Origin of the sequence: Pseudomonas sp. YH-1, from assembly GCF_051990045.1 — a bacterium.
In the GTDB taxonomy this organism is placed as follows: domain Bacteria; phylum Pseudomonadota; class Gammaproteobacteria; order Pseudomonadales; family Pseudomonadaceae; genus Pseudomonas; species Pseudomonas nicosulfuronedens.
Window position 1 is genome coordinate 567481 of sequence record NZ_CP178184.1, and the last position, 115343, is coordinate 682823.

At 63.1% G+C, this 115343-nt stretch carries 95 protein-coding genes and 2 tRNA genes (2 of these 97 only partly in view); 65 read left to right on the plus strand and 32 right to left on the minus strand.

Annotated elements, in window-relative coordinates; all coding sequences use genetic code 11:
* Positions 1–119: the start of a glutaredoxin 3 gene (grxC, locus tag ACKI1H_RS02565; protein ID WP_138523678.1), read on the minus strand. Its footprint begins 136 nt before the window's first position; the window shows 119 of its 255 coding nt (coding positions 1–119); the start codon lies at positions 117–119; its stop codon lies beyond the left edge, outside the window.
* Between the two features lies 1 nt (position 120).
* On the minus strand, positions 121–543 hold the full coding sequence (locus ACKI1H_RS02570; RefSeq protein WP_138523680.1) for a rhodanese-like domain-containing protein: 423 nt from the start codon (positions 541–543) through the stop codon (positions 121–123).
* A gap of 145 nt (positions 544–688) precedes the next feature.
* On the opposite strand from ACKI1H_RS02570, the gene gpmI reads away from it, so the two are divergent.
* The 4 genes from gpmI (at position 689) to ACKI1H_RS02590 (ending at position 5776) form a co-directional block, all read left to right on the plus strand.
* Positions 689–2224, plus strand: a complete 1536-nt coding sequence (gpmI, locus tag ACKI1H_RS02575) for a 2,3-bisphosphoglycerate-independent phosphoglycerate mutase (RefSeq protein ID WP_138523682.1) — start codon at positions 689–691, stop codon at positions 2222–2224.
* A 138-nt stretch (positions 2225–2362) separates the two neighbouring features.
* Positions 2363–3652, plus strand: coding sequence for a murein hydrolase activator EnvC family protein (locus ACKI1H_RS02580; RefSeq protein WP_440467588.1), 1290 nt, complete (start codon positions 2363–2365; stop codon positions 3650–3652).
* 27 nt (positions 3653–3679) lie between these two features.
* Positions 3680–4990: a S41 family peptidase gene (locus ACKI1H_RS02585; protein WP_440467589.1), complete on the plus strand. Its 1311-nt coding sequence runs from the start codon at positions 3680–3682 to the stop codon at positions 4988–4990.
* Between the two features lie 3 nt (positions 4991–4993).
* Positions 4994–5776, plus strand: coding sequence for a divergent polysaccharide deacetylase family protein (locus tag ACKI1H_RS02590; RefSeq protein ID WP_440467590.1), 783 nt, complete (start codon positions 4994–4996; stop codon positions 5774–5776).
* A 116-nt stretch (positions 5777–5892) separates the two neighbouring features.
* Here ACKI1H_RS02590 and ACKI1H_RS02595 read toward each other — a convergent pair whose 3' ends face one another.
* The 7 genes from ACKI1H_RS02595 to hisB form a co-directional block, all read right to left on the minus strand.
* A complete protein-coding gene (locus tag ACKI1H_RS02595) occupies positions 5893–6648 on the minus strand; it encodes a substrate-binding periplasmic protein (RefSeq protein WP_054910504.1) in 756 nt (251 codons plus the stop codon).
* Positions 6649–6800: 152 nt separating this feature from the next.
* A complete protein-coding gene (locus ACKI1H_RS02600; RefSeq protein WP_440468815.1) occupies positions 6801–7556 on the minus strand; it encodes a substrate-binding periplasmic protein in 756 nt (251 codons plus the stop codon).
* A 276-nt stretch (positions 7557–7832) separates the two neighbouring features.
* Positions 7833–8603, minus strand: a complete 771-nt coding sequence (hisF, locus tag ACKI1H_RS02605) for an imidazole glycerol phosphate synthase subunit HisF (RefSeq protein ID WP_017517162.1) — start codon at positions 8601–8603, stop codon at positions 7833–7835.
* Positions 8604–8715: 112 nt separating this feature from the next.
* Positions 8716–9453, minus strand: a complete 738-nt coding sequence (hisA, locus tag ACKI1H_RS02610; RefSeq protein ID WP_440467591.1) for a 1-(5-phosphoribosyl)-5-[(5-phosphoribosylamino)methylideneamino]imidazole-4-carboxamide isomerase — start codon at positions 9451–9453, stop codon at positions 8716–8718.
* Between the two features lie 40 nt (positions 9454–9493).
* Positions 9494–9754 (minus strand): DUF2164 domain-containing protein, encoded by a 261-nt coding sequence (locus ACKI1H_RS02615; RefSeq protein ID WP_440467592.1) that lies wholly within the window; start codon positions 9752–9754, stop codon positions 9494–9496.
* Positions 9755–9757: 3 nt separating this feature from the next.
* On the minus strand, positions 9758–10396 hold the full coding sequence (gene hisH / locus ACKI1H_RS02620; protein WP_081515338.1) for an imidazole glycerol phosphate synthase subunit HisH: 639 nt from the start codon (positions 10394–10396) through the stop codon (positions 9758–9760).
* On the minus strand, positions 10396–10989 hold the full coding sequence (gene hisB, locus ACKI1H_RS02625) for an imidazoleglycerol-phosphate dehydratase HisB (RefSeq protein ID WP_015479330.1): 594 nt from the start codon (positions 10987–10989) through the stop codon (positions 10396–10398). The genes hisH and hisB overlap by 1 nt, the downstream gene beginning before the upstream one ends.
* A 140-nt stretch (positions 10990–11129) precedes the next feature.
* On the opposite strand from hisB, the gene ACKI1H_RS02630 reads away from it, so the two are divergent.
* The 21 genes from ACKI1H_RS02630 to ACKI1H_RS02730 all read left to right on the plus strand — a co-directional run bounded on the left by ACKI1H_RS02630 (position 11130) and on the right by ACKI1H_RS02730 (position 37512).
* Positions 11130–11528, plus strand: coding sequence for an acetyl-CoA sensor PanZ family protein (locus tag ACKI1H_RS02630; protein WP_440467593.1), 399 nt, complete (start codon positions 11130–11132; stop codon positions 11526–11528).
* A 131-nt stretch (positions 11529–11659) separates the two neighbouring features.
* Complete coding sequence (locus tag ACKI1H_RS02635; protein ID WP_440467594.1) at positions 11660–13888, plus strand: AsmA family protein; 2229 nt, start codon at positions 11660–11662, stop codon at positions 13886–13888.
* Positions 13885–14952, plus strand: coding sequence for an A/G-specific adenine glycosylase (mutY, locus tag ACKI1H_RS02640; RefSeq protein WP_138523700.1), 1068 nt, complete (start codon positions 13885–13887; stop codon positions 14950–14952). The genes ACKI1H_RS02635 and mutY overlap by 4 nt, the downstream gene beginning before the upstream one ends.
* Positions 14949–15221 (plus strand): oxidative damage protection protein, encoded by a 273-nt coding sequence (locus tag ACKI1H_RS02645; protein ID WP_015479334.1) that lies wholly within the window; start codon positions 14949–14951, stop codon positions 15219–15221. Before mutY ends, ACKI1H_RS02645 begins: the two co-directional genes overlap by 4 nt.
* 78 nt (positions 15222–15299) lie before the next feature.
* Positions 15300–15375, plus strand: a tRNA-Phe gene (locus ACKI1H_RS02650).
* Positions 15376–15606: 231 nt separating this feature from the next.
* A complete protein-coding gene (locus ACKI1H_RS02655; protein ID WP_138523704.1) occupies positions 15607–17937 on the plus strand; it encodes an LTA synthase family protein in 2331 nt (776 codons plus the stop codon).
* A 283-nt stretch (positions 17938–18220) separates the two neighbouring features.
* Entirely contained in the window at positions 18221–18994 is a 774-nt protein-coding gene (locus tag ACKI1H_RS02660; protein ID WP_045215765.1) for an ABC transporter ATP-binding protein, read from the plus strand.
* Between the two features lie 14 nt (positions 18995–19008).
* A complete protein-coding gene (locus tag ACKI1H_RS02665; RefSeq protein ID WP_138523706.1) occupies positions 19009–19761 on the plus strand; it encodes an ABC transporter substrate-binding protein in 753 nt (250 codons plus the stop codon).
* Positions 19762–19817: 56 nt separating this feature from the next.
* A complete protein-coding gene (locus ACKI1H_RS02670; RefSeq protein ID WP_138523708.1) occupies positions 19818–20513 on the plus strand; it encodes an ABC transporter permease in 696 nt (231 codons plus the stop codon).
* Positions 20510–21202, plus strand: a complete 693-nt coding sequence (locus ACKI1H_RS02675; protein WP_138523710.1) for an ABC transporter permease — start codon at positions 20510–20512, stop codon at positions 21200–21202. Before ACKI1H_RS02670 ends, ACKI1H_RS02675 begins: the two co-directional genes overlap by 4 nt.
* A gap of 32 nt (positions 21203–21234) precedes the next feature.
* The gene (locus ACKI1H_RS02680; protein ID WP_440467595.1) at positions 21235–22488 is read left to right on the plus strand and encodes a methyltransferase; all 1254 of its coding nucleotides are present in this window, start codon (positions 21235–21237) and stop codon (positions 22486–22488) included.
* A gap of 389 nt (positions 22489–22877) precedes the next feature.
* On the plus strand, positions 22878–23351 hold the full coding sequence (locus ACKI1H_RS02685) for a MarR family winged helix-turn-helix transcriptional regulator (RefSeq protein WP_138523720.1): 474 nt from the start codon (positions 22878–22880) through the stop codon (positions 23349–23351).
* Entirely contained in the window at positions 23348–24835 is a 1488-nt protein-coding gene (locus ACKI1H_RS02690; RefSeq protein WP_440467596.1) for an efflux transporter outer membrane subunit, read from the plus strand. Before ACKI1H_RS02685 ends, ACKI1H_RS02690 begins: the two co-directional genes overlap by 4 nt.
* Positions 24836–24849: 14 nt before the next feature.
* Complete coding sequence (locus ACKI1H_RS02695; RefSeq protein WP_440467597.1) at positions 24850–26034, plus strand: HlyD family secretion protein; 1185 nt, start codon at positions 24850–24852, stop codon at positions 26032–26034.
* A gap of 13 nt (positions 26035–26047) precedes the next feature.
* A complete protein-coding gene (locus ACKI1H_RS02700; protein WP_440467598.1) occupies positions 26048–27586 on the plus strand; it encodes a DHA2 family efflux MFS transporter permease subunit in 1539 nt (512 codons plus the stop codon).
* 74 nt (positions 27587–27660) lie between these two features.
* A tRNA-Thr gene (locus tag ACKI1H_RS02705) sits at positions 27661–27736 on the plus strand.
* 241 nt (positions 27737–27977) lie between these two features.
* On the plus strand, positions 27978–29417 hold the full coding sequence (locus ACKI1H_RS02710; protein WP_440467599.1) for a mannose-1-phosphate guanylyltransferase/mannose-6-phosphate isomerase: 1440 nt from the start codon (positions 27978–27980) through the stop codon (positions 29415–29417).
* 139 nt (positions 29418–29556) lie between these two features.
* A complete protein-coding gene (locus ACKI1H_RS02715; protein WP_440467600.1) occupies positions 29557–30342 on the plus strand; it encodes an ABC transporter permease in 786 nt (261 codons plus the stop codon).
* A complete protein-coding gene (locus ACKI1H_RS02720; protein ID WP_440467601.1) occupies positions 30339–31622 on the plus strand; it encodes an ABC transporter ATP-binding protein in 1284 nt (427 codons plus the stop codon). Before ACKI1H_RS02715 ends, ACKI1H_RS02720 begins: the two co-directional genes overlap by 4 nt.
* Complete coding sequence (locus ACKI1H_RS02725) at positions 31619–33862, plus strand: methyltransferase domain-containing protein (RefSeq protein ID WP_440467602.1); 2244 nt, start codon at positions 31619–31621, stop codon at positions 33860–33862. Before ACKI1H_RS02720 ends, ACKI1H_RS02725 begins: the two co-directional genes overlap by 4 nt.
* Positions 33859–37512 (plus strand): glycosyltransferase, encoded by a 3654-nt coding sequence (locus ACKI1H_RS02730; protein ID WP_440467603.1) that lies wholly within the window; start codon positions 33859–33861, stop codon positions 37510–37512. The genes ACKI1H_RS02725 and ACKI1H_RS02730 overlap by 4 nt, the downstream gene beginning before the upstream one ends.
* A gap of 45 nt (positions 37513–37557) precedes the next feature.
* On the opposite strand, the gene ACKI1H_RS02735 is transcribed toward ACKI1H_RS02730, so the two are convergent.
* On the minus strand, positions 37558–39642 hold the full coding sequence (locus tag ACKI1H_RS02735) for an acyltransferase family protein (RefSeq protein WP_440467604.1): 2085 nt from the start codon (positions 39640–39642) through the stop codon (positions 37558–37560).
* 347 nt (positions 39643–39989) lie between these two features.
* Between ACKI1H_RS02735 and gmd the strand changes: the two genes are divergently transcribed.
* The 18 genes from gmd to ACKI1H_RS02825 all read left to right on the plus strand — a co-directional run bounded on the left by gmd (position 39990) and on the right by ACKI1H_RS02825 (position 64394).
* Positions 39990–41018 (plus strand): GDP-mannose 4,6-dehydratase, encoded by a 1029-nt coding sequence (gene gmd, locus ACKI1H_RS02740; RefSeq protein WP_440467605.1) that lies wholly within the window; start codon positions 39990–39992, stop codon positions 41016–41018.
* Between the two features lie 10 nt (positions 41019–41028).
* Positions 41029–41931 (plus strand): GDP-mannose 4,6-dehydratase, encoded by a 903-nt coding sequence (locus ACKI1H_RS02745; RefSeq protein WP_440467606.1) that lies wholly within the window; start codon positions 41029–41031, stop codon positions 41929–41931.
* Positions 41932–41938: 7 nt separating this feature from the next.
* Positions 41939–43087, plus strand: coding sequence for a glycosyltransferase family 4 protein (locus ACKI1H_RS02750; protein WP_440467607.1), 1149 nt, complete (start codon positions 41939–41941; stop codon positions 43085–43087).
* Positions 43088–43189: 102 nt separating this feature from the next.
* Positions 43190–44332: a glycosyltransferase gene (locus ACKI1H_RS02755; protein WP_440467608.1), complete on the plus strand. Its 1143-nt coding sequence runs from the start codon at positions 43190–43192 to the stop codon at positions 44330–44332.
* A 159-nt stretch (positions 44333–44491) separates the two neighbouring features.
* Positions 44492–45463, plus strand: a complete 972-nt coding sequence (locus tag ACKI1H_RS02760; RefSeq protein WP_246084887.1) for a glycosyltransferase family 2 protein — start codon at positions 44492–44494, stop codon at positions 45461–45463.
* A 4-nt stretch (positions 45464–45467) separates the two neighbouring features.
* A complete protein-coding gene (gene rfbB / locus ACKI1H_RS02765) occupies positions 45468–46526 on the plus strand; it encodes a dTDP-glucose 4,6-dehydratase (RefSeq protein ID WP_138524257.1) in 1059 nt (352 codons plus the stop codon).
* A complete protein-coding gene (gene rfbD / locus ACKI1H_RS02770) occupies positions 46523–47428 on the plus strand; it encodes a dTDP-4-dehydrorhamnose reductase (RefSeq protein ID WP_440467609.1) in 906 nt (301 codons plus the stop codon). The genes rfbB and rfbD overlap by 4 nt, the downstream gene beginning before the upstream one ends.
* Entirely contained in the window at positions 47425–48306 is an 882-nt protein-coding gene (rfbA, locus tag ACKI1H_RS02775) for a glucose-1-phosphate thymidylyltransferase RfbA (RefSeq protein WP_138524261.1), read from the plus strand. Before rfbD ends, rfbA begins: the two co-directional genes overlap by 4 nt.
* The gene (gene rfbC, locus ACKI1H_RS02780; protein WP_138524263.1) at positions 48306–48851 is read left to right on the plus strand and encodes a dTDP-4-dehydrorhamnose 3,5-epimerase; all 546 of its coding nucleotides are present in this window, start codon (positions 48306–48308) and stop codon (positions 48849–48851) included. Before rfbA ends, rfbC begins: the two co-directional genes overlap by 1 nt.
* A 65-nt stretch (positions 48852–48916) precedes the next feature.
* Entirely contained in the window at positions 48917–52891 is a 3975-nt protein-coding gene (locus tag ACKI1H_RS02785) for a rhamnan synthesis F family protein (protein WP_440467610.1), read from the plus strand.
* A gap of 32 nt (positions 52892–52923) precedes the next feature.
* Positions 52924–53526: an adenylyl-sulfate kinase gene (gene cysC / locus ACKI1H_RS02790; RefSeq protein WP_440467611.1), complete on the plus strand. Its 603-nt coding sequence runs from the start codon at positions 52924–52926 to the stop codon at positions 53524–53526.
* Positions 53527–53562: 36 nt separating this feature from the next.
* Entirely contained in the window at positions 53563–55374 is a 1812-nt protein-coding gene (locus ACKI1H_RS02795) for a sensor histidine kinase (RefSeq protein WP_138524269.1), read from the plus strand.
* Positions 55371–56765 carry a sigma-54-dependent transcriptional regulator gene (locus ACKI1H_RS02800; protein ID WP_440467612.1) on the plus strand — a complete coding sequence of 465 codons (1395 nt, stop codon included), beginning with the start codon at positions 55371–55373 and terminating at the stop codon, positions 56763–56765. Before ACKI1H_RS02795 ends, ACKI1H_RS02800 begins: the two co-directional genes overlap by 4 nt.
* 586 nt (positions 56766–57351) lie before the next feature.
* Positions 57352–58803 (plus strand): arginine-ornithine antiporter, encoded by a 1452-nt coding sequence (gene arcD, locus ACKI1H_RS02805; protein ID WP_440467613.1) that lies wholly within the window; start codon positions 57352–57354, stop codon positions 58801–58803.
* Positions 58804–58819: 16 nt separating this feature from the next.
* Entirely contained in the window at positions 58820–60076 is a 1257-nt protein-coding gene (gene arcA, locus ACKI1H_RS02810; RefSeq protein WP_138524290.1) for an arginine deiminase, read from the plus strand.
* Positions 60077–60217: 141 nt separating this feature from the next.
* Positions 60218–61228 carry an ornithine carbamoyltransferase gene (locus tag ACKI1H_RS02815; protein WP_045215705.1) on the plus strand — a complete coding sequence of 337 codons (1011 nt, stop codon included), beginning with the start codon at positions 60218–60220 and terminating at the stop codon, positions 61226–61228.
* A gap of 69 nt (positions 61229–61297) precedes the next feature.
* Positions 61298–62230 (plus strand): carbamate kinase, encoded by a 933-nt coding sequence (arcC, locus tag ACKI1H_RS02820; protein ID WP_138524292.1) that lies wholly within the window; start codon positions 61298–61300, stop codon positions 62228–62230.
* Positions 62231–62495: 265 nt separating this feature from the next.
* Complete coding sequence (locus tag ACKI1H_RS02825) at positions 62496–64394, plus strand: beta-ketoacyl synthase (RefSeq protein ID WP_440467614.1); 1899 nt, start codon at positions 62496–62498, stop codon at positions 64392–64394.
* Between the two features lie 119 nt (positions 64395–64513).
* Here the strand turns inward: ACKI1H_RS02825 and ACKI1H_RS02830 are convergent, their stop codons facing one another.
* Positions 64514–65338, minus strand: a complete 825-nt coding sequence (locus ACKI1H_RS02830; protein WP_138524469.1) for an HDOD domain-containing protein — start codon at positions 65336–65338, stop codon at positions 64514–64516.
* Between the two features lie 193 nt (positions 65339–65531).
* On the opposite strand from ACKI1H_RS02830, the gene ACKI1H_RS02835 reads away from it, so the two are divergent.
* Both ACKI1H_RS02835 and ACKI1H_RS02840 read left to right on the plus strand, forming a co-directional pair.
* Positions 65532–66071, plus strand: a complete 540-nt coding sequence (locus ACKI1H_RS02835) for a type 1 glutamine amidotransferase domain-containing protein (RefSeq protein WP_138524296.1) — start codon at positions 65532–65534, stop codon at positions 66069–66071.
* 88 nt (positions 66072–66159) lie between these two features.
* Positions 66160–67356: a class I SAM-dependent rRNA methyltransferase gene (locus ACKI1H_RS02840; RefSeq protein WP_081515305.1), complete on the plus strand. Its 1197-nt coding sequence runs from the start codon at positions 66160–66162 to the stop codon at positions 67354–67356.
* A 132-nt stretch (positions 67357–67488) separates the two neighbouring features.
* Here the strand turns inward: ACKI1H_RS02840 and ACKI1H_RS02845 are convergent, their stop codons facing one another.
* Positions 67489–67803, minus strand: a complete 315-nt coding sequence (locus ACKI1H_RS02845) for a hypothetical protein (protein WP_440467615.1) — start codon at positions 67801–67803, stop codon at positions 67489–67491.
* A 365-nt stretch (positions 67804–68168) separates the two neighbouring features.
* Between ACKI1H_RS02845 and ilvD the strand changes: the two genes are divergently transcribed.
* A complete protein-coding gene (ilvD, locus tag ACKI1H_RS02850; RefSeq protein WP_440467616.1) occupies positions 68169–70007 on the plus strand; it encodes a dihydroxy-acid dehydratase in 1839 nt (612 codons plus the stop codon).
* A gap of 66 nt (positions 70008–70073) precedes the next feature.
* Here the strand turns inward: ilvD and ACKI1H_RS02855 are convergent, their stop codons facing one another.
* Positions 70074–70529: a pilin gene (locus ACKI1H_RS02855; protein WP_440467617.1), complete on the minus strand. Its 456-nt coding sequence runs from the start codon at positions 70527–70529 to the stop codon at positions 70074–70076.
* 269 nt (positions 70530–70798) lie between these two features.
* Between ACKI1H_RS02855 and ACKI1H_RS02860 the strand changes: the two genes are divergently transcribed.
* A complete protein-coding gene (locus ACKI1H_RS02860) occupies positions 70799–72190 on the plus strand; it encodes a nucleobase:cation symporter-2 family protein (RefSeq protein ID WP_138524306.1) in 1392 nt (463 codons plus the stop codon).
* A gap of 48 nt (positions 72191–72238) precedes the next feature.
* A complete protein-coding gene (locus tag ACKI1H_RS02865) occupies positions 72239–72706 on the plus strand; it encodes a metallophosphoesterase family protein (RefSeq protein WP_440467618.1) in 468 nt (155 codons plus the stop codon).
* 85 nt (positions 72707–72791) lie between these two features.
* Here ACKI1H_RS02865 and ACKI1H_RS02870 read toward each other — a convergent pair whose 3' ends face one another.
* Both ACKI1H_RS02870 and ACKI1H_RS02875 read right to left on the minus strand, forming a co-directional pair.
* Positions 72792–74165: a GTPase/DUF3482 domain-containing protein gene (locus ACKI1H_RS02870; protein WP_440467619.1), complete on the minus strand. Its 1374-nt coding sequence runs from the start codon at positions 74163–74165 to the stop codon at positions 72792–72794.
* Positions 74158–75534, minus strand: coding sequence for a DUF2868 domain-containing protein (locus ACKI1H_RS02875; protein WP_440467620.1), 1377 nt, complete (start codon positions 75532–75534; stop codon positions 74158–74160). Before ACKI1H_RS02875 ends, ACKI1H_RS02870 begins: the two co-directional genes overlap by 8 nt.
* A gap of 179 nt (positions 75535–75713) precedes the next feature.
* Between ACKI1H_RS02875 and ACKI1H_RS02880 the strand changes: the two genes are divergently transcribed.
* Genes ACKI1H_RS02880 through ACKI1H_RS02890 form a run of 3 tightly spaced genes read left to right on the plus strand, consistent with a single transcriptional unit; the run spans position 75714 to position 78333 of the window.
* A complete protein-coding gene (locus ACKI1H_RS02880; protein ID WP_440467621.1) occupies positions 75714–76736 on the plus strand; it encodes a hypothetical protein in 1023 nt (340 codons plus the stop codon).
* Positions 76733–77800 carry a hypothetical protein gene (locus ACKI1H_RS02885; RefSeq protein WP_440467622.1) on the plus strand — a complete coding sequence of 356 codons (1068 nt, stop codon included), beginning with the start codon at positions 76733–76735 and terminating at the stop codon, positions 77798–77800. Before ACKI1H_RS02880 ends, ACKI1H_RS02885 begins: the two co-directional genes overlap by 4 nt.
* A gap of 20 nt (positions 77801–77820) precedes the next feature.
* Positions 77821–78333 (plus strand): dihydrofolate reductase, encoded by a 513-nt coding sequence (locus tag ACKI1H_RS02890; protein WP_138524318.1) that lies wholly within the window; start codon positions 77821–77823, stop codon positions 78331–78333.
* Positions 78334–78574: 241 nt separating this feature from the next.
* Here the strand turns inward: ACKI1H_RS02890 and ACKI1H_RS02895 are convergent, their stop codons facing one another.
* On the minus strand, positions 78575–80365 hold the full coding sequence (locus ACKI1H_RS02895; protein ID WP_440467623.1) for an acyl-CoA dehydrogenase C-terminal domain-containing protein: 1791 nt from the start codon (positions 80363–80365) through the stop codon (positions 78575–78577).
* Positions 80366–80367: 2 nt separating this feature from the next.
* Positions 80368–81603 (minus strand): 3-hydroxyacyl-CoA dehydrogenase NAD-binding domain-containing protein, encoded by a 1236-nt coding sequence (locus ACKI1H_RS02900; RefSeq protein WP_440467624.1) that lies wholly within the window; start codon positions 81601–81603, stop codon positions 80368–80370.
* A gap of 104 nt (positions 81604–81707) precedes the next feature.
* Here ACKI1H_RS02900 and ACKI1H_RS02905 point away from each other — a divergent pair, with 104 nt between their 5' ends.
* Positions 81708–82607, plus strand: a complete 900-nt coding sequence (locus ACKI1H_RS02905) for a LysR family transcriptional regulator (protein ID WP_440467625.1) — start codon at positions 81708–81710, stop codon at positions 82605–82607.
* 133 nt (positions 82608–82740) lie between these two features.
* Here ACKI1H_RS02905 and ACKI1H_RS02910 read toward each other — a convergent pair whose 3' ends face one another.
* From ACKI1H_RS02910 to hslO, 5 genes are all read right to left on the minus strand, one after another.
* Complete coding sequence (locus ACKI1H_RS02910; RefSeq protein ID WP_440467626.1) at positions 82741–83343, minus strand: nitroreductase family protein; 603 nt, start codon at positions 83341–83343, stop codon at positions 82741–82743.
* A gap of 153 nt (positions 83344–83496) precedes the next feature.
* Positions 83497–84996: a flavin-containing monooxygenase gene (locus ACKI1H_RS02915; protein WP_440467627.1), complete on the minus strand. Its 1500-nt coding sequence runs from the start codon at positions 84994–84996 to the stop codon at positions 83497–83499.
* 133 nt (positions 84997–85129) lie between these two features.
* A complete protein-coding gene (locus ACKI1H_RS02920) occupies positions 85130–87055 on the minus strand; it encodes a RecQ family ATP-dependent DNA helicase (RefSeq protein ID WP_440467628.1) in 1926 nt (641 codons plus the stop codon).
* A 247-nt stretch (positions 87056–87302) separates the two neighbouring features.
* Positions 87303–88844 (minus strand): phosphoenolpyruvate carboxykinase, encoded by a 1542-nt coding sequence (locus ACKI1H_RS02925; protein ID WP_440467629.1) that lies wholly within the window; start codon positions 88842–88844, stop codon positions 87303–87305.
* A 168-nt stretch (positions 88845–89012) separates the two neighbouring features.
* On the minus strand, positions 89013–89906 hold the full coding sequence (gene hslO / locus ACKI1H_RS02930) for an Hsp33 family molecular chaperone HslO (RefSeq protein ID WP_138524334.1): 894 nt from the start codon (positions 89904–89906) through the stop codon (positions 89013–89015).
* A gap of 118 nt (positions 89907–90024) precedes the next feature.
* On the opposite strand from hslO, the gene ACKI1H_RS02935 reads away from it, so the two are divergent.
* Positions 90025–90825: a phosphatase PAP2 family protein gene (locus ACKI1H_RS02935; protein WP_138524336.1), complete on the plus strand. Its 801-nt coding sequence runs from the start codon at positions 90025–90027 to the stop codon at positions 90823–90825.
* A gap of 45 nt (positions 90826–90870) precedes the next feature.
* Here ACKI1H_RS02935 and ACKI1H_RS02940 read toward each other — a convergent pair whose 3' ends face one another.
* Complete coding sequence (locus ACKI1H_RS02940) at positions 90871–91263, minus strand: RNA-binding S4 domain-containing protein (RefSeq protein WP_045215645.1); 393 nt, start codon at positions 91261–91263, stop codon at positions 90871–90873.
* A gap of 101 nt (positions 91264–91364) precedes the next feature.
* Between ACKI1H_RS02940 and rimB the strand changes: the two genes are divergently transcribed.
* The 3 genes from rimB (at position 91365) to ACKI1H_RS02955 (ending at position 94065) form a co-directional block, all read left to right on the plus strand.
* Positions 91365–91841, plus strand: a complete 477-nt coding sequence (gene rimB, locus ACKI1H_RS02945) for a retropepsin-like aspartic endopeptidase RimB (protein WP_138524338.1) — start codon at positions 91365–91367, stop codon at positions 91839–91841.
* The gene (gene rimK, locus ACKI1H_RS02950) at positions 91838–92743 is read left to right on the plus strand and encodes a 30S ribosomal protein S6--L-glutamate ligase (protein ID WP_045215639.1); all 906 of its coding nucleotides are present in this window, start codon (positions 91838–91840) and stop codon (positions 92741–92743) included. Before rimB ends, rimK begins: the two co-directional genes overlap by 4 nt.
* 392 nt (positions 92744–93135) lie before the next feature.
* Positions 93136–94065: a S66 peptidase family protein gene (locus tag ACKI1H_RS02955; RefSeq protein ID WP_440467630.1), complete on the plus strand. Its 930-nt coding sequence runs from the start codon at positions 93136–93138 to the stop codon at positions 94063–94065.
* Here the strand turns inward: ACKI1H_RS02955 and ACKI1H_RS02960 are convergent.
* Together ACKI1H_RS02960 and ompR are read right to left on the minus strand one after the other, a co-directional pair.
* On the minus strand, positions 94062–95381 hold the full coding sequence (locus ACKI1H_RS02960; protein ID WP_138524342.1) for an ATP-binding protein: 1320 nt from the start codon (positions 95379–95381) through the stop codon (positions 94062–94064). The two genes, ACKI1H_RS02955 and ACKI1H_RS02960, sit on opposite strands and share 4 nt — an antisense overlap.
* A gap of 119 nt (positions 95382–95500) precedes the next feature.
* Complete coding sequence (ompR, locus tag ACKI1H_RS02965) at positions 95501–96241, minus strand: osmolarity response regulator transcription factor OmpR (protein ID WP_024762186.1); 741 nt, start codon at positions 96239–96241, stop codon at positions 95501–95503.
* Between the two features lie 221 nt (positions 96242–96462).
* On the opposite strand from ompR, the gene ACKI1H_RS02970 reads away from it, so the two are divergent.
* The 3 genes from ACKI1H_RS02970 to gshA all read left to right on the plus strand — a co-directional run bounded on the left by ACKI1H_RS02970 (position 96463) and on the right by gshA (position 100955).
* Positions 96463–98805 (plus strand): Tex family protein, encoded by a 2343-nt coding sequence (locus ACKI1H_RS02970; RefSeq protein ID WP_440467631.1) that lies wholly within the window; start codon positions 96463–96465, stop codon positions 98803–98805.
* Between the two features lie 36 nt (positions 98806–98841).
* Positions 98842–99204 carry a PaaI family thioesterase gene (locus ACKI1H_RS02975; RefSeq protein WP_425049001.1) on the plus strand — a complete coding sequence of 121 codons (363 nt, stop codon included), beginning with the start codon at positions 98842–98844 and terminating at the stop codon, positions 99202–99204.
* A 164-nt stretch (positions 99205–99368) separates the two neighbouring features.
* Positions 99369–100955, plus strand: a complete 1587-nt coding sequence (gene gshA / locus ACKI1H_RS02980; RefSeq protein ID WP_440467632.1) for a glutamate--cysteine ligase — start codon at positions 99369–99371, stop codon at positions 100953–100955.
* 38 nt (positions 100956–100993) lie between these two features.
* Here the strand turns inward: gshA and argA are convergent, their stop codons facing one another.
* Complete coding sequence (gene argA, locus ACKI1H_RS02985; RefSeq protein WP_440467633.1) at positions 100994–102292, minus strand: amino-acid N-acetyltransferase; 1299 nt, start codon at positions 102290–102292, stop codon at positions 100994–100996.
* A 222-nt stretch (positions 102293–102514) separates the two neighbouring features.
* Positions 102515–103654: an acetylornithine deacetylase gene (gene argE / locus ACKI1H_RS02990; RefSeq protein WP_138524352.1), complete on the minus strand. Its 1140-nt coding sequence runs from the start codon at positions 103652–103654 to the stop codon at positions 102515–102517.
* 187 nt (positions 103655–103841) lie between these two features.
* Between argE and ACKI1H_RS02995 the strand changes: the two genes are divergently transcribed.
* From ACKI1H_RS02995 to ACKI1H_RS03010, 4 genes are all read left to right on the plus strand, one after another.
* Positions 103842–105206 carry a CYTH domain-containing protein gene (locus tag ACKI1H_RS02995; protein WP_440467634.1) on the plus strand — a complete coding sequence of 455 codons (1365 nt, stop codon included), beginning with the start codon at positions 103842–103844 and terminating at the stop codon, positions 105204–105206.
* 55 nt (positions 105207–105261) lie between these two features.
* On the plus strand, positions 105262–107046 hold the full coding sequence (locus tag ACKI1H_RS03000; protein WP_138524356.1) for a GspE/PulE family protein: 1785 nt from the start codon (positions 105262–105264) through the stop codon (positions 107044–107046).
* A gap of 124 nt (positions 107047–107170) precedes the next feature.
* Positions 107171–108097, plus strand: a complete 927-nt coding sequence (locus ACKI1H_RS03005; RefSeq protein ID WP_081515277.1) for an SPFH domain-containing protein — start codon at positions 107171–107173, stop codon at positions 108095–108097.
* Positions 108097–108543 carry an NfeD family protein gene (locus ACKI1H_RS03010; RefSeq protein ID WP_440467635.1) on the plus strand — a complete coding sequence of 149 codons (447 nt, stop codon included), beginning with the start codon at positions 108097–108099 and terminating at the stop codon, positions 108541–108543. The genes ACKI1H_RS03005 and ACKI1H_RS03010 overlap by 1 nt, the downstream gene beginning before the upstream one ends.
* A gap of 229 nt (positions 108544–108772) precedes the next feature.
* Here the strand turns inward: ACKI1H_RS03010 and lgt are convergent, their stop codons facing one another.
* Together lgt and ACKI1H_RS03020 are read right to left on the minus strand one after the other, a co-directional pair.
* Positions 108773–109573, minus strand: a complete 801-nt coding sequence (gene lgt / locus ACKI1H_RS03015) for a prolipoprotein diacylglyceryl transferase (protein WP_045215607.1) — start codon at positions 109571–109573, stop codon at positions 108773–108775.
* A 20-nt stretch (positions 109574–109593) separates the two neighbouring features.
* Entirely contained in the window at positions 109594–110376 is a 783-nt protein-coding gene (locus tag ACKI1H_RS03020) for a sulfite exporter TauE/SafE family protein (RefSeq protein WP_138524360.1), read from the minus strand.
* Positions 110377–110490: 114 nt separating this feature from the next.
* On the opposite strand from ACKI1H_RS03020, the gene ACKI1H_RS03025 reads away from it, so the two are divergent.
* On the plus strand, positions 110491–111237 hold the full coding sequence (locus ACKI1H_RS03025) for an NRDE family protein (protein WP_138524362.1): 747 nt from the start codon (positions 110491–110493) through the stop codon (positions 111235–111237).
* Here ACKI1H_RS03025 and ACKI1H_RS03030 read toward each other — a convergent pair.
* From ACKI1H_RS03030 to ACKI1H_RS03040, 3 genes are all read right to left on the minus strand, one after another.
* Complete coding sequence (locus tag ACKI1H_RS03030) at positions 111234–112259, minus strand: sensor domain-containing diguanylate cyclase (RefSeq protein ID WP_138524364.1); 1026 nt, start codon at positions 112257–112259, stop codon at positions 111234–111236. The two genes, ACKI1H_RS03025 and ACKI1H_RS03030, sit on opposite strands and share 4 nt — an antisense overlap.
* An 84-nt stretch (positions 112260–112343) precedes the next feature.
* On the minus strand, positions 112344–114623 hold the full coding sequence (gene ptsP / locus ACKI1H_RS03035; RefSeq protein WP_138524366.1) for a phosphoenolpyruvate--protein phosphotransferase: 2280 nt from the start codon (positions 114621–114623) through the stop codon (positions 112344–112346).
* A 31-nt stretch (positions 114624–114654) separates the two neighbouring features.
* Positions 114655–115134 carry an RNA pyrophosphohydrolase gene (locus ACKI1H_RS03040; protein WP_017520843.1) on the minus strand — a complete coding sequence of 160 codons (480 nt, stop codon included), beginning with the start codon at positions 115132–115134 and terminating at the stop codon, positions 114655–114657.
* A gap of 147 nt (positions 115135–115281) precedes the next feature.
* Here ACKI1H_RS03040 and ACKI1H_RS03045 point away from each other — a divergent pair, with 147 nt between their 5' ends.
* On the plus strand, positions 115282–115343 hold the start of the coding sequence (locus tag ACKI1H_RS03045; RefSeq protein WP_440467636.1) for an HAD family hydrolase. It continues 592 nt past the right edge of the window; 62 of the gene's 654 nt are visible here — the first part of the coding sequence; its start codon is at positions 115282–115284; its stop codon lies off the right edge, out of view.

Sequence of the window (115343 nt, forward strand, 5' to 3'; positions counted from 1 at the left end):
ACGCCAGGCTTGCCGTCCACGGAGATTTCCTCGTAGGCAACACCCTTCCTGTCCAGCAGGGCCTTGGCGCGGATGCAATAAGGGCACCACGCGCTGGTGTAGATCAAGGTCGACGGCATCTCACTTCACCAGGGGCAGGTTGTCGCCACGCCAGCTGCCGATGCCCCCGGACAGCTTGGCGGCGGTGTAGCCGGCCTTCTGCAGCACGCTGCACCAGGTACCCGAGTGCTGGCCCATGCCATCGACCACGATGATGGTCTTGGCCTTGTGCTTATCCAGCTCGCTCATGCGCGCGTTCAGCTTGTCCGCCGGAATGTTCAGCGCGCCGACGATGTGGCCGGTGGCGAATTCCTTGGTCGGGCGGATATCCAGTACCACGGCCTGCTCGGCGTTGACCATGGCGGTCAGCTCGCGGGTGGACAGCGCACGGCCGCCCTTGCGCATTTCATGCAGGGCCAGCAGCACCAGCAGGATGACCAGGGCACCGACCAGCAGGTAGTGGTGGGTGGCGAATTCGATCAGACGAGGAAGAAACGAAGACATGCGCAGGACATCCAGACGTAAAAATGCCGGCCAGTATACACGCGCGTATCTGACGGCTGAACCCTGCGGATCATGGCGTCTGTCGGCACCAAAAGGTAAAATGCCGGTCCTTTTCTGACCCCTATTCTCGGAAAGAGCCGTAACTATGACTGCAACGCCCAAACCGCTGGTCCTGATCATTCTGGACGGCTTCGGCCATAGCGAGAGCCCGGAATACAACGCCATCTACGCCGCGAAGAAGCCCAACTGGGACCGCCTGCTGGCCAGCCAGCCGAACGGCCTGATCTCCGGCTCGGGCATGGACGTCGGCCTGCCCGATGGCCAGATGGGCAACTCCGAGGTTGGCCATATGAACCTGGGCGCCGGCCGCGTCGTCTACCAGGACTTCACCCGCGTCACCAAGGCGATCCGCGACGGTGAGTTCTTCCAGAACCCGGTGCTGACCGGTGCCGTCGACAAGGCCGCCGGTGCCGGCAAGGCCGTGCATATCCTCGGCCTGCTCTCCGATGGTGGCGTGCACAGCCACCAGGACCACCTGATCGCCATGGCCGAACTGGCCGCGCAGCGGGGCGCCGAGAAAATCTACCTGCACGCCTTCCTCGACGGCCGCGACACGCCACCCAGGAGCGCCGAGCCCTCGCTGAAGCTGCTCGACGACGCCTTCGCCCGCATCGGCAAGGGCCGCACCGCCAGCATCATCGGCCGCTACTTCGCCATGGACCGCGACAACCGCTGGGACCGCGTCGAAGCCGCCTACAACCTGATCACCGACGGCACCGCCGAATTCACCGCCGGCACTGCCGTGGGGGCGCTGAACGCGGCCTATGAGCGCGGCGAGAGCGACGAATTCGTCAAGGCCACCCGCATTGGCGACCAGGTGCGAGTGGAAGACGGCGATGCCGTGGTCTTCATGAACTTCCGTGCCGACCGCGCCCGCGAACTGTCGCGCGCCTTCGTCGAGCCGGGCTTCAAGGAGTTCCCGCGCCAGCGCGAGCTGCACCTGGCCGAGTACGTGATGCTCACCCAGTACGCGGCCAGCATCCCGGCGCCCAGCGCGTTCAAGCCCGAGTCCCTGGACAACGTCCTGGGCGAGTACCTGGCCAAGAACGGCAAGACCCAGCTGCGCATCGCCGAGACCGAGAAGTACGCCCACGTGACTTTCTTCTTCTCCGGCGGCCGCGAAGAGCCCTTCGAAGGCGAAGAACGCATCCTCATTCCGTCGCCCAAGGTCGCCACCTATGACCTGCAACCGGAAATGAGCGCGCCGGAAGTGACCGACCGGATCGTCGACGCCATCGAGCACCAGCGTTTCGACGTGATCATCGTCAACTACGCCAACGGCGACATGGTCGGCCACACCGGTGTGTTCGAGGCCGCGGTGAAAGCCGTCGAGTGCCTGGATACCTGCGTCGGTCGGATCGTCGAAGCACTGGACAAGGTCGGCGGCGAAGCCCTGATCACCGCCGACCACGGCAACGTCGAGCAGATGGAAGACGCCATGACCGGCCAGGCGCACACCGCGCACACCTGCGAGCCGGTGCCTTTCGTCTATGTCGGCAAGCGCAAGGTCAGCATCCGCGAGGGCGGCGTACTCGCCGACGTGGCCCCGACCCTGCTGAATCTGATGGGTCTGGAACAGCCTAAAGAGATGACCGGCAAGTCGATCATCAGCCTGCTTTAAGGCCGATCATCTGGCGGGAACGTGAGCCATCTCCCGCCGGTCAGAGCAAACGCCCCACGCCATGCGGCCTGGGGCGTTTTTTTTAGCGCCCGCCACGGGCATACTAGCCCGGTCCAGAATCCAGGTGCCCGCCACCCAATGCCTCGTGCCCTCCTCCCGCTGCTGCTGATCTGCCTCCTGAGCCCGCTCGCGGTCGTTGCCGACGAACGCGCCGACGCCCAACGTCAGCTAGAGCAGACGCAGAAAGACATCAATGAGCTGAAGAAGAACCTGAAGAACATCCAGGACGAGAAGTCCGGGGTGCAGAAGCAGCTCAAGTCCACCGAGACCCAGATGGGCGACCTGGAAAAGCAGATCAAGCAGATCCAGGACGAGATGAAGAAGAACGAGGAAGAGCTGCAGCGCCTCGATTCAGAGAAAAAAAAACTCCAGGGCGCACGCCTTGAGCAGCAGCGCCTGATCGCCATCCAGGCCCGCGCCGCCTACCAGAGCGGTCGCCAGGAATACCTCAAGCTGCTGCTGAACCAGGAACATCCCGAGAAGTTCAGCCGCACCCTGACCTACTACGACTACATCAACAAGGCGCGCCTGGAGCAGCTCTCGGCCTTCAACGAGACCCTGCGCCAGCTGAGCAACGTCGAGCAGGAAATCACCTCGCAGAAGGACGAGCAGGTCGCCCAGCAGACGGCCCTCGAGGCCCGACGCCAGGAGCTGGCCGACGCCCGCAAGGCGCGCCAGGAAACCCTGGCCAAGCTCAACAGCGACCTGAAGGACGGCAGCAGCAAGCTCAAGGACCGCGAGCAGAGCCAGGACGACCTGAACAAGGTCCTCAAGACCATCGAGGAAACCCTCGCCCGCCAGGCCCGCGAAGCCGAGGAAGCGCGCCAGCGTGCCCTGGCCGCCGAGCGCGAGCGGGTCAAGCACGAGCAGGAACTGGCCGCCCGCGGCGAGAAACCCCAGACGCCCTCCAAGCGCCCCGACTACAGCGGTCCGCTGGTTTCCAGCGGCGCTGGATTCGGCGGCGCGTTTGCCGCCACCAAGGGCAAGCTGCCCTGGCCGGTGGATGGCCGCGTCCTGGCGCGCTACGGCAGCCCGCGCGGCGACGACCCCCGTGCCACCTGGGATGGCGTGCTGATCGGTGCCTCCGCCGGCAGCACCGTGCGTGCCGTGCATGGCGGCCGCGTGGTGTTCGCCGACTGGCTGCGCGGCTCAGGCCTGCTGGTCATTCTCGACCACGGTGGTGGCTACCTCAGCCTTTATGGGCATAATCAAAGTCTTCTGAAGGACGCCGGCGATACCGTCAAAGCGGGCGATCCCATTGCAACCGTGGGAGCCAGCGGGGGTCAGAGTACCCCGGCGGTGTATTTTGCCATTCGCCATCAGGGCCGCCCGGCGGACCCTTCGACCTGGTGTCGCACGCAGGGATAAGCGTCGAACACGCATTAGGAGCCAAACATGTCGCATGCTTTCCGTCTCACTACCCTGGCCCTGGCCTTGCTGCTCGGTGTCGGTGCGGTCCAGGCCGCCGACGCGCCGACGGCATCCCCCGCGGCCAACGGCAAGGAGGCTCCGCTGCCGCTCGACGAGCTGCGCACCTTTGCCGAGGTCCTGGACCGGGTGAAGGCGGCCTACGTCGAACCGGTGGACGACAAGACACTGCTGGAGAATGCCATCAAGGGCATGCTCAGCAACCTCGATCCGCACTCGGCCTACCTCGGCCCGGAAGAGTTCGCCGAACTGCAGGAAAGCACCAGCGGCGAATTCGGCGGCCTGGGCATCGAGGTCGGCAGCGAGGATGGCTTCGTCAAGGTGATCTCGCCGATCGACGATACCCCCGCAGCCAACGCCGGCATCCAGCCCGGCGACCTGATCGTCAAGATCGACGGCAAGCCGACCAAGGGCCAGTCGATGAACGAAGCCGTGGACAGCATGCGCGGCAAGGCCGGCTCGCCGATCACCCTGACTATCGTCCGCGGCGGCAGCAAGCCGTTCGACGTCACCCTCAAGCGCGCGATCATCAAGGTCAAGAGCGTGAAGAGCCAGATGCTCGAACCGGGCTACGGCTACCTGCGCATCACCCAGTTCCAGGTCAACACCGGCGAGGAGACCGTCAAGGCGCTGTCCAAGCTGCGCAACGACAACAAGGGCAAGCTCAAGGGCGTGATCCTGGACCTGCGCAACAACCCCGGCGGTGTACTGCAATCGGCAGTGGAAGTGGCCGACGCCTTCCTCACCAAGGGTCTGATCGTCTACACCAAGGGCCGCATTCCCAACTCCGAGCTGCGCTTCTCCGCCGATCCGGCCGACCCGAGCGACGGCGTCCCGCTGGTGGTGCTGATCAACGGCGGCAGCGCCTCGGCGGCGGAGATCGTCGCTGGCGCCCTGCAGGACCAGAAACGTGGGATCCTCATGGGCACCGACAGCTTTGGCAAGGGCTCGGTGCAGACCGTGCTGCCGCTGAACAACGACCGCGCCCTGAAGCTCACCACCGCGCTGTACTACACCCCCAACGGCCGCTCCATCCAGGCCCAGGGCATCACCCCGGACATCGAGGTGGAGCGCGCCAAGGTAACCCGCGAGAAAAGCGAGTTCGACGGCTTCAAGGAAGCCGACCTGCAGGGCCACCTGGCCAACGGCAACGGTGGCCAGGATCGCCCGACCACTTCCGGCAAGCCGCCGGTGGATCGCCCGCAGGATGGCGACTACCAGCTCAGCCAAGCCCTCAGCCTGCTGAAAGGACTCAGCGTCAGCCGCGGCAACAACTAAGCGATGCGCCCGGCCCGGCTGCTGTTCGGCCTGTGCCTGGGCGCGCTGCTGTGCCTGCCGGTGGCCGCTGCGCCCCGGCCGGCCAGCGGCAAGCCGCTGGTCAGCATCGTCATCGACGACCTTGGGCAGAATCTGGCACGCGACCGCCAGGTGCTCGACATCTCCCCCGCCATCGCCCTGGCGATCATCCCCGACACGCCCCACGCCGCCGAACTGGCGCGCGAGGCGCATCAGCGCGGGCGCACCATCATGCTGCACATGCCGATGGACCCGGCCGGCGGTGACTACGCCTGGCGTCCGGAGCTGAGCCAGGAAGAACGCGCGCGCCGCCTCGACGCCGCGCTGGCGAAAGTGCCCTACGTGCAAGGCCTGAACAACCACGAAGGCAGCCGCATGACGGCCGACCGCCCGGCCATGGCCTGGCTGGCGGCGGAATTGCAGCGCCGCCACCTGTTCCTCCTCGACAGCCGCACCAGCGCCGCCACCGTGGCCGCCGCCGAGGCGCAGAAGATCGGCCTCGCCAGCCTGTCACGGGACGTGTTCCTCGATGACGACCCGAGCGAAGCGGCGGTGCTGGAGCAGATGCAGCGTGGCCTGGCCCTGGCGCGCAAGCAGGGTACGGTGGTGATGATCGGCCACCCGAAGCCGGCGACCCTGGCCGTGCTCAAGCGCGTGCTACCAACCCTGAAGGCTCAGGGCTTCGAGCTGGTGAAACCCTCGCTGATGATCGCCGAGCGCGGCAACCGCGCCATGGCGGGGCATGGGCGCAACGGGATTTACCGATAGAGGTAGGCAGGATCGGCTTTCTGTAGGAGCGAGCTTGCTCGCGAACAGCGCCCTGCACCGGAATCCCCGGAGGCCGGGTTCGCGAGCAAGCTCGCCCCTACAACGAAAAGCCGACCTTACAGGTAGTTATTGGTCGCCTGCTCGATGAAGCCATCGGCGCGCATCTCGTCCAGCGCCTTCTGCAGCTTCGCCACCACCTCGTCCGGGGTGTCCTTGTTGATCGCCAGGTATAGCTGGGCCTCGTTGAAGCGCAGGACGGTCTGCAGGCCGGACACGCCCTCCTGCTTGGCCAGGTAGCGGCCCACCGGGTCGGTGGTGGCCCACAGGTCGATCTCGCCGGTAGTCAGCTTCTTCACGTTTTCCTGGTCGCGCAGCGCGTTGAGCACCGGGATGCCCTGGCTTTCCAGGTTCTGGCTGACGGCGTCGTTCTTGTAGGCACCGAGCTTGTACTTGGCGGCGTCCTTGAGGTCCTTCACCTTGATCGAACTGCCCGGCGGCGCCAGCAGGACCCAATGGGTCTTGGCGATCGGGCCGACCCACTTGAACAGGGGCACGCGCTCGGGCGTGTAGGTGGTGGAGAACAGCCCGTAGTCGGGCTTGTCGAGGGCCAGCTTGTACAGCCGATCCCAGGGGAAGCGCAGGCTCAGGCTGTACTGGATGCCGGCGCGCTTGAACATCTCGCGGACGATATCGGCGCTGATGCCGTCGATACCGTCATCGCGAGCGAAGTTCTTGTCGTCCACCGCCATGTTGAACGGCGGGAAGTTCTCGGTGAGCAGCACCATCTTGTAATCGGCGGGCAACTCGGCGCGGGCCGTGGCGGCCCCCAACAGCAGACCCAGGGTCAGGGTCTTGATCAGGACTTTCAGCATGGTCATACCGCTCGCTTGGTTATCGTTATTGGGCTTGCGGCATCCCTGCAGAGGGGACGGAATACTTCGCTCGTCTGCCTTCCGTGGCAAAACCGGCGCCGAGGGATGTCGGCGCCAAACACGAAGGCCGGCGAGTGGCCGGCCTTCGGGTGTTACAGGTAACTGTTGAGCACGTCGTCGACGAAGCCTTCGGCACGCATCTTGTCCAACGCCCCTTGCAGCTTCTGCACCACGGCGTCTGGGGTCTCGCGGTTCAGCGCGAGGAACAGCTGGTCGCTGTTGAAGCGCAGTACGGTCTTCAGGCCGGTGACGCCCACTTGCTTGGCCAGGTAGCGGCCCGCCGGGTCGCCGCTGGCCCACAGGTCGATCTGGTCATCGCGCAGCTTGGCGGCGTTCTCCTGATCGCGCAGCGCCAGCACCGGCTCGAAGCCGTGCTCGGTCAGGTACTGGGCCATGGCGTCGCCCTTGTAGGCGCCAACGCGGTACTGCTTGGCTTCGTCCAGGTTGTTCAGGGTGATCTTGCTGTCGGCCTTGGCCAGCAGGACCCAGTCGTCCGGGCCGATCGGGCCGACCCACTTGAACTGGCTCTCGCGCTCGGGCAGGCGGGCGGTGACGAATACGCCGTAGCCGGGCTTCTCCAGCGCCAGCTTGTAGATACGGTCCCAGGGGAAGCGCAGGGTCAGGCTGTACTGCACACCGGCACGCTTGAACATTTCCTTGACGATATCCACGGCGATGCCGTCGATGCTGTCTTCCTGGGCGAAGTTCTTGCCGTTGATGGCCATGTTGTAGGGAGGGAAGTTCTCGGTGAGCAGCACCACGCTGTAGTCCGAAGAATCCGTTTCAGCCCTTGCCGCGCTGGCCAGAAGCAGGCCGCAGCCTAGCCATGCGAGCAGAATGCGCTTCAGCATCGAGATATTTCCTGCGTATGACATTTCTGAGAAGGCGCAGAGCTTACTCGGAGAATTGACGCCAATAAACCCTATGAATATGGCAATGGGACACAGGTACGCCAGCACATTCACTTTGGAACGCCAGTACCTTGACTCAGAAGCGCCAGCACCTTGACTTGAGCCTTTGGCTAGCAAGCTTCGTGCGAAGGAAGGAGATGCGGCGACCGGACGCAGGAGAAGGACGGCCCAGGACAGAGCCATCGGGCCGGGAGAACCCCGGCCCGGAAGGGGTCAGCGCACGACGATGCCGCGGCTGGCCAGGTAGGCTTTGGCCTCCGGCACGCTGTACTCGCCGAAGTGGAAGATGCTCGCCGCGAGGACCGCGTCGGCCTTGCCTTCGATGATGCCGGCGGCCAGGTGCTCCAGGTTGCCAACGCCGCCGGAAGCGATCACCGGAACGCCCACCGCCTCGCTGATGGCGCGGGTCACGCCCAGGTCGTAGCCGCTCTTCACGCCGTCCTGGTCCATGCTGGTCAGGAGGATTTCACCGGCACCCAGGCCTTCCATCTTCTTCGCCCATTCGACCGCATCGAGCCCGGTGGGCTTGCGGCCGCCGTGGGTGAAGATTTCCCAGCGCGGGGCTTCGCCGGGGCCCGACACTTTCTTGGCGTCGATGGCGACCACGATGCACTGCGAACCGAAGCGTGCGGCGGCCTCACCGACGAACTCCGGGGTGAACACCGCGGCGGTGTTGATCGAGACCTTGTCCGCACCGGCATTGAGCAGGTTGCGAATGTCCTGCACCGTCCTGACGCCACCGCCCACGGTCAGCGGGATGAACACCTGGCTGGCCATGCGCTCGACGGTATGCAGGGTGGTGTCGCGGCCATCGACGCTGGCGGTGATGTCGAGGAAGGTGATCTCGTCCGCACCCTGCTCGTCGTAGCGGCGGGCGATTTCCACCGGGTCGCCGGCGTCGCGGATGTTCTCGAACTTGACGCCCTTCACCACGCGGCCGTTGTCCACGTCGAGGCAGGGAATGATGCGTTTAGCCAGTGCCATAGCAATGCTCTCGTAGGATGGGTGGAGCGCAGCGATACCCATGCTGCCAAACCACCCCAGGTCCTCATCGCCGGGTTACGCCGCCTCGCGGCCCACCCAGCCTGCGTTCAGATCAGCCCTTGAAGCTGTCGCACAGCGCCTGTGCTTCGGCAACGTCCAGCGTGCCTTCATAGATCGCGCGGCCGGTGATGGCGCCGACGATGCCCGGGGTGCGGGCGTCCAGCAGCTTCTGGATATCACCCAGGTTGTGGATGCCGCCCGAAGCGATCACTGGAATGCGCGTGGCATTGGCCAGGGCAGCGGTGGCTTCGACGTTGCAGCCCTGCATCATGCCGTCCTTGGAGATGTCGGTGTAGACGATGGCGGAGACGCCGTCGGCTTCGAAGCGCTTGGCCAGGTCAATCACCTGCACTTCGCTCACTTCGGCCCAGCCGTCAGTGGCGACGAAGCCGTCTTTGGCATCCAGGCCGACGATGACCTTGCCCGGGAAAGTGCGGCAGGCTTCGCCGACAAATTCCGGCTGCTTGACCGCCTTGGTGCCGATGATCACGTAGCTGACGCCGGCGCGGACGTAGTGCTCGATGGTTTCCAGCGAGCGAATGCCGCCGCCGATCTGGATCGGCAGGTTCGGGTAGCGCTTGGCGATGGCGGTGACCACTTCACCATTGACCGGCTTGCCTTCGAAGGCACCGTTCAGGTCCACCAGGTGCAGACGGCGGCAACCGCCCTCCACCCACTTGGCGGCCATGGATACCGGGTCGTCGGAGAACACCGTGGCGTCTTCCATCAGGCCCTGGCGCAGGCGCACGCAGGCGCCGTCTTTCAGATCGATTGCGGGGATGATCAGCATGGGTTGAACCTGCTCGAATCCAAAGTTGAATGGGGTCGGGTCAGCTCTTCTCGAGCGCCCACAAGTCGCTTTCGATGCTCTCGAACCGGTCTTTCAGGTGAGATTGCACGTCGAAGATCGCCTTGTTGTAGAACAGCGGGCCGAACTCGCGCAGGAAGAAGTCCAGCGCCTCTTCGGCCTCGAAGGAACCGACGTCCAGCTCGAAGCGGTCTTCGAGGAAACGCTGGATCGCCCGCGCCGCGCTCTGGCGTTGGGCGCCATCGAGGTCGAGGATCGCGGGCTTGTCCTTCTGCCGGGCCATGGCTTACCAGCGCCCGTCCCAGGCGGCGAAGTTCTGCAGTAGCTGCAGGCCATGGGTATGGCTCTTCTCCGGGTGGAACTGCACGGCGAAGCGCGAGCCATCGGCCAGCGCGGCGGCAAAGTCGACGCCGTAATGGCCGCGACCGACCACCTGGCGCGGATTGCCGGCCTGGATGTAGTAGCTGTGCACGAAGTAGAAGCGCGCACGGTCCGGGATGTCGTGCCACAGCGGGTGATCCACGCTCTGCGCCACTTCGTTCCAGCCCATGTGGGGCACCTTCAGATGCTCGCCGTCCTCGTGCAGGTCCTTGCCGAAGAAACGCACCTGGCCGGGGAACAGGCCGATGCAGTCGACGCCGTCGTTCTCTTCGCTGCGCTCCAGCAGCGCCTGCATGCCGACGCAGATGCCGAGGAACGGACGGTCCTGGCTGACCTCGCGCACTAGGCTGTCGAAGCCCAGGCGCTTGATCTCGGCCATGCAGTCGCGGATCGCGCCAACGCCGGGGAACACCACGCGGTCCGCCTCGCGGATCACGTTGGCGTCGCTGGTCACCAGCACACGCCCGGCGCCCACGCGCTCCAGCGCCTTGGACACCGAGTGCAGGTTACCCATGCCGTAGTCGATGACGGCTACCGTCTGCATTACAGGCACCCTTTGGTGGACGGCATCTGGCCGGCCATGCGCTCGTCCAGCTCGATGGCCATGCGCAGCGCGCGGCCGAAGGCCTTGAACACGGTCTCGATCTGGTGGTGAGTGTTATGCCCACGCAGGTTATCGATGTGCAGGGTGACGTTGGCGTGGTTGACGAAGCCCTGGAAGAACTCCATGAACAGGTCCACATCGAAGCCGCCGACGCTGGCACGGGTGAACGGCACGTGCATCTGCAGGCCGGGACGGCCGGAGAAGTCGATGACCACGCGCGACAAAGCCTCGTCCAGCGGCACATAGGCATGGCCGTAGCGGCGGATGCCTTTCTTGTCGCCGATGGCCTTGGCGAAGGCCTGGCCGAGGGTGATGCCGATGTCTTCGACGGTATGGTGGTCGTCGATATGCAGGTCGCCCTTGCACTCGATGTCCAGGTCGATCAGGCCGTGGCGGGCGATCTGGTCCATCATGTGCTCGAGGAAGGGAACCCCGGTATCGAAGCGGGCCTTGCCCGTTCCATCCAGGTCGATGGAAACCTTGATCTGGGTTTCCAGGGTGTCGCGCGCGACGGATGCCTTGCGTTCGGCCATCACCAGCTCCACAGCTAACACTGCACGTAATTATAAGAAGGGCCGGCATTATAGGCGCGCCGGGCGCTGCGCGGCTATGGGCGGTGGTCGGCGCTGGCCGATGGTCCTACACTGCGCGGCTCGCCTTTCGAGGATTGCCCATGCCCGTCGTCGTCCAGCACCTGACCCAGCCCAGCGAACAGGACCGTCAGGACCTGCTGAAGATCTACGCCGACGCGCCACAATGGCTGCTGGCACCCTTTGCCGATGCCGAGGAGCTGGTCACCCGCGGGCTTGCCGAGGGCCGGCTGCTCACCGGACGCTTCAACGACCGCCTGCTGGGTGCAGCCTGGATCGAGCGCGATGACGACACCTGGCGGCTGTCCCGCCTGTGCGTGCGTCAGCTCACCCGCAACCGCGGTGTGGCCCGGCGACTGCTGGAAGAGGCACAACGCCTGGCCATCCTGCAGGGCGCCGCGCTGCGACTGATCGCGGCTGCGGATCAACCACAAGCCGCTGATTTCGCGCATCACCTCGGGCTGACGCTGCAACCGGACTGAATCGGGAACCGAGCGCAAAGTCCCCGTTCAAACTCCGCAATACCCGCACCTTGCCTTCCGGGCTGGGGCGCCGTCGCGTCATTGGTATACTTTCTCGCCATTCCACCCGCCGCCTGAACAAGGACCCGTACATGAAAGCGTTCGGCAAAATCATCGGCATCGTTGCCCTGGTCCTGCTGCTGCTCATCGTCGCCGCCGGCTTCGTGCTGACCCATTTCTTCGATCCGAACGACTACAAGGACGAGATCCGCCAGCTTGCCCGGGACAAGGCCAACCTCGAGCTGAACCTCAAGGGTGACATCGGCTGGAGCCTGTTCCCCTGGCTGGGCCTGGAGCTGCATGACACCAGCGTGGCGAGCCTGCAGACGCCGGACAAGCCGTTCGCCGACGCGCAGCTGCTGGCCATGTCGGTGCGCGTACTGCCGCTGCTGCGCAAGGAAGTGCAGATGAGCGACATCCGGGTCGAAGGCCTGACCCTCTCCCTGAACAAGGACAAGAATGGCGTCGGCAACTGGGAAAGCATCGGCAAGCCCGCCCAGCCGGCCACCGGCACCACACCCGCCACACAACCCGCGCCCGTACCGAGCGAGCCGGCCAAGCCCACTGCCGGCGAAGGCCACCAGGCGATGAAGCTGGACATCGACAGCCTGAGCGTGAAGAACGCCCGCATCGATTACGCCGACGCACAGAGCGGCAAGAACTACAGCGTCGAAGGCATCGAACTGACCACCGGCGCCATCCGAGAAGGCAGCAATATCCCGATCAAGCTCAGCGCCTACCTGGGCACCAACCAGCCGGTGATCCGCGCCCGCACCGAGCTGACCGGTAGCCTGCGCTTTGACCGCGCCCTCAAGCGCTACCAGCTCGAAGACGCCAAGCTTTCCGGCGAAGTCTCTGGCGACCCGTTCCAGGGCAAGACTGCCAACTACAGCGCCCAGGGCCAACTGGTGCTCGATCAGGCCGCCCAGGTCGCCGAGTGGAACGGCCTGAAGGTCACCGTCAACCAGCTGCGCGCCCTTGGCGAGATCAAGGCCCGCGAACTGGATAAGGAGCCCAAGCTCGACGGCGGCCTGTCCCTGGCGCCGTTCAACCTGCGCGAATTTCTCGAAAGCATCGGCCAGCCCCTGCCGGAAATGGCCGACTCCACCACCCTGACCAGAGTGGAGCTGGCTACCCGCCTGAGCGGTAGCCGCAATAGCCTGACCCTGAACGACATCAAGCTGAAACTGGACGACAGCACCTTCAACGGCAACCTCGGTATCGCCGACTTCGGCAAGCAGGCCATTCGCGCCCAGCTCAACGGTGACAAGCTCAACCTCGACCGCTACCTGCCCGCCAAGGTCAAGAAGGCCCAGGAGGCCACCAACAGCGCGCGCAAAGCTGAAGTCGCCAACACCGAGCAAAGCGCCATCCAGGGTGACACCCCGCTGCCCAGCCAGCCGACCCAGCAGGCCTGGAGCGACGCCCCGCTACTGCCGGTTGCCCGCTTGCGCGCACTGGACCTGGACGCCAGCCTGAACCTCGGCCAGCTGACCCTGGACAAGCTGCCCATCGAGAACGCCGTGCTCAAGCTCCGCAGCCAAGGCGGCCTGATCAACCTCGACGACCTGCGCGGCGAGCTCTATGACGGCAAGTTCAACGCCAGCGCCACACTCGACGTGCGTCAGGACGTGCCGACCCTGCAGGCGAAAAAGCACATCGCCGACGTACCGGTGGAGCGCCTGCTCGAATCCCAGGGCCAGAAGCCGCCGGTGAAGGGCCTGTTGGACCTGGATGCCGACATCACCACCCAGGGCAATAGCCAGAAGGCCTGGATCGACAACCTCAACGGCACTGCGCACTTCGTCCTGACCCAGGGCGTGCTGCTCAACGCCAACCTCGAACAGCAACTGTGCCAAGGCATCGCCACGCTCAACCGCAAGTCGCTGACCGCCGAGCATGGCGGCAAGGACACGCCGTTCCGCGAGCTTCAGGGCAACCTGGTGTTCAAGAATGGCGTGGCCAGCAACCCGGACCTCAAGGCCAGCATCCCCGGCCTGACCGTCAAGGCCGATGGCGACCTGGACCTGCGCGTGCTGGGCATGGACTACCGCGTTGGCGTCACCATCGAAGGCGACAAGAGCGACATGCCCGACCCCGCCTGCGAAGTGAACAAGCGCTATGTCGGCATCGATTGGCCACTGCGCTGCCGCGGCCCGCTGGAACTGGGTGCCAAGGCCTGTCGCCTGGACAAGGACGGCATCGGCAAGATCGCCGCACGTTTGGCCGGGGACCGGCTGAACCAGAAACTCGAAGAGAAGCTCGGCGACAAGGTCAGTCCCGAACTCAAAGACGCACTCAAAGGGCTGTTCAAGAAGTGACCCCGCAAAGCTTCAACTCGGCCGTGCTCGACTGGTTCGACAGCCACGGCCGCCATGACCTGCCCTGGCAGCAGAACATCACGCCCTACCGGGTGTGGGTTTCTGAAATCATGCTGCAGCAGACCCAGGTCAGCACCGTGATGGGCTACTACGACCGCTTCATGACCGCGCTGCCGACGGTGGCTGATCTCGCCAACGCGCCGGAAGACGAAGTGCTGCACCTGTGGACGGGCCTGGGCTACTACACCCGAGCCCGCAACCTGCACAAGACGGCGAAGACGGTGATGGAGCAGCACGGCGGAGAATTCCCCCGTGACGTCGAGCAACTCGCCGAATTGCCCGGCATCGGCCGCTCCACCGCCGGCGCCATCGCCAGCATCTCCATGGGCCTGCGCGCGCCGATCCTCGACGGCAACGTCAAACGCGTGCTCGCTCGTTACATCGCCTGCGACGGCTATCCGGGCGAGCCCAAGGTGGCGAAGCTGCTGTGGGAGGCCGCCGAGCGCTTCACCCCACACGAGCGGGTCAACCACTACACCCAGGCAATGATGGACTTGGGCGCCACGCTCTGCACCCGCAGCAAGCCAAGTTGCCTGCTCTGCCCACTGCGCGAGGGCTGCCGTGCGCACTTCCTCGGCCGCGAGACCGACTTCCCGGTTTCCAAGCCGCGCAAGGCGCTGCCGCAGAAGCGCACGCTGATGCCGATCCTGGCCAACCGCGACGGCGACATCCTGCTCTACCGCCGCCCGTCGACCGGTCTCTGGGGGGGACTGTGGAGCTTTCCCGAACTGGACGACCTGGCTGCCCTCGCCCCACTCGCGCAGCAGCACGCCCTGCGCCTGGGCGAGCGCCGCGAGCTGCCCGGCCTGACCCATACCTTCAGCCATTTCCAGCTGGCCATCGAGCCCTGGCTGGTGCGCGTCGAGGACGCAGCCCCCGCCGTGGCCGAGGCCGACTGGCTCTGGTATAACCTCGCCACCCCGCCGCGGCTCGGCCTTGCCGCCCCGGTGAAGAAGCTGCTCAAACGAGCTGCCGACGTGTTGAACGCAGGAGAAATGTCATGACCCGACTGGTGATGTGCCGCAAATACAAAGAAGAGCTGCCCGGCCTCGATCGCGCGCCCTATCCCGGAGCGAAGGGCCAGGACATCTACGAGCACGTCTCGAAGAAAGCCTGGGACGAATGGCAGAAGCACCAGACCATGCTGATCAACGAGCGCCGCCTGAACATGATGAATGCCGAGGATCGCAAGTTCCTCACTGCCGAGATGGACAAGTTCCTCTCCGGCGAGGAATACGCGCAGGCCGAGGGCTACGTCCCGCCCAGCGCGTAAGTTTCGGTATTATTTGAAAAATTTTTTCGCGGCACGCTTGACACCCCTTCCGAAAACCCTTTTAATGCGCGCCACGTTGCCCAGGTAGCTCAGTTGGTAGAGCAGGGGATTGAAAATCCCCGTGTCGGCGGTTCGATTCCGTCCCTGGGCACCAAGCCTTCCGAAAAGCCCCTGAAATCGCGAGATTTCAGGGGCTTTTTCATTTCCCTCCGCACAAGTCACTCCCCCGCCCCAGCGCGCTCCCACGATTCGTATCGAATGTTTGCCTAAGTACAGTGTCTACTGGCACATAGCACGTCGATCTTTCAGAATCATGACCATCCGGGCGATTTCCACACTTCAGTGGGATACCCTCCGGGATTCGATGTTTCGTAGCGGAGTCACTGTGCGCAAACTCATAAGCTGGTGGAATTCCCGGGGTAACCTGGTTTCTCTGTCTGCCCTCTTCCTTCTGGTCCCGGTGATCGGCCGTTACAGCCTTGGCTGGGGCACGCCGCTGGGTTACCTGTCGGACCTCGCACTTGGCACCCTGCTGGTCGTCGCGTTGCACAACCGACGCCTGTTCATCGCCATTCCGGTCATGCTGATCTGGGCACTGTCGGTCATCGGCACCGCCGAGCTGGTCAGCGCCGTGGGCCGCATGCCCGCGCCGGAAGACCTGCATTTCCTCGCCGATCCGACCTTCGTCGCCAACTCCACCGAGGGCGGCGGCCTCAACCACCTGCACCTGGCGATCCTGATCGGCGCCGGCATCCTGCTCTGCGCACTGCTCTGGCGCCGCCGCGAAACGCCGCTGCCACGCTACGCCTATGCCGTGCCGGCCGCGCTGCTGGCCGCCCACGCCGGCGTGCAATACTTCCAGCCCAGCGATGCGGAGATGTGGAAGCAGTTCAACCTGCCGCACCAGCTTGTTTCACGCGCAGTCACCAGCGGCGAGATGGCCTATCAGGACTGGCGCGACCGCGACCAGCCGGAAGCCCGCCCGGATGTCACGGGCCTGACCCAGCACGACCTCAACGGCACTCCGCTGCTGGCCGGCCGCGGGCAGGCGAAGAACGTGCTGATCATCGCCATGGAAGGTATCCCCGGCGCCTACGTCGCCACCAACCGCGCCGCCCTGAGCAGCAGCTACGAAGAATCGATGATGCCGCGCCTGAGCACCTGGGCCGAGCGCGCCATGACCACCCCGGATTACGTGGTGCACAGCCACCAGACTATCCGCGGCCTCTACGCCATGCTCTGTGGCGACTACAGCAAGCTGGACAACGGCACGCCCAAGGGTGTCGAACTGCTGGGCAACCCGACCCGCGCCGCCGAATGTCTGCCGGCGCAGATGCACCAGGCCGGCTTCAGCACCCACTTCCTACAGGGCGCCGGGCTGCGCTTCATGGCCAAGGACAAGGTCATGCCGGCCATGGGCTTCGACAAGACCCTGGGCCGTGACTGGTTCAAGAAAAAACCGTACCTGGAGTTCGCCTGGGGCATGGATGACAAGGCCTTCTTCGAAGGTGCGCTGGACTATGTCGGCCAGCTGCGCCAGAAGAAGCAGCCGTGGATGCTCACCTTGCTCACCGTCGGCACACACCAGCCGTATTCGGCCACTCCCGAATACCTGGCCAAATACCCGACCCCGCGCCAGGCCGCCATCGCCTACCTGGACGACGCCGTCGACGCCTTCCTCAAGGGTCTGGAAGAAAAAGGCGTGCTCAAGGACACCCTGGTGATCGTCACCTCCGACGAATCCCACGGTATCGACAACGTGCGCCTTGCCTCGGCCTGGGGCCTGAACCTGATTCTTGCACCGGAACAGGCCGCTCTGCCGCCGGTGAAGGCCGGCGTCTACGGCCACGTTGACCTGGAGTCCTCGGTGCTCGACTACTTCGCGATCAAGGCGCCGCAGGATATCGCCGGCCGCTCGCTGTTCCGCGACTACACCACCGGCCGCGAGATGGTGTCCTTCACCAACGGCATGCAGCGCTACCACGACGGCAAGGGCAACTTCACCGAATGCGACTTCCAGCAGGTCTGCCGGCGCTACAAGAGTGACGGCTTCATTGCCGACACCGCCAAGTTCGAAGGCCGCTTCAGTGGTCGCGACGCTCGCCTGATGACCGCCCGCGCGGACATTCTCGACCAGTCGGTGACCAAGGCGCAGTCGGCCCGCGAATACCAGTTCGCGACCAAGGAGCGCATCCGGCTGAAGCCGCAGATCGACAATGAGTACACCGACAACCTGATCGGCGCACAGTATCTGGAGTTTCCGGCCAACACCCACACCACAGTGCGCCTGAAGATCCGCGCCATCCAGATGGACGCCAATGGCGCGAAAGTGACGCTCAAGACGCGCTCCTTCGAGAAGCCAGTGCCTATCGAGATGCCCGAATTCCCGCTGGTGAAACGCAACCAGCCGCTGGAGGTGACCTTCGGCTTCGACAACGAGGAAGCGCGCAAGGCGTTCTCCTTCCACCTGCTCGCCGAGGGCAAGGGCGTCATCGAGATCACCGATTTCCACGTGCTGACCCAGCCGCGCAAATCGACGATCAACGCCACCGAAGCCGGTGGTACGGGGCTCGCCGACGCCAAGCTCCTGCCGATTCCGCGACTGTCCGGGCACCCGAACCTGATGGCCAGCCAGCCGCCGGAATCCCAGGACGACATCACCCCCGCCGAAGCCATCGAAGATCCGAGCCCGCAACTGCGACAGATGATGCAGTAACCCCAACCGGCGGCCCCAGGGCCGTCGGACTTTTAACGGCCGGCCTAAACTGGCACTATCCCGCCCCCGCGCCATCAGCCGACGCCCCGATCCAGCGCGGCTAGTTCAGCCCAGGCGACAACGCCGAGCGGCAATGCGACAACTTGCCACTACAGCCGACGACCGCGGCAGATGGGCGCTTGGCGCACTCCAGAGTGCGTGTTAGGTTGCCCCTCGCCAGGATGGCCCCGATTCTGCAGTGACCTGCTGCGAAAGCGTCCGAATAACAATAGAGGAGCCCCCTATGGCCACGGCCATACCCGCACTGGAAATCCGTAACCTGCACAAGCGTTACGGTGACCTGGAAGTGCTCAAAGGCATTTCCCTGACCGCCCGCGACGGCGATGTGATTTCCATTCTCGGCTCCTCCGGTTCCGGTAAATCCACGTTCCTGCGCTGCATCAACCTGCTGGAGAACCCGCACCAGGGCCAGATTCTGGTCGCCGGTGAAGAACTCAAGCTGAAGAAAACCAAGGACGGCTCGCTGGTCGCCTCGGACAACAAGCAGATCAACCGTCTGCGCAGCGAACTGGGCTTCGTCTTCCAGAACTTCAACCTCTGGCCGCACATGAGCATCCTCGACAACATCATCGAGGCACCGCGTCGTGTACTGGGCAAGACCAAGGCCGAAGCCACCGAGATTGCCGAGGCCCTGCTGGCCAAGGTCGGCATCTCCGACAAGCGCCACAGCTTCCCCGCGCAGCTTTCCGGTGGTCAGCAGCAACGCGCCGCCATCGCCCGCACCCTGGCGATGCAGCCCAAGGTCATCCTCTTCGATGAGCCAACGTCGGCACTGGACCCGGAAATGGTCCAGGAAGTGCTTAACGTTATCCGCGCGCTCGCCGACGAGGGTCGCACCATGCTGCTGGTGACCCATGAAATGAACTTTGCCCGCCAGGTATCCAGCGAGGTGGTGTTCCTCCACCAGGGCCTGGTAGAAGAGCAGGGACCGCCGCAGCAGGTATTTGACAACCCGCAATCGGCACGCTGTAAACAATTCATGTCCAGCCACCGCTAACGGAGCATCACTGCATGAACAACTATAAGAAGATCGTTCTGGCTATCGCGGCCACCTTCGCACTGGGGAGCCAGGCCATCGCCGCAGACAAACTGCGCATCGGTACCGAAGGCGCCTACCCGCCCTTCAACGGCATCGACGCCAGCGGCCAGGTCGTCGGTTTCGATATCGAGATCGGCAAGGCGCTGTGCGCCAAGATGAAGACCGAGTGCGACGTCGTCACCTCCGACTGGGACGGCATCATCCCGGCCCTGAACGCCAAGAAGTTCGACTTCATCGTCGCCTCCATGTCGATCACCGACGAGCGCAAACAGGCAGTCGACTTCACCAACCCCTACTACACCAACAAGCTGCAGTTCGTGGCGCCCAAGTCGACCGACTTCAAGACCGACAAGGGCTACCTGAAAGGCAAGGTGATCGGTGCCCAGCGCGCGACCATCGCGGGTACCTGGCTGGAGGACAACATGTCCGACACCGTCACCATCAAGCTGTACGACACCCAGGAAAACGCCTACCTCGACCTGTCCTCGGGCCGCCTCGATGGCGTGCTGGCCGACAAGTTCGTGCAGTACGACTGGCTGAAGAGCGATGCCGGCAAGGACTTCGAGTTCAAAGGCGAGCCGGTGTTCGACAACGACAAGATCGGCATCGCCGTGCGCAAGGGCGACCCGCTACGTGACAAGCTGAACGCCGCTCTGAAGGAAATCGTCGACGACGGTACCTACAAGAAGATCAACGACAAGTACTTCCCCTTCAGCATCTACTGATGCACGTGCCGCGCCGCCCCTTGCCGGGCGGCGCGCGCCTTCAGGCGTGACTCCCCATGATTTTCGACCTGCACGGCTTTGGCGATCAGTTGATCGCCGGCACCTGGATGACGCTCAAGCTTTCGCTCGCCGCAGTCTGCGTGGGACTGATCCTCGGCTTGCTCGGCGCCGTCGCCAAGACCTCGAAGAACAGCTTCCTGCGCATGCTCGGGGGTTTCTACACCACCGTAGTGCGCGGCGTACCCGAGACACTCTGGGTATTGATGATCTATTTCGGCACCGTGGCCGGCCTGAACGCCATTGGTGACCTGTTCGGCTATCCCGAATTCGCTCTGTCGCCATTCGCGGCGGGCACCTGTGCCCTGGGCCTGTGCTTTGGCGCCTACGCCACCGAAGTCTTCCGTGGCGCACTGCTGGCGATCCCCAAAGGCCACCGCGAGGCTGGCCAGGCACTGGGCCTCTCCGCCCCGCGCATCTTCTGGCGCATCGTGCTGCCGCAGGTATGGCGCGTAGCGCTGCCGGGCCTGGGCAACCTCTATCTGATTCTGCTGAAGGACACCGCGCTGGTTTCGCTGATCACCCTCGACGAAATCATGCGCAAGGCCCAGGTTGCTTCCAATGCGACCAAGGAACCTTTCACCTTCTACATGACCGCGGCCTTCATCTACCTGGGCCTGACCGTCTTCATCATGGCCGCCCTGCATTTCCTCGAGCGTCGCGCCGGCCGTGGCTTCGTGAGGAATGAGCTATGACCGATCTCGAGCTGATCCTCAAATGGATGCCGAAGATGCTCCAGGGCGCCACCCTGACCCTGGAGCTGCTGGCCATTGCCGTGGTCGCCGGCCTGTGCCTCGCCGTACCGCTGGGCATTGCCCGCGCTTCGCGGCACTGGTATGTGCGCGCCGTACCCTACGCCTACATCTTCTTCTTCCGCGGCACACCACTGCTGCTGCAGCTGTTCATCGTCTACTACGGCTTCGCCCAGTTCGAGAGCGTTCGCAAGGGGCCGCTCTGGCCGTATCTGCGCGATCCCTACTGGTGCGCCCTGCTGACCATGACGCTGCACACCGCGGCCTACATCGCCGAGATCCTGCGTGGTGCCATCCACGCCATCCCGGTGGGTGAAGTGGAAGCCGCCCGCGCGCTGGGCATGTCCCGTCGCCAAGCACTGTTCCACATCATCCTGCCGCGCGCCGCGCGCATCGCCATGCCGGCCTACAGCAACGAGGTGATCCTCATGCTCAAGGCCAGCGCCGTGGTGTACACCGTGACCCTGTTCGACATCATGGGCATGACCCGCACCATCATCGCGCGCACCTACGAGGCCATGCTGTTCTTCTGCCTCGCCGGCCTGTTCTACCTGGTCATCACCCTGCTGCTGACCCGCATCTTCCGCCTGCTGGAACGCTGGCTGAAAGTGGACTCCATGCAGGGCCGCTGACCGGCGCACCGCTCGCCCACGGGGCCGCTATAATGCGCACCCCGTGGCTTCCTTCCCTTCGCACCGTGCCCCCGAACGATACTCCCCTGACCGGCTCCGACCTGCTCCAGCGCTTCCAGGCTCTGGATGGGTTCCTGCTAGATCATCAGGCGCTGTGGCGGCCGAAGCCCTTCACGGAACTGGAGGTTCCCTGGGAGCGCGATCACCCCGAACTGGCCACCTGGCTGCGCAGTCGCAGCCTCGAGGACGCCGATGCGGCGCATAACACGCCTGAGCAGCTCGACGCTCCCGCCCCCTTCCCCGCACTGGCCGCCACCGCCGCGCAGCTGTCCGCCGTTGGCGAACTCCCGGCAACGCCACTGGGCAAGCTGCCGAACCAACTGACGGTCGATGTCCCCGGCCGAAAGTGGCAACAGATCGAAGCCTTCGCCAGCCACCTGGATTTCGCCGAAGCACCGCAACAATGGCTCGACTGGTGCGCCGGCAAAGGCCATCTTGGCCGCCTGCTGGCTCGCGACGGCAAGCCGCTGCTGAGCCTGGAGTTCGACAAATCCCTGGTGGAAGATGGCCAACGCCTGAGCGACCGGCTTCAGCTTCACGCCCGACATCGCCAGCAGGACGTGCTAGCACCCGACGCCCACCAGCACCTGCAAGCCGAGCACACGGCTGTCGCCCTGCACGCCTGCGGCAACCTGCACGTGCGCCTGCTGCAGCTCGCCAGCGCCCAGGGCTGCCGTCAGCTCGCAGTGGCACCCTGCTGCTACAACCGCATCGATAGCGAGCACTACCAGCCGCTCTCGACCGCCGCGCAAGGCTCCGCTCTACTGCTCTCGCGGGACGACCTGCGCTTGCCGCTCGCCGAAACCGTGACCGCTGGCGCCCGCGTGCGCCGCCAGCGCGACGAATCAATGGCGCGGCGACTGGCATTCGACCTGCTGCAACGGGAAGTCCGCCGCAGCCACGACTACCTGACCACTCCTTCAGTGTCGCCAATCTGGTTGGACAAGCCATTCGCCGACTACTGCTGCGACCTCGCCGCCCTCAGGGGGCTCGACCTGCCTGCTGGGACGGACTGGCAGAAACTGGAGGCACGGGGCTGGCAGCGCCTGGCCCAGGTTCGCAACCTTGAACTGGTGCGCGGGCTGTTCCGCCGCCCCATGGAGCTGTGGCTGTTGCTCGACCGCGCGTTATTCCTCGAGGAACAGCGCTATCGCGCCACCCTGGGCGCCTTCTGCGCCACCCGGATGACCCCTCGCAACCTGCTGTTGCTGGCTGAGCGCACCTGAGACGGGCGTTCCAGCGCTTCACCCACAGACCTTGTGGATAACTCTGTTCGTAACCCAGGAAGAACCCTCCCTGACTGACCGGCCAGACCGCCTCGCTGCGATCTGGTCATTTTTTGTACATATGAATTAAATACTTAAAAAACAGCAAGTTACGAAACTTCGTGATTGCTATCACATCTCATATGCAATTTCTGCCCTAAAGCTTTCCCCCTTGTGCATAAAGAGCCGAGGGCGGCGTAGGAAATCAGCCATCCCTGTTGCCATTCCTGCTCCAATAGCGCCTGGCGGAACGGATTGTTGCGCAATCGCGACAATAGAATCTTGTCAATCGCTGCCTAGGCAGTATCATTTCGAAACATTTCACTGCCTAAGCAGCTATCTGTTTTGACATGAATCACTACGACGTCGCGGATTTTCCGTTCAAAGGCTCCATCGGCCAATTGCTGGGCGCCACCGCCATCCTCAAGGACCGCCTGCTGGACAAACACCTGGCACATCTGGACATCACCGCCGCGCAGTTCAAGGTGCTGTTCTTCATCGGCAACGACCGCGCCAACACCCCGGCCGAGCTGTGCCGCGAGCTGTCCATCGACAGCGGCTCCATGACTCGCATGCTCGATCGCCTCGCGCGCAAGGACCTGCTGCTCCGTGAGCCCTGCCAGAACGACCGCCGTAGCGTGCGCCTGAGCCTGAGCACTGCCGGACAGGCCGTGAACGACGAGGCCCCGCGCATCGCCGCCGCAGCCATGAACGAACTGGTTGGCGGCCTGTCCCGTGACGAGCTGCAGACCCTTACCGGCCTGCTCGACAAGATCCTGCGCGCCCACGGCGCCGCGGCCCATTGCGCGGCGCAGGAGAAATGAACATGAACCACCTTCGCACTGCCCTGCTGCCGGCCGCCGTATTTGCCGCCGTGCTGGGACTCTCCGGCTGCGTCAGCTACACGGGGCTGACCACCAGCGGCAAGGCAACCGACCCTGCCAGCCTGAAGGCCGGCATCAGCCTCGACGGCGCCCCGCTATCCGCCGCCTCGTGGCCCAGCGATCACTGGTGGAGCAGCCTGGGCGACCCACAACTGGACAGCCTGATCGGCGAAGCCCTGCGCGGCACGCCGGACCTGGATATCGCCAGCGCCCGCGCCCGCCAGGCTATTGCCGCCGCACAAGGGCAGGACGCCGAACGCATGCCCAGCGTGAAGGGTACTGCCAGCTACGCTGGCATCCGCGCACCGGAAAGCGTCCTGCCGGCACCGACCGGCGGCCGTTACTCGGCGGTGAAATACCTGTCGCTGAGCTTCAGCTACGACCTCGATCTCTGGGGCGGCCAGCGCGACGCCTGGGAAGCCGCTCTCGGCCAGGCCAACGCCGCCGAAGTCGACCGCCAGGCCGCCTCGATCACGCTCTCCACCAATGTCGCCCGCGCTTACAGCAACCTGGCCCACGCCTTCGTCGCCCGCGACCTGGCCAAAGACGAACTGGATCGCTCGCAGCACCTCTTCCAGCTCAGCCAGAAGCGCATGGACGCCGGCCTGGACAGCAAGGTCCAGCTGCAACAGACGCAGTCCCAGGTCGCCAGCGCCAAGCAGCAGTTGGCCGCTGCTGACCAGGAGATCGCCAGCGATCGCATTGCCCTCGCCGTCCTGCTCGGCCAGGGTCCGGATCGCGGCCAGGAGCTGCAGCGCCCGCAGGTACTCAAGCCCGGCGCGCTGAGCCTTCCATCGAACCTGCCGGCCGAGCTGCTGGGGCGCCGCCCGGACATCGTCGCCGCCCGCTGGCGCGTCGAGGCGACATCGAAAAGCATCGACTCGGCGAAGACCGAGTTCTATCCCAATGTGAACCTGGGGGCGATGGTCGGTCTGGCCGCCCTGCACACCAGCGACGTGCTGAAGGCACCGAGCCGGTTCTTCCAGATCGCCCCGGCCATCTCCCTGCCAATCTTCGATGGCGGCCGTCTGCGCGCCAACCTCGCCGGGAAGGACGCCGACTACGACCTGGCCGTCGCCCAGTACAACAAGACGCTGGTCAACGCCCTCGGCGAGGTCACCGACGACCTCGGCAAGCTGCGCTCGCTGGAGCAGCAGATCGACGACCAGCGCGATGCCCGCGACATCGCCAAATCCAACTTCGACCTGGCCATGCGCCGTTACGGCGAAGGCGTCGGCAACTACCTCGACGCCCTCAGCGTGCAGCAGCAACTGCTCCTCGCCGAACGCCAGCTGGCCAACCTGGATGCCGAGCGCATTGATCTCTCGGTGCAACTGATCCAGGCCCTGGGCGGTGGCTACCAGCCCGACACCACTTTCACTCCCGCCCCGCTCGCCCAGGCAAGCGCGGCCGCCGCGCACTGAACGAGGCACCCGACATGAGCACCACCACCCAAGAAACCCCGAACGGCAATCCCAAGCGCAAGCGCTGGCTGCTGATCCTGCTCGCCGTCGTCATCCTCGCCGGCCTCGCCAGCGTCGCCTGGGAGGTCCTCTACGGCCGCTGGCACGAGGACACCGACGATGCCTACGTGAACGGCAACGTCGTGCAGATCACCCCGCAGATCACCGGCACCGTGGTCAGCATCGGCGCCGATGACGGCGACCTGGTGCACAAGGGTCAAGTGCTGGTGAAGTTCGACCCCAGTGATGCCGACATCGCCCTGCAGCAGGCCGAAGCCAACCTCGCGCGCACCGTGCGCCAGGTACGCGGGCTATTCAGCAATGTCGACGGCTACAAGGCCGACGTCGCCACGAAGAAAGTCGCCCTGGCCAAGGCCGAGGCCGACTTCAAGCGCCGCCAGAACCTCGCCAATGACGGCGCCATCTCCCAGGAAGAACTGGCCCACGCCCGCGACGCCCTGGACACCGCGCGCAGCTCGCTGACCAACTCCGAGCAGCAACTGGACACCAACCGTGCACTGGTCGACGACACCGTGATCGCCTCTCACCCGGACGTCAAAGCCGCCGCCGCCAAGCTGCGCCAGGCCTACCTGGACGACGCCCGTGCGGTGATCATCGCGCCGGTCACCGGCTACGTCGCCAAACGCACCGTGCAGGTCGGCCAGCGCGTTCAGCCTGGTGCTGCGCTGATGGCGGTGATCCCGCTGGACCAGGTGTGGATCGACGCCAACTTCAAGGAAACCCAGCTCAAGCACATGCGCATCGGCCAGCCGGTGGAGATCCGCTCTGACCTCTATGGCAGCGAAGTGAAGTACTCCGGCACCGTCGACAGCCTCGGCGTCGGCACCGGCAGCGCCTTCTCCCTGCTACCGGCGCAGAACGCCACCGGCAACTGGATCAAGATCGTCCAGCGCGTGCCGGTACGCATCCGCGTCAATGCCGAGGAATTGGCAAAGAACCCGCTGCGCATTGGCCTGTCCATGGACGTCAATGTCAGCCTGCATGACCAGAGCGGCCCGGCCCTCGCCCAGCAGCCCCCACACGAGGCGGTGTTCTCCACCGACGTGTACCAGGAGCAACTGGCCTCAGCCGACCAGCTGATCGAGAAGCTGATCCAGGCCAACCTGGCCGACGCCAACCACCGCACCGCGCAGCGCTGATCCGACTGCAATCATGAGCCAGCCCAACAGCAGCAGTTTCAGCCCACCCAGCCTGGTCATGGCCACCATCGGCCTTTCGCTGGCGACCTTCATGCAGGTGCTGGACACCACCATCGCCAACGTCGCCCTGCCGACCATCTCCGGCAATCTCGGGGTGAGCTCCGAGCAGGGCACCTGGGTCATCACCTCCTTCGCGGTGAGCAACGCCATCGCCCTGCCGCTCACCGGCTGGCTCAGCCGCAAGGTCGGCGAGGTGCGCCTGTTCATCGCCGCCACGCTGCTCTTCGTGATCGCCTCCTTCCTCTGCGGCGTCGCGCAGCAAATGGGCATGCTGGTCGGCTTCCGAGCCATCCAGGGCTTCGTCGCCGGGCCGCTCTACCCGATCACCCAGACCCTGCTGATCTCCATCTATCCCCCGGCGAAAAGGGGGATGGCACTGGCACTGCTGGCGATGGTGACGGTGGTGGCACCCATCGCCGGGCCGATCCTTGGCGGCTGGATCACCGACAGCTACAGTTGGCCGTGGATCTTCTTCATCAACGTGCCCATCGGCCTGTTCGCCGCCATGGTCGTCTATCAGCAGCTGCGCGCCCGCCCAGTGGTGATCAAGCACGCACCCATGGACTACATGGGCCTGGCAATGCTGGTGATCGGCGTCGGCGCCCTGCAGATCGTGCTCGACAAGGGTAACGACCTGGACTGGTTCGAATCCGGCTTCATCATCGGCGGCACTGTGATCGCGGTCATAGCCCTGGCGGTGTTCGTGATCTGGGAGCTGACCGACAAACACCCGATCGTCAATCTGCGACTGTTCGTGCACCGCAACTTCACTGTGGGAACCCTGGCGCTGGTCGGCGGCTACGCTGGCTTCTTCGGCATGAACCTCCTGCTACCGCAGTGGCTGCAGACCCAGATGGGCTACACCGCCACCTGGGCAGGGCTGGCAGCCGCACCGATCGGCATCCTGCCGGTATTCCTCTCACCGCTCGTCGGCCGCTACGCGAACAACTTCGACCTGCGTCTGCTGGCGGGGCTGGCTTTCCTCGCGATGGCGGCGACCTGTTTCATGCGCGCCGACTTCACCACCGAAGTCGACTACCTGCACATCGCCCTGGTGCAGCTCTTCATGGGGCTGGGCGTGGCCTTCTTCTTCATGCCGATCCTGAGCATCCTGCTCTCCGACCTGCCACCGGACCAGATCGCCGACGGCTCCGGCCTTGCAACCTTCCTACGGACCCTGGCAGGCAGCTTCGCCGCATCGCTCACCACCTGGATCTGGAATCGCCGCGCCACCATGCACCACGCCTACCTGACGGAGAACATCAGCCAGTACGACCCAGCCACCCGCGCCACCGTCGAACAGCTTGGAGGCCCCGGCCAACATAGCGCTGCGCTGCTGGAACGGATGGTGGAAAGCCAGGCCTACATGATCAGCACCATCGACTACTTCACCCTCCTCGGCTGGGTCTTTCTGGCGATGCTGGTGGTCATCTGCCTGGCCAAACCGCCTTTCGGCGCCAAGCCCGGCGCAGCGGCTGCTGGCGGACACTGACCCAAACTGCGGATCATTCTGACAAATCAGTGGTTTACACCCCGGGCGCCGTGGCTATAATGGCGCCCCTCCTTGCCGGTATAGCTCAGCTGGTAGAGCAACTGACTTGTAATCAGTAGGTCCCGGGTTCGACTCCTGGTGCCGGCACCATCTCCTCAAAAGCCCACCCGTCGGTGGGCTTTTGCGTTCTGGAACCAAAACACCTCCAGCACGATCCAATTCCTAGTTAACTCTGTGCCCCATATCAAATCGGCGGATTCACTATGAGCTCCCCGCCCCATTTTGGTAGTCTTAAACATTCGACTGCCAACTGCCCGACGCGACCGGCCTGAACCGGAGTGCAAGCAGCCAGACGATGCGGCGTAGGATGTCATTTGCAAAGGAATATTGATTGATGTTGATCCCAGTGATCATTTGTGGCGGCGCAGGCAGCCGGCTGTGGCCCGTTTCGCGCGAAGCGCACCCCAAGCCCTTCATGCCCCTCCCCGATGGGCAGAACCTTCTGCAGAAGACACTGCTGCGAGCCCTCGCCCTGGATGGCGTGACCGAAGTGATGACGGTCACCAACCGCGAGCTGTTCTTCAAGACCGAAGACGAGTACCGCGCACTGAAGCCGCAAGCTCAATGCCTGAGCTATGTGCTCGAGCCTTTCGGCCGCAATACCGCCGCCGCTGTTCTCTCAGCCGCGCTGCAGCTGGATCAGGCTCACGGACCTGAGGCATTGATGCTGGTATTGCCAGCCGACCATCTAATCAAGCATAACGACGCATTTGCCGAGGCTGTCGCCAATGCAGCGCGCCTGGCTGCCGCCGGCTGGCTGGTGACCTTTGGCATACAACCGCAGTACCCGGAAACCGGCTTCGGCTACATCGAGAGCGACAGCGATGCCCTGGAAGGCGGCCTCAAGGTCAAACGCTTCGTAGAGAAGCCCAGCCAGGAGAAGGCCGAGGAGTATCTCGCGGCGGGTAACTACTTCTGGAACTCCGGCATGTTCTGCTTCCGCGTAGGCACCCTGCTTGACGAGATGAAGGCTCATGCCCCGGAGGTCCATGACGCCGTAGCGGCCACGCTGAAGCAGTCACGCCTGACGGAAGCCGCCGCGCACCGTTGCCTGTCGCTGGAAGGCGAGCTGTTCAAGAACGTCCCCGACATTTCCATCGACTATGCGCTGATGGAGCGCTCGGCCAAGGTCGCCACCGTGCCCTGCAACCTGGGATGGAGCGACATCGGCTCCTGGAACGCACTGAGCGAGCTCACACCCGAAGACGAGGCCGGCAATCGCTTTGAGGGTGAAGTCCTGATCCATGGCGCCAATAACAACTATGTGCACAGCCCGGAGCGTCTCGCCGCCCTGGTCGGTGTTCAGAACCTGATCGTCGTCGATACACCGGACGCCCTGCTGATCGCTCACAAGGAGCACACCCAGGATGTCAAACAGATTGTCGCCCAGCTGAAGAAGAGCGGCCACAGCGCGCATCTGCTGCATCGGACGGTACACCGCCCTTGGGGTACTTACACGACCCTCGAGGAAGGCCATCGCTTCAAGATCAAGCGCATTGTGGTCAAGCCAGGTGCTTCGCTGTCACTGCAGATGCACCATCACCGCAGCGAGCACTGGATCGTGGTCACCGGCATGGCCAAGGTGGTCAATGGCGAGAGCACCATGATGCTCAACAGCAACGAGTCGACCTTCATTCCGGCCGGACACAGGCACCGTCTGGAAAACCCTGGCGTGATCGATCTGGTGTTGATCGAAGTGCAGAGTGGTGATTACCTTGGCGAAGACGATATTGTCCGCTTTCAGGATAATTACGGACGGGTGAGCAGTTAAAAAACAAGCAAGCACTCTATAATTTCCAGATGAGTTACGAACTGGAATACTTAGAAAACTTATTAGCCGGCCCAGCATACGCTGGGCCGAGCCTTTAAAAAGTCGCCAAATCACACAAGAGATTAAAGGTCTAGTCCTAATGTGGAACAGCCTCTGGCAATATAGAAGCTTTATATTAACATCCATTCGAAATGAATTGGTTTCCAGATTTTCGAGAAGCCGACTCGGCGGAGTTTGGATGATAATAAACCCATTAGTTCAGGTGGCAATATACGCTCTGATTCTGTCCAACGTCCTGGCAGCAAAATTACCTGGAATAAACAATAAATATGCCTATGCAATATATCTCACGGCAGGCACCATTGGCTGGTCCCTCTTCCAGGAAATAACCTCAAGGTGCCTGAATGTCTTTATTGAGAATGGCAACTTGATGAAGAAAATGCGTTTCCCCCGCATAACACTGCCAGCTATCGTCGTAGGATCAAGCCTGCTGAATAATGTGCTGCTTATTCTTTCCGCCATTTGCGCTTTTGCTATCGCAGGCCACATCCCCAACGCAAACATATTTTGGCTGATACCACTGACACTATTGGTCGTCATGCTCGCAACCGGCCTGGGGTTGCTTTTCGGCATATTAAATGTCTTTGTCCGGGATGTCGGCCAAGTTATTCCGATCATTCTCCAAATACTATTCTGGTTCACCCCTATAGTTTACCCCTTAACAATAGTCCCAGCATGGCTTTCTCCATACATTGGACTGAATCCTATGATAGGAATAATAAGCGGCTACCACGATGTGATTCTGTATTCTACAGCGCCTGATGTTTCCAGCATGTTCACAGCTTTCATTGTAGCCCTGGCACTCCTGACACTCAGCCTTTTCCTCTTCCGAAAGGCCGCACCGGAAATGGTGGACGTACTATGACCGTCCTCAGCGTAAAAGGCGTTGGAAAGTCCTATCGCACCTACCACTCTGAATGGCAGCGATTCGCTGCTTGGTTTGGTATTCAAAGTAAAAAAATCGTTGATCACTGGGTCATCCAAGATATTAATATTGATATCCAGCGCGGCGAGTCGATCGGGATCCTCGGTAAAAATGGAACCGGAAAATCGACCCTGCTGAAAATCATAAGTGGCACCCTGACTCCATCAACTGGCTCCGTCGAAAGTAGCGGGCGAGTAGCAGCTATTCTCGAACTTGGCATGGGATTTAACCCTGAGCTTTCAGGAAGGGAAAACGCTATCCACTCCGCAGGGCTCATGGGATTCAACAAGGAAACAATACTCCAAGCGCTTCCAGACATTGAGCAATTCTCTGATATCGGAGAATACTTCAATCAGCCCGTCAGGACCTATTCCAGCGGCATGCAGGCACGCGTCGCGTTTGCAGTCGCCACAGCGTTTCGACCAGACATTCTTATTGTTGATGAAGCACTCTCTGTCGGTGACGCTTACTTTCAATCTAAGTGCTATAAAAGAATATCCGAATTCAAGAAGCAAGGAACATCTTTAATTCTAGTAACACATTCGACCGGTGATGTCGTAAAGCATTGCGATAGAGCCATCTTCATGAGAGAAGGGCGAATTTTAAAAGATGGGAATCCGGCCGAAGTCACCAACCTCTATCTTGATGATTTATTTGGCAAGAAGCGCGAAAGCTCTAATGCAAACGCTCCGACGACCAACGACTCGTTTACGACTAGCCATGCAGACGTATTCAGTACACGCCCTGGCTATCGCAAAGAAGAACACCGCTGGGGAAAGGGTGGTGCAACTATCCTCGACTTCAGCATCGACAACGAAAAAGAGAAATTCCCCCCCCAAATAGAATGCGGCAGCCGTATAAACATCAGATTCAAGGTTAAATTTACCGAAAATCACGGCAACGTTGTTCCTGGCATATTGATTAGAACTCTCGAAGGGCTGTATCTATATGGGACTAACTCATATATATCCACTCACGGCAGAGAACTGATCTCCGCCGAAGCAGGAAGCACCCTTGCATTCACTTTTTCGCTCCCCATGAGTCTAAACGAAGGCGACTACATGCTTTCTTTTGGAGTCTCCGCAGGGTCACTACCCGGAGAACTTACACCATTAGAGCGCAGATATGATTCAGTTATATTTCGAGTAAGCCGTGCACAACCTATCTGGGGCCTTATCGACTTGAATGCCGAATTTCAAAGCACCGAGTTAATACCATGACCAATTCCAACATCACGACTATTACCCAAAAGGTCCTGGAATTACCAGAGGTCTACCAGCCAATATTTGGGCACGCAGAATATACTGCTACTGCATCGAGAGAGTGCGAGGACCGGCTAGCCCAGATAATCAAGGTATATAGGGCTCTCTCCAAGTCTCTCGATCGCCCTCTGCGCATACTTGACATTGGATGCGCGCAGGGATATTTCAGCTTGAACCTCGCCAAAGCAGGTGCAACAGTCCTCGGCGTTGATTATCTAGAAAGAAATATCGAACTTTGCCGAGCATTGGCAGATGAAAACCCAAGCTTCAATATCAGATTTGAACTTGCCAGAGCCGAAACAATCATTGAGAGCCTTCAGGAAGATGAATTTGATTTAGTCCTTGGACTAAGCGTATTTCATCACATCATATATGAAAAAGGCATACCCTTTACTTCAAAACTACTAAACCAGGTTGCCGAAAAGTCCAAAGTCTCTATATTTGAGTTTGCGCTAAAAAGCGAACCACTTTATTGGGGCAATGCGCAGCCAGAAGACCCCAGGAGCTTACTCGACGGCTTTCCATTCACCCATGAGCTTTCGAAACACCATACACATCTCTGCGAGATCGAGCGCCCTCTCTATGTCGCCAGCAAAAAGTACTGGGTACTAGATGGTCTCGCAGGCAAGTTCGACCACTGGAGCGACTCTCCTCATGCACTGGAGCAGGGAGCTCATGGAGGAACACGACGTTACTTCTTCGCCGAAGATACGCTTGTCAAACTGTTCCGAGTGCCAAACGAAAGCCATAAAAGCAATTTCACAGAGCTAGCCAATGAGAGCGCTATTCTCGATAAGCTTCCAAACTCTCTCCGACCGCCCAGAATAATTACCTTCGGCCAGCATGAAACTGAAGCCTGGCTCGTACGCACACTGATCCCGGGAATTCTCCTTCTTGATATTATCAAGGAAAACATCCCGATCGACGCAACAAAAGTACTGCGCAGCATATTAAAGCAGACGGAGGACCTAGAGCGCCTAGGCTATTATCATAATGATATTCGCACATGGAATATCCTTATAACCCCTGAAGATGATGCACTTCTAATTGACTATGGTGCAATCTGCGACACCCCTCAAGATTGCACTTGGCCAGACAATATATATCTATCTATCTTCATACTTTTAAAAGAGATATCCAGCCAAGATATCTCTCCACCGACACCGATCCGCCCCCCAAACATAAGCCCCTATAATTTACCGCCCCCTTTTAATCACTGGGCCGCTCAGCTTTGGCAGAGGCCGCTGGAACAATGGAGTTTTTCACTTATGGCCAAAGCATTGGATGCGCCTGCCAGTGGCAAAGCTGATATTATCGAGTCCCCCCCACAACTGTGGGAGCAGAAGATGGAATCTGCAATCAAGTTGATTCTAAATCACGAGCATGAGAGCAGAGCCACCACCAAGAAAGAGATACTAAGTATCGAGGAGCGCCTGACCCAACAGCAAGCTCATAGCTTTGAGTTACTGAAGGATGAGCTTAGTCTACAACGGGCTGAGCTTCGAAAGGTCTCGGATCTAGCTGTGACCAACGCCAACCGGCTGGACAATATTAGGGGTGATATTAAGCAAGATATCTCGGGGGAGTTTCAGTCCTTACGCGATATTTTAACCAATGTCGCCAGCACGAGTTTCAATGCCGACGCTCTGCGCAGTTCGCTGAGCGAACTCAACGAATTAAAGAAAGCGTTGACAGAAAAATACGCCGAACTAGATATACGATACAACACGCTGAACGAACTCTTCGAGCTAAAGAAGGCGCTCACCGAAAAAGATGCCGAAGCACACAGCTGGCGGCAAAGAACTTACTTGGCAGAGAAAAAATCCCTAGACCTGGTACAAAGTACCTCGTGGAAGATAACTGCACCAGTACGCCATGTGAGCTTGGCACTGTCAAACTTCCCACGGAATAGGACGATTAATCGACTGATCATAAGCCCGACCAAGCGCGCTTTTCGCCCCGTAATTTTGGGCGCCCTATATTACTCTCGCAGACATCCACGCTTGCGAAACGCACTTGGTCGTCTCTTGCGTCTTGTTCCAGCACTACACAAGAAAGTCATCAGAATGGAACAGACGCCGCTTACACCTATCCAACCACCGATTATATATCCGGTCAAAATGTCAGCAAGGGCTAGGCAAATTTACCTCGACCTCGACAACGCCATCAATAAAGAGCAGAAGGGACGTCAGCAGTGAAAATTTTGATTGACCTTCAAGGTGCGCAAAATGCAAGCCGTCTGCGCGGTATTGGCCGGTACTGCAAATCGTTGGCTCGCGCGATAATACTAAAATCTGACGAGAATGACGTAAGAATCCTGCTGAATGGACTCTTCAGAGATACTGTCGAAGAGATAATATCCGAATTCTCAGACATATTACCTCGGCAAAATTTTATTATATTCGAGGCACCCCACCCCGTAAATGAGTTTGAAGAAGAAAACTCGTGGAGAATGCAAGTAGCTGAACTTCTCCGTGAGAAACTCATTGAAGATTTAGCTCCAGATGCACTTCTAGTTTCGTCGCTTTTTCAAGGCAGCATAGACCAGAGCGTGATTTCTGTCGGGAGTTTTTGCACCACCATACCGACAGCTGTCATTCATTATGATTTAATTCCTCTTCTCAATAGCGACACAATTCTTTCATGGAAACCTGCGCATGACTGGTACCACCGAAAGCTAGAGTCGCTTGGCCGAGCAGATATACTACTTGGAATATCGGAGCATGCTAGCAAGGAAGCGACGGAACACTTGAAACTTCGCGCCGATCAGGTCTTCACGATATCTTCCGCAGTCAGCGATACCTTCGAGAACAGCAACCCTTCAATCGACCAGTCACGTCAACTACATTCTCGCTACGGAATATCCCGACCGTTCCTGATGTATTCTAGCGCCTACGAGCAGCGTAAGAACTTCGATGGCCTGATTCAGGCATACGGCATGGTCTCTTCAGAGGTCAGGAGTGCATTTCAACTCGTTCTGGTCTGCAAGATAGACGACGACCAACGCCAGGAACTCGAAAACTGCATCAGCAACGCCACCTTGAGCGCGGAGGATGTAATCCTCACGAACTATGTTTCGGACGACGATCTAGTAGGCCTGTACAGCACCTGCCACGCATTCATATTCCCCTCACTGCATGAGGGCTTTGGGCTACCGATTCTCGAGGCCATGCGGTGTGGATGCGCGGTTATTGGCTCCAACACGAGCAGCATCCCTGAGGTCATTGGCCGCGAAGATGCACTGTTTGACCCCAAGTCTCCCGATAATATGGCCAAGAGCATTGAGAGGCTTCTGACAGACCAAGACTTTCTGGCTGAATTGAAACTGCACGCAGTCGCGCACTCCGCAAATTTCAGTTGGGCGAGATCCGCAGAGCTTTGTCTTGAGGCGCTAACGAGCATCGTGCAGAGTCGATCTCCCCACCCCGCCACTCGAGCAACTTCACGCTACGACGACCTTATTTTGGCCATTACGAAGGTGCACGCAAAAGTTGGCCCAACGGACGTTGATCTGATGCACACTGCTGCAGCGATCGCCCGCAATGAACAACGTGCTCGGGTTTCTAACTTGCGGAGTTCCGAGTTCGCTCCACTGAACTGGCGTGTCGAAGGACCATTTGATAGCAGTTACAGTCTGGCAATTGTAAACAGAGAGTTTGCTCGGGCGCTGCACGATCTCGGGCACAACCCAATTTTGCATTCGACAGAGGGACCTGGTGACTTTGAGGCGAGCGAAGAGTTTCTACTTAGAAACCCGGATATTTCGCTCATGCATAAGCAAGTGAACGAGTTCCCGCAATCGGCTGCGGATGTTGTCAGTCGAAACCTATACCCTCCTCGAGTGGCTGACATGCGCGGTCACCTCAACCTACTCCACCAATATGCCTGGGAAGAAACGGGCTTCCCTCGTGAGTGGGTGAAGAGCTTTAATGAGCACCTAGACGGGATCGCCTGCGTCTCAACCTATGTTGAGAAGGTTCTGATCGACAATGGTGTTCGTCTCCCAATGACAGCCGTCGGCAACGGAGTTGACCACTGGGAGCGTATCCAGGCCGCAGACGCCCCACGATTGATGGTGAAAAGCTTCCGCTTCCTCCATGTTTCGTCCTGCTTCCCGAGAAAAGGCGTCGATGTGCTACTGAAAGCATATGGAATGGCGTTTACACAAGCCGATGACGTCAGCCTGATTATCAAGACCTTCCCAAATCCGCATAACGACGTACACAAACTCCTCTCAGAAGCCAAGCGTCTTTCGCCCAACTATCCCGATGTTCAGATCCTGGAAGCTGACATGACGGATGGGGAACTGAAGTCCCTTTATCAGCACTGCCATGTTCTAGTCGCCCCCAGTCGCGCCGAGGGCTTCGGGCTGCCCATGGCTGAAGCGATGCTCAGCGGGCTTCCCGTAATCACGACCTCGTGGGGCGGGCAATTAGACTTCTGCAACGCGGAGAATAGCTGGCTCGTTGACTACGAGTTCTCCAAAGCAACGACTCACTTCAAACTATTTGGATCCGTGTGGGCAGAACCCAACGCAGAGTCACTAGCGACATGCATGCTGGAGGCGTTCAGAGCATCAGATAATGAGCGACGGCATAAGGCGGATGCGGGAAAGCAATTTTTGTTAAGCCAATTCCGCTGGCGTCACGTCGCTGAAGAGTCTGTTCACTTTGCGCAACAATTGAGAAGCGGGGAGACTGAAGCTCCCTCACTCAGAATTGGTTGGCTTACCTCTTGGAAAACGCCTTGTGGAATTGCCAGTTACTCCGAGCATTTGATTGCATCCATGCCCACTGAGCAAGTTCAGGTTTTTGCATCCCACATTGGTGAATCCGATAGCGAATCAGGTCGTCCCTTTACCCGATGCTGGAATCAAGGCAAGGACCATAATGGACTCTCCAACATTCATAGCTTAATAGCTGAACATGATATTAATACTGTCGTTATTCAGTTCAACTATGGATTCTTTGACTTCAATGAGCTCAGTGAGTTTATCAATCGCTGCGTCAACGATGGGCTAGTCGTAGTTGTCATGCTTCACTCGACAACTGATCCTGCAGGCCAACGCCCCAATCTGCAGCTTGCCGAGCTTGCAGCCTCGTTTAGTAAGTGCCATCGATTATTGGTTCACTCTACTGGCGACCTTAACCGCCTCAAAAAACTGGGGCTCGTAGATAATGTTGCCATCATCCCCCATGGAGTTCTGGACTACTCCCGTCCTGAAGCACCAAGAGACATCAATTCGATACCCGTTATCGCCTCGTATGGCTTCTGCCTCCCGCATAAGGGCCTTCCCGAACTACTCGACGCGTGCGCCATATTGCGCGATCAAGGCACGCCCGTCCGGCTGAAGTTGGTCAACGCCCGCTATCCGACTGACCCGCAGTCAGCCAACCTGATAAAACAGCTTACGGACGCTACTCAGCGCCTAGATATGGAGGGTTTGGTAGAGATACACACTGATTTCCTCAGTGACATCGAGAGCCTCTCGCTCCTTTCCGAAGCAGATCTGCTGGTGTTTGCTTATCAACAAACAGGCGAGTCTTCCAGTGCCGCCGCACGATATGGATTGGCAACAAAACTACCGGTTGCAATCACCCCTCTGAGCATCTTCGATGATATCGAAGGTGCGGCCTTCCGCTTCGAGGGTACCAGTGCACAACATATTGCAGCCGGAATCTCTGAAATCCTAAACTCGATAAGCACGGGGTCGGAATTATCACAAGAAATCAGTGCTGCGGCGAAGAACTGGTGTAAGCATCACACCTATCCGGCTGTCAGCACTCAGCTATCGGATATCATTTCGGCTATTCATACTCAAAGAGAGCGGCAGAACGTCTACTCTTAACCCAGCAGAAAAGGGCAGCTCAGCACAACCTGAGCTGCCCCTATTTCAATTGAGCCCCAGAACTTTCCTGACTTGATCACTGAACGAGCCTGCCAAGGATGCGCTGGCATACCCACTTATGTGATCACCATCAAAGAACAGAGGACGACCGTCAGTAGTAGCGACTCTGCACTCTGCAGAACTGCAAAGCCAATTGACAGGATCCCATATGGAAATATCGGAATTGACTCGGATTAGGTCAGTGATGGTGCTCAGTATTGGTGCGCGGAGCTTTTCAAACTCCACCCTCTGGATGACGGTGGTGTCTGCTACCGCCTCATCAACACAAATCGGGTTGCCACGATTAAACCAATCAGAGCAGCGATAGGGAACTTGACGAAACACCGGCTTCGGTGCCTCAACAATGACCTTAACACCCTTCTGAGTGAATTTTCTCAGCACATCTTCCGCATATATTTCACTTTCACTACGTCCAAGCTCTGCTTCGGTGCTGAATATCTTGTGCATAGTTACTTGAGGATCGAAGCGCGCAAACTGGTCGACAAAGCGAGGCATGCGCAGCCCCGCCATAAACAGAACGTCGCCAGATTTTGAGCGTTGCAGCATATCGTCCAAAGATACTTTTATATTTGCCATACACCCAGGATTGTGAAGATCCCTTGATGGATCGAAGCTCACAAACGGGCAGCCCCCATTGGAGTAATAATAGGCGGAGAACCCGGTGCGCCGAACAAACGCACGCATCATTGGATCGTATGCTCCAGCATGCGAGTCGCCAATCAAAAATACCGAATGCTGTTGCTCTTTACCCGAAGCGCAGTTCACAGCCTTGTAGCGCAGTACTTTTGCACCGTTGAAATCCTGCCAATCCAAAGCGGCATCGCAGACACTCGCCTGCTCCACAGGTACATCACCGACTGGATACCAATCTTGTGCATTTCGAGTGACAATACTCTGAGATATACGAGGTTCATTTGACGCTATTGACGATGCGATCCACCATCCTGATGCGGCGACGGCAATACCACCAAGTGCGACCAGAGCATTGGGTAGTTTTCGGAAGATTCCGGAGTAACGCAAAGGCCTCTCAACGAGATGATAAGACGCCATGGAAAGGATCAGCACCGTCAGAACCGCAGCACCTCGCTGAGCACCACCTTCCAACCCGACCGTCCAGCGGAACAGGACGAAAACAGGCCAATGCCAGAGATACAGCGAGTAGGACAATCTGCCAATATATAATGTTAAAGGATGGGTCAAAGGAGCAGTCAGGCTGCCATTCAGTTCTCGGCCATGGAGAAAGAAGATGACACCGACCGTCCCAATTACTGGCAAAATCGCTCCTGGAAAAGGGAAAGCGTCCGCACGGGACACTACCAACCCCAAAACCACCATTGCAATGGATATTACGAAGCCGAATTTTTCGAGCGTCGATATATCGCCTGCCGTATCGCCCCTATGCCGATAGTAAAAGAAGATTGCCATCAGAGAGCCAGCACCCAACTCCCAAAACCGGCTGGCGATCATATAGAAACCGTACGTTGGATTTACCTTCGCAAGCCACCAAGCAACTACGATCGATGCCATTACAGCAATAACCGTCAAGAGCACTGCAATACGGCGCCATATACCACCCAATATCCAGAGCAGCATGATGAGCGGATAAATTAGATAAAACTGTTCCTCTACCGCAAGCGACCAAGTATGAGTGTATGGATTAAACTCAACGCGCGGAGAAAAATAATCATTCTGCGTGGACGCCAGAATAAAATTACTCAAACCAAAAAATGCAAATTTTCCAGTCTGGATATTTGCCTCACTCAGCCATGCAGAAGGTATATATATAGCTGCGACTAGAGAAGTCAGCAAAAGACAGGTCACCAGCGCTGGCAATATACGTTGCATTCGCCTACTATAGAACCAAGCAATAAAATGAAAGAGCCCCTTCTCACGAGGGTATTTCAATACCGATGCCGTCACCACAAACCCGGAAATGACGAAAAATACGTCGACGCCAGAGAAGCCGCCGGGCAACCATTGCCCATGCAAGTGGTAGATTATTACAGCCAGCACAGCCAACGCCCTCATTCCATCTATATATGGAAAGTAGGCCTGTTGTTTTCTCGACATTATTCCGACGCCTGGAAAGGAAACATTCAGATCACGCCATTGATCGGGAAAAATCCCCCCGCAATCAACAGCTGAGTATCCACAATCATCGAGCCCCAATGGACCCCTTCATTTGCAGGGAAGAACTATACCTCAATCGCCCCTCGCCCAAGCAACGAGCTTGGACCTTCCGGCCGTTGCGCCAACCAGATCAGTTATTGCCCCCAGATCGGCTCCGACCGAGAGCTTGGTCGGAAACCCTACTCAATCAATCTGTTGGACGTGGTCAGCTTGCTCCATCGGCGTTATGATCGCGCCCCTTAGGACGAGCGCTCAGCTCAGCAAGCCGTACGTAAGGAAAGAGATTGATGAAAGCTATCGTTACCGGAATTACCGGGCAGGATGGCGCCTACCTGGCCCAACTCCTGCTTGAAAAAGGCTATACGGTCTATGGCACCTATCGCCGCACCAGCTCGGTGAATTTCTGGCGAATCGAAGAATTGGGTATCGAGAAGAGCCCGAATCTGCATCTGGTCGAATACGACCTGACTGACCTCTCTGCCAGCATCCGCCTTCTGCAATCCACCGAAGCCACCGAGGTCTACAACCTTGCCGCGCAGAGCTTCGTCGGCGTGTCGTTCGACCAGCCGCTGACCACCGCCGAAATTACCGGTATCGGCGCAGTGAACCTGCTGGAAGCTATCCGCATCGTCAATCCGAAGGTGCGCTTTTACCAGGCGTCCACCTCTGAGATGTTCGGCAAGGTGCAAGCCATTCCGCAAACCGAAGACACCCCGTTCTACCCGCGTAGCCCCTATGGTGTGGCCAAGTTGTACGCTCATTGGATGACCGTGAACTATCGCGAGTCCTACGATATCTTCGGTTCGAGCGGCATCCTCTTCAACCATGAGTCGCCGCTGCGCGGCCGCGAGTTCGTGACCCGCAAGATCACCGACAGCGTTGCCAAGATCAAACTCGGCAAGCTTGATCGCCTGGAACTGGGCAACCTCGACGCCAAGCGTGACTGGGGATTTGCCAAGGAATACGTGGAAGGTATGTGGCGCATGTTGCAGGCCGAGAAGCCTGACACCTACGTTCTGGCGACCAACCGCACCGAGACAGTCCGCGATTTCGTCAGCATGGCGTTCAAGGCCGCCGATATCGAGCTGAGCTGGAAAGGCTCGGAAGAGTCCGAGCAGGGCCTCGACTCTAGTGGCAAGGTCCTAGTCTCCATTAACCCGAAGTTCTACCGGCCCGCCGAAGTGGACCTGCTGATCGGCAGCTCGGAGAAAGCCAAACGCGAGTTGGGCTGGGAGCCCAAGACCTCTCTCGAACAACTCTGCAAAATGATGGTCGAAGCGGATCTACGCCGAAACGAACAAGGCTTCTCGTTCTAAGGGGATTCGCATGCCAACCGCTCTCGTCACCGGGGCCTCCGGATTTACTGGTCGCTACATGATCAACGCGTTACACAAGCGCGGCATGAGGGTCATAGGCCTTGGAAGCGGCGCCAGTGCCGCAGACGAGATGCTGGCGTGTGATTTGACCGACACGGCGGCAGTCAATGCCGCCGTTGCCCATGCCCGACCGGACTGGGTCATCCACTTGGCGGCTCTGGCTTTTGTAGGGCATGCCGATCAGGGAGCCTTTTACAATGTCAACGTGTTTGGCACGCTCAACCTGCTCGAGGCAATCGGCAAACTGCCGGAAAAGCCGCAGCGCATCCTGATTGCCAGCAGCGCGAACATCTACGGAACCCCCGGCGTCGAGGTGATCCATGAACAGATCTGCCCTGCACCGGTAAACCACTACGCTTGCAGCAAACTGGCTATGGAGCACATGGTTGCCACTTGGTTCGAGCGCCAGCCAATCGTCATTGCCCGCCCCTTCAATTACACTGGCCCCGGACAGGATGAGCGTTTCCTGATTCCCAAGATCGTGGCTCACTTTGCCCAGCGTAAGGAGCAGATCGAACTGGGCAATCTGAATGTAAGCCGTGACTTTTCCGATGTCCGAGATGTAGTAGATGCCTATGTGCATCTTCTGGAATCCGGAATCCATAGTGAACGGGTGAACATCTGCTCAGGTCGCGCAATAGCACTGCAGGAAATCATCTCAATGATGGAGGAGATTGCTGGCTATCGCATTAGTGTCCAAGTCAACCCAGCATTCGTGCGCGCCAATGAGATTCCTGTGCTGCGGGGCGATAATCAGCGCCTCCAATCAGCTACCGGTTTCAAACCGCACCATGCTCTGAAACAGACCCTCCTGGACATGTTCAGCAGCGCTTCGGCATCACTGAAATCATAAGGCACGTATGCGAATTGGGGTGGGCACCACTGTCTGGGCCAAAGGTGCGCAATCCGGCCATCTGGATGGTATCGGAGTCTATACAAGGGAAATCTGGAAAAGCCTTCTGCACTGCGCCGAAAGCCAGGAGCAAGAGTTTCATTTCACGCCCTTCGCTTTCGGCCGGGATATGCCGACTCTGGCCTGCGGCCGCCCTCAGGTCATCGCCGACCACTACTCCGCCTATGCGCTACGTGCAGCAGCAATCGGTCCATCTCGAAGCATTTCTGCTGCAATTGGTGATCAAGTAGATCTGTTCCACGCCACTGATCACCATATCCCACAGCTCAAGGGAGTGCCTGTTGTAGCGAATGTGATGGATCTCATTCCAATGATTCATCCTGAGTGGGCTTCTTCGACATTGAGGCGCACCAAGAACTGGTTGTTCAGCAAAACAATCCGAAGCGCCGATCACCTCATCACTATCTCTGAGTTCAGCAAACGGGACCTGATCGAGCACCTGTCTATCGCGCCCGAGCGTATTTCCGTTACCCCGCTGGGAGTTGGCGCGGAATACTTCGAGGAGACACCTGCGGCGCAAAGACACCAGACTCTCGCAGAACTGGGCCTCAAGCCCGGCTTTTTCCTTTTCGTCGGGACACTTCAGCCGAGAAAGAATCTGCAGCGTGTAATCGATGCTCACCGACTGCTACCTGCGACTCTACGTAAAGAGCACCCACTGATCATCGTTGGACGTACTGGCTGGAAGTCCGACGAACTGCTTGAATCGCTAAGGCAACTTGAAACTCGCGGCGAAGGACGACGATTCGAGTACCTCCCGGGGACCACTGTTCGCGCCCTGCTGCAATCGGCCGCCGCACTGGTGTTCCCATCGCTATACGAAGGATTCGGCCTGCCTGTGGTAGAAGCCTTCGCCTCACGCTGCCCGGTCATCACTTCCAGCACGACGTCTTTACCGGAAGTCGCGGGAGATGCCGCCTTGCTCGTCGATCCCACGCAGGCAGACGCGATCGCCGCAGCCATGCTGGAACTGCTGGAGCAGCCGGAGCAGGCGGCGCGGCGTGTCGACCTTGGCCAGCAGCGCGCCGTCGACTACTCGTGGGAAGCCTGTGCACGGCGGACACTGGATGTGTATCGGCGCATCGGGGGCCGGTAAGCCCGCGCAGCTGTCGGAGCCAACAGCAACCTTGTAATCTGCTGCGCCTCCTGCTTGGACTATCCGCCGCTAAGCTGAACGAAACATCCCTCGAGACGAACAATGGCAAGTAAACGCATCCTGCTGGTCAATAAATCCTATGCCCCCCTCACCGGCGGGATTGAGACGGCTGTCAAGCAGTATGCCCACTGGTACCAAGAAAGCGGCCACGATGTGACGGTCTTGTGCTGCGCGCCTTCGCGCAGCTTGCGCAGCCGTACCGAGTTGATCGATGGAGTTCGTGTCCTACGGGCTGCGTCACTGGGCAATCTCTGGTCGGTACCCCTGAGTTTTGCGTTCTTCTGGCATTTCCTGCTGAAGGCACGCAATGCGGACATCACACACATCAACCTGCAGTTCCCCTCGGCCAGCCTAGCCATGTCGCTTCTGAACTGGCTGATCCGCGGCAAGACCGTGGTCAGCTATCACTGCGATGTCTATCGCCAACGTTACCTCAAGCGGGTGACCTACCTGTTCGACCGCATCGCCGTGCGCAAGGCCGACCTAGTCATTACCGGTAGCCCTGCATTGCGAGAACACTCCGAAGTACTCGGCGCAATCCATCGGGACATCCAGGCCGTTCCCTATACGGTCAACCTGCCCTACATCGATGAATGCCTGTCCCGCCCCCCCGAGCACACCCTTCCCGAGCATTTCATGCAGGAGGGGTACTGCGTGTTTTTCGGGCGTCTCGTGAGCTACAAAGGCACCGAGTCATTGGACACGGCTTTCCGACTGCTCATGCAACGTGGCGAGCACGTCAATCTGGCGATCTTCGGAATCGGGCCGGAGGAACAGCGGTTCTGGAGGCTTGCCGAGGAGTTTCCTCAGCGCGTGCACTTCATCAATGCTTTCGTCAGCGATACAGACAAGTACTACCTGATTCGCAACTCCAAAATGTTCCTGTTCCCCTCGGTCTACTACTCCGAGGCCTTTGGCATTGCGCAACTGGACGCGATGGCCTGCGCCAGACCGATCGTCAACTGCTGGCTGCAGACAGGCGTGAACTGGGTCGCTCCCGATGGCGAAGCAGCCATTACGGTAGAGCCGGGCAATGCCGACAAGCTCGCAGACGCAATCCTGACCTTGCATAACGACCCTGCGCTGCTCACCAGGCTGGGGCAGGGCGGACAAGACCGCTGCAAGACGGTTTTCTCCGAAGAGACAGTCCGGGCCCACTTCGTGGACCTGATCAGCCGGCTGTAATTTCCTCCCGAGCGCAGGCCCGCGCACTGGAACCGCGAGGCCACGGCCCGAGAAACTGACTGACCAGTCATCAACAAGCAGGGTTGCCCGCCCGCAACCCAGACACTTATCCTGCGGCATATAAGCGATAAATAAATAAGAAATGCAGGGGTTGCCGCTTTGGAAAGACAGCATTCAGCTTTTGCCTTGCCTGATGCAGAGCACAATCGCCCGATCAGAGTTGCGATTCTGCTGTCGACCTACAACGGGGCGCCCTATCTACGCGAGCAGCTCGAATCCCTGATTGCCCAGACCTGCCAGAACTGGGTCATCCATGCTTCGGATGATGGCTCCAGCGACAACACGCTCGACATACTCCACGAGTACCAACGTCGTCTCGGCAAGGAGCGACTGGTCGTACACTCGGGACCGCGCAAGGGATTCGCCGCCAACTTCCTCACGTCGGTCAAGCGGGTGAAGGACCAGGCGGACTATTTCGCCTTCTGCGACCAGGACGACCTCTGGGAGCCCGAAAAGCTTGAACGAGGCCTGACCTGGGCGGCTACACATCCATCGATATTGCCGGCACTGTATTGCTCCCGCACACGCCTGGTGGATGCAGCCGGCCAAACCATCGGCTACTCGCCCCTGTTCCGCCGTGCCCCCTGTTTCGCCAATGCCCTGGTACAGAGCATCGCCGGCGGCAACACTATGCTGTTCAACGCCGCCACCGCGCACCTGCTGAGCCTGACACCCTCCCATGTTCCGATCATCTCGCACGATTGGTGGACTTACATAATCGTTACGGGGTGTGGAGGGCGCGTGAAGTACGACGAATACCCGGCCATCAACTACCGTCAGCACGGCAACAACCTGATAGGCTCTAACTCGAGCGTCAGGGACCGACTCGATCGCCTCCGGCGCATGCTCAAAGGGACGTTCCGACAGTGGAACGACGTGAACCTGGAGGCCGTTTCCCACTTTCAGCAGTACCTGACCCAGGAAAACCAGCGGATCCTCGAGTTGTTCGGCAGTGCACGCCGCGCACCGCTGCATCGCAAGCTGTCGCTGATCAGCCAGTCAGGCGTTTACCGGCAAACGCTTCCCGGCAACCTCGGACTGGTTGCCGCATCGCTTATTCAGAGGCTGTGACTCAATGACGATCCTCGTAACAGGCAGCGCTGGCTTCATCGGCTCGAACTTCGTCCTCGACTGGCTGGCTGACCACGACGAAACCGTCGTCAGCCTGGACAAGCTGACCTACGCCGGCAACCGGGAAAACCTTGCAAGCCTCGACAGCGACGCAAGACACCACTTCGTAAAGGGCGATATCGGCGATACCCGACTGGTTTCCTCCCTGCTGGAACAACACCGGCCTCGCGCGGTGCTGAACTTCGCCGCCGAATCCCACGTGGACCGCTCAATTCTCGGCCCGGAAGACTTCATTCAGACCAACGTTGTGGGCACCTTCCACCTGCTCGAGGCGGTGCGCGCATATTGGGGCGCCCTGGACGAACAGAGCAAAGCTGACTTCCGCTTCCTCCATGTCTCCACCGACGAGGTCTACGGCACACTCGAGGTGCAGGCTCCGGCCTTCACCGAGGAGCATCCGTACCAACCCAACAGCCCGTACTCCGCCTCCAAGGCCGCTTCCGACCATCTGGTGCGTGCCTACCACCACACCTACGGCCTTCCGGTACTGACCACCAATTGCTCGAACAACTACGGGCCGTATCACTTCCCCGAGAAGCTCATTCCCCTGGTGATCCGCAACGCCCTCGCGGGTGAAGCCTTGCCGATCTATGGTGACGGACAGCAGATCCGCGACTGGCTGTACGTCAAGGATCACTGCAGTGCCATTCGCCGTGTACTGGAAGCCGGCCAGGTGGGTGAAACCTACAATGTTGGCGGCTGGAACGAGAAGGCCAACCTGGAAGTCGTGCACTACATCTGCGACACGCTCGACAGAGAGGCGCCCCGCGCAGATGGCCTCAGCTACCGCGAGCAGATCAGCTTCGTGAAGGATCGCCCCGGCCACGACCGACGCTACGCCATCGATGCCACCCGCCTGGAGCGCGAGCTGGGCTGGCGACCGGCAGAGACGTTCGAAACCGGTATCGCCAAGACCGTTCGCTGGTACCTGGACAACCAGGCGTGGGTCGAGAATGTCGCCAGCGGCGCCTACCGGGAGTGGCTCAGCCAGCAGTACGCATGAACGACATCCTGATTCTCGGCAGCAACGGCCAGGTCGGCTGGGAGCTGCAGCGCGCGCTGGCTCCGCTTGGCCGACTGACGGTGTGCGACCGTCAACGCGCAAACCTGGAAGACCTCGATGGCGTGCGCCGGCTCATCGAGAGCGAGCGTCCGACCATTATCGTCAATGCTGCCGCCTATACCGCGGTGGACAAGGCGGAAAGCGAGCCCGAGCGCGCACACCGAATCAATGCAGAGGCCGTTGGCCTGCTGGCCAGCCTGGCCCGCGAGCTCGACGCCTGGCTGGTGCACTACTCGACCGACTACGTGTTCGATGGGCAGGGAAACCGGCCATTTGGCGAACAGGACCCGACTGCCCCACTCAATGCGTATGGCCGCACCAAACTGGCCGGCGAACACGCCATCAGCGAGAGCGGCTGCCGTCATCTGATCCTCCGCACCAGCTGGGTCTATGCCGCCAGGGGTGCAAACTTCGCAAAGACGATGCTGCGACTGGCGGCGGACCGCGAAGAACTTCGTATTGTCGCTGACCAGATTGGCGCCCCCACCAGTGCCGAGCTTATTGCCGACGTCACGGCTCAGGCGCTGGCTCATCTACGCAACCATCCACAACCTGCCAGCCTTTCCGGCCTCTATCACCTGGCGGCCAGCGGCGAGGTCAGCTGGCATGGCTACGCCCGCTTCGTCATCGCCGAAGCGCGTCGTCTGGGACTGGCCCTGCGTACCGACGCAGAGCACGTGCTGCCGATCATGACGAACGAATATCCGCTTCCCGCGCCCCGGCCCGCAAACTCCAGGCTCGACACGACCCGCCTCTGCTCGACCTTCAGCCTCACCCTCCCGGACTGGCAGTTCCACGTTCGTCGCATGCTGGTCGAGTTGGTTGGAGAAAGAACCGCATGAAGCGCAAAGGCATCATTCTCGCCGGCGGGTCCGGCACCCGGCTGCACCCGGCCACCCTGTCGGTCTCCAAACAACTGCTGCCGGTCTACGACAAGCCGATGATCTATTACCCGCTGAGCACCCTGATGCTGGCAGGTATCCGCGAGATCCTGATCATCTCCACCCCGCAGGACACACCGCGCTTCCAGCAGCTTCTGGGAGACGGGCAGCGCTGGGGAGTGGAACTGCAGTACGCGGTGCAGGAATCGCCCGATGGTCTGGCGCAAGCCTTCCTGATCGGCGAGGACTTCATCGGCGACAACCTCAGCGCCCTGGTGCTCGGCGACAACATCTACCACGGCCATGACTTCCAGGAGTTGCTGGTCAGCGCCATGGACCGCGAAAGCGGCGCCAGCGTGTTCGCTTACCATGTGCACGATCCGGAACGTTACGGAGTCGTGGAGTTCGACAGCCGCGGCAAGGCGATCAGCCTGGAAGAAAAGCCGGTCTCTCCCAAATCCAACTACGCCGTGACGGGTCTGTATTTCTACGACCGACGCGTTGTCGAGATTGCCAAGAGCATCCGCCCTTCAGCCCGCGGCGAGCTGGAGATCACCGACGTCAACCGGGCTTACCTGGAGCAGGGCGAACTGTCGGTGGAAATCATGGGCCGCGGCTACGCCTGGCTCGACACCGGCACCCACGAATCGCTTCTGGAGGCCAGCCAGTTCATCGCGACTCTGGAAAACCGCCAGGGGCTCAAGGTCGCCTGCCCCGAGGAAATTGCCTTCCGACAGGGCTGGATCAGCGCCGAGGAGTTGCAACGCCTGGCAGCTCCGCTCGCCAAGAGTGGATATGGTCTTTACCTCCAACGCCTTCTGACGCAAACGGTCTACTGATGAAAGTTACTCCACTGGCGATTCCCGACGTTCTCGTACTGGAGCCACAAGTGTTTGGCGACAGCCGAGGATTTTTCTTCGAAAGCTTCAATCAGCAGAAATTCGAGCGGGCCCTCGACCGTCGTGTCGAGTTCGTCCAGGACAACCACTCCCGCTCAGCCCGCCATGTCCTGCGCGGCCTGCATTACCAGATTCGTCAGGCCCAGGGAAAACTCGTGCGAGTGGTCCACGGCGAGGTGTTCGACGTCGCTGTCGACTTGCGCCGCAGCTCCCCCACCTTCGGCCGCTGGGTAGGCCAAGTGCTGAGCGCCGAGAACAAGCTGCAGATGTGGATCCCCGAGGGTTTCGCCCACGGTTTCGTGGTCACCAGCGAGAGCGCCGAGTTCCTCTACAAGACCACCGATTTCTGGGCGCCCGAGCATGAGCGCTGCATCGCCTGGGACGATCCCGAGCTGGCCATCGAATGGCCGATCGAGTCGGCCCCAGAGCTCTCCGGCAAGGACCGCCTGGGTGTCAGCCTGCTAGAAGCCGAGCTCTTCTCGTGATACTCAAGCCGCCACGGAGTGGCGGCCAAGTAAGACCATAACGACAAGAAAGACGGAGATTCAGCGTGCAAGAGCGTCAACGGGCCATAGTCGTACTTGGCATGCACCGTAGCGGTACCAGTGCAATTGCCAGAGGGCTCACGACACTGGGTGTGGAGCTGGGTGACAACCTGATGCCTGCCGCGCAGGGCAACAACGAGCGCGGCTTCTGGGAAGATCAGGAGATCGTCGACATCAACACCGATATCCTGAAAGAGCTCGGTCATACCTGGCACTCGCTCAAGCCACTGGCTTCGGAGCGACTGGCGAGCTTCGAGGGTTCCCATCTCCAGCAGCGGGCGCTGGACTACCTCCGCGAATTCTTCGGCGACGCCCCGGTGTTTGGCTTGAAAGATCCGCGCATCTCGCTGTTGCTGCCCTTCTGGTTGCGCATCTTCGAACTGGCCAACATCGAGCCGGCATTCATACTGAGTCTGCGTCATCCTTTGAGCGTGGCGAACTCGCTTCACAAGCGAGACGGCTTTACCGAAGCCAAGAGCCTCTATCTCTGGCTCGACTACATGCTGCAGGGGCTGCTCCATAGCCGAGGCCGGCAAGCAGTCGTTCTGAGTTATGACCGCCTGATGGGCGCACCGGCCGAGCAGATCCGTCGACTTGGCGAGCAGTTGCAGCTGCCCGCTCCCACCGACGCAGAACTCGACGAGTACATCGAGAAATTCCTCAGTGCCGACCTGCAACACAGTCGCTTCTCCCGCGACAGCGATGAGCTGGCTGAACGGGCCCCGCGCGAAGTCATCGAGTGTTTCGACCTGCTGCTCCGCCTGGCCGACGACGAACTGGCCCTTGGCAGCTCCGAAACGCTGCTGCGTATCGAGCACCTGAGCCAGCACTGCCGAACCCTGCACCCCACGCTGGAGGCACTGCACCAGCAGGACAGCTTGCACACCGCGGCCCTACAGGAAGCTCGCGCCACGCTCGATAGCCTGCAATTCGTGATCGCCAAGCAAAGCCTGGAGCTGGAGGACGCGCAGCAGAGACTGAACGACATTGCGCGCCTGACAGCCAATCTGGAACACAGCACATCGCTGCTGGCCAGTTCCCGCGCATCGCTGGAGGAGATCCAGCGCTCCGCCTCCTGGACTCTGACCAAGCCCCTGCGCTTTGCCTCGCGGATCGCCCGCGGCCGCCGCGGCGAAGCGCTGGTCAGCCTGCGCAACTACCTTCACCAGGTTGGGCGCTCGATCTACTGGCGCATCCCTGCCGCGCAACGTGAGCGTCTGCTCATGGCGGCCTATCGTCGCTTCGGTTTCGCCTTCAACGGCCTGGGCCACTATGAGCGCTGGAAACGCCAGCTTGACCAGCAGGCACCCTCCCAGGCGCACTGGCCAACCGAACTGACCGACATTTACCAGATCGAACCTTGCGAAAATCTGGATGGCCGTGTCGCCATTCACCTGCACATGTACTACAGCGACCTGACCGAAGAATTCCGTGGCTATCTGAGCCACATGCCCTTCCCCTACGACCTGTATGTCTCGGTCAAGGATGAAGTCGGACTGCGAGCCTGCCAGGCCATGTTCGTCAACCTGCCCCATCAGGGTTCCCTGCAGGTCGAGATCGTTCCCAACCGTGGCCGGGATATCGCACCGATGTTCTGCCAGTTCGGTGAGGCACTGAAGCAATACGACTACCTGTTGCACCTGCATAGCAAGAAGTCGCTGTTCAACAACGGCGCCACCGACGGCTGGCGCGAGTACCTCTGCCAAAGCATGGCGGGGAGCGAGCGACAGATTCGCTCCATCTTCGAACTGTTGTCGTCCGGCAAGGCCGGCATTGTCTATCCGCAGAACTTCGAGCGCCTGCACTACGTGGCCAATACCTGGCTGGCCAACCGCGCCATGGGACATCAGTGGTGCCAGCGCCTGGGTATTACCGAGATTCCGGAAAGCTATTTCCACTTTCCCGCCGGCAGCATGTTCTGGGCCTCCCGCCAGGCCCTGGCGCCCCTGTTCAACGCAGGTATCACCCTGGAAGACTTCGCCGAAGAAGCCGGCCAGACCGATGGCACCTTTGCCCACTGTCTGGAACGCCTGCTGGTGCTGACCAGCCAGAGCCAGGGGCTGCCCCCTGCCATCCTGCGCTGCCAGCGCACCAACTCCTGGTCGGCCTGGCGCTTCGACAACTACCTGGCGCGAAGCGAGCAGGACCTGCAACGACAGATATCCAACCCGACCATCAAGACAGTCGCCTTCGACATTTTCGACACCCTGCTGCTTCGCCCGCTGCTCGATCCGGAATCGATCAAACGGCTGACAGCCCAGCGAGTCGACAAGGGGACCGCCGAGAAGTACCTGCGCTACCGCGCTGCAGCTGAGGCCCGCGCCCGTGAAAAAGCCGGCCGAGACATCACCACCGCAGAAATCTTCGACGAACTGGGCCGCCTGGCCGGTATAGAGAAGGGTACGCTCCTGGCGCTGCGCCAGCGCGAAGAGGAAACCGAGTTCGCCTGCGTCACACCACGCCCGGAGAGCATTGCCCTGCTGCGCTACGCCAAACGCCTGGGCAAGCGCGTGGTGTTGCTAAGCGACATGTTCCTGCCGCAGTCGGTGATCACCGCCATGCTGCAGAAATCCGGCGTTCTGCAGTGGGACAAGCTGTACGTCTCCGGCGAGATCGGCGTCCGCAAGGACACCGGGCAGCTTTACGAATTGGCCCTGCGCGAGGAACAACTGCTGCCGGAACAGATGCTCATGGTCGGCGACAACGAGCGCTCGGACGTACAGATCCCCGGAGACATGGGCCTGGACCTGTTGCACGTGCTCAAACCGATCGACCTGGCCCGCGGACTGCCGCACTGGAATCGCCTGGTAGATAACGTCCGCAGCCGCAATGACCTCAGCGCCGAACTCGCCCTGGGTCTGTTGCTGCGCCGTAATTTCGCCAAAATCGCCTTCGGCACCTTCCGGCCGGCGGCCTTTTCACAGGGCTCGGCCGAGTTACTGGGGTACAACGTAGTCGGCCCGCTGCTCACCCACTTCGTGACCTGGCTGCGCGAACGCGCCCAGCGCGATGGAATCGAACGTCTGTACTTCCTCTCCCGCGAGGGCAAGCTGCTCAAGACAGCCTTCGATCTCTGGGACGAGCGCGAGCCCGGCACCGCGTCATCGCGCTACCTGGTGCTGTCGCGCCGGGCCGTCAGCGTACCGCGCCTGAGTGATTTCGAAGAGGTGCTGACGCTCGCCCGGCCGAACTATTTCTCCGGCACCTTGGAAAACCTTCTCGAAGCGCGTTTCGGCGTGGTCCTCGACAAGGCCGATCTGCAGGATCTGGACGCCCGAGGCCTCTGGAAGTCCGGGCAGTTGCTCGATATCGGCAACAACGACGTCAGCCACATCGAGCCGGTGCTGCGTCATCTCCTGCCCCGGATACTGGCCCAGGCCGCAGCCGAGAGCCCGGCACTGCTGCGCTACCTGGAAGACTCGCAGCTGACCGCAGAAGGCGCCGTGGCGGTGGTCGATGTCGGCTACTCCGGCACCATCCAGCGCCACCTCAACGCCTGGCTGGAGAAACCGATCAACGGCTACTACATGGTCACCGACGAGCTGGTCGACGCCTTCGCCGGCGATGCCGGGGTCTTCGCCGACGGGTGCTTCTCCGATCGAGTATCCCGCGCCACCCGAGGCAACTGCACATTGTTCGATCAGAACTTCATGCTCGAGCAACTTCTCAGTGCCGATGATGCCCAAGTCAACCATTATCGACTCGACGCCGACAGTTCTCCGGTGGCGCACTACCAGGCGCTGGGTGATGAAGAACTGGCCGCCCGGGAAATCCGCCAGCAGATTCAGGCTGGGGCCCTGGCCTACCTGCAGGACGTGCTGGATATCCGCGCCACCCTGCACGCAGACTTCCTGCCTCCACGTGACCTGGCCAAAGACATCTGGTCGACCTTCAGCGTCAACCCCGATGAAGAAGAGCGTAAGCTGCTCAAGCGCCTGGTGCTGGACGACCACTACTGTGGCCGCGGGCTGGTCAGTTGAGCGAGCTAGCAAGATAGGGACGCACCCGCAAGATGAGCACGAACGAGAATATCCGCTGGCACACTGGCCGCCTGAGCATCGACGAAAGAGCCACCCGCATGCGGCAAAAGCCGGCGACGCTGTGGCTGACCGGCCTGAGTGGCTCCGGCAAGTCAACCCTCGCCTTCGCCCTGGAATATGCTCTGCATGAACTGGGCTATTCCGCCGTGGTGCTCGATGGCGACAACGTCCGCCACGGCCTGTGCAAGGATCTTGGCTTCAGTCATGAAGACCGCACCGAGAACATCCGCCGGGTCGCCGAAGTGGCGAACCTGATGAACGATGCCGGCCTGATCGTCATCACGTCCTTCATCTCGCCTTTCCGCGAGGATCGCGAGCAGGCGCGGAAAATCATCGGCGAAGAGCGCTTCCGCGAGATTCATCTAAGCACCGATCTTAGTGTGTGCGAAGAGCGCGATCCCAAGGGGCTCTACAAGAAAGCGCGGGCCGGCAAACTGCCGGACTTCACCGGCATCGGCTCACCCTACGAGGAGCCGCTGAAGCCCTTCGAGCGGATCGATACCGACCGACTCAGCCTCGAGGAGAGCGTAGCGCGCCTGATGAAACTGCTGCAGTTGCAGCCCATCGAGCGCTGATCGGTGTAGCATCGGTGGCGCAAACCACCGCATGCGATGTACGCCGCCTTGAACCCTCACCTGACCCGCTGGCAATCACTGGCCCTGCTCGCGCTACTACTCGCTCCACTGCTCTGGCCGCTGCACTACGTCGCCCAGCGCTACTACAGCGAGCAACTGGCCGAGCAGAACCAGCAGACCCTCGACCTCTACGTCGCCAACCTGCTGGGCACCCTGCGCCGCTACGAGGACCTGCCACCGATCCTCGGCGAGCTGCCGACCTTGCGTGCCGCGCTGCAGACGCCTGATAGCCTGGCCGCGCAGAACGCCGCCAACCTGGAGTTGCAGCGCATTCGCGGGCGCACCGGCGCAGATGTCATCTACCTGATCCAGGCAGATGGCATGACCCACGCTGCCTCGAACTGGGACCAGCCCGACAGCTTCGTTGGACGCAATTTCTCGTTCCGCCCCTACTACAAGGAAGCGCTCCAGGGGCGCCAGGGGCGCTTCTTCGGCCTGGGCACCACTTCCAAGCGACGCGGCTATTACTTCGCCAGCGACGTCCGGGACGGCGGTAAGCTGCTCGGCGTGCTGGTGGTGAAGGTCGACCTCGAACACATGGAGCAGCTCTGGGGCAACACACCGGAGCAGCTACTGGTGATGGACTCCAACGGCGTGGTCATCCTTTCCTCCAGCAACGCCTGGCGCTTCCATACCGCCAAGGAGCTTTCGCCTGCCAAGCAGCGCGAGATCGCCGAAAACATTCCCTACCCGGTGTTGCAGCCGGCACCGCTGAAGATCGACCAGCGTCGCTGGATCAGCCAGAGCCGCCATCTGCCGGAGACGGGCTGGACAGTGAGCATCTACACACCGCGCGCTCAGGTCGACTCCCCGGTGCGCAGCGTCGTTCTGATCGGCTCGGCCACCCTGGTCGCACTACTTCTGCTGCTGTCGTTGCTGACCATCAGCCGCCGCCACTACCTCGAACGCATCGCCCTGGAAGCCCAGGCCAAGCACGAACTGGAGCTACGTGTGCAGGAGCGCACCCAGGAGCTGGAAGGTGCCAACACACGGTTGCAGGAAGAGGTCAGCAACCGCGAGCAGGCGCAGCGCGAGCTGATGCACGCGCAAGATGAAGTGGTGCAGGCCGGCAAGCTCACCGCCCTGGGTACCATGTCCGCCAGCATCAGTCACGAACTCAACCAGCCGCTGGCTGCTATCCGCAGCTACGCCGACAACGCCCGTGTACTGCTCGATCACGAGCGCTACAGCGACGCCCGCGGCAACCTTGAACAGATCGGGGAACTGACCGGGCGGATGGCCTCGATCATCGGCCACCTCAAGGCCTACGCCCGTGGCGCCCGCCGGGCACCGGAGAACGTGGCACTGCAACCGGCGCTCAACGACGCCCTGGCACTGGTCGCCCAACGGCGCCAGGCGATGAACGTGGAGTTGCTGCGCGACCTGCCGGATGCGGCCATCTGGGTCCAGGCCGGCGAGACCCGCTTGCGACAGATCCTCTCCAACCTGATTTCAAACGCCCTCGACGCCCTGACCGAGAAAGGCCTGCCAAGGCGCATCTGGCTAACCACCGAGCAGACGCCTGAGCACATCATCCTGTCCCTGCGTGACAATGGCCCTGGTTTCTCCGAAGAGGCGCTGGCCCATGCCCGCGAGCCCTTCTTCACCACCAAGACCAGTGCCAAAGGCCTGGGCCTGGGCCTGGCCATCTGCGACACCCTGCTGCGCACGCTGGGCGGACGCCTTGAATTGGGCAATCACCCTGAGGGTGGCGCTCTCGTACAATTGCACCTGTTGCCGGGTATCCCCGGCGTGACCCTGACGCCGCAAGAGGAAACCCGCGCATGAGTTCGGCCGAGCCGTTCGACTCCACCACCCAGGTGCTGCTGATCGATGACGACCCGCACTTGCGCCAGGCACTCTGCCAAACCCTCGACCTCGCCGGTTTCAAGGTGGTCGCCCTGGGCGATGCGCGGCAGATCGATCCACAGCAGGCACGTGACTGGCCGGGGGTGATTGTCAGCGACATCCGCATGCCAGGTATCGATGGCTTGCAGTTGCTGGATCAGTTGCACGCGCAGGATTCCGAGCTACCGGTGATCCTGGTTACCGGTCATGGTGATGTGCCACTAGCGGTAAAGGCCATGCGCTCGGGCGCCTACGACTTCCTCGAAAAGCCCTTCCCCAGCGATGCGCTGTTGGACAGCGTGCGCCGCGCGCTAGATGTGCGCCGACTGGTGCTGGAGAACCGCAGCCTGCGCCTGGCCCTGACCGAGCAGAAGGAAGTCCGTGGCCGCCTGGTCGGCCAGTCCCCGCCAATGCAGCGCCTGCAGCAGCAGGTCGCCTCGCTCGCGGCGATCCAGGCGGACGTGCTGGTCCTGGGTGAAACCGGCTCGGGCAAGGAAGTGGTCGCCCGCGCCCTGCATGACCTGTCGAGCCGCCGCAACGGCCCCTTCGTCGCCATCAACGCTGGCGCACTGGCCGAATCAGTAGTGGAGAGTGAGCTCTTCGGCCATGAGCAGGGCGCCTTCACCGGGGCGCAGAAGCGCCGCATCGGCAAATTCGAGTTCGCCAACGGCGGTACCCTGTTCCTCGACGAAATCGAGAGCATGAGCCTGGACGTGCAGGTCAAACTGCTGCGCCTGTTGCAGGAGCGCACCGTCGAACGACTGGGCTCCAACCAGCTCATTCCCCTGGACATCCGCATCATCGCGGCGACCAAGGAAGACCTGCGCCTGGCCTCGGACGAAGGGCGCTTTCGCGCCGACCTTTACTACCGTCTCAACGTAGCCAGCCTGCGGATACCTCCGCTGCGCGAACGGGGCGATGACATCCTGCTACTGTTCCATCACTTCGCCGAACGCGGTGCGGAGCGCCACGGCCTGACCGCACGCCCACTGGACTCAGCGCAGCGCGCACAACTGCTGGCGCACGGCTGGCCGGGCAATGTCCGGGAATTGCAGAACGCCGCGGAGCGCTATGCGCTGGGCCTGGACCTGGGCCTGGACGACAGCCGTGGGCAGACCATGACCATTGCGCCCGGCGCGGGGCTGAACGAGCAGGTGGAATCCTTCGAGCGCTCGTTGATTGCCGCCGAGATGAGCCGGTCACACAACTCCTTGCGCAGCCTTGCCGAAGCGCTGGGTGTGCCGCGCAAGACCCTGCACGACAAGCTGCGCAAACATGGGCTGCTGTTCTCCGGAAGTGGCGGAATTTCCGCCGACGACGGCGACATCTGAGCAAAAATCCGCCGACGACTTCGACTGCGACCAAGGGCGAACAGCGTCGCAGAGCGCTCTGACGTAGTCTTGAGCTCTGGCACACACCTTGCTCTGCGACACGGGTGCGATTGCCTTGTGCATCACATCTCGCGACGTGCCCGCCACGTTGCGCCCGCCGGGCCACGAACCCAGCGGTGTCCTTCGGGCTTCTTGCCATCTCGCGCCTTCGATTCGACAGGCGCATCGCCGGGTGCAGTGATCCTGCCCCGGCCAATTCCCTCCTCTCACGCCCTCGCTCAGGACTTTCCTACATAGCGCTCCTGTGCCTGCGCGCACCTGCGAAACAAGCGAAACGGCGCGCCCGCCGCGGGCCTGCAAAATCGACTGCCATTCCGCGGTCATGAAACCGCGCTCAAATCTTCACGAAATCCCCTCTAAATCGGGCGCTAATGCAAAACCTCTCCTATGGTTTATGCGGGGTGGGCAGAGCAGGAAGTACTGCCCAATACATTGGATAGCAAGCTATTGACCTGAATCAGGGGCGACCCCCGGGGACAGGCGCCTAATAGCCTCACTCTCCAACTTCCTATAGGGAGATTCTTAAATGTCGCAAGAAAGCAGCCAAAAACTACGACTCGGCGCGCTGACAGCGCTGGTCGTAGGCTCCATGATCGGCGGGGGCATTTTCTCCCTGCCACAAAACATGGCGGCCAGCGCAGACGTCGGCGCCATTCTCATCGGTTGGGCCATCACCGCGGTCGGCATGCTGACCCTGGCATTCGTCTTCCAGACACTGGCCAACCGCAAACCCCAACTCGACGGTGGTGTGTACGCCTACGCCAAGGCTGGTTTCGGTGACTACATGGGCTTCTCTTCGGCCTGGGGTTACTGGATCAGCGCCTGGCTCGGCAACGTCGGTTACTTCCTCCTGCTGTTCAGCACCCTGGGCTACTTCTTCCCGATCTTCGGCAAGGGCGACACTGTCTACGCGATAGTCGGCGCATCGATCCTGCTGTGGGCCCTGCACTTCCTGGTGCTGCGCGGGATCAAGGAAGCGGCGTTCATCAACACCATCACCACGGTGGCGAAGATCGTCCCGCTGTTCCTGTTCATCCTCATCTGCCTGTTCGCCTTCAAGCTGGACATCTTCACCGCTGACATCTGGGGCAAGAGCAATCCTGACCTGGGCAGCGTGATGAACCAGGTGCGCAACATGATGCTGGTCACCGTGTGGGTGTTCATCGGCATCGAGGGTGCGAGCATCTTCTCCTCCCGTGCGGAAAAACGCTCGGACGTCGGTAAGGCCACCGTGATCGGCTTCATCACCGTCCTGCTGCTGCTGGTACTGGTGAACGTGCTGTCCATGGGCGTGATGACCCAGCCGGAACTGGCCAAGCTGCAGAACCCGTCGATGGCGCTGGTGCTGGAGCATGTGGTCGGTCACTGGGGCGCGGTCCTGATCAGCGTCGGCCTGCTCATCTCCCTGCTGGGTGCCCTGCTCTCCTGGGTCCTGCTGTGCGCCGAGATCATGTTCGCCGCCGCCAAGGACCACACCATGCCGGAGTTCCTCCGCAAGGAGAACGCCAACCAGGTGCCGGCGAACGCCCTCTGGCTCACCAACATCTGCGTGCAGGTCTTCCTGGTCATCGTGTTCTTCACCTCCGGCGGTGCCGACGGCGAAATGGACCCGTACACCAAGATGCTGCTGCTGGCGACCTCGATGATCCTCATCCCGTACTTCTGGTCCGCAGCCTATGGCCTGCTGCTGGCAGTCAAGGGCGAGACCTACGAGACCGACTCGGCCGACCGCACCAAAGACCTGATCATCGCCGGTATCTCGGTTCTCTACGCGGTGTGGCTGATCTACGCAGGCGGCCTTAAGTACCTGCTGCTGTCGGCGCTGCTGTATGCGCCCGGCGTCATCCTCTTCGCCAAAGCGAAACACGAAGTGGGTCAACCCATCTTCACCAATGTCGAGAAGCTCATCTTCGCAGTAGTCGTGATCGGTGCACTGATCGCGGCCTATGGCCTCTACGACGGCTTCCTCACTCTGTAACTCCTGGAGACATCTCATGAGCACGGAAAAAACCAAACTTGGCGTCCATTCTGAAGCTGGCAAACTACGCAAAGTGATGGTCTGCTCGCCCGGACTCGCCCATCAACGCCTGACCCCGAGCAACTGCGACGAGTTGCTGTTCGACGACGTTATCTGGGTGAACCAGGCGAAGCGTGACCACTTCGACTTCGTCACCAAGATGCGCGAGCGTGGTATCGACGTCCTGGAAATGCACAACCTGCTGACCGAGACCGTCCAGAACCCCGAGGCCCTCAAGTGGATCCTCGATCGCAAGATCACCAATGACAGCGTCGGCGTCGGCCTGACCCAGGAACTGCGTGGCTGGCTGGAAAGCCTGGAGCCTCGCAAACTGGCTGAGTTCCTCATCGGCGGCGTGGCCTCCGACGACATCCCGGAAAGCGAAGGCGCCAAGGCGCTGAAGATGTACCGCGATTACCTGGGCCACTCCAGCTTCCTGCTGCCGCCGCTGCCCAACACCCAGTTCACCCGTGACACCACCTGCTGGATCTACGGCGGTGTGACCCTGAACCCGATGTACTGGCCGGCGCGACGTCAGGAAACCCTGCTGACCACCGCGATCTACAAGTTCCACCCGGAATTCACCAACGCCGAATTCGAAGTCTGGTACGGCGATCCGGACAAGGACCACGGCATGTCCACCCTCGAGGGCGGTGACGTCATGCCCATCGGCAACGGTGTCGTCCTGATCGGCATGGGTGAGCGCTCCTCCCGCCAGGCCATCGGCCAGGTAGCCCAGGCTCTGTTCGCCAAGGGTGCTGCCGAGAAAGTCATCGTCGCCGGCCTGCCGAAATCCCGCGCCGCAATGCACCTGGACACCGTCTTCACCTTCTGCGACCGCGACCTGGTCACCGTCTTCCCGGAAGTGGTGAAAGAGATCGTTGCCTTCACCCTGCGCCCGGACGAGAAGAGCCCCTACGGCATCAACGTCCAGCGCGAAGAGAAGGACTTCATGACCGTGGTCGCCGAGAGCCTGGGCCTGAAGAAACTGCGCGTCGTCGAAACCGGCGGCAACAGCTTCGCTGCCGAGCGCGAGCAGTGGGACGACGGTAACAACGTGGTCTGCCTGGAACCGGGCGTGGTGGTTGGTTATGACCGCAACACCTACACCAACACCCTGCTGCGCAAGGCTGGTGTGGAAGTCATCACCATCAGCGCCGGCGAACTGGGCCGGGGCCGTGGCGGCGGTCACTGCATGACCTGCCCGATCATTCGCGACCCGATCGACTATTGATCTACGGTCACGCCAAGAACGCGACTACCTCCAACAGAGCGCATTGATCTGAAAAAGGCGGCCCTAGCCAGGGCCGCCTGCCCCGCCAGCCACGAGCTGTACTGACGAGGCCTAGCTTTCCATCCCACAAGGAGAACGAACATGGCTTTCAATATGCACAACCGCAACCTGCTCAGCCTGATGCACCACAGCACTCGCGAGTTGCGCTACCTGCTCGACCTGTCCCGCGACCTGAAGCGCGCCAAGTACACCGGTACCGAGCAGCAACACCTGAAAGGCAACAACATTGCGCTGATCTTCGAAAAGACCTCGACCCGCACCCGCTGCGCCTTCGAAGTCGCCGCCTATGACCAGGGCGCCAACGTCACCTACATCGACCCGAACTCCTCGCAGATCGGCCACAAGGAATCGATGAAGGACACCGCCCGCGTTCTCGGCCGCATGTACGACGCCATCGAATACCGTGGCTTCAAGCAAGAAATCGTCGAAGAACTGGCGAAGTTCGCCGGCGTACCGGTGTTCAACGGCCTCACCGACGAATACCACCCGACCCAGATGCTGGCCGACGTGCTGACCATGCGTGAGCACAGCGACAAGCCGCTGCACGACATCAGCTACGCCTACCTGGGTGACGCCCGCAACAACATGGGTAACTCCCTGCTGCTGATCGGCGCCAAACTGGGCATGGACGTGCGCATCGCTGCACCGAAAGAACTGTGGCCGACCGACGAACACGTCGCCGCCTGCAAGAAGTTCGCTGAAGAAAGCGGCGCGCGCATCACCATCACCGAAGACCCGAAAGTTGCCGTCAAGGGCGTGGACTTCATCCACACCGACGTCTGGGTTTCCATGGGTGAGCCGGTGGAAGCCTGGGGCGAGCGCATCAATGAACTGCTGCCCTACCAGGTCAACATGGACATGATGAAGGCCGCCGGCAACCCGCGCGTGAAGTTCATGCACTGCCTGCCCGCCTTCCACAACAGCGAGACCAAGGTCGGCAAGGAAATCGCCGCCAAGTACCCGAACCTGAAGAACGGCATCGAAGTGACCGAAGACGTCTTCGAATCCCCGTACAACATTGCCTTCGAGCAAGCGGAAAACCGCATGCACACCATCAAGGCAATCCTCGTTTCGACCCTCGCCGACATGTAATGCCGGACAGCCCCGGACCGCGACAACATCGCCGGTCCGGGCGCTCCCACTCTTTCGGAGGAAATGAATATGCGTATCGTCGTCGCATTGGGCGGTAATGCCCTGCTGCGTCGTGGCGAGCCCATGACTGCCGACAACCAGCGCACCAACGTACGGATCGCTGCCGAACAGATTGCCAAGGTTGCCCCGGGCAACGAACTGGTGATCGCCCACGGCAACGGCCCGCAGGTTGGCCTGCTGGCCCTGCAGGGCGCGGCCTACGAGAAGGTCAGCCCCTATCCGCTGGACGTTCTCGGCGCCGAGACCGAAGGCATGATCGGCTACATGATCGAACAGGAAATGGGCAACCTGCTGCCGTTCGAAGTGCCGTTCGCCACCCTGCTCACCCAGGTCGAGGTCGACTCCAAGGACCCGGCCTTCCAGAACCCGACCAAGCCCATCGGCCCGGTCTACTCCAAGGAAGAGGCCGAAGCCCTCGCCAAGGAGAAGGGCTGGAGCATCGCTCCGGACGGCGACAAGTTCCGCCGCGTGGTCGCAAGCCCCCGTCCGAAGCGCATCTTCGAGATCCGCCCGGTCAAGTGGTTGCTGGAGAAAGGCACCATCGTCATCTGCGCAGGTGGTGGCGGTATCCCGACCATGTACGACGAGTCCGGCAAGAAACTCTCCGGCGTCGAAGCGGTAATCGACAAGGACCTGTGCTCCTCGCTGCTGGCCCAGGAACTGTCGGCTGACATCCTGATCATCGCCACCGACGTGGACGCAGCCTACATCGACTGGGGCAAACCGACCCAGAAGGCTATCGCCCAGGCCCACCCGGACGAACTGGAACGCCTCGGCTTCGCCGCCGGCTCCATGGGACCGAAAGTCCAGGCCGCCATGGAGTTCGCCCGCAACACTGGCAAGGACGCGGTGATTGGCTCGCTGGAAAACATCGTGGCCATCACCAAGGGCGAATCCGGCACCCGAGTCAGCACCAAGAAAGCTGGTATCGAGTACCGCTAAGCCCTGCCCTCAGCAAAGGCACTATCGAAACGGGAGCCCTCAAGGCTCCCGTTTTCGTTCAGGGCCCCGGCGCGATCTGCCTGGAAACTCGTCGCCTTCTTCCGACAATTCCTGGCGCGAGCGTGACTCGGCGGTCATCATCCTCGTCAGCTAAAGCATTCCGAATCACTAGAAGCCACGCCTGGCTTTGTGCCACCGGGCTGCCCCTCCATGGGCCACCGCCGTCCGGCGCGCAAGATGCACTTGCTGAAGGAGTTTCCGAGAGATGTCTCGACTACCGGTCATCGTTGGTTTTGGTGGATATAACGCGGCAGGCCGCAGTTCCTTCCACCATGGGTTCCGCCGTACTGTCCTCGAATCCATGGAGCCCGCTGCCCGCCAGGAAACCCTCGCCGGCCTCGCGGTGATGATGAAACTGGTCAAGGTCGTCGACGGCAAGTACCAGGACGCCGAAGGCAATAGCCTCGATCTGGCCGCCATCGAGCAGCGCTTCGAGCAGCAGATTCGCCAGTCCACCCTGATCCGCCGCATCGAACTGCAATACCTCGATGTCGACGCCGCGCACTGCCACAAGAGCCTGACCGTCAGCGCAGCCGGTGCTCCGGTGACCTTCATCACCCTGCGCAAGCAACTGCCCGAACCTCTGCCAACCAACTGGTCGGTGGAAGAACTCGAAGGCGGCGAGGTCCGCGTCACCCTGCATGACAGCTGCGAATTCAAGGTCGACAGCTACCGTGCGCTGCCGGTGAAGTCCGCCGGCCAGCTGCCCACCGGCTTCGAGCCGAGCGAGCTGTACAACTCGCGCTTCCACCCGCGTGGCCTGCAGATGTCCGTGGTCGCCGCCACCGACGCGGTACGCTCCACCGGCCTCGACTGGCAGACCATCTGCAACGCCGTACAGCCTGACGAAATCGCCGTGTTCTCCAGCAGCATCATGAGCCAGCTGGACGAGAACGGCTTCGGCGGCCTGCTGCAATCGCGCCTGCGCGGCCACCGTGTGTCGGCCAAACAGCTGCCGCTGGGCTTCAACAGCATGCCCACCGACTTCATCAACGCCTACGTGCTGGGCAGCGTCGGCATGACTGGCAGCGTCACTGGAGCCTGCGCCACCTTCCTGTATAACCTGCAGAAGGGCATCGACGTCATCACCACCGGGCAGGCCCGCGTCGCCATCGTCGGCAACGCCGAAGCGCCGATCACTTCCGAGATCATCGAGGGCTACGCCGCCATGGGCGCGCTGGCCACCGAGGAAGGCCTGCGCCACATCGAAGGCCGCGACGACGTCGACTTCCGCCGCGCCAGCCGCCCGTTCGGCGACAACTGCGGCTTCTCCCTGGCCGAGTCCGCGCAATACGTGGTGCTGATGGACGACGCCCTGGCCCTGGAGCTGGGCGCCGATATCCACGGCTCGGTGCCGGACGTGTTCATCAACGCCGATGGCTTCAAGAAATCCATCTCCGCTCCCGGCCCGGGCAACTACCTGACCATGGCCAAGGCCGTGGCCGCCGCCGCGCAGATCGTTGGCGAGAAGAGCGTGCGCCAGCACAGCTTCGTCCATGCCCACGGCTCCAGCACCCCGGCCAACCGTGTCACCGAATCGGAAATCCTCGACCGCGTCGCCACCGCCTTTGGCATCGAAGGCTGGCCGGTCACCGCGGTGAAAGCCTTCGTCGGCCACTCCCTGGCTACCGCCAGCGCCGATCAGATGATCTCCGCCCTGGGTACCTTCCACTACGGCGTCATCCCCGGCATCAAGACCGTGGACAAGTTCGCCGACGACGTCTTCAAGGACCACATCGCCCTGTCCAACAGCGACGTGCGCCGCGACGACCTGGAGGTCTGCTTCATCAATTCCAAGGGCTTCGGCGGCAACAACGCCACCGGCGTGCTGCTGTCCCCAGCCATCACCGAAAAGATGTTGCGCAAGCGCCACGGCGACGCGGCCTTCGCCGACTACCAGGGCCGCCGCGAAACCATCCGCGCTGCCGCCCGCCAGTACGACGAGGCCGCGACCCAGGGCCGCTTCGACATCATCTACAACTTCGGCAACGACATGATCGACGAGCAGGCCATCGAGATCAGCGACCGTGGCATCCAGGTCCCCGGCTTCAGCCAGACCATTGCCTACAAGAAGGACCAACGCTTCAGCGACATGCTTGATTGATCGCCGACGTTGAACGAAAAAGCCGGGCAGATGCCCGGCTTTTTCATACCTGACACATGACTCCGTGACCGTAGGATGGCGTGGAGCGCAGCGATACCCATCAGACCAAGCACCGCAGGTCAGTAGGTACCCTGCCCCACGCCCAATTCGAGAATGCTCGCCTTGAGGTTCTCGAAGTCATATTCGCTGAGCCCGACGTAATCCAGCACCAGCGCGCGCACGCTCTCCCATTCGTGGTCCTCGTCCTGGTTGCCCAGTACGCGGTACGAGCCACAGATGTGCTCGGCCATCTTGAGAATCGCCAGCAGGTTCTTCAGCTGGGTATCGCGACAGTTGTCCTCGCTGAAGATCGACAGCGCATTGTGGTGGTTGGCGATGGCCTCGCAGACGTGCTCCGGCAGGCGCCAGGAACGCGCGGTGAAGTAGCCGACCACTGCATGGTTGGTGTTCAGCACGCGATTCTCGGTGTCCACCACGCGACGCTCATCGCTCGCGCTGGCGTAGGCCTCCTCCAGCACCGACATGTAGTGCGGGAAGCGCTTGAGCATCAGCGGGATGCCGCAGTTATGGAACAACCCCAGCGCATAGGCCTCGTCCACCGACTCGTAGCCGATGCGCTTGGCCAGGGTCAGGCAGCTCATGGCCACGTCCTGGGCCGTGTCCCAGAAGCGGTTGAGGGTGACGATGGTGGCATCGGTCATTTCGCCCTTGATCGACTGGGCGTTGATCAGGTTGATCACCGACCGGCTGCCCAGCAGGTTCACCGCACGCTGGATCGAAGTGATGCGGTTGGCCAGGCCGAAGAATGGCGAGTTCACCAGCTTCAGCAACGCGCCGGACAGTCCCGGGTCCTGGCTGATCAGCTTGGCGATCGCCTTCAGGTCCGGGTTGGGCATGAACTGCTCCATCTGCAGATCAACCATGATCTGCGGCTGCGGCGGCACGCTGATGCCCTGCAGGGCCTGACGGATCTGTTCGGCGGAGAGTTCTGGGGACATGGAGGGCGGGCTGAAGAAGTTGACGGGGCGCACAGTTTACCCAGAGCGGAGCGTTCTGGAACTGCCGTTTTAGACTGAACTTTCATCGGCTGATGTGTCGGAACCTTTACACCCAAGCGGAAGAAATGGGAGACAAGCCATGAGCCAGACACTCAAAGGCAAGACCATCGCGATCCTGGTCACCGACGGCTTCGAGCAGATAGAGCTGACCGGCCCTCGCGATGCACTGAAGGAAGCCGGCGCCGAGGTGAAAATCCTCTCCGATAGCAAGGACAAGGTACGCGGCTGGAACCACGACCAGCCGGCGGACAACTTCAAGGTCGACGGCACCTTCGAGACCGCCCGCGTCGACGACTTCGACGCCGTGCTGCTGCCCGGTGGAGTGATCAACGCCGACCAGATCCGCAACCTGCCCAAGGCCCAGGAAATCGTGCGCAAGGCCGCCGAGGCGGACAAACCCATCGCAGTGATCTGCCATGGCGCCTGGCTGCTGGTCTCTGCCGGGCTGGTCAAGGGCAAGACCCTGACCAGCTGGAACTCGCTCAAGGACGACATCAACAACGCCGGTGGCCATTGGGTCGACCGCCAGGTGGTCAAGGACGGGCTGCTCATCAGCAGCCGCAAGCCCGACGATATTCCCGCCTTCAACAAGCAACTGATCGAAACCCTGGCCGCCTGAGCGCCGCCGATCAAAAGCCCGTGCGCCGCGCTCCGGCGGCGCACGCTGCTGCGCTATAATCCCGCTCTTTTTGCCGGAGCCCTTCCCCATGACCCTGCCCAGCCTGCGTCTGAAAGCCAACGCCGAGCGCCGCCTGCGCGCCGGCCACCTGTGGGTCTACAGCAACGAGGTGGACGTCGCCGCCACCCCGCTGAACGGATTCGGCGCCGGCGAACAGGCCATCCTCGAAATGGCCAACGGCAAGCCGCTGGGCATCGTCGCGATGAGCCCGAACAACCTCATCTGCGCCCGCCTGATTTCCCGTGACACCAAGCACGTTCTCGACAAATCCCTGCTGGTTCACCGCCTGAACGTCGCCCTGAGCCTGCGCGACCGTCTGTTCGACAAGCCCTTCTACCGCCTGGTCTACGGCGACTCCGACCTGCTGCCGGGCCTGGTGGTGGACCGTTTCGGCGATGTGCTGGTGGTCCAGCTCGCCTCGGCGACCATGGAGAAGCACCGCGACGACGTACTCGCCGCCCTGCTGCAGGTGCTCAAGCCCAGCGCCGTGCTGTGGAAGAACGATTCCAGCGCCCGTGACGCCGAAGGCCTGGAGCGCTATGTCGCGAATGCCTATGGCGAAGTCCCGGAATGGGTCGCCCTGGAAGAGAACGGCGTGAAGTTCGAAGCCCCGGTGCTGGCCGGCCAGAAGACCGGCTGGTTCTACGACCACCGCATGAACCGCGCCCGCCTGCAGCCTTACGTGCAGGGCAAGCGCGTGCTCGACCTGTTCAGCTACATCGGCGGCTGGGGTATCCAGGCCGCAGCCTTCGGCGCCAGCGAAGTGATGTGCGTGGACGCCTCCGGCTTCGCCCTCGACGGCGTGGAGCGCAACGCCACCCTCAACGGCCTGGCCGAGAAAGTGGCCTGCGTGGAAGGCGACGTGTTCGATGCCCTGCGCGAGCTGAAGGCCGCCGACGAGCGCTTCGACGTGATCGTGGCCGACCCGCCAGCCTTCATCAAGCGCAAGAAGGACCTGAAGAACGGTGAAGCCGCCTACCGCCGCCTCAACGAACAGGCCATGCGCCTGCTGTCCAAGGACGGCGTGCTGGTCAGCGCCTCCTGCTCGATGCACCTGCCCGAGGACGACCTGCAGAACATCCTGCTGGGCAGCGCCCGTCACCTGGACCGCAACATCCAGCTGCTCGAGCGCGGCGGCCAGGGCCCGGACCACCCGGTCCACCTGGCAATCCCGGAAACCCGCTACATCAAGAGCCTGACCGTGCGCCTGCTGCCCAACGGCTAAAAAGCTCCTGCCGCGCCTTACGCAACGTAGGGCGCATAAAGTGGAACGCTTTATCCGCCGTCTCTGAATCCGAGGCGGCGGATGGCGGATAACGCTTGAGGCGTTATGCGCCCTACGGGCGGCAATGACACCTCACTTCATCGGCATCAGCGAATCCGCCTCGCTGATCACCGCCTTGCCGGTGCTGCGCTGGAACAGGCACAGCTCGCGGCCCTGTTTGCCCTGCATGTGCTTCTGCGGGTAGCGCCCGCCGATCATCAGCGCCGTGTAGCCCACGCTGTCGTCGAACAGCACCGGCGCGCCCAGCACCTTCTTGTTCTGCAGATGGCTCAGCGCCAGGCAGGCTTCACGCTGTAGCTTGTCCTGCGCCTGCCAGGCAGCGTCGGACGAGGCCTGCACGCTACCGGCGAAGGCTGCGGCCAGCAGGGCGATGGGGATGACTTTCATAGGGTTGCTCCAGTACCGAAAAGCGTCGATGGCCATTCTGACCACGCCGGGACGGCGAAAGTCTATGGCTTGTGCCGACCGCCAGCCTTTCCCTGGCGGCAAGGGCCGGCGTAGAATCCGGCTCATTCCTGCCATTTATCCCCCGGCGGGCCTGTGAGCCCCGGCCGAGCAGGCGGTGACCCCGCCAAGCCCCGCGCCGACCTCGCCCATGCAAGGCCATCTGCTGTTTGCATCCGGTGCGTACCGCGCTCACGATACGACTTAGAGTTTGCTCAAGGTCTCGCCGGCCAGCCCTACCCGCTGTACGCCGCCGCACAGAAGACCCGGATCGACTCCCACCGCGACCTGATGCGCAGGAACCTGTCATGCCCGATTACCGCTCGAAAACCTCCACCCACGGCCGCAACATGGCCGGCGCCCGCGCCCTCTGGCGTGCCACCGGGATGAAGGACGAAGACTTCAAGAAGCCGATCATCGCCATCGCCAACTCCTTCACCCAGTTCGTGCCCGGCCACGTACACCTGAAGGACCTGGGCCAGCTGGTCGCCCGCGAGATCGAAAAACACGGCGGCGTGGCCAAGGAATTCAACACCATCGCCGTGGACGACGGCATCGCCATGGGCCATGACGGCATGCTCTATTCCCTGCCGTCGCGCGAGATCATCGCCGACTCCGTGGAATACATGGTCAACGCCCACTGCGCCGACGCCATCGTCTGCATCTCCAACTGCGACAAGATCACCCCCGGCATGCTGATGGCCGCCCTGCGCCTGAACATCCCGGTGGTGTTCGTCTCCGGCGGCCCGATGGAAGCCGGCAAGACCAAGCTGGCCAACCACGGCCTGGACCTGGTGGATGCCATGGTGGTCGCCGCCGACGACTCCTGCTCCGACGAGAAAGTCGCCGAATACGAACGCAGCGCGTGCCCGACCTGCGGCTCCTGCTCCGGCATGTTCACCGCCAACTCGATGAACTGCCTGACCGAGGCTCTGGGCCTGTCGCTGCCGGGCAACGGTTCCACCCTGGCGACCCACTCCGACCGCGAACAACTGTTCCTGCGCGCCGGCCGCCTGGCGGTGGAGCTGTGCCAGCGCTACTACGGCGAAGGCGACGAGTCCGTGCTGCCGCGCAATGTCGCCAGCTTCAAGGCGTTCGAGAACGCCATGACCCTGGACATCGCCATGGGCGGTTCGACCAACACCATCCTGCACCTGCTGGCCGCCGCCCAGGAGGCGGAGATCGCCTTCGACCTGCGCGACATCGATCGCCTGTCGCGCAAGGTGCCGCAGCTGTGCAAGGTGGCGCCGAACATCCAGAAGTACCACATGGAAGACGTGCACCGCGCCGGTGGCATCTTCTCCATCCTCGGCGAGCTGGCCCGTGGCGGCCTGCTGCACACCGACGTGCCGACCGTGCACAGCCCGAGCATGGCCGACGCCATCGCCGAGTGGGACATCACCCAGACCCAGGACGAGAAGGTCCACACCTTCTTCAAGGCCGGCCCCGCCGGCATCCCGACCCAGGTGGCGTTCAGCCAGAGCACCCGCTGGGACACCCTGGACGATGACCGCGCCGAAGGCTGCATCCGCAGTGTCGAGCACGCCTACTCCCAGGAAGGCGGTCTGGCCGTGCTGTACGGCAACATCGCCCTCGACGGCTGCGTGGTTAAGACCGCTGGCGTGGACGAATCCATCCACGTGTTCGAAGGCCGCGCGAAGATCTTCGAAAGCCAGGACGGCGCCGTGAAGGGCATCCTCGCCGACGAAGTGAAGCCGGGCGACATCGTGATCATCCGCTACGAAGGCCCGAAAGGCGGCCCGGGCATGCAGGAAATGCTGTACCCGACCAGCTACCTGAAGTCCAAGGGCCTGGGCAAGGACTGCGCCCTGCTCACCGACGGCCGCTTCTCCGGCGGTACCTCGGGCCTGTCCATCGGCCACGCCTCGCCGGAAGCGGCCGCAGGCGGCGCCATCGGCCTGGTGCAGGACGGCGACAAGGTGCTGATCGACATCCCCAACCGCAGCATCAACCTGCTGGTGAGCGATGAAGAACTGGCCACCCGCCGCGCCGAACAGGACAAGAAGGGCTGGAAGCCGGCTCAGCCGCGCGCGCGCAAGGTGAGCACCGCGCTGAAAGCCTACGCCCTGCTGGCCACCAGCGCCGACAAGGGCGCGGTACGCGACAAGTCGCTGCTGGACGGTTGAGTCTGGTGGTGACGTGAAAAAGCCCGGCGAATGCCGGGCTTTTTTGTACGCGCTGAAGGCTGAGTATCAGCCCTCCTTCGCAGCGGACTTGGCGCAACCGCCGGTCCCCGGCTTGATTCCACGGTCGGCATCGCAGATCGAACCCTCCACTTTCCAAGTGATATTGGCAGCACCCGGCTTGATTTCCGGAGTCATCGTCATTTCGAGATTGTTGCCAGCTGCATTGGTCGCACTAATCGTTGTTTTGACAATCCCTTTCGTGACGTCATAGGAAATGACGTTATCAGTCGCGACAGTTGCGGGAATGCCATATGCCCCCTTATCACACTCATCCGACTTTCCCGTTTCCGTCACGCAAAGCCCCACAGACGTTTTCACGGCGGACAGTTCCGCCATCGCCGCTGCCGCCTTCGAGCGCGACGAGTAATCCGAATACAGTGGCAAGGAAACCGAAGCCAGAATCCCGATGATCGCCACCACGATCATCAACTCGATCAAGGTAAAGCCCTGCTGTTTGCGCATCTTCGTATCCTTCTGGATTGAGCCGGAAGCGCGAATGGCTCCGGATGCATTCCAGTGAAGCCACGCCAGCGGGCCCGCACACTCAGACGCGTCCGCGCACCCTGTTGAAAATTCGGCAGTTTTTTCCAGGCCGAAAGCATCCCGAGTGCCGCTGCACAGAGGCGTCGTAGGAACTCGGGCTTCCCCATTCATCCCTCCTTGCCTCATGGCACTGTGCGATCCCGCCTTGGGCCAGTAAAATCGCGCTCTTTTTTCCCGGACCGCCGCCCATGAGCTCCCTCGAGAACCCGTCCGCCGCCAAGGACCAGCCCGACCTGGTCTATGGCCTGGAAGACCGCCCCGCCCTGCCGATCGCCCTGCTCGCGGCGCTGCAGCACCTGCTGGCGATCATCGTGCCGATCGTCACCCCCGGCCTGCTGATCTGCCAGGCGCTGGGCGTGTCGCCGCGCGACACCAACCTCATCGTGTCGATGTCGCTGGTGATCTCCGGCATCGCCACCTTCGTCCAGTGCAAGCGCTTCGGGCCGTTCGGCGCGGGCCTCCTGATCGTCCAGGGCACCAGCTTCAACTTCGTCGGCCCGCTGATCGCCGGCGGTGCGCTGATGGTGAAGAACGGCACCCCGGTGGAAGCGGTGATGGCGGCGATCTTCGGCGTGGTCATGGCCGGCTCCTTCGTGGAGATGGGCGTGTCGCGCATCCTGCCCTTCGTGAAGCGTCTGATCACCCCACTGGTCACCGGCATCGTGGTGCTGATGATCGGTCTCACCCTGATCAAGGTCGGCCTGATCAGCATGGGCGGCGGCTTCTCCGCCATGGCCAACGGCACCTTCGCCAACGGCGAGAACCTGATGCTGTCGGGCCTGGTGCTGGCGATCATCGTCATCCTCAACCGCATCCCGGTGGTATGGATGCGCAGCGGCGCCATCGTCATCGCCCTGGCCGTGGGCTACGCCCTGGCCGGCTACCTGGGCCGCCTGGACTTCACCGGCATGCACGAGGCGCCGGCTTTCCAGGTCCCGGTGCCGCTGCACTTCGGCCTGGGCTTCTCCTGGAGCCTGTTCATCCCGATGCTGGTGATCTACCTGGTGACCTCGCTGGAAGCCATCGGCGACGTCACCGCCACCAGCAAGATTTCCAAACAGCCGGTGGAAGGCCCGCTGTGGATGCAGCGCATCAAGGGCGGCGTCCTGGTGAACGGCGCCAACTCGCTGCTGGCCGGCCTGTTCAACACCTTCCCCAGCTCGGTGTTCGCGCAGAACAACGGCGTGATCCAGCTGACCGGCGTCGCCAGCCGCCATGTCGGCCTGTGGATCGCCGCGATGCTGATCGTGCTGGGCCTGTTCCCCAGCGTCGCCGGGGTGATCCAGGCCGTGCCGGAACCGGTGCTCGGCGGCGCGGTGATGGTGATGTTCGGCGCGGTCGCCGCCTCGGGCATCAACATCCTCGCCGGTACTCACCTGGACCGCCGAGCACTGCTGATCATCGCCGTCAGCCTCGCGCTGGGCCTGGGCATCTCCCAGGTGCCGGAGTTCCTCGCGCACATGCCCCACGCGATCCGCAACGTGCTGGAATCCGGCGTCGCCACCGGCGGCATCTGCGCCCTGCTGCTGAACTGGTTCCTGCCCGAGTCCGACGCCGCCAAGGCCTCGCACAACGGCTGAGCCGCCACGACGCCACCTTCGGGTGGCGTCGTCGTTTATGCTCCCCTGATGACCACTTCCCTGCGCATCGGCGTCATCGCCGACACCCACGGCCTGCTACGCCCCGAAGCACTGTCGGCCCTGCAAGGCTGCAAACGCATCCTGCACCTGGGCGATATCGGCCCCGCCTCGCTCCTCGACTCGCTCCGCGAACTGGCGCCGCTGGAGGTGGTGCGCGGCAACAACGACACCGAAGACTGGGCCACCGCGCTGCCGGAAACGCTGCTGCTGGAGCTGGGTGGGCTTCGGCTCTATCTGATCCACGATCTCAAGCAGTTGGCCATCGATCCCGCAGCCGAGGGCATCGACGTGGTGCTGGCAGGGCATTCGCACAAGCCGCTGAACGAGGTTCGCAACGGGGTGCTGTATCTGAATCCAGGAAGCGCGGGGCCGCGGCGGTTCAAGCTGCCCATTGCGTTGGCGATTCTGGATATTGTCGACGGGCAGCCAAGGGTGGAGATGGTTTCGCTCGTCTGAGAGCGTTCGCGAGCAAGCTCGCGCCTACAAAAGAGCGGCGCCCCTGTAGGAGCGAGCTTGCTCGCGAACCGCCGCCGCACCGTGCCTACGGTTCGAGCAACTGGATCGCCAACTGCGCCACTGCTTCCTGCCGCTCGGTTTTTTCGCTGCGTCGGCGACCATTGAGGCTCGACCACTCCGGATGCGCCCGCGCCTTGCGCAGCGCCTCGGGCAGCTTGCCCTCCCGCCACTGCTTGTCTTCGGGCGATTGCACCTGGATCGCCTCCACCGCCGCATGCCCGCGCGTCTGCAAGGCCGCCAGCAGTTGCCGCTGCCGCAGCGCCAGCAAGCGCAGCACGCTGTCATCCACCGAAAGCTCGCGGCTGCCCTTGAGCTTGCCCAGCAGGCGCTGGCCGTAATGGCCGACGGTCTGCCAGGCGCCGCCAGCGATGGCGCCCAGCGCGGTGGCCGCGCCGAGGGTCAGGCCGCCGACCAGCAGGTCGATCCCCGCCCCCGCCGCCGCGCCGGCCGCCACTCCGCCCCCCAGGCGAATGCCCAGTTGGCGCAGGGTCTCCGGGTTGAACAGATCGTCGCCCCAGCGCCCGTCCAGCAACGGCAGGTCGGCCGCACGGACATCGTCCTTGCGGAAGGCATAGAGACTGAGCAGCGCCTTCACGCAGGTGTCTTCGCGCTTGCGCACCTGATTGCGCAGCGTCTCGGTGGCGGCACGCACGGCCGCATCACCGGCGGGAACCAGTTGGCGGCAGGCGGCGACATCCACCAGCAGTTCGGCGATCAGTCGTGCCCCAGCCTCGCGGCGAGCCACGACCTGGGCCTCGTGATCGGCGACCAGCCGATCCAGTTGCGGGCGTGCACGCTCCAGCAGCAGAGCCAGGCTTTCGTACAGGCGCCGCTCGCCATCCAGCGGCGGCGCCACGCTGTCGAAACGCACCAGCGCGTGCAGACCAAGACGGGACAGTGCCTCGCGCCACTGCTCCTCGCGGTGCTGCGGGCTGGCGACGAAGTTCAGCACCGGCAGCAGCGGACGCGCACAGGCGGCGAGTACGGCCAGTTCATCGCGGTACTTGGCCAGCACCGGTTCGCGGGCATCGATCACGTAGAGGCCAGCATCGGACGCGAGCAACTGGCGCAGCACCTTGGCTTCCTGCTCGAATCGGCCGCGAGCCTCGCTGCCGTCGAGGAAGCGGCGCAGCTTCTCCGGGCCATCCAGGCGTTCGCCGGGGCGCTCCAGACCGTCGAGAAAATCGCGCAGGGCGATGGCGTCCTCCAGGCCGGGAGTGTCGTAAAGCTCCAGCAACGGCTCGCCGTCCACCGACAACCGCGCGCCTTCCACATGTCGCGTGGTGCTGGGGCGATGGGAGACTTCACCAAAGCCGACATCGCGTGTCAGGGTGCGCAGCAGGGAGGTCTTGCCGACGTTGGTATGGCCGACCACGGCCAGTTTCAGCGCATCAGTCATGCCCGGTCTCCAGCCAGCCCAGCGGTGATGCCGAGGTGTGCGGCAGTTGCAGCCGGTCGATGCCGGCGTGCCAGTCGCCCAGGCGCTCGGCGTCCAGGGCTTCACCGGCCGGAGCCTGCAACAGCCAGACGCGGGTCGAGGCCGCGCAGCGAGAAAGCTCGGCAATCAGCGCCAGGGTGCCGCGGTCCGGTGAGCGGCGCGGGTCGCAGGCGATCACCAGGCGCGCCGGCGGGTAGCGGGTGAGCTGTTCCAACAAGCGGCGGCGTTGCGCGCCATCGTCGAGGTCGCCGGCATTGGCGATGCTGTCCGGCAGCTTTGGCGGCCAGTTGGGCCGGTCCAGCAGCTCGATGGAGACCAGCAACGCGCCATCGGCAGCGGACGCCGGCACCTGCGCCTGCGGTTCGATCAGTTCGTCCGGCGCGGCATCGCTGACACCCAGGCGCTCGCTGGCCGGCATCAGCCGTTCGCGCAGCAAGGCGTAGCCGGGCAGCGAGACATCCAGCGCCAACTGCGCACGCCCACGCTTCCACTGCCACAGGCAGAGCAGCCAGAGCGCGCCGCGCAACAGCACGCCATAGACCAGCAGGATGCCTACCAGCCAGCCGGCCCAGGCGTGTCGCGCATTCTCACTGGCCACCAGGGCATCGCCGCTGGCGCGCACCAGCTCCGAATCCGGCTGCGGGAAGCCGAGCAGCGAGGGCAACGCGCCGAGGCCGTGGGTCAGCGCGATGAAAGTGTCGCCGCCGAGGATGGTGGTTTCCCAGACGAAGCCATAGCGCCGCGTCGCCAACAGCGCCAGCATCACGCCCAGCGCGGTCGTGAGTGCAACAAACCACAGGCCATGGACCAGCAGGCCGAGCGCCCAGCGCGTGAGCTTCTGCCGGTCCAGCAGCACCAGCAGCGCCGGCGCCAGCTGCGCGGCGTGGGCATCGCGGGCGAGCTTGCCGCTCAGCCACAACCACAGGCGGCCCAGGGCACCAGCCGCCTCGCCGCCGGCAAAGAAGGCCAGGGCCCAGCCGATCAGGGTAATCAGGTGCAGGCCAAGCAGGCTGGCCAGGGCCCAGAAGACGTTGACCGGGCGCTGCCCGTCGCCCAGCGCGGCGAAGGCCAGGCCACCGCCGGTGAACAGCGCCAGCGCCAGCAGCAGGTAGATCGACAGGCGCGCGCCCTGGCTCCAGGTGCGCAAGGCGGCACGCTGGCCATCGCGCTCAGCCAGCAGCAGGGCGCGATGCTGCAGGCGCTGCGCGAGGTCGCCACCGCCAACGATGGCGCGGCGATTGGCCTCGCTGTCTTCCAGGGGACCGACCTGTTCCTCGCGCAGGCGCACGGCCTCGCACAGCCACAGGGATTGGAGGGCGGACTCGCTCACGGGTTCTCCGACAATCGGTATTCGCCAGCAAGGATAACCGCTGCTCGCCGTGGCGTCCCGGCGCCGCCGGTAACACCCGGTATCGTCAACCAAACCAAGGAAGGGCTCTCGCCGGGCGCGGGCGGGCTCAGACTCAGCCGATAGCACTGCCCCTATAAAAACAACAATGAGGCCTCGCCATGCTGCGCTCGCTGCTCAGTGCCTTGCCCCTGCTGTTCGCCGCCGCTAGCGCGACGGCGGTGGAAACTCCCCCGGTGCGGCCTTCCGACTGGGGCCCGGACACCCCGCTGATGCAAGCGGTGCCGCCGCGCGTGCTGGGCGCCGACGTCAGCGCCCGGCAGTCCGCCAGCAACACCTCGCAACTGTGGATCAGCCAGACCGACTTCCGCCTGCACGACGACATCGGCTTCTTCATCCGCAAGATGCTGATCCAGATGAGCCCGGTGGCAGGCAGCGGTACGCCGTTGATGCTCGACGACCCGAAGTCCATGGTCGCGCGCATCCAGGCCGGGGACATCTTCGTCGCCGACGCCACCCTCGCCAGCCTGCTCAACGAGGAGCTGCGCAACGCCAATGCGCCGGTACGCAATCTGAAGCTCAGCACCCGCGCCAACGGCCAGGAAGTCCACGGCGAACTGCTACGCAAGGGGCGCTGGCGACCGCTGCGGATGGTCACCGGGATCGAGCAGGCCGGGCCGCTGAAGGTGGCGCTGGTGCCGCAGCGAATCTTCGTCGACAACGTGGACGTCACGCCCTCGCTGACCGCTGCCTCCATCGAGATGTCCGAGGTGCTGCAACTGCACACCGCGCATATGCAGCTGATCGGCAACCGCATTCTCGTCGACCTCGACGGCCTGTTCCCGCCGCCGCGCCTGGACTTCACCGTGAGCAGCCTGAAGCTCGCCAACGGCGGCATGGACCTGCTGCTGGGCAGCGACCTGGCTGAGCTGAAATGGCCGCAGTTGAAGGCGCCGCAGAGCTACATGTTCATCGAGGGCGGCGACATCAAGATGGCGCGGACCATCCTGGTGAAGGCTTACGCGCTGTTCACCAGCCTGAGTCCCGACGCGCCCCTGCTGTTCAACCTCTATGACTACCGCCGCCAGCTGCAATACGGCGAAATCCGCCTGCGCGAGGACGGCATGGTGCACATCGCCGTCTCGCCGGTGAAGGCACCCGCCCCGGAGGAGAAAGCCCTATGAGAACCCTCCTCGCTTCCCTGCTCTGCCTCGCGCTGACCGGTCAGGCCGTCGCCGAGAGCGCCATCGACAAGCAGCAACGCGAACTGGGCGTGCTGCGCCAGGGCTGGTTCCAGCAGACGCCGCCAGCGGCGGACTTCAAGGCCAGTCGCCCCGGAGGCCTGCGCGATTCCGGCCAGGACGGTGTGGGCATCCTGCTGAACAACGTGGACATGTACTTCCAGGACAACATCGGCTTCCACAGCCCGCAGCTCAAGGGCTGGCTGGTGCCACTCAAGGCCGGCGAGCCGATCGACTTCGACCGCCCGCAGGACATGCGCATCAACGTCTCCGAGGGCGAGGTGATCCTCAGCCCCGAGCAGCTGGCCAACCTGTTCAACCAGCATATCCTCGCCTACCCGCAGACCATGCTGCGCGACTTCAAGCTGAGCATCGAGGGCGACCGCCTGCTGGTGGCCGGTGAGGTGCAGCCGCTGGGCGTCGGGCCCTGGCTGCCGCTGCGGCTCTCCGGCACGGTGAAGCTCGACGGCGACAACCTCGACTACCAGCCAGACAGCGTGAAAGTGCTCGGCGTGCCCAGCTACGGCGCCATGAGCCTGGTGGGCCTGCGCCTGGATTCGCTGGTGACGCTTGAGCGCCCCGGTGCGGTGCTGCAGGACAACGTGATGCACCTGAACTACCACCAGGTCTTCCCGCTGGTGGGCATCGATGGCCGGGTGGAATCCAGCTGGCTGGACGCCAAGGGCCTGCACCTGAAGTTCGCGCCCAAACCCGGAGCCGCTTCGTTGGCCTTCGAGCCACCGCGCCAGGCCGGGCAGTCGTACATCTGGCTGCAGTCGGGGGACCTGAAGATCTTCGAGATTCTCATCACCTACTCCCAGGTGCTGCTCAAGGCCGAACGCCCGGACCAGACGCTGGCCTTCAACCTCAAGGACTATCGCAAGGTGCTCTCCACCGGCATCACCCAGGTCAACGAAGACGGCACCTTCTTCATGCGCGTTCCGCCCACCGCCGGCCCCGCCGAGGGCGAGCGACTGGTATCCTCTGGCAATGGGAGTTCCCACTGATGTTCAGCACTGGAGTCACGATGTCCGAAGCCCTGCCCCTGGCGATGATCGCCGCCCTTGCCGACAACCGCGTGATCGGCGTCGACAACCGCCTGCCCTGGCACCTGCCGCAGGACCTCAAGCACTTCAAGGCGATGACCCTGGGCAAGCCGGTGATCATGGGCCGCAAGACCTGGGATTCGCTGGGCCGCCCGCTGCCGGGCCGGCTGAACATCGTGGTCACCCGCCAGGCCGGGCTGAAGCTCGAAGGCGCGGAAGTCTTCACCAGCCTCGACGCTGCGCTGGAGCGCGCCGAGCAGTGGGCCAAGGAAGAGGAAGCCGACGAGCTGATGCTGATCGGTGGCGCGCAACTCTACGGTGAAGCCCTGGGCCGAGCCGACCGCCTCTACCTGACCCGCGTAGGCCTGGCCCCGACGGGCGACGCGCACTTCCCCGAGGTGGATGAAGCGCATTGGCACCTGGCGTCGAGCATCGAGCATGACGCCGAAGGCGAGACGCCGGCCTATGCGTTCGAGGTTTGGGAGCGGGCTTGAGATTTCAGAGCGAGAGCCCCTCTCCCCAGCCCTGGCTGCGCGCCCCGCTCCAAAGGGAGAGGGAGCGGTTCGGAGCGAAATGAACACACTGTGCTCGCCGGTGACGTAAGCAAGTTCGCCTCGCTCGGATATCCCCTCTCCCTTCAGGGAGGGGGTTAGGGAGAGGGAACGCCAACTCGGAACCCAAGACAAAAACGCCGCCCCGGTCCCCCGGCGCGGCGTTTTTCTTTACCTCAAGCCATCAGAACGCAAAGTGCTCCGCGTCCAGCCCCATCAGGCAATCCGCGCCGCCCAGCAGGGACTCGCGGTGCATGCTGGCGCGCGGCAGGATGCGCTTGACGTAGAACTCGGCGCTGGCGAGCTTGGCGCGGTAGAAGTCCGCGTCGCCCGCGCCGGCCGCCAGTTTCGCCTGGGCCACGCCCGCGGCCTGCACCCACAAGCCCGCCAGCAGCACGTAGGAGCAGTACTGCAGGAAGTCCACCGAGGTGGCGCCGATTTCCTGCGGATCACGCTGGCAGGCGGCGATCACTTCGGCGGTCAGGCTGCGCCACTCCAGCAGGCGTTGGCGCACAGTTTCCGCGAGCCCCGCCAATTCGGCGCGGGCCGCCACGGTTTCGCAGACAGCCGCCAGTTCGGCGATCAGCGCGTTCAGCTCCGCACCGCCGTCGCCCAGTAGCTTGCGGCGGATCAGGTCGAGCGCCTGGATACCGTTGGTGCCTTCATAGATCTGGGTGATGCGGCTGTCGCGCATCAGTTGCTCCATGCCCCACTCGCGGATGTAGCCGTGGCCGCCGTAGACCTGTACGCCGAGGCTGGATACCTCCTGGCCGACGTCGGTGAAGAACGACTTCACGAGGGGAATCAGCAGCGCCGCGCGCTTGCTCGCGGCCTTGCGCGCGTCGGCCTCGGGGTGGCCGTGCTCCAGGTCCAGCTCGCGGGCGCACAGCGCCGACACCATCCGGCAACCTTCGGTGAGTGTCTTCTGGGTCAGCAGCATCCGGCGAACGTCCGGGTGGACGATGATCGGGTCGGCAGCTTTCGACGGCTCGGCCGCACCGGTCAGCGCGCGCGATTGCAGGCGCTCGCGAGCATAGGCCAACGCCCCCTGGCAGGAACGCTCGGCGATACCCAGGCCCTGCAGGCCGACCTGGAAGCGCGCGTCGTTCATCATGGTGAACATGCAGGCCAGGCCCTGGTTGGCCTGGCCGATCAGCCAGCCGGTGGCGCCGTCGAAGTTCATCACGCAGGTGGACGCACCCTTGATGCCCATCTTGTGCTCGATGGCGCCGCAGCTCAGCGAGTTGCGCGCGCCAGGCGTGCCGTCGGCATTGGCGATGAGTTTCGGCACGAGGAACAGGCTGATGCCCTTCACCCCGGCCGGCGCATCCGGCAGGCGCGCCAGCACCAGGTGGACGATGTTCTCGGACAGGTCCTGCTCACCACCGCTGATGAAGATCTTGCTGCCACTGATGCTGTAGCTGCCGTCCGCCTGGGGTTCGGCGCGGGTACGCAGCAGGGCGAGGTCGGTGCCGGCCTGCGACTCGGTGAGGCACATGGTGCCGCTCCACACGCCGCTGACCATCTTGGCCAGGTAGTCGCGCTGCAACTCCGGGGCGCCGTGCTTGTACAGCGCCAGCACCGCGCCTTCGGTCAGGCCGGAATAGACGCGGAAGGACAGCGAGGCGGCCATCAGCATTTCATGGAAGCTGGCGGAAACCATCTGCGGGAAGCCCTGGCCGCCAAACTCGGTCGGCCCGGTCATGCTCGCCCAGCCGTTGTCGCAGTACTGCCGGTAGGCCTCACGGAAGCCATCGGGCGTGGTGACTTCGCCATTGAGCAAGGTCGCGCCCTGCTCGTCGCTGTTGCGGTTCAGCGGCGCCACCACCTCGCCGGTGTAGCGTGCGCCTTCTTCCAGCACGCCGTCGATCAGCTCGCGGTCGAGGCCGTTGCCCAGCAACTCGCAGTGAGCGCTGACATCGAACAGTTCGTGGAGGACGAAGCGCATGTCGCGCAGGGGTGCCTGGTAACTCATGTTCAATGCTCCTGTTTGACGTCGGCGAAGCGGCCATTGGCGGCGGCCAGGCGCTCGATCAGCGCAGCCGGCTGCCAGTGCGCGCCGTGCTCGCCGGCCAGGTCACGCAGGCGCGCCAGCACGCTCTGCAGGCCCTGGGCATCGGCCCAGGCCATTGGGCCGGACTTGTCCTTCGGGAAGCCATAACCATTGAGGTAAACGGTGTCGATGTCGGCGCTGGTGGAGGCGATGCCTTCGTCGAGAATCTTCGCGCCTTCGTTGACCAGCGCCAGCAGGCAGCGCTCGAGGATTTCTTCGACGCCGATGTCGCGGCGGGAGCAACCCAGGCGTTCGGATTCGCGCAGCACCAGAGCATCGACTTCCGGGTCGTGCTCGGCCTGGCGGCTGCCCGGCTCGTAGTGGTAGAAGCCGTTGCCACTCTTCTGGCCGAAGCGGCCCATCTCGCACAGGCGGTTGTCCACCTGTACGGTCGGCGCGTCCTGGCCCTTGCCGGCCAGCTCGCGGGCACGCCATTCGAGGTCGATACCGACCACGTCGAACATGCGGAACGGCCCCATGGCGAAGCCGAAGCCCTGGATCGCCGCGTCCACCTGGTGCGGCAGCGAGCCTTCGAGGATCAGCCGGCGCGATTCCTGGACGTATTTCTCCAGCATGCGGTTGCCGATGAAGCCGTGGCAGTTGCCGGCCACCACACTGACCTTGCCCATGCGCTCGCCCAGTTCCAGGGCTGCTTCGAGCACGGCGGGAGCGGTCTTCGCACCACGCACGATCTCCAGCAGCTTCATGATGTGCGCCGGGCTGAAGAAGTGCAGGCCGAGCACCTGGGACGGCCGCGAGGTCACTGCGGCAATCGCGTCGACGTCCAGGTAGGAAGTGTTGGAGGCCAGGATTGCCGAGGGTTTCAGCGCCGCATCCAGCTCGCGGAAGATCGACTGCTTGAGCTCGAGGTTCTCGTACACCGCCTCGATCACCAGGTCCACCTCGCGGATCGCCGCGTAGTTCGCCACCTGGGAGATGCGCGCACGGCGACGGGCGGCTTCGGCCTCGTCGATACGCCCCTGGCGCACGTTGTGGGCGTAGGTGTCAGCCACGGCGCCGAGGGCCTGGGTGAGCATCTGCGGGTTGTTGTCCAGCCACAGGACCTGCACGCCGGCGTTCGCCAGGCACATGGCAATACCCCGGCCCATGGTGCCAGCGCCGATGACGGCGGCGCTGGCGATGCGGATGTTCTGGCTCATGTTGTTCCTCTTGTCAGCCTGAAACGATCGTTTGAAGACCACTCACCTTAGGGAAGGCGGTACTATTTTTGAAATTTTGAGTTGTGATAAGTGGCATTCAGCCGATGAATATGAATACCTTCGACCTCAACCTGCTGCGGGTGCTGGACGCGCTGCTGCGCGAGCGCAACGTCTCGCGCGCGGCGGAGCGCTTGTCGTTGAGCCAGCCGGCGGTGAGCAATGCACTGAACCGCCTGCGCGAACTGCTCGATGACCCGCTGTTGGTGCGCGTGGGCCGGGCGATGCAGCCGACGCCACGGGCGCTGGAGCTGGAAGCGCCGATCCGCGACGCCCTGCAGCGCATCGGCCAGAGCCTGGCCGGCGGCGATACCTTCGACCCGGCGCGCAGCCGCCAGCGCTTCACGATGGCGCTGACCGACTATGTGGAAGCGCTGTGCATGCCGCACCTGCTCGAAAGTCTGGGCAGCACGGCGCCCGGCATGAGCCTCTCCATTCAGCACCTGACACCCACGCTGCCGGCGGAGGCGCTGGACAAGGGCAATCTTGACCTGGTGCTGGGCCGTTTCGAGGAGCTGCCGGTGCGCTTCCAGCGCCGGCCGTGGGCGAGCGAGACGCTGCGCCTGCTGGCCCGGCGCGGGCATCCGCAGGTGCACGGTGCAATCGACCTGGAGACCTTCCTCGGCCAGCGGCACCTGTGGGTTTCCGGCGGGCAGACCAAGGGCATGGTCGACCAGTGGCTGGCCAGCCAGGGGCTGAAACGGCAGATCGCCTACACCACGCCGAACTACCTGCAGGCGGCGCATCTGGTGGCAACCACGGAGTTGCTGGCGGTGCTACCAACCCGGCTGGCGGAGCATTTCGCGCAGCTGCTGCCGTTGCAGGTGCTGGAGCTGCCGTTCGACGTGAGGCAGTTCCACCTGGAGCTGGTCTATCTCGCCCAGCGCGAGCGGGATGCGGCGTTGCAGTGGTTGATCGAACGCATAGTGGACTCCGCTCCCGAGTAACAGGACGCACGACGTAGGATGGCGTGGAGCGAAGCGATACCCATCGCCCTGTACGCAGACAGCATGGGTATCGCTCCGCTCCACCCATCCTACGAAGAGCAAAAAAACGCGCCCGGAGGCGCGTTTCGTGGGATCAGAAGCGGTCGCGGATGATCGTTTCTTCCAGCGGCAGCCGGCCGATGCGCGGCTTGGCTTCCACCGCCTGCTTGCCCACGGCGATCATCAGGCCGATGGCATGGTTGGCCGGCAGGTTGATCAGCTTGCCCACGGCGTCGAAGTCGAAGCCGACCATGGGGACGCTGTCCAGGCCGCGGCCGCGGGCCGCGAGCATCAAGGTCTGGGCGACCAGGCCGCTGCTGCGCATGGCTTCGTCACGCTGGGTCTGCGGTTTGCCTCTGTAGTAGCCGTCGATGGCACCGACCATGTAGTTCTTCACTTCGACCGGCGCGTCGTCCCAGACACGCTCGGCATTCTGCTCCCAGCTGTCGACCTGCGCGCAGACGATCACCAGCATCGACGCGTCGGTCATCTGCACCTGGTCCCAGCCGGCTTCGCGGATCTGCGCGCGCAGCTGCGGGTCGCTGACTTCCACCAGGCGCACGTGCTGCAGGTTGAACGAGGTGGGAGCGAGCAGCGCCTGTTGCAGCAGGTCGTCCTTCTCTTCACGGCTCATCACGTAGGAAGTGTCGAAACCCCGAATGGAACGGCGGCTGCGGATGGCGTCTTCGATCAGCATGGAAAATCCTCTGGCTGGCATGGGCGGGAATGGCGCGCATGGTAAGCCGAGAGGCAGGCGCATTGCAGAGCAGCGTATCGATAATGTCTATGCGATTAGCTGATGAATCGCAGCCTGAGCTGCCCGCCGTGAACCGGCGGGCACCACAAGCGATCAGCTTTCCAGCGCTTCGACGGGTGCCGACGTGGCCTGGCGCTGCTTGGGCGAGGTGAAGCTCAGGTAGCCATCCTCGACCTTGCCGAAGCGCAGCAGCGCAAGGTCCAGCGCGTAGTTCTGGTAGAGCTTCCACGGCGTGCGGTCGCCCTGCTTGGGCATGCGGTCGGCGGCGCGCTGGATATAGCCGGAGTTGAGGTTGAGGAAGGGCTCTTCCTTCACCGATCCATCGGTCTGGCGCGGCGTGCACTGGCGCATGCCGACGGCATCGAGGTGGTTGATCAGGCGGCAGAAGTACTCGCTGGACAGGTCCGCCTTGAGCGTCCAGCTGGCGTTGGTGTAGCCGACGATGGCCGCGAGGTTGGGCAGGTCGCGCAGCATGATGCCGCGATAGCCCATGCTCTGGGTGACCTCGAAGGGTTTGCCGTCGATGGCCAGTTCGGCGCCGCCGAACATCACCAGGTCCAGCCCGGTGGCGGTGACGATCACGTCCGCTTCCAGCAGCTGCCCGGACTTGAGCAGGATGCCTTTCTCGGTGAAGCGCTCGATGTGGTCGGTGACCACCGAGGCGCGCCCCTGGCGCAGCGCCTTGAACAGGTCGCCGTCGGGCACGCAGCACACACGTTCATCCCACGGCTTGTAGCGTGGGCTGAAGTGGCGCATGTCGAAATCCTTGCCCAGCTGCAGGTTGGCGAGCTTGAGCATGAGTTTGCGCACCGCACCGGGGAACGCCTTGGAGGCCATGAAGAAGATCATCTGCATGGTCACGTTGCGGGCACGCGCCTGGCGGTACACCCACTTCTCCGGCAGGAAGTGGCGCAGGAAGTTGGAGATCGGGTCCTTCGCCGGCAGGGTGATCACGTAGGACGGCGAACGCTGCAGCATGGTGACGTGGGCGGCCTTGTCGGTCAGCGAGGGGATCAGCGTGACGGCGGTGGCGCCGCTGCCGATCACCACGATGCGCTTGCCGCTGTAGTCGAAGTTCTCCGGCCACAGTTGCGGGTGGATGACCTGCCCGGCAAAGCTTTCGCGGCCGGGGAAGTCCGGGGTGTAACCGGCGTCATAGCGGTAGTAGCCGGTGCACATGAAGAGGAACTGCGCACTCATGCGCACCGGCTCCGCCTCGTCACCGCGCTGCACGACCAGGTTCCAGCGCGCACTCGCGCTGTCCCAGTCGGCCTTGAGTACGCGGTGGCGATAACGCACCTTGTCCTCGACGCGGTACTCGCGGGCGGTCTCGCGGATGTAGTTGAGAATCGACGGGCCGTCGGCGATGGCCTTGGGATCGGTCCAGGGCTTGAAGTTGTAGCCCAGGGTGTACATGTCCGAATCGGAGCGGATGCCCGGGTAGCGGAACAGGTCCCAGGTGCCCCCCATGGCCTCGCGGCCTTCGAGGATGGCGTAGGACTTGCCGGGGCACTGCTTCTGCAGGTGACAGGCGGCGCCGATGCCGGACAGGCCGGCGCCGATGATCAGTACATCCAGGTGCTCGACGGACATGCGAGGGCTCCTCGGCCGGTAGGCAGGCAGTGCCTGATGAGTCTAGGAGGAATTTCCTCCTCGCACCCTACAAGGAGCCCCGCCGGCACCACGCCGACCTTTAGTCGTGCGTGGCGCCGGCGTCTTCAGGCGCTCACAGCTGCGTCTGAACCCAGTCACGGACCTGAGCGTAGGGATAGTCCTCAAGCGTCGCATAGCCCGGCAGCGTGCGGGCGCGCATGCGGGTGAAGGCTGGCACGCTGATGCCACACAGGAAGCGCGTTACGCAGTCCGCACTGGGCGCAAGACCTCGGGCGCTGCGGTATTTCTCCAGGAAGGCGGCGCAGCGATTGTGCAGCGACTGGCCGTCCAGCGGCGGCAGCACAGGCGGCTCCGGCAGCCGGGCGACGCGACCGGCGCAGACCGAGCAGTGCCCGCAGTGGCGCGGCGCCTGCTGGTCGCCGAAGTACTGGGCCAGGCGCCAGCTCAGGCACTCCGCACTGCCGAGCAGTTCGAGCATGGCGCCGATACGGGCGATCTCGCTGCCCTCGTGTCGCTTGAAGTAGCGATGCAGTTCCTCGCTCAATTCATCCACGGCGAAGGACGCGTCGCGCACCGAGTAGACCTCGGTCATCTGCTTGCTCTCCAGCTCCACCCAGCCGCGCTCCTGGAAGTAGTCCAGCGCCTTCACCACCCGCGCGCGCTCGGCGCCGTGGCGGCTGTAAAGAGTATCGAAATCCAGGGTCGCCCAGGTCCGGGCGCGGGCCGAGGTGGTGAGGATGGCATCGACGAACTGCCGCCGCTCGCCCTCAAAATGCCCCAGAAGCTCGTTGGAGCCGATCAACAGTTTGTAGCGATATTCGGCAAAATAGGCGAAACGCGGCGCGATGATGCCGCGTAGCTCTAGCTGCACCAGCAAAGTTTTCAGCGGCAGCTGGCGGATATTCGACTGGTCCGACAGTGGCACCAGCATGGTTTCCCACTGGGCATTGGGCGCTTGGCGGATTTCTTCCAGCACGTTCCGGATGCCCTCTAGCTCGGGCGTGTCGCCGTAGACGAAATTCTCCAGCACGTTGAGGCTGTCGCGGTTGGCCAGCACCAGGCATTCCGAGCGCTGGCCATCGCGACCGGCACGGCCGATCTCCTGGCTGTAGTTCTCCAGCGACTTGGGCAGGTCGTAATGCACCACCTGGCGGATATTGCTCTTGTCGATGCCCATGCCGAAGGCAATGGTGGCGACGATGCAGTTCAGCCGGCCCTCCATGAAGCGGCGCTGGATGCCCTCGCGCTCAGGATGTTCCATGCCGGCGTGGTAGGCGCAGGCGGGAATGCCGCGCTCGCCCAGGTGCGCGGCGATTTCCTCGGCGGTCTTCTGCTGGGTGACGTAGACGATGGCCGGCTGCCCGGCGCGCTCGCCCAGCCACTGCACCAGTCTTGCGCGGCGATCGGCGCTGGCCACCGGCTCTACCTGCAGGTCGAGGTTGGCACGGTAGAAGCCGGTGGTGACCACGTCGCTTTCGGCAATGGCGAACTTGGCGCGCATGTCGGCAATCACCGCCGGCGTCGCCGTGGCAGTGAGCAGCAATACCTGGGGAATACGGAACTGTTTCTGGTAGTCCGGCAGCTTCAGGTAGTCGGGGCGGAAGTTGTGGCCCCATTCGGAGATGCAGTGCGCCTCGTCCACCACCAACAGGGAAATCGGCACCTCGCTGATGAAGTTCCGGAAACGCTCGTTCTTCAGGCGCTCCACCGAGATCATCAGCACCTTCAGTTCGCCGCTGCGCGCGCGGGCCATGGTCTGAGCGGTCTGCTCGCGGCTCTGCGCCGAGTCGATGCTGGCGGCGGCGATGCCATGGCGGGCGAGGAAGGCGAGCTGGTCCTGCATCAGCGCCAGCAGCGGCGAGACCACCAGGGTCAGGTGTGGCAACAGCAGCGCCGGCAGCTGGTAGCACAGCGACTTGCCCGAGCCCGTGGGAAAGATCGCCGCCGCGGAGCGACCGGCCAGCACCGCGCTGACCGCCGCCTCCTGGCCGGGGCGGAACTGGCGGAAGCCGAAGACGTTTTCAAGGGTGTCGTGCATGGGAGTACTCCTTTACCGTCCTGAAGTCTGAACCCTCAGGCTAAGGACAGCACCTGTAGGAGCGAGCTTGCTCGCGAACAGCCCAACTCCGGTTCACGAGGCCGAATCCATTCCCTACGGATAACGGCATTCCCCACATCCCTGTGGGTCACAAGCTCGCTCCTACGAAGAGCACATCGGAGCAGGACTGTTCCCAGGCACCAATGAAAAAGCCGCCCGAAGGCGGCTCTTTCCAGAACGGGCTCGCTTACAGCTGCGGACCGGCGTTCTTGATGGCGTCGCTCACGTCGAACTTCTTGAAGTTGTCGATGAACTTGCTGGCCAGGCCCTTGGCGGCCTCGTCGTAGGCAGCCTTGTCTTCCCAGGTGTTGCGCGGGTTGAGCAGGACAGTCTCGACGCCCGGAACGGCCTTGGGCACGTCCAGGTTGATGATGTCCAGGTGCTCGGTTTCGGCGCCGATCAGAGCACCGCTCTGGATGGCGGCGATCACGCCACGGGTAGTCGGGATGTTGAAGCGCTTGCCAACGCCGTAGCCACCACCGGTCCAGCCGGTGTTGACCAGGTAGACCTTGGAGCCGAAGGCCTTGATGCGCTTGATCAGCAGCTCGGCGTACACGCCGGCCGGACGCGGGAAGAACGGTGCGCCGAAGCAGGTGGAGAAGGTCGACTTGATGCCGCCACCCGAACCCATTTCGGTGGAACCGACCAGCGCGGTATAGCCGGACAGGAAGTGGTAGGCCGCCTGCTCATTGTTCAGGATCGACACCGGCGGCAGAACGCCAGTCAGGTCGCAGGTCAGGAAGATCACGGCGTTCGGCTCGCCGCCGAGGTTCTGCTCGGAACGCTTCTCGACGTTCTCCAGCGGGTAGGCCGCGCGGGAGTTCTGGGTCAGGCTGTCATCGGCGTAGTCCGGGGTGCGGTTGTCGTCGAGGACGACGTTTTCCAGCACGGCGCCAAACTTGATGGCTTTCCAGATGACCGGTTCGTTCTTCTCGGACAGGTCGATGCACTTGGCATAGCAACCGCCTTCGATGTTGAAGACAACGCCTTCGCCCCAGCCGTGCTCGTCGTCGCCGATCAGGTAGCGGCTTTCGTCGGCGGACAGGGTGGTCTTGCCGGTGCCCGACAGACCGAAGAACAGGGTCACGTCGCCGGCTTCGCCGATGTTGGCAGCACAGTGCATCGGCAGCACGTCTTTTTCCGGCAGCAGGTAGTTCTGCACGCCGAACATGGCCTTCTTCATTTCACCGGCGTAACGCATGCCGGCGATCAGCACCTTCTTCTGGGCGAAGTTGAGGATCACGCAGCCATCGGAGTTGGTGCCGTCACGCTCGGGCACGCATTCGAAGTTGGCGACGTTGAGGACCTGCCACTCTTCGCGGCCGGCCGGGTTGTATTGCTCGGGCTCGATGAACAGCGCACGGCCGAACAGGTTCTGCCAGGCAGTAGCGGTGGTCATTTTCACGGCCAGGTAGTGGTCGTGTGCCGAACCTACATGGACGTGGGAAACGAAATGGTCCTGGGCGTTATTGAAGGCCTGGACGCGGTCCCACAGGGCATCGAACTTGTCGGCCGGGAACGGACGGTTGATGGCGCCCCATGCGATGGAATCCTTGCTGCCCGGCTCTTCGACGATGAAACGGTCGGCAGGCGAGCGGCCGGTGCGGTGGCCGGTACGAACGACCAGCGAGCCGTTGTCGGCGAGTTCGCCTTCGCCGCGGCGAATGGCTTCCTCGACCAGTTGGGCAACGCTGATGTCGGTGTAAACGGCTTTATTGGCTTGCGTCATGTGGGTCCCCGTCGGCCGAAGCCGAGTCCTCCAAACATTGCGTAGTGACTTCTAATTCCCACTACCGCGGAAAAAAGTCGCGGGATTATGCCAGAAAAGAACTGTTCTCGTGCAGCCTCTGATCTGGCGAGAGCGCCATTGGTTCGGCTATCGGACAGATAGAAGCGGTCAATGGCGGGTTTCTGACGGTGTCTGGCTACCGCCGCCCGAGAACAACTGGGCAACGTCCGAACCGTCGAAGCGATAGCGCTGATTACAGAACTGGCAGTCGATGACGATCTCGCCATCCTCCTCGGCCAGCAGACGCTCGGCGTCTTCCTGCCCAAGACTGACCAGCGCATTGGCCGAGCGTTCCCGCGAGCAGCTGCAGCGGAACACCAGCGGCTGCGGATCGAACAGGCGCACATCGTCCTCGTGGTACAGGCGGTGCAGCACGGTGGCGTTGTCCAGGCCCAGCAGTTCCTCGGCGGTGAGGGTATCGGCCAGGGTCGTGACGTGTTGCCAGCTGGCTTCCCGCGACTCGGCGTCGCGCTGACGGTCGGCCGGCAGCTGCTGCAGCAGCAGGCCACGGGCACGACGGCTGTCGGCGTTCAGCCAGAAGCGGGTCGGCAGCTGCTCGGAGGTCGCAAAGTAGGTCGACAGGCAGTCCGCCAGGGTTGCGCCCTCCAGCGGCACAATGCCCTGGTAGCGCTTGCCGTTCTTCGGATCCACGGTGAGCGTCAGCACGCCATGGGGCATCAGCTCCGGCAAGCCGGCGGCATCGCCGACAGCCGCCTCGTCGTAGCGGGCCAGGCCACGCACTTCGCGATTGCTGGAGCACTCCACCATCAACAGCGGCACAGCGCCGCTGGAGCGCGCCTGCAGCACCAGCAGCCCATCGAACTTCAGGGTGCCGCACAGCAGCGCGGCGGCGGCCAGCATTTCACCCAGCAACTGGGCGACCGGCTGCGGATAGGGGTGCTTGGCCAGCACTTCGGCGAAGCTGCGGTCGAGCTCTACCAGCTCACCACGGACATCGGTGTTGTCGAACAGGAAACGCTGACTTTGATCGATCTGGGACATGCTTGGCACAACGCTGCGATAGGCACAAATAAATGACAAGTTGATGGCAAAGGCCTATAAAGCGCGCTTTGCAGCACCCACCCATACTCGAGTGGTTCCGTAAGGGGGTAACGATTTTATGGACAAAACCACGCCGTTCCAAGCCACCTGGTCCTGGAAGCCCTTCATCGCCTGCCATCTGATGGCGCTCGTCCTGCTCCTGCTGTGGCTCTGGGAGCCCACTCGCAGCGCGATGGACCTGTTCGATTTCAGCCTGTTCAGCCTGCTCAACCAGCCGCTGGCGACCAATGAAGCCTGGCGCCTGTCCTGGGCCGTGGCCAGCACTCGCCCGTTCGACCTGCTGGTCGGGGTGATCCTGCTGCTCCTGCTGATCCGTGGCGACTGGATCTTCAAGGCCACCCAGGCCCGCGCGGCGACCTTCGGCTTTTTATGCGCGGCCGTCGTGCTGGTGGTGGTGCGCATCCTTTACGCCAAGATCGCCCACAAGCTGGGCTGGCAGCACGCGAGCATTTCCAGCGTCGCGCCGGACGCCGTGCGCCTGGAGCACTTCTTCCCGCAGTGGGAGGACACCCCCTTCGAGGTGAAGGACGAGTCCGCCCGCAGCTTCCCCGGTGACCACGCCTCGGTGCTGCTGATCTGGGCACTGTTCCTCACCCTGTTCGCCCGCAACGCCCTGCAGTGGGTGGTGATCTGGGGCCTGGCGCTGCTGTTCATGCTGCCGCGCCTGGTGGCCGGCGCGCACTGGGGTCAGGATGACTACATCGGCGGTGTGCAGATGGCGTTGGTGGCCCTGGCCTGGAGCTGCTTCACGCCCTTCGCCGCCAAGGGCAGCGCCGCCCTCGTGCGCTGGACCGAGCCGCTGTTCCGCCTGGCCGCTAAGATTCCGCTGCTCAATCGCCTGAGCGTCGTCGCGGCCTGATCGCCACCCGAACCCGGCGAGGCGCCTGTCGCCCTCGCCGGCCGGTCACTCCTGATCGCGGAAACTGAACAGCTGCCGACGCTGCTTCTTGGTCGGCCGCCCGTCGGTCTGCACGCCCAGCGCCCCCGCTTTGCGCATGGCCGAAGCATCCTCGCGACGCTTCACACTGTCGGCGGTCTCTTCATAGAGCAGCTGCGCCTCGGGCGCGCCACGGCGCACCATGGACAGTGCCTTCACCACCACCGTGCGCTCGTCGAAGCCGGTGCGGATCACGTATTCCTCGCCGACCTTCGGTTCCTTGCCCGGCTTGCAGCGCTCGCCCCGGCAGTGCACCTTGCCGCCATCGATGGCCTCCTTGGCCAGGGAACGGGTCTTGTAGAAGCGCGCCGCCCACAGCCACTTGTCCAGGCGGACCTTGTCGTCGTCTTTTTCGCTCACTTCACAACCTCGTCATGCGGGTCTGAGAGTGTACCCCGCGCCCCGCTGGCGGGGCACAATCGGCCTGACTAGAATGCCGGCAAACGCCGGGGGCACTTGATTTGAAGACATTCGACCATCTGTCGGTCATCGGTCTGCGTGAATGGATCGCCCTGCCCGAACTGGGCATGGTCGGCCTGCGCGCGAAGATCGACACCGGCGCCAGTACCTCCAGCCTGCATGCCAGCGACATCGTGCCGTTCCAGCGCGACGGTCACGACTGGGTACGTTTCGTCGCCCACCTGGGCACCCAGGTCCAGCGCCGTCATCGCTGCGAGGCGCCGGTGGTGACGATGAAGACCATCAAGAGTTCCAACGGCCAGGCCCAGACCCGCTATGTGATCCGCACCCTGCTGGCCCTGGGCGACCGCGCCTGGTCGGTGGAATTCACCCTGGCCTGCCGCAAGACCATGCGCTACCGCGTGCTGCTGGGCTCCAAGGCCCTGGTGCAGGGTCAGCTGGTGGTCAACCCGGGCCTCACCTACGTGCAAGACAAACCCCTCATCATGGTTCCCGCCACCCTTCCAGGTGATCAATGAAAATTGCTGTGCTGTCGCGCAATCCGCGCCTGTATTCCACCCGTCGGCTGGTGGAGGCCGGGCAGCAACGCGGCCACGAGATGGTGGTGATCGACACCCTCCGCGCCTACATGAACATCGCCAGCCACAAGCCGCAGATCCACTACCGCGGCAAGCCGCTGGAAGATTTCGACGCGGTGATCCCTCGCATCGGCGCCTCGGTGACCTTCTATGGCTGCGCCGTGCTGCGCCAGTTCGAGATGATGGGCGTGTTCCCGCTCAACGAGTCGGTGGCCATCGCCCGCTCCCGTGACAAGCTGCGCTCGCTGCAACTGCTCTCGCGCAAGGGCATTGGCCTGCCGGTGACCGGTTTCGCCCACTCCCCCGATGACGTGCCGGACCTGATCGAAATGGTCGGCGGCGCACCGCTGGTGATCAAGCTGCTGGAAGGCACCCAGGGCATCGGCGTGGTGCTCTGCGAGACGGAGAAGGCCGCCGAATCCGTGCTGGAAGCCTTCATGGGGCTCAAGCACAACATCATGGTGCAGGAGTACATCAAGGAAGCCGGCGGCGCCGACATCCGCTGCTTCGTGGTCGGCGACAAGGTGATCGCCTCGATGAAGCGCCAGGCCGCGGCGGGCGAGTTCCGTTCCAACCTGCACCGGGGCGGCAGCGCCAGCCTGATCAAGATCACCCCGGAAGAGCGCATGACCGCCATCCGCGCCGCCAAGGTGATGGGCCTGCACGTCGCCGGCGTCGACATCCTGCGCTCCAACCACGGCCCGCTGGTGATGGAAGTGAACTCCTCGCCGGGCCTGGAAGGCATCGAGACCACCACCGGCAAGGACATCGCCGGGGTGATCATCGAGTACCTGGAGAAAAATGGTGGGCCGCATCTGGCGCGGACCAAAGGCAAGGGGTGAGCCGGGGCTTTCGCGACGCATGCGTCACGCCGGCGAACGCCAGGCCACGGATGGCCTGGCAGGGGCCTCAGAGAGGCACATGGTCACGACAGGGATGTCAGGAGCAAACTTTCATAAAGCTCCCTTCAAGCACTGCGCGGGGTCCTACCCTCACCCCAGCCCTCTCCCTGAGGGAGAGGGGGCCGTCCGTGCCGGCTGACATCACAGCTTAATCCTGCGCCGATCAGTTCCCTCTCGCTCAGGGAGAGGGTTAGGCTGAGGGGCCGCATGGCAGCCAAACCAACATGAAGCACCAAGCCTCGAAGTTCCAGCTCCGAGCTTCATTGCCCCGCGGAACCCTTCGCGAGCAAGCTCGCTCCTACCAGCTCTCCTGCAGTAACCGGATGACCAACATGCCCGCTTCCCGCCCCCACGCCGACCTCAAATGGTCACCCATCGAAGGTCGCGTCGCTCTGGTGGCGCCGGCCTCGGCGATTGCCGAGGAGGTACTGGAAGCGACCCTGCGCCAGCTGGAAGTGCAAGGCATCGACTACCACCTGGGCACCCACGCCGACGCACGCTACCGCTACCTGGCCGGCACGCCGGAGCAACGCCTGGAAGACTTCCACGCCGCCTTCGAGCTGGAAGAGGTCAGCGCTGTCTGGTGCCTGCGCGGTGGTTATGGCTGTGGACAACTCATCCCGCAACTGGACTGGCCGCGCCTCCAGGCCGCGTCCCCGCGCCCGCTGATCGGCTTCTCGGACATTTCCATCCTGCTCAGCGCCTTCCACCGCCAGGGCCTGCCGGCGATCCACGGCATGGTCGCGACCGGGCTGGGCCTGCAACCCCTGAGCGCGCCCAGCGAGCAGCGCGAGCGCCTGGCTTCGCTGGCCTCGATCAGCCACGTACTGGCCGGCGAGCCCGGCAAGCTGGCGGTGCAGCACCTGGCAGGGCCGAAGACAGCTGTGGTGGGCGAACTGATCGGCGGCAACCTCACCGCCCTGGCCTGCATGGCCGGCACCGCTGGCGCGCTGTACGTGCCGGACGGCGCGATCCTGATCCTCGAAGACGTTGGCGAGCCCTACTACCGCCTCGAACGCAGCCTCTGGCAACTGCTGAACAGCTTGAACGGAGCCCGCCTGGGCGCGATCTGCCTCGGCACCTTCACCGACTGCCCGCGCAAGGGCGTGGCCCACAGTCTGGAAGAAATCTTCGCGGAGTACGCCGTGCAGCTGGGTGTGCCGCTCTACCACGGCCTACCCAGCGGCCATGGCGCCCACAACCGCGCCTGGCCCTATGGGCGCCAGGCGGTGCTGGAAGGCAAAACCCTGCGCTGGGATTAATGCGCGTCGCGCGGCAGCAGCAAGCCAAGCGGCAGGCAGACGCGCGCTTCCACGCCACCGCCTTCACGGTTGCGCAGCTCGATGCTGCCGCCGTGCTGTTCGGCGATACGCTTGACGATGGCCAGACCGAGACCGGTGCCCTTGCCGCCGCGCGCCTTGTCGCCACGGAAGAAGGGATTGAAGATGTTGTCCAGCTCCTGCGGATCGACGCCCGCGCCGCGGTCCAGCACGCTGAGCACCACATAGGGCGCACCGCCACCGCCGGCCACGTGGGCCGCCACTTCGACCTTGCCGCCGCCGTGGTTGAGACCGTTCTCGATCAAGTTGCCCAGCAGGCGCTTGATCGACACCCGGCGGAAGCGGAACAGCGGCAGCGTTTCCAGGCATAGGCGCACGCGGTTGCCGGTCTGGTTGAAGGCGTCGGCCACTTCGCGGATCAGGTCGGCGAGGTCGCCCTCTTCCACCGATTCGTCGCGGCCATCGCGGATGAAGGCAAGGAACTGGTCGAGGATGGCGTCCATGTCCTCGATGTCGCGGACCATGTCCTCGACCATTTCGCGGTCGCTTTCAGGCATCAGCTCCAGCGACAGGCGCAGGCGCGTCAGCGGCGTACGCAGGTCGTGAGAGACACCGGCCAACATCAGCTCGCGTTCACGCCCGACCTGTTCCACGTCGTCGGCCATCTGGTTGAAGGCGCGGTACACCTCGGCCATCTCGCTGGGGGTTTCCTGCCCCAGCGGCAGGCGCACGCTGCGCCCCTTGCCGAACTCGCGGGAAGCGAAGACCAGGCGCTTGAGCGGCTGGCTGAGCTGCCGCACGAAGATCCAGGCCGCTGCAGTAGACAACAGGCCAATGCCGAGGAACCAGCCCAGCACGCTCCAGATCTGCTGGCCGCGCAATGGGTGCGGGTAGAGCGGTACGCCGATCCAGCCGTCGCCCAGGGTCGGTGCGCGCACCCAGAGCATCGACGGATGATGGATGCGCAGGCGGGTCTCGGTGTCGATGCCCAGCTCCATGCGCATCTGCCGCTGGAAGATTTCCGTGTATGGCCAGTGCACTTCCTCCGGTTGTCCCTGCTCGTGGGGCGCCCACTTCAGCCCGGCGGACTGGGCAATGGCCTCGCGTGATTTCTCGTCCGCCGCCCAGTAGGCGCGCACGGTCAGCGCCGCGCCATGGCTGTACTGGCGGTCGACCAGCATGTCTTCGTTCATCAGCAGGTAGACCAGGGTCAGCGCCTTGGAGAACAGCACGACGATGAGCACCAGCCAGAGAGTGCGGGCGAAGAAGCTTTGCGGGAACCAGAGGGGTGTTTTCAAGAACGGATTACCAGGAGGTACGAATTGTAGGAGCGAGCTTGCTCGCGAACCTGCATCGACGCGAGGTGTTGTTCGCGAGCAAGAACGATGGCGTCCCCCTCGCTCCTACAGGGCAAACATCACTTGCGGGCGGCGCCATCCGGCACGAACACGTAGCCAACGCCCCAGACAGTCTGGATGTAGCGCGGCTTCGACGGATCGGGCTCGATCAGCCGGCGCAGGCGGGAAATCTGCACGTCGATGGAACGCTCCAGGGCGTCCCACTCGCGGCCACGGGCCAGGTTCATCAGCTTGTCGCGGGTCAGCGGCTCACGGGCGTGCTGGACCAGGGCCTTGAGCACGGCGAACTCACCAGTGGTGAGCATGTGCACTTCCTCACCCTTCTTCAGCTCGCGGGTGGCCAGGTGCAGCTCGTAGTCGCCGAAGGTGACAATCTCGTCCTCGCCTGCCGGCGCGCCCGGCACCAGCGGCGCCTGGCGGCGCAGCACGGCCTTGATCCGCGCCAGCAGCTCGCGCGGGTTGAAGGGCTTGGCCAGGTAGTCGTCGGCGCCCTGTTCCAGGCCCGAGATGCGGCTGGACTCGTCGCCTTTCGCGGTGAGCATGATGATCGGGATCTGGTTGTTCGACTCGCGCAGGCGCTTGCACGCGGAGAGGCCATCCTCACCGGGCATCATCAGGTCCAGCACCACCAGCTGGAACAGCTCGCGGGCCAGCAGGCGGTCCATCTGCTCGGTGTTTTCGACGGCGCGGACACGGTAACCCTGCTCATCGAGGAAGCGTTCCAGCAGACGACGCAGGCGCGCGTCGTCATCGACCACGAGGATCTTTTCGCCTTCCGGCAGGGTGGCAGCGTTGCTCATGGAAACTCCCAGAATCTGATTCGGCGGGCATTATCGCCCAGCAGCCGCGCATCACGGCCTGTCCATTGTTAGCAGATTTTTCCCCGACCAGTCGCGCGCCCGGTGAAATTGTCGTGGGTATAATGCGGCGCTTTTGCGGCGGGGCGTTGTCATAGACGCCTGCCAAGCGCCACGGCGCGGCAGCCTAGCCCCGTATTTCGTTGGTTTCACCAGGTGGATTCATGGACAGCATCAACACCCGTATCGCCGAAGAGCTTTCCGCACTGCCCTCCGGCCGCGTTCAACCGCAGCAAGTCGCCGCTGCCGTCGCCCTGCTCGATGAAGGCTCCACCGTCCCCTTCATCGCCCGTTACCGCAAAGAAGTCACCGGCAGCCTGGACGACACCCAGCTGCGCATGCTCGAAGAGCGCCTGCGCTACCTGCGCGAACTGGAAGACCGCCGTGGCGCGATCCTCGCCAGCATCGAGGAACAGGGCAAGCTGACCCCGGAACTGGCCCGCGAGATCAAGCTCGCCGACACCAAGACCCGCCTCGAAGACCTCTACCTGCCCTATAAGCAGAAGCGCCGCACCAAGGGCCAGATCGCCCTCGAAGCTGGCCTTGGCGAACTCGCCGACGCGCTGTTCAATGACCCCGGCCTGACCCCGGAAACCGAAGCCGCACGCTTCGTCGATGCCGAGAAGGGCTTTGCCGACACCCGCGCCGTGCTCGAAGGCGCCAAGTACATCCTCATGGAGCGCTTCGCCGAGGACGCCACCCTGCTGGACCGCCTGCGCGGCTTCCTCAAGGACAACGCCACCCTCACCGCGCGCCTGGTGCCGGGCAAGGAAACCGAAGGCGCCAAGTTCAGCGACTACTTCGAGCACGACGAGCCACTGAAGAACGCGCCGTCGCACCGCGCCCTGGCGATCTTCCGTGGCCGCAACGAAGGCATCCTGAGCGTCTCCTTGAAAGTCGGCGAAGAGCTGCCGGGCACCTCGCACCCCTGCGAAGTCATGATCGGCGAGCGTTTCGGCGTCTCCAACCAGGGCCGCGCCGCTGACAAGTGGCTGTCCGAAGTGGTGCGCTGGACCTGGAAGGTCAAGCTCTACACCCACCTGGAAACCGACCTGCTGGGCGAGCTGCGCGACGGTGCCGACGCCGAGGCGATCAACGTCTTCGCCCGCAACCTGCACGACCTGCTGCTGGCCGCTCCGGCTGGCCCGCGCGCTACCCTGGGCCTTGACCCGGGCCTGCGCACCGGCGTGAAGGTCGCCGTGGTCGATGCCACCGGCAAGCTGCTGGACACCGCCACCGTCTACCCGCACGTGCCGAAGAACCAGTGGGACCAGACCATCGCCGTGCTCGCCGCGCTGTGCGCCAAGCACCAGGTGGAACTGATCGCCATCGGCAACGGCACCGCCAGCCGCGAGACCGACAAGCTGGCCGCCGAGCTGATCAAGAAATACCCGGCGCTCAAGTGCACCAAGATCATGGTCAGCGAAGCCGGCGCCTCGGTGTACTCGGCGTCGGAACTGGCTGCGAAGGAATTCCCGGAGCTGGACGTCTCGCTGCGCGGTGCCGTGTCCATCGCGCGTCGTCTGCAGGACCCGCTGGCCGAACTGGTGAAGATCGAGCCCAAATCCATCGGCGTCGGCCAGTACCAGCACGACGTCTCCCAGCTGCAGCTCGCACGCAGCCTGGACGCAGTGGTGGAAGACTGTGTGAACGCCGTGGGCGTGGACGTGAACACCGCTTCCGTCGCCCTGCTGGCGCGCATCTCCGGCCTCAACAGCACCCTGGCGCAGAACATCGTCTCGCACCGCGACGCCAACGGCGCCTTCAAGACCCGCGACGAGCTGAAGAAGGTCAGCCGCCTGGGCGAGAAGACCTTCGAACAGGCCGCCGGCTTCCTCCGCGTGATGAACGGCGACAACCCGCTGGACGCCTCCGCCGTGCACCCGGAAACCTACCCGCTGGTGCAGCGCATCGCCGCTGACACCGGCCGCGACGTGCGCTCGCTGGTTGGCGACTCGGGCTTCCTCAAGCGCCTGGACCCGAAGAAGTTCACCGACGAGCAGTTCGGCCTGCCCACCGTCACCGACATCCTCAAGGAACTCGACAAGCCCGGCCGCGACCCGCGCCCGGAGTTCAAGACCGCCGAGTTCCAGGAAGGCGTCGAGAGCCTGAAGGACCTCACCCCCGGCATGGTGCTCGAAGGCGTGGTGACCAACGTGACCAACTTCGGCGCCTTCGTCGACATCGGCGTCCACCAGGACGGCCTGGTGCACATCTCCGCGCTGTCGGAGAAGTTCGTCAAGGACCCGTACGAAGTGGTCAAGGCCGGTGACATCGTCAAGGTCAAGGTCATGGAAGTGGACATCCCGCGCAACCGCGTCGGCCTGTCCATGCGCATGAGCGACACCCCCGGCGAGAAGGTCGACGGCCCGCGCGGCGGCGGCCGCCCCGGCAACGGTGCGCAGCGCGGCGAACGCAGCGCGGCCCCGCGCCAGCAGGAGAAGGCCCCGGCGAACAACGCCATGGCCTCGCTCTTCGCCAACGCCAAGCAACTGAAAAAGAAGTAAGGAAGGCCCATGAGCGAGATGCCCGCCCGCGAGCTGATGATCAGCCGCTTCAGCGAAACCCTCGGCGTGCAGCCGATCCGGGTCGCAGACGGCGAAGCCGAGGTGCTGCTGCCCATGGCCGAGCACCTGCGCAACCGCGGCAACGTCATGCACGGCGGCGCGCTCTTCACGCTGATGGACATGACCATGGGCCTGGCCTGCTCCAGCGCCCATGGTTTCGACCGACAGAGCGTCACCCTGGAATGCAAGATCAACTACATCCGCGCGGTCGCCGAAGGCGAAGTGCGCTGTGTGGCGAAAGTCCTGCACGCCGGGCGCCGCTCGCTGGTGGTCGAGGCCGACATCCACCAGGGCGACAAGCTGGTCGCCAAGGGACAAGGCACCTTCGCCCAGCTGTAATTCGCACCGCGACAACTGACCTATGCTGTACGCCGGAGCCCCGGATTTGCGGGCGCCGGCGCAGCGCCTCGATAAAGCCAGGCGACCACGCCGGTTGTTCTCCCCTTGTAGACCGCCCAGTCCACCCCCATAGTGGGGCGATTGCCGTGTGAAGGACTTCCAACTTGAGCGACCAACTCTCCCGCCGCCTGGCCCTGCTTGGCGATGCCGCCAACCTGTCCCTGCTCACCCAGTGCCTGCACGGTATCGAGCGCGAATGCCTGCGCGTCGATGAACGCGGCAAACTCGCCCTGACCCCGCACCCGCGTGCCCTGGGCTCGGCGCTGACCAACCCGCAGATCACCACCGACTACTCCGAATCGCTGCTGGAGTTCATCACTCCGACCTCCACCAGCGTCGAGAAGACCCTGGACGAGCTGGGCGAAATCCACCGCTTCGCCAGCGGCAAGCTCGACGGCGAGTACCTGTGGAGCCCGTCCATGCCCTGCGAGCTGCCGGATGAAGAGACCATCCCGATCGCCCGCTACGGCAGCTCGCATATCGGTCGCCTGAAATACGTCTACCGCAAGGGCCTGGCGCTGCGCTACGGCAAGACCATGCAGTGCATCGCCGGCATCCATTACAACTTCTCCCTGCCCGAGGGCATCTGGGAGCTGCTGCGCGAGGATGAAGGCAGCGAGAAGAGCGCGCGGGACTTCCAGTCGCACCGCTACATCGCAATGATCCGCAACTTCCGCCGCTACAGCTGGCTGCTGATGTACCTGTTCGGCGCATCGCCTGCGCTGGACGCCGGTTTCCTGCGCGGCCGCCCGCACGGCCTGGAATCCTTCGACGAGCACACCCTCTACCTGCCCTACGCCACCAGCCTGCGCATGAGCGACCTGGGCTACCAGAACAACGCCCAGGCCGGCCTGACGCCCTGCTACAACGACCTGGACAGCTACATCGACAGCCTGCGCCGCGCGGTGAGCACGCCCTACGCGCCGTACGAGAAGGTCGGCACCAAGGTCGATGGCGAGTGGGTGCAGCTCAATACCAACATCCTGCAGATCGAGAACGAGTACTACTCGAGCATCCGCCCCAAACGCGTCACCTACACCGGCGAGCGCCCGATCCAGGCCTTGATGGCCCGTGGCGTGCAGTACGTCGAGGCGCGCTGCCTGGACATCAACCCCTTCCTGCCACTGGGCATCGACGTCACCGAGGCGCGCTTCCTCGATGCCTTCCTGCTCTACTGCGCACTCTCCGACAGCCCGCCGCTGGGCGGTTGCGAGTGCGGCTCGGCCACCAGCAACTTCCTCAAGGTGGTCAAGGAAGGTCGTCGCCCGGGCCTGAAACTGGAGCGCGGCGGCCAGCAGATCGAGATGAAGGACTGGGCAGGTGCCCTGCTAGACGCCATCGCGCCGATCATCGACCTGCTCGACCGCGCCAACGGCAGCAGCCTGCATGCGCAGAGTCTGGCGGAGCAGCGCGCCAAAGTGGCCGATGCCGACCTGACGCCTTCGGCGAAGGTCCTGGCGGAAATGCGCGAGCGTGGCGAGAGCTTCGAAGCCTTCGCCCTGCGCTACAGCCGCCAGCATGCCGAGACGCTGCACAGCGAACCGCTGTCGGCTGAAGAGCAGGCGCGCTTCGAAGGCATGGCCAGCCAGTCACTGGCGGAACAGGCGGATCTGGAGAAACAGCCCGAGGGCGATTTCGACACCTTCGTTGCCGCCTACCAGGCGAGCATCCTGGGTTTGATCAGCGTCTGACACGCAAAAAGCGGCGACCTCAGTCGCCGCTCTGTCGTTCAGAGGCTCTTCTCGAACACCTGGGAATTGCGCTGGTAGTTGTACAGCGACGCCCGTGCGGCCGGCAGGCGGTCCACACTGCTGGGTTGGAAGCCGCGCTCGCGGAACCAGTGGGCGGTTCGCGTGGTGAGGACGTAGAGGGTCTTCAGGCCAAGGTTGCGCGCGCGCTGTTCGATGCGTTCCAGCAGGTCGTCGCCACGTCCGCCGTGGCGGTATTCCGGGTTCACCGCCAGGCAAGCCAGCTCGCCCGAGTCCGAGTCGGCAATGGGATAGAGCGCGGCGCAGGCGATGATCAGCCCTTCGCGCTCGACGATGCTGAACTGCTCGATCTCGCGCTCCAGCACCTCGCGGGAGCGGCGCACCAGGATGCCCTGCTCTTCCAGCGGACGGATCAGCTCCAGCAGGCCGCCAACGTCCTCGATACCCGCCTCGCGCAGTTGCTCGAACTGCTCCTGGGCGACCAGGGTGCCGTTGCCGGTGCGGGTGAAGAGCTCGCTGAGCAGCGAGCCATCTTCGGTGTAGCTGACGATATGGCTGCGACGTACGCCCGCGCGACAGGCCTGGGCGGCGGCATCCAGCAGCTCGCCCTGGTAGCTCGCACCCAGACGCTCCAGGTGCGCCGGCACCTGCTGCGGACGCAGCTCGCGCACCAGCTTGCCGGCGTCGTCCATCAGGCCGCGCTCGGCTCCGTAGAGGATCAGCTTGTCCGCGCCCAGGTCGATGGCGGCGCGCATGGCCACGTCCTCGCAGGCGAGGTTGAATATTTCACCGGTGGGCGAATAGCCCAGCGGCGAGAGCAGCACGATGCTGCGCTCGTCGAGCTGGCGATTGATGCCCTTGCGGTCGATCCGCCGCACTTCGCCGGTGTGGTGGTAATCGATGCCGTCGACCACGCCGATCGGTCGTGCGGTGACGAAGTTGCCCGAGGTCACGCGCATGCGCGAGCCCTGCATGGGCGAGGCGGCCATGTCCATGGACAGGCGTGCCTCGATGGTGATCCGCAGGCTGCCAACCGCGTCGATCACACAGCCCAGGGTCGGCGCGTCGGTGACCCGCAGGCCACGGTGGAAGCGCGGCGCCAGCCCGTGGGAGGCCAGACGTGCTTCGATCTGCGGGCGCGAGCCGTGCACCAGCACCAGGCGCACGCCCAGGCTGTGCAGCAGCACCAGGTCGTGGACGATATTGCCGAAATTGGGGTCTTCGACGCCCTCGCCGGGGAGCATCACCACGAAGGTGCAGTCCCGGTGCGAGTTGATATAGGGCGAAGCGTGGCGCAGCCAGTTGACGTAGTCGTGCATTGCTTGAAAAGCCTGTCGTTCGAGTGGGCGGAAATCTGTCGGATGCGGCCGGAGCTCGGCCAGGGCGGCGCGGTTATCGTCGTCGCATGAACATCGACAGGTTTCTCCTCTTGGATAGGTTGGGCCCGTTGTCGGGGCGCTCTACAGGCAACTCTTCATCAACAGTTGTTGCGGACCGTCGTACGGACTGCCCTTCATGAACTGCCTTTCATAGACTGCCTTTCATAGACAGTAATGACGGATCAGTCCGCGCAGCAGTTCCACGGTGGGCTCGATGCGGTCGAGTTCGAGGTGTTCGTCCGGCTGGTGGGCGCAGGCAATGTCGCCGGGGCCCAGCACCAGGGTCTGGCAGCCGAGCTGCTGAAGATACGGTGCTTCGGTACCAAAGGCTACCGCTTCCGCCGTGTGCCCGGTGAGACTTTCGGCCAGCCGCACCAGCTCGCTTTGCGCCGGTTCCTCGAAAGGCGGCACGGCGGGGAACAGCGGTGCGTAGTCGATCTTCACGGCGTGACGCTCAGCAACGGGTTTCAGGCGTTCGCGGATGGCCTGGCGCAGGACTTCGGGCTGCATGCCGGGCAGCGGGCGCAGGTCGAACTCCAGCGCGCACTGGCCGCAGATGCGGTTGGGGTTGTCGCCGCCGTGGATGCAGCCCAGGTTCAAGGTCGGCTGCGGCACGCTGAACTGCGGGTTGTTGTACTCCTGCTGCCACTGGCTGCGCAGGCCCTGCAGTTCGCCCATCACCGCCTGCATCGCCTCCAGCGCGCTGCGCCCCAGACTCGGGTCGGAGGAATGGCCGCTCTGCCCGAGGATGTCGATGCGCTCCATCATCACCCCCTTGTGCAGACGAATCGGCTTCAGGTTGGTCGGCTCGCCGATCACCGCCGCGCGCCCCAGCGGCCGCCCCGCCTCGGCCAGTGCGCGGGCGCCAGCCATGGAGCTTTCCTCGTCGCAGGTGGCGAGCAGGATCAGCGGCTGTTTGAACGGCTGATCCAACAATGGCAGCAGGGCTTCGATGGCGAGGGCGAAGAAGCCCTTCATGTCGCAGGAGCCCAGGCCGAACCAGCGCCCGTCGCGCTCGTCCAGGCCCAGCGGGTCGCTTTTCCACAGGGCTTCGTCGTAGGGCACCGTATCGGTGTGCCCGGCCAGCACCAGCCCGCCGGGGCCGCTGCCCAGAGTAGCGACAAGGTTGAACTTGCCGGGCGACACCGGCTGCAGCTCACAGGCGAAGCCCAGGTCCACCAGCCAGTTGCCCAGCAGCTCGACTACCGGGCGGTTGGACTGGTCCAGCGCCGGCTGGGTACAGCTGACCGAGGGCAGCGCAATCAGCTCGGCGAAGCGTTGTTTCAGCGGCGGCAACGGCATGGCTTTCTCCAGAAGATGGCCTCCACTATGGACCATGCCGCGGTGCGGTAAAACCTCGCGGCGCCCGGCAGGAATGCCGAAGTCCTGTAAACTGCATGACTTTGAAGTCTTTTTCGCGCCCGTCGTTCCGTCCTTCCTACAGCAGGTCGGGAATCCGGGCGCGTCCGCTCTGAACCGGACCCCCGCCATGCAGAAAGAAACCGAAATCAAATTGCGCGCCAGCCGCGAGACCCTCGAAGCCCTGCGCGAGCATCCCGCGCTGAAGAAGCGCAACAAATCCGGCTGGGAGCCCCGCGAGCTGTTCAACCAGTATTACGACACCCCCGGCCGCGACCTGGCTCGCGCCCGCGTGGCGCTGCGCATGCGCAAGGATGGCGAGCAGTTCATCCAGACCCTGAAGACCCGCGGCCAGAGCGTCGCCGGCCTTTCCGAGCGCAATGAGTGGGACTGGTACCTGGAGAAGAACAAGCTCGACATCAAGAAGCTCGACGACCAGTGCTGGCCGGCCGCCCTGGCCGACCTGGACAAGAAGAGCCTGAAGCCGATCTTCAGCACCGACTTCACCCGCCAGCGCGCCGAGATCGCCTGGGGCCGCGGCAAGGCCAAGGTGGTGATCGAGGCCGCGCTGGACCTGGGCAAGGTCGTCGCCGGCAAGCAGGAAGAGGAAATCTGCGAGCTGGAACTGGAACTGCGCCAGGGCGAGCCCGAAGCGCTGCTGGAGCTGGCCATCGAGCTGGCCGCGGACCTGGCGCTGATGCCCTGCGACATCAGCAAGGCCGAGCGCGGCTACCGCCTGTTCGACCCGTCCAGCTACAGCATCCAGCCCGACACCCAGAAGCTGCTGCACGAAACTCCGCTGGACGGCGCCTTTGCCGCGCTGTCCTGGTCGCTGCTGGGCAGCAGCCAGCGTCTGGCCGAGCAATACCGCTTCAACGGCCACTGGAGCCTGCTGGAAAGCTGGCTGCAGCAACTGGTCGACCTGCGCGCCCTGCTCGGTAGCCTCGGCCAGGCTGTACCGCGCGCCAGCACCCGCGAGCTGCGCGCTGCCCTCGACGCGCTGATCGCCGACTGGCAGCCGCGCATCGAACAGGGTCGCCACGACGATGCCGTGCGCCAGCAGATGCCAGCCGCCTTCCTCGAGGAACTGGCCAACGTGCGCTGGGGTCAGTTCTCCCTGAGCACCTCGCGCTGGCTGCTGGGCAAGGGCTGGACCCTTGAGCGCAACGACCGCGCCAACCGCCTGGGCGGATCCGCCGTCGGCAAGTGGCTACAGCGCACCCTGGCCGAAGAGGCCCAGGCCATGCCGCTGCAGCGCGCCCAGCAACTGCCCGAAGTGCTCGCCGACCAGTTGCCGCGCCTGCAACGCATGCTGGTCTGGCTGCGCCTGGCGCGTAGCGTGCTGGAGCTGCCGGAAACTGACCGCCTCTATGGCGAACTGGCCAAGCTGCAGGAGCTGCTCGTCACTCCCGACGCCGAGGGGCGCCTGGATGCCCTCGCGGCCCAGGCCCATACTGTGCTGACCCTCAAGCCGTGGAAGGCGCTTTTGAAATAAGCTGGCCCGGCATTGCCGCGGGCCTGTGACCCGCCACTGGAAGTAGGGAGTCTGCATGTCCGTCTTTGCCCCATCAGCCCAGGACCGTCCGCTCGACCTGGGCGACATCCTGCGCGAGCTGGTCACCCAGGGCCGCGTCGCCCAGGATGACGCCGAGCAGTGCCTGGCGATCCGCCGCAGCGCCGTGAAGAACCAGCAGCACCCGCTGGAATTCCTCGCCGCGCAGCAGGTCGCGGACCGCCAGCGGCCGGGGCACAAGCTGGACCTGGATACGCTGGTAAGGTGGCTGGCGGATTACTCCGGGCAGCCTTACCTGCGCATCGACCCGCTGAAGATCGACGTCGCCGCGGTCACCCCGCTGATGTCCTACGCCTTCGCCCAGCGCCACCTGATCCTCGCGGTCGCGGTGGCCCCGGATGAAGTCACCATCGCCAGCGCACAGCCATTCGTGCACGCCTGGGAGAGCAACCTCACCCACGTGCTCAAGCGCCCGATCAAGCGCGTGGTGGCCAACCCGGTAGACATCCAGCGCTTCACCGTGGAGTTCTACCGCCTCGCCAAATCGGTGACCGGCGCCAGCTCGCAAGACCAGAAGATCAGCGGTATCGGCAACTTCGAGCAATTGCTCAACCTGGGCGCCAGCGACCAGGAGCCCGATGCCAACGACGCTCACATCGTCACCATCGTCGACTGGCTGTTCCAGTACGCCTTCCAGCAGCGGGCCAGCGATATCCACATCGAGCCGCGCCGCGAGCAGGGCACGGTGCGTTTCCGCATCGATGGCGTGCTGCACAACGTCTACCAGTTTCCGCCACAGGTCAGCATGGCGGTAGTCAGCCGCCTGAAGTCCCTCGGCCGGATGAACGTCGCCGAGAAGCGCAAGCCGCAGGACGGCCGGGTGAAGACCAAGACCCCCGACGGCGCCGAGGTGGAGCTGCGCCTGTCGACCCTGCCCACCGCTTTCGGCGAAAAGATGGTGATGCGGATCTTCGACCCCGAGGTGCTGCTCAAGAGCTTCGACCAGCTCGGCTTTTCCCCCGACGACCTGCGCCGCTGGGAGAGCATGACCAGCCAGCCCAACGGCATCATCCTGGTCACCGGGCCCACCGGTTCGGGCAAGACCACCACGCTCTACACCACGCTCAAGCAACTGGCGACCGACGAGGTGAACCTCTGCACCATCGAGGACCCGATCGAGATGATCGAGCCTTCGTTCAACCAGATGCAGGTGCAGCACAACATCGACCTGACCTTCGCCAGCGGCGTGCGCGCCCTGCTGCGTCAGGACCCGGACATCATCATGGTCGGCGAGATCCGCGACCTGGAAACCGCCGAAATGGCGATCCAGGCCGCGCTCACCGGCCACCTGGTGCTCTCCACCCTGCACACCAACGACTCGCCCACCGCCATCACCCGCCTGCTGGAACTGGGCGTGCCCTACTACCTGATCCGCGCCACCGTGCTCGGTGTCATGGCCCAGCGCCTGGTGCGTACCTTGTGTCCGCACTGCAAGGCGCCGATGGAGCTGCAAGAGGAGGACTGGCAGGAAGTCACCCGCCCTTGGAACGCCCCGCTGCCTACCGGCGCGCACCAGGCCGTCGGCTGCCTGGAGTGCCGCGACACTGGCTACCGCGGGCGCGCCGGCGTGTACGAGATCATGCTGCTGAGCGAATCGCTGAAGGAACTGATCACCGCCGACACCGACCTCATTCCGCTACGCCGCCAGGCCTTCAAGGAAGGCATGCGCAGCCTGCGCCTGTCCGGCGCGCAGAAGGTCGCTGCCGGCCTGACGACCATCGAGGAAGTCATGCGGGTCACCCCGCAAAGCGAGCAGAAGTAGGCCACCGACGGCCGCCTGAGGAGCCGCCCTCGGGCGCCTGCTGTACTTTCCTGCATGCGCGCCCGGCGTGCCGGTTACACTCGATCTACGCACCCATTACCCAAGCAGACAAGGAGTCTCTCGCATGGAAATCGGCAGTGTTGCCCTGCTGTTCGTCATCCTCGCCATCGTCATCGTCCTCATGGGGTTCAAGGTCGTGCCCCAGGGCTTCGAATGGACCATCGAACGCTTCGGCCGCTACACCGTCACCCTGAAGCCGGGCCTGAGCATCATCATTCCGGTGGTCGACCGCGTCGGCCAGAAGATCAACATGATGGAGCGCGTGCTCGACGTGCCGCCGCAGGAGGCCATCAGCGCCGACAACGCCATCGTGCAGATCGACGCCGTGTGCTTCTTCCAGGTGGTCGACGCAGCGCAAGCCGCGTATGAGGTGAGCGGGCTGGAAAACGCCGTACGCAACCTGGTGATGACCAACATCCGCACCGTGCTCGGCTCCATGGAACTGGACCACATGCTCAGCCAGCGCGACGCGATCAACGAACGCCTGCTGCGTACCGTCGACGAAGCCACCGCGCCCTGGGGCCTGAAGGTCACCCGTATCGAGATCAAGGACATCAGCCCACCGGCCGACCTGGTGGAAGCCATGGCCAGCCAGATGAAGGCCGAGCGCCTCAAGCGTGCGCAGATCCTCGAAGCCGAAGGCCGCCGCGCTGCCGAGATTCTCACCGCAGAAGGCAAGAAACAGGCGCAGATTCTTGAAGCCGAGGGCCTGCGGCAGTCCGCCTTCCTCGAGTCCGAAGCCCGTGAACGCCAGGCCGAGGCCGAGGCCAAGGCGACCCAGGTGGTCTCCGAGGCCATCGCCAGCGGTAACGTGCAGGCGATCAACTACTTCGTCGCCCAGAAGTACGTCGACGCCCTCGGCCAACTGGCCAGCTCCAACAACAGCAAGATCGTGCTGATGCCGCTGGAAGCCAGCCAGGTGATCGGCGCGGTCGGCGGTATCGGCGAGATCGTCAAGGCCACCTTCGGCGAAACCAAGGGCCGTAGCTGATGGCCGCCTTTCTCCAGAACCTCGGCTTCTGGGACTGGCTGGGCCTGGGCATCGTCCTGCTGATCCTGGAAATCTTCGGTGCCGGCGGCTACCTGCTGTGGATCGGCATCGCCGCTGCGCTGACCGGCGTCCTGTCGTTCCTGCTGCCGGGGCTGGACTGGGTCTGGCAGTGCCTGGCCTTTGGCGTGCTGGCGATCCTCACCGCGCTTTACTGGTGGAACCATCAGCGCCTCAACAAGCGCCAGGCTGTACCCTCCAGCCTCAACCGCCGAGGCAGTGAGCTGGTCGGCCGGCAGTTCGCCCTGCATGACGCCATCGTCGGCGGGCGCGGCAAGATCCGCGTTGGCGACAGCGTCTGGCTGGTCAGCGGGCCGGACCTGCCCGTCGGCACGCAGGTGCGCGTGACCAGGCAGGATGGCGTACTGCTGATCGTCGAACCGATCTGACACGGAATCTGTAGGAGCGAGATTGCTCGCGAACCCGCCCCGCTGCGGACTTTGGTTCGCGAGTACGAGTGTAGGATGGGTGGGGCTTGCGATACCCATCGATATAACTGGTAAGCACATTGATGGGTATCGCTCCGCTCCACACCATCCTGCATAGCGGAAACAGCGCCTTAAGCTGATCGGAATAAAGAAGCCCGCCAATCGGCGGGCTTTTTCATTCAGCCGAGGCTCAGCTCGCGGCCGGCTGCGCCGGAGCGCGGCGGTAGGCCCAGACCATCAGCGCGATGCCGCCCAGAACCATCGGCACGCACAGCACCTGGCCCATGGTCAGCCAGCCCCAGGCCAGGTAGCCCAGCTGGGCATCCGGCACGCGGACGAACTCGACGATGAAGCGGAAGATGCCGTAGCACAGCACGAACAGGCCAGACACCGAGGCAGTCGGGCGCGGCTTGCGGGTGAACAGCCAGAGCACGACGAACAGCGCTACGCCTTCCAGCGCGAACTGGTACAGCTGCGACGGGTGGCGCGGCTCCGGTCCGCCGGTGGGGAAGATCATCGCCCAGGGCACGTCGGTCACCTTGCCCCACAGCTCGCCGTTGATGAAGTTGCCGATGCGCCCGGCGCCCAGGCCGATCGGCACCAGCGGCGCGATCAGGTCCATCAGCTGGAAGAAGCTCTTGTTGTTGCGCTTGCCGAACCACCAGGTGGCCAGCATCACGCCGATCAGCCCGCCGTGGAACGACATGCCGCCCTTCCAGACCTCGAAGATCAGCGTCGGGTTGGCGATGTACTCATCCAGGTTGTAGAACAGCACGTAGCCCAGGCGCCCGCCCAGAACCACGCCACACGCGACCCAGAAGACCAGATCGGAGAGTTTCTCCTTGGTCCAGGTCGGGTCGAAATCCTTCAGCTTGCGCGACGCCAGCAGCCAGGCGCCGCCGATGCCGATCAGGTACATCAGGCCGTACCAGTGGATTTTCAGCGGCCCGAGCGCGACGGCAACCGGGTCGATCTGTGGATAAGGCAGCATCCGCTTCTCCTAGCAGGAACTCAGATCAGAAAACTCAAGCCCACGCTGAACAGCAGCAGGGCGAACAAACGCTTCAGGACTTTCGCCGGCAGGCGATGCGCCAGCCGCGCCCCGATGCGGGCAAAGAACATGCTGGTGACGGCAATGCCCACCAGCGCCGGGAGGTAGACGAAACCCAGGCTCATCTCCGGCAGTTTTTCGTTATGCCAGCCGACGACGATGAAGGATATCGCGCCAGCGATGGCGATCGGCAGGCCGCAAGCCGAGGAAGTCGCAACCGCCTGTTGCATGGAGACGCCCCGCCAGGACAGGAAAGGCACGGTCAGCGAGCCGCCGCCGATGCCGAAGATCGCCGAAGCCCAGCCCACCACACCGCCAGCCACGCCCAGGCCGAACCGCCCGGGCAGTCCACGTTCGCTTCTGGGCTGCAGGCCCAGCGCCATCTGGATCGACACCAGGATGGCGAAGCTGCCGATGATCTTCTGCAGCACCGGCCCCTGGATCTTCGACGCGGTGAGCGCACCCAGCGCGCCGCCGACCAGAATGCCGACGGTCATCCAGGCAAATACCGGCCAGAGCACGGCGCCCCGGCGGTGATGTTCGCGGATCGAGTTGATCGAGGTGAAGATGATGGTTGCCAGCGAAGTGCCCACCGCCATCTGGGTCAGCACGTCGGGCGAGAAGCCATGGGCGGTGAAGCTGAACACCAGCGCCGGGACGATGATCAACCCGCCGCCAACGCCGAACAGGCCGGCGAGCACGCCAGCGCAGGCGCCAAGCACCAGGTAGAGCACGAACTCCATGGGCAACCTCGGGCAACAAAGCGGGCATGGTAGCCGAAGGCTCCCGGGCGCTCCAGCCACTCCGGGACATCGGCGGATGTTGATAGACTGCCGGAACACCACGGAGTTCGACCCATGTGCCTGATCGTCTTCGCCTGGCGTCCCGGCCACGCCACGCCCCTGATCGTCGCGGCCAACCGCGATGAGTTCTATGCCCGCCCGACGCTGCCGCTGGCAGCCTGGGAGGACTACCCCGGCCTCTACGCCGGCCGAGACCTCGAGGCCGGCGGTACCTGGCTGGGCGTGGCGCCGGATGGCCGCTTCGCCGCCCTGACCAACGTGCGCGACCCCGGCCAGCCGGTAGGCCCGCGCACCCGTGGCGAGCTGGTGGCGGCCTTCCTGCAGGGCCGGCAAACACCGCTGGAGTACCTGCAGCAGGTCGCCCGCCGCGCGGCAGACTACAGCGGCTTCAACCTGCTGGTGGGCGACGCCGCGCAGCTCTGCTACTTCAATCCTCGCGTCGGTCCGCCGGTGGCGGTGGCTCCGGGTGTGCACGGGCTGTCCAACGCCGCGCTGAACACACCCTGGCCCAAGCTGCTGAATGCCCGCAACGGGCTGGAAGCTGTATTGGAGAGGCCGGCCACCGGCTCACTGGTGGCGCTGCTGGCCGACAATCGCCAACCCAGCGAAGCCGAACTGCCGGACACCGGCGTCGGCCTGGCGACGGAGCGCCTGCTTTCCAGCGTGTTCATTGCCAGCCCGACCTACGGCACCCGTGCCAGCACCGCGTTGATCGTCCACGCCGACGGCCGCCGCGAGCTGCTGGAACACAGTTTCGGCCCCAGCGGTGCGCGCCTGGGCGAAGTCGTTCTGTCTCTCTAGCAGGTGACGATGCAGTCGCGCTGACGCTTGGCGCGGTAGAGCCCGTCGTCCAGACGGCGCAACATCACCATCAGGTCCTCGCCGGGCCGCATGGCGGTCACCGAGAAACTGGCGGTGAGCTGGGTGGGTAGTGAGATATCCGCCCGACGCAGGCTCAGGCGCAGCCGCTCGGCCAGCTCGCGCGCTGCCTCGCAGGCGGTCTCCGGCAGCAGCACGATGAACTCCTCGCCGCCCCAGCGGGCGAAGCAGTCCTCTTCGCGCAAACGCCGCCGCACCACCTCGGCCACCGCCACCAGCACGCGGTCGCCAGCCTGGTGCCCGAGGCTGTCGTTGATCCGCTTGAAGTGGTCGAGGTCGAACATCATCAGCGAGCAGCCGTGGCCATGCCGCTGCAGTCGCTGCCATTCCGCATGCAACTGATGCTCGAAGCGCCGCCGGTTGGCGATCTGCGTCAGCGGGTCGATTTCGGACAGGCGCAAGGCAACAGCGGCCTGTTCGGCCAGCGCCTGGTTCGCTTCGCGCAGGGCCTCGGTGCGGGTCTGCACCAGCAGTTCCAGGCTCAGGTTGAGCTGGTGGAGCTCGTGGTTCTTCTCCTGCAGCGCCAGCTCCGCCAGCTTGCGCTCGTGGACGTTACGGTGAGCACCGATCATCCGTGTTGGCTTGCCGTCATCATCGAACTCGAAGAAGCGCCCGTGATCGCTGACCCAGAGGTAGTTGCCATCCAGGCAGCGGCAGCGATATTCCTCGCGGTAGACACCGCTGCGCCCCTGCACATAGGCATCGAAGGCGAACATGACCCGACCGAAATCCTCAGGGTGGATAATCTCGTGCCAGGTGGCGACGTTCTCCGGAAGGCTGTCGGGGTCATAGCCCAGCATGACGTACCAGCTCGGGCTACGAGTGACATGGTTGCTGCGGATGTCCCAGTCCCAGATGCCATCACTGACGATGCTCAGGGCGTAGCGCAGGGTGCGGGCGCTGGTATCGGCCTCCGTGCAAGGCGTGACGTCGAGCTCTTCCATAAGCTTCGTCCTGGCCGGTGTGCCGGCCTTGTCGTCTTCGAGCCTCCCGGAAATGCACGGCTCCGGGGGCGTTGTTCGCCAGCGTCAGGCCTGGATGGTCGCCGCCGGGTTGATCACGCGGCCGAGGCCGAGGTTGCGCAGGGCCAGGTGCAGCGAGCTATGGATAACCTGCGGGTTGTCGAAGGTCATCAGCTGGCCGAGCAGTTCGCGGGCCCTGGAGAGAGTCATCTGGCGCAGCAGCCATTTCACCTTGGGCAGGTTGGTGGCGTTCATCGACAGGGAATCGAAGCCCATGGCCATCAGCAGCACGGCAGCCGCCGGATCGCCAGCCATCTCACCACAGATGCTGACTGGCTTGCCTTCGGCATGGGAGTCGTCGACCACCTTCTTCAGCGCCTGTAGAACCGCCGGGTGCAGGTAGTCGTAGAGGTCGGCGACGCGCGGGTTGTTGCGGTCCACCGCCAGCAGGTACTGGGTCAGGTCGTTGGAGCCGACCGAGAGGAAGTCCACCTGGCGCGCCAGCTCGCGGGTCTGGTACACGGCCGCAGGGATCTCCACCATCATGCCGATCGGCGGCATGGGGATGTCGACGCCTTCGTCGCGCACCTCGCCCCAGGCGCGGTGAATCAGGTGCAGCGCCTCTTCCAGCTCGTGGGTGCCGGAGATCATCGGCAGCAGGATGCGCAGGTTGTCCAGGCCTTCACTGGCCTTGAGCATGGCGCGGGTCTGCACCAGGAAGATTTCCGGGTGGTCGAGGGTGACGCGGATGCCGCGCCAACCGAGGAAGGGGTTGTCTTCCTTGATCGGGAAGTAGGACAGCGCCTTGTCGCCGCCGATGTCCAGGGTTCGCATGGTCACCGGCAGCGGGTGGAAGGCGGAGAGCTGCTCGCGGTAGATGGCGAGCTGTTCCTTCTCGCTGGGGAAGCGGTCGTTGATCATGAACGGCACTTCGGTGCGATACAGCCCGACACCCTCGGCACCGCGCTCCTGGGCGCGAGCCACGTCCGCCAGCAGGCCGGTGTTGACCCACAGCGGCATGCGATGGCCGTCCAGTGTCTCGCAGGGCAGCTCGCGCAGCGCGGCCAGGCCCTTGCTCAGCTCCTTTTCTTCGGCGACCACTTCGCCGTACTGCTTGACCAGCTGCGGCGACGGGTTGGTGTAGATCTCGCCGTGGTAGCCATCGACGATCAGGTCGATGCCGTCGACCTTGGAGTACGGCAGGTCGACCGCGCCCATCACCGTGGGAATGCCCATGGCGCGGGCGAGGATGGCAACGTGGGAGTTGCCCGAACCCAGTACCGAGATCAGACCCACCAGCTTGCCCTCGGGCACCTCGCCGAGCATGGCCGGCGACAGCTCCTCGCTGACGATGATGGTCTGGTCGGGGTAGGTCAGGGACTGCTTACGCTCTTCCTGGAGGTAGGCAAGAATGCGGCGACCGATGTCCTTCACGTCCGATGCGCGCTCGCGCAGGTAGGCGTCGTCCATCAGCTCGAAGCGCTGCACGTGCTCCATGACCACCTGGCGCAGCGCGCCCTGTGCCCACTGGCCGGTACGGATGATGCGTTTGACTTCCAGCCCGATGGAGGCGTCATCGAGCATCATCAGGTAGACATCGAACAGCGCCCGCTCTTCCTTGCGCAGCTGGGTAGCCAGCTTGCTGGAGAGGTTGCGCATGTCTTCGCGGACCGATTCCAGCGCCTGCTTGAAGCGCTCGACCTCGGCCTCGACGTCGTCAATGGGTTTGTCCGGGACTACTTCCAGGTCGGCCGGCGGCAGCACCACGACGGCCTTGCCCACGGCCACGCCGGGGGCGCCGGGAACGCCGACGAACTTGGCTTCGCTGATGCCTTTGCCCATCTTGCCCAGGCCGCGGATCGAGCCTGTCGCCTCGGCGTGGGCGATAACGCCCGCAAGCTGGGCGCTCATGGTGACGAGGAAGGCTTCCTCGCCTTCGTCGAACTGGCGTTTTTCCTTCTGCTGCACGACCAGAACGCCCATCACCCGACGGTGGTGGATGATCGGCGCGCCGAGGAAGGAGGCGTAGCGCTCCTCGCCGGTCTCGGCGAAGTAGCGGTAACGGGGGTGTTCGGAGGCGTTCTCGAGGTTCAGCGGCTCTTCGCGGGTGCCGACCAGGCCGACCAGGCCCTCGTTGGGCGCCATGCTGACCTTGCCGATGGAGCGTTTGTTCAGGCCCTCGGTGGCCATCAGCACGAAGCGGTTGCTCTCCGGGTCGAGCAGGTAGACCGAGCACACCTGGGTGCCCATCGCCTCCTTCACGCGCTGCACGATGATGCCCAGCGCCGCCTTGAGGTCCTTGGCGGAGTTCACTTCCTGGACGATCTTACGCAGCGTGTTGAGCATGGCGTGGGGGTCTAACTCCTTGAACTTCGTGCTAGTCGCGCGCCAACAGGCGCGGTGCCAATTCCTTCAGGGCCCGGCGGTAGACCTCGCGCTTGAAGGTCACGACCTGGCCCAGCGGGTACCAGTAGCTCACCCATTTCCAGCCGTCGAACTCGGGTTTGCCGGTGACATCCATGCGCACCCGGCTTTCCTCGCCGGTCAGGCGCAGAAGGAACCACTTCTGTTTCTGCCCGATGCACAGCGGCTGGCTGTTGGTACGCACCAGGCGTTGCGGCAGGCGGTAACGCAGCCAGCCCCGGGTACAGGCAAGGATCTTGACGTCCTGCTCTTCCAGGCCGACTTCTTCGTTCAGTTCGCGGTACAGCGCTTCCTCAGGGGTTTCTCGGGCGTTGATGCCGCCCTGGGGAAATTGCCAGGCTTCCTGGTTGATGCGCCGTGCCCACAGTACCTGTCCGACATCGTTGCAAAGGATGATGCCGACATTGGGGCGAAAACCATCGGGATCGATCACGGCGGTACATCCTCGAAATCGCGTGTGCCCGCATTGTTCCACAAAGCTTGTGACAGCGGCAACGCGGGCTGCGGCGTCCTGTGCTGGGTGGGCAAAAGCCGTTACTCTAGGCGACTTTTCCGTATTGGCAACTGGCGGTATTTCATCGTGCGACTGGCTCTCTTCGATCTCGACAACACCCTCCTGGCCGGCGACAGCGACCACAGCTG

Coding starts and splice junctions, on each gene's coding strand:
- ACKI1H_RS02860 (WP_138524306.1), top strand. CDS start 70,799: ATGAGCTCCCTCGAGAACCCGTCCGCCGCCAAGGACCAGCCCGACCTG.
- gmd (WP_440467605.1), top strand. CDS start 39,990: ATGAAAGCTATCGTTACCGGAATTACCGGGCAGGATGGCGCCTACCTG.
- ACKI1H_RS03030 (WP_138524364.1), bottom strand. CDS start 112,259: ATGGAAGAGCTCGACGTCACGCCTTGCACGGAGGCCGATACCAGCGCC.
- rfbA (WP_138524261.1), top strand. CDS start 47,425: ATGAAGCGCAAAGGCATCATTCTCGCCGGCGGGTCCGGCACCCGGCTG.
- ACKI1H_RS02590 (WP_440467590.1), top strand. CDS start 4,994: ATGCGCCCGGCCCGGCTGCTGTTCGGCCTGTGCCTGGGCGCGCTGCTG.
- ACKI1H_RS02935 (WP_138524336.1), top strand. CDS start 90,025: ATGGACAAAACCACGCCGTTCCAAGCCACCTGGTCCTGGAAGCCCTTC.
- ACKI1H_RS02685 (WP_138523720.1), top strand. CDS start 22,878: ATGAATCACTACGACGTCGCGGATTTTCCGTTCAAAGGCTCCATCGGC.
- ACKI1H_RS02675 (WP_138523710.1), top strand. CDS start 20,510: ATGACCGATCTCGAGCTGATCCTCAAATGGATGCCGAAGATGCTCCAG.
- argE (WP_138524352.1), bottom strand. CDS start 103,654: ATGCCGTTGCCGCCGCTGAAACAACGCTTCGCCGAGCTGATTGCGCTG.
- ptsP (WP_138524366.1), bottom strand. CDS start 114,623: ATGCTCAACACGCTGCGTAAGATCGTCCAGGAAGTGAACTCCGCCAAG.
- ACKI1H_RS02855 (WP_440467617.1), bottom strand. CDS start 70,529: ATGCGCAAACAGCAGGGCTTTACCTTGATCGAGTTGATGATCGTGGTG.
- ACKI1H_RS02630 (WP_440467593.1), top strand. CDS start 11,130: ATGCCCGTCGTCGTCCAGCACCTGACCCAGCCCAGCGAACAGGACCGT.
- ACKI1H_RS02895 (WP_440467623.1), bottom strand. CDS start 80,365: ATGAGTTACCAGGCACCCCTGCGCGACATGCGCTTCGTCCTCCACGAA.
- ACKI1H_RS02695 (WP_440467597.1), top strand. CDS start 24,850: ATGAGCACCACCACCCAAGAAACCCCGAACGGCAATCCCAAGCGCAAG.
- ACKI1H_RS02795 (WP_138524269.1), top strand. CDS start 53,563: ATGTACGCCGCCTTGAACCCTCACCTGACCCGCTGGCAATCACTGGCC.
- arcC (WP_138524292.1), top strand. CDS start 61,298: ATGCGTATCGTCGTCGCATTGGGCGGTAATGCCCTGCTGCGTCGTGGC.
- ACKI1H_RS02920 (WP_440467628.1), bottom strand. CDS start 87,055: ATGCACGACACCCTTGAAAACGTCTTCGGCTTCCGCCAGTTCCGCCCC.
- ACKI1H_RS02975 (WP_425049001.1), top strand. CDS start 98,842: ATGATCAGCCGCTTCAGCGAAACCCTCGGCGTGCAGCCGATCCGGGTC.
- ACKI1H_RS02570 (WP_138523680.1), bottom strand. CDS start 543: ATGTCTTCGTTTCTTCCTCGTCTGATCGAATTCGCCACCCACCACTAC.
- ACKI1H_RS02665 (WP_138523706.1), top strand. CDS start 19,009: ATGAACAACTATAAGAAGATCGTTCTGGCTATCGCGGCCACCTTCGCA.
- hisF (WP_017517162.1), bottom strand. CDS start 8,603: ATGGCACTGGCTAAACGCATCATTCCCTGCCTCGACGTGGACAACGGC.
- ACKI1H_RS02645 (WP_015479334.1), top strand. CDS start 14,949: ATGACCCGACTGGTGATGTGCCGCAAATACAAAGAAGAGCTGCCCGGC.
- ACKI1H_RS02595 (WP_054910504.1), bottom strand. CDS start 6,648: ATGCTGAAAGTCCTGATCAAGACCCTGACCCTGGGTCTGCTGTTGGGG.
- hisH (WP_081515338.1), bottom strand. CDS start 10,396: ATGCAGACGGTAGCCGTCATCGACTACGGCATGGGTAACCTGCACTCG.
- ACKI1H_RS03020 (WP_138524360.1), bottom strand. CDS start 110,376: ATGGAGTTCGTGCTCTACCTGGTGCTTGGCGCCTGCGCTGGCGTGCTC.
- ACKI1H_RS02925 (WP_440467629.1), bottom strand. CDS start 88,844: ATGACGCAAGCCAATAAAGCCGTTTACACCGACATCAGCGTTGCCCAA.
- ACKI1H_RS02840 (WP_081515305.1), top strand. CDS start 66,160: ATGACCCTGCCCAGCCTGCGTCTGAAAGCCAACGCCGAGCGCCGCCTG.
- ACKI1H_RS02865 (WP_440467618.1), top strand. CDS start 72,239: ATGACCACTTCCCTGCGCATCGGCGTCATCGCCGACACCCACGGCCTG.
- ACKI1H_RS02915 (WP_440467627.1), bottom strand. CDS start 84,996: ATGTCCGTCGAGCACCTGGATGTACTGATCATCGGCGCCGGCCTGTCC.
- ACKI1H_RS02670 (WP_138523708.1), top strand. CDS start 19,818: ATGATTTTCGACCTGCACGGCTTTGGCGATCAGTTGATCGCCGGCACC.
- ACKI1H_RS02870 (WP_440467619.1), bottom strand. CDS start 74,165: ATGACTGATGCGCTGAAACTGGCCGTGGTCGGCCATACCAACGTCGGC.
- hisA (WP_440467591.1), bottom strand. CDS start 9,453: ATGCTGATCATCCCCGCAATCGATCTGAAAGACGGCGCCTGCGTGCGC.
- rimK (WP_045215639.1), top strand. CDS start 91,838: ATGAAAATTGCTGTGCTGTCGCGCAATCCGCGCCTGTATTCCACCCGT.
- rfbB (WP_138524257.1), top strand. CDS start 45,468: ATGACGATCCTCGTAACAGGCAGCGCTGGCTTCATCGGCTCGAACTTC.
- ACKI1H_RS02585 (WP_440467589.1), top strand. CDS start 3,680: ATGTCGCATGCTTTCCGTCTCACTACCCTGGCCCTGGCCTTGCTGCTC.
- rfbD (WP_440467609.1), top strand. CDS start 46,523: ATGAACGACATCCTGATTCTCGGCAGCAACGGCCAGGTCGGCTGGGAG.
- ACKI1H_RS03010 (WP_440467635.1), top strand. CDS start 108,097: ATGGCCGCCTTTCTCCAGAACCTCGGCTTCTGGGACTGGCTGGGCCTG.
- ACKI1H_RS02970 (WP_440467631.1), top strand. CDS start 96,463: ATGGACAGCATCAACACCCGTATCGCCGAAGAGCTTTCCGCACTGCCC.
- ACKI1H_RS02745 (WP_440467606.1), top strand. CDS start 41,029: ATGCCAACCGCTCTCGTCACCGGGGCCTCCGGATTTACTGGTCGCTAC.
- ACKI1H_RS02955 (WP_440467630.1), top strand. CDS start 93,136: ATGCCCGCTTCCCGCCCCCACGCCGACCTCAAATGGTCACCCATCGAA.
- ACKI1H_RS02725 (WP_440467602.1), top strand. CDS start 31,619: ATGACCAATTCCAACATCACGACTATTACCCAAAAGGTCCTGGAATTA.
- rfbC (WP_138524263.1), top strand. CDS start 48,306: ATGAAAGTTACTCCACTGGCGATTCCCGACGTTCTCGTACTGGAGCCA.
- ACKI1H_RS02700 (WP_440467598.1), top strand. CDS start 26,048: ATGAGCCAGCCCAACAGCAGCAGTTTCAGCCCACCCAGCCTGGTCATG.
- ACKI1H_RS02825 (WP_440467614.1), top strand. CDS start 62,496: ATGTCTCGACTACCGGTCATCGTTGGTTTTGGTGGATATAACGCGGCA.
- ACKI1H_RS03000 (WP_138524356.1), top strand. CDS start 105,262: ATGTCCGTCTTTGCCCCATCAGCCCAGGACCGTCCGCTCGACCTGGGC.
- ACKI1H_RS02755 (WP_440467608.1), top strand. CDS start 43,190: ATGGCAAGTAAACGCATCCTGCTGGTCAATAAATCCTATGCCCCCCTC.
- ACKI1H_RS02900 (WP_440467624.1), bottom strand. CDS start 81,603: ATGAGCCAGAACATCCGCATCGCCAGCGCCGCCGTCATCGGCGCTGGC.
- ACKI1H_RS03005 (WP_081515277.1), top strand. CDS start 107,171: ATGGAAATCGGCAGTGTTGCCCTGCTGTTCGTCATCCTCGCCATCGTC.
- ACKI1H_RS02750 (WP_440467607.1), top strand. CDS start 41,939: ATGCGAATTGGGGTGGGCACCACTGTCTGGGCCAAAGGTGCGCAATCC.
- ACKI1H_RS02720 (WP_440467601.1), top strand. CDS start 30,339: ATGACCGTCCTCAGCGTAAAAGGCGTTGGAAAGTCCTATCGCACCTAC.
- hisB (WP_015479330.1), bottom strand. CDS start 10,989: ATGGCCGAACGCAAGGCATCCGTCGCGCGCGACACCCTGGAAACCCAG.
- cysC (WP_440467611.1), top strand. CDS start 52,924: ATGAGCACGAACGAGAATATCCGCTGGCACACTGGCCGCCTGAGCATC.
- ilvD (WP_440467616.1), top strand. CDS start 68,169: ATGCCCGATTACCGCTCGAAAACCTCCACCCACGGCCGCAACATGGCC.
- arcD (WP_440467613.1), top strand. CDS start 57,352: ATGTCGCAAGAAAGCAGCCAAAAACTACGACTCGGCGCGCTGACAGCG.
- ACKI1H_RS02845 (WP_440467615.1), bottom strand. CDS start 67,803: ATGAAAGTCATCCCCATCGCCCTGCTGGCCGCAGCCTTCGCCGGTAGC.
- ACKI1H_RS02910 (WP_440467626.1), bottom strand. CDS start 83,343: ATGCTGATCGAAGACGCCATCCGCAGCCGCCGTTCCATTCGGGGTTTC.
- ACKI1H_RS02660 (WP_045215765.1), top strand. CDS start 18,221: ATGGCCACGGCCATACCCGCACTGGAAATCCGTAACCTGCACAAGCGT.
- ACKI1H_RS02580 (WP_440467588.1), top strand. CDS start 2,363: ATGCCTCGTGCCCTCCTCCCGCTGCTGCTGATCTGCCTCCTGAGCCCG.
- ACKI1H_RS02905 (WP_440467625.1), top strand. CDS start 81,708: ATGAATATGAATACCTTCGACCTCAACCTGCTGCGGGTGCTGGACGCG.
- ACKI1H_RS02715 (WP_440467600.1), top strand. CDS start 29,557: ATGTGGAACAGCCTCTGGCAATATAGAAGCTTTATATTAACATCCATT.
- ACKI1H_RS02615 (WP_440467592.1), bottom strand. CDS start 9,754: ATGGCCCGGCAGAAGGACAAGCCCGCGATCCTCGACCTCGATGGCGCC.
- ACKI1H_RS02890 (WP_138524318.1), top strand. CDS start 77,821: ATGTCCGAAGCCCTGCCCCTGGCGATGATCGCCGCCCTTGCCGACAAC.
- ACKI1H_RS03025 (WP_138524362.1), top strand. CDS start 110,491: ATGTGCCTGATCGTCTTCGCCTGGCGTCCCGGCCACGCCACGCCCCTG.
- argA (WP_440467633.1), bottom strand. CDS start 102,292: ATGCACGACTACGTCAACTGGCTGCGCCACGCTTCGCCCTATATCAAC.
- ACKI1H_RS02800 (WP_440467612.1), top strand. CDS start 55,371: ATGAGTTCGGCCGAGCCGTTCGACTCCACCACCCAGGTGCTGCTGATC.
- arcA (WP_138524290.1), top strand. CDS start 58,820: ATGAGCACGGAAAAAACCAAACTTGGCGTCCATTCTGAAGCTGGCAAA.
- ompR (WP_024762186.1), bottom strand. CDS start 96,241: ATGAGCAACGCTGCCACCCTGCCGGAAGGCGAAAAGATCCTCGTGGTC.
- ACKI1H_RS02735 (WP_440467604.1), bottom strand. CDS start 39,642: ATGTCGAGAAAACAACAGGCCTACTTTCCATATATAGATGGAATGAGG.
- ACKI1H_RS02995 (WP_440467634.1), top strand. CDS start 103,842: ATGCAGAAAGAAACCGAAATCAAATTGCGCGCCAGCCGCGAGACCCTC.
- ACKI1H_RS02680 (WP_440467595.1), top strand. CDS start 21,235: ATGCGCACCCCGTGGCTTCCTTCCCTTCGCACCGTGCCCCCGAACGAT.
- ACKI1H_RS02880 (WP_440467621.1), top strand. CDS start 75,714: ATGCTGCGCTCGCTGCTCAGTGCCTTGCCCCTGCTGTTCGCCGCCGCT.
- lgt (WP_045215607.1), bottom strand. CDS start 109,573: ATGCTGCCTTATCCACAGATCGACCCGGTTGCCGTCGCGCTCGGGCCG.
- ACKI1H_RS02885 (WP_440467622.1), top strand. CDS start 76,733: ATGAGAACCCTCCTCGCTTCCCTGCTCTGCCTCGCGCTGACCGGTCAG.
- gpmI (WP_138523682.1), top strand. CDS start 689: ATGACTGCAACGCCCAAACCGCTGGTCCTGATCATTCTGGACGGCTTC.
- ACKI1H_RS02635 (WP_440467594.1), top strand. CDS start 11,660: ATGAAAGCGTTCGGCAAAATCATCGGCATCGTTGCCCTGGTCCTGCTG.
- ACKI1H_RS02835 (WP_138524296.1), top strand. CDS start 65,532: ATGAGCCAGACACTCAAAGGCAAGACCATCGCGATCCTGGTCACCGAC.
- ACKI1H_RS02815 (WP_045215705.1), top strand. CDS start 60,218: ATGGCTTTCAATATGCACAACCGCAACCTGCTCAGCCTGATGCACCAC.
- ACKI1H_RS02690 (WP_440467596.1), top strand. CDS start 23,348: ATGAACATGAACCACCTTCGCACTGCCCTGCTGCCGGCCGCCGTATTT.
- hslO (WP_138524334.1), bottom strand. CDS start 89,906: ATGTCCCAGATCGATCAAAGTCAGCGTTTCCTGTTCGACAACACCGAT.